The sequence below is a fragment of the Streptomyces sp. GbtcB7 genome, from assembly GCF_019091445.1.
GTDB classification, from domain to species: Bacteria; Actinomycetota; Actinomycetes; order Streptomycetales; family Streptomycetaceae; genus Streptomyces; species Streptomyces mirabilis.
In genome coordinates this window covers 1-114,087 of sequence record NZ_JAGXJM010000010.1, presented here as the reverse complement: position 1 = coordinate 114,087, position 114,087 = coordinate 1, and the positions used below count along the sequence as shown (strand labels likewise).

Genomic DNA, 114,087 nt, shown 5'->3' with positions numbered 1-114,087 from the left:
GGTGTCTCGATCTACACCCCCAAGGGCAAGACCCAGAACATCAAGACCTGGGCCGACCTCTGCGGCAAGAAGATCGCGGTGCAGCGCGGCACGGTCTCGGAGGACCTCGCCAAGTCCGAGTCGAAGAAGTGCACGGGCGGCAAGAAGATCGCCATCGAGTCCTACGACAACGACCAGCAGGCCCAGACCCGGGTGCGCGCCGGTGGCGCCGACGCCGGTTCCTCGGACTTCCCGGTCGCCGCGTACGCGGTGAAGACCTCGGGCGGCGGCAAGGACTTCGAGCTCGTCGGCGAGCAGGTCGAGGCGGCGCCGTACGGCATCGCGGTCGCCAAGTCCAGCACGCAGCTTCGCGACGCACTGCAGGCCGCGCTCGACGCGATCATCAAGAACGGCGAGTACGACAAGGTGATAGCGAAGTGGGGCGTCGAGGCCGGCGCCGTCAAGACGGCCGCGGTCAACGGTGGAAAGTGACCGCGGGCGCGAGCGGGCACTGAAAGGCAACAACACCCGTGACTGTTGACATCGACAAGACGGCAGGGCCGGAGGACACTCCTCCGGCCGGGCCGGAGGCCATCAAGGCCATCCCCGTCCGGCACTACGGACGGTACCTCTCGGCCGTCATCGCGATCGCCGTGCTCGTCGCGATCATCTACGCGTTCGGCCAGGGCAAGATCAACTGGAATGCCGTACCGGCCTACTTCTTCGACCACCGCATCATCAAGGGCGTCGGCCAGACGCTGCTGCTGACGGTGCTCTCGATGGCGATCGGCATCCTCGGCGGCATCCTGCTCGCGGTGATGCGCCTGTCGAAGAACCCTGTGACCTCGTCCATCGCGTGGTTCTACATCTGGTTCTTCCGCGGCACCCCGGTCCTCGTCCAGCTGTTCGTCTGGTTCAACCTGGGTCTGGTCTTCGAGTACATCAACCTCGGGCCGATCTACAAGGACTACTGGTCCAGCTTCATGACGCCGTTCCTGACGGCGCTGCTGGGCCTGGGCCTGAACGAGGCCGCGTACATGGCCGAGATCTGCCGTGCCGGTCTGCTCTCGGTCGACGAGGGCCAGACCGAGGCCTCGCACGCGCTGGGCATGAGCCACGGCAAGACGCTGCGGCGGATCATCATCCCGCAGGCGATGCGCGTGATCGTGCCGCCCACGGGCAACGAGGTCATCAACATGCTCAAGACGACCTCCCTCGTGTCGGCAGTGCAGTACTACGAGCTCCTGCGGTACGCCCAGGACATCGGACAGACCTCCGGCGCCCCGGTGGAGATGCTCTTCCTGGCCGCCGCCTGGTACCTGATCATGACCTCGGTCCTGAGCGTGGGCCAGTACTACGTCGAGCGGTACTACGCCCGCGGTTCGAGCCGTCAGCTCCCGCCCACCCCGTGGCAGAAGATCAAGGCCAATCTGACGTCCCTGTCGAGCCGGAAGGGGGCGACGGCATGACCGAGAAGGAAACCGGCAAAGACATTTCCGGTGCGCCGATGGTGAAGTCCGAAGGCGTCCACAAGTCCTTCGGCGCGGTCGAGGTCCTCAAGGGCATCGACCTGGAGGTCAAGCCCGGCGAGGTCTTCTGCCTCATCGGCCCCTCCGGCTCCGGCAAGTCGACCTTCCTGAGGTGCATCAACCACCTGGAGAAGATCAACGCCGGCCGGCTGTCCGTCGACGGTGAGCTGGTGGGCTACCGCCAGAAGGGCGACAAGCTGTACGAGCTCAAGGACAGCGAGGTCGCGCTGAAGCGCCGGGACATCGGCATGGTCTTCCAGCGCTTCAACCTGTTCCCGCACATGACGGCGCTCGAGAACGTCATGGAGGCGCCGGTCCAGGTCAAGGGCATCAGCAGGACCCAGGCCCGGGCGCGTGCGGAGCAGCTCCTGGAGCGCGTCGGCCTGGCCGACAAGGCGGCCAACTACCCCTCGCAGCTCTCCGGCGGTCAGCAGCAGCGTGTCGCCATCGCCCGCGCGCTGGCGATGGACCCGAAGCTGATGCTCTTCGACGAGCCGACCTCGGCGCTCGACCCGGAGCTGGTCGGTGACGTCCTCGACGTCATGCGCGACCTCGCCGAGTCCGGCATGACGATGATCGTCGTCACCCACGAGATGGGCTTCGCCCGCGAGGTGGGCGACTCGCTGGTCTTCATGGACGGCGGTGTGGTGGTCGAGTCCGGCCACCCGCGTGACGTACTGACGAACCCGCAGCACGAGCGGACGCAGTCGTTCCTGTCCAAGGTGCTCTGAGCCACGGACAAGAGTGAAGGGGCGGTACGGGATTCCCGTACCGCCCCTTCTTCGTCCGGACCGCGCCCGGATTCTTCGTCCGGACCCCGGCGGCCTGCTTACTTCACTGCCAGCACCAGCGCGTCGGACGGCGACCGCCACACCGCCCGCGCCTCCCCGAAGCCCTTTTCGCGCAGCACGCGCGTGTGCCAGTCGACGGACGGCATGTCGCCGTCGGCGTGCTCCCCGTAGATCTCGAAGCGGCGGGCGGTCGGCGCGGCGAGGGCGGGGTCCTGGGCCGCCAGCTCCCACCAGGCGGCCCAGTCGAGCACCCCGCGCGCCCTGGCCTGGTCCATCCGGGCGTGCCGCTGGGCGCGCTCGGCCTCGTTGATCCGGGGCGTGGACTCGTCGATCATGTGGTCGGCGTTCATGAAGACGCCGCCGTCGCGGACGAGCTCCGCGACCTGGCCGTAGAGGACCGCGAGGGGCTCGCTGTGCAGCCAGTGGAGGGCGGTGGCGGTCAGGACGGCGTCGTACGAGTCGTACGGCAGCCGGGTCGCCCAGTGCGGGTCCTTGAGGTCGGCCGTGACGAGGGAGACCCTCTCGTCGCCCGCGAAGGTGCCCTCGGCGATGGTGAGCAGCGCCGGGTCGAGGTCGACGCCGGTGCTGGTGGCCTTCGGGAAGCGGTCGAGGAGCCGGGCCGTGATGGTGCCGGTGCCGCAGGCCAGGTCGAGGACGCGCGGCTCCGGGCCGCACAGGGCCTCGACCATGTCGAGCATCACCCGGAAGCGCTCCTCGCGGTCCGGCATGTACCACTCCTGTTGCCGGTCCCAGCTCTCCTGCCAGGCGTGCCAGTCGGTGCCGTTGCCATGGATCTCGTCGCTGTCGATTCCGGTGCCGACGGTCATGGAAGCCTCTTCTCCGTTCGTCTTCACTCGCCCGCGTAATACCCTGGAAGCGCAATCAGCCGTTACCTGACCGCACGCACGACGATAGAGCGCCTCCGTAAGGACTACAAGTGGAACTGGCCTATTACTCGGATTACGCGGTACGCCTCGTCAACACCGAGGAGCCGACCCGGGGCAAGGACTCGCTCACCTCGGTCGAGGCGGTCCGGGACCTCTTCGGAGGGAACTCCTCCGCGGCCCGCCGCGCCACGGACGCGGACGTCACCCGCTTCCGGTCGGTCCGCGCCCGGCTGCGCGCCGTCTTCGAGGCGGCCGACGGCGGCGACGAGACCCTGTCCGTGGACCTGCTGAACTCACTCCTCCTGGAGTTCCCCGTCAGCCCGCAGATCTCCGGCCACGACCACCGGGACGACGACGGGCGCCCGCTGTGGCACATGCACCTGGCGGACCACCCGTCGAACGCGACCGCGGGCTACGCGGCGATCGCCGCCATGGGACTCGCCTTCCACCTCACCGAGTACGGCGTGGACCGCCTCGGCCTCTGCGAGGCGGCCCCCTGCCGCAACGCGTACCTGGACACGTCGACGAACCGCTCCCGGCGCTACTGCTCGGACCGCTGCGCGACGCGCGCCAACGTGGCCGCCTACCGGGCCCGCAAACGCCTGGAGGCCGACCGGTCGGAGAGCACCGGCCTGGCGGCGCCGAGCGCCCAACGGACGACCGCGAGCGGCGAGCGCTGACCCGGCAGGTGGGGCCGGTAGCGGAAACGCACCTTCCCGAGGACGAGGTCCTCGGGCACGGTCCCGTAGTCGGTGCTGTCCCCACCCGCGTAGGCGTTGTCCCCGAGCACCCACCAACCCCCCTCGCGCCGCTCCGCGATCCGCTTCACGACCAGCAGGTCCTGCTGGAACGGATGGCGCAGAACGACCACGTCACCGGGCCTGACCCGGGCCCCGTACTGCACGACGAGCCGATCTCCGTGCTGGAGCGTGGGCACCATGGAGGGCCCCCTCACCTCGGCCGCCCCGAACGGCAGCACGGCCCTCCCACGCTCGGTCTCCTGCGACAGCTCCGGCATCACCGGCACCTCCCCGGTCCATCCTCCACCAGTCCCAGTCTCACCCTGGACTTTTGTCCTAAGCCCATGGGGGCACTCGAGAAAAGACGTCTCCCACGGAGTAATGTCCCACCTGAGAAGACGATCACGAGGAAGGACAGCTCAATGCTCTCCCGCCTGTTTGCCCCCAAGGTCAAGGTCAGCGCGCACTGCGACCTGCCCTGCGGCGTGTACGACCCGGCCCAGGCCCGCATCGAGGCGGAGTCGGTGAAGGCCGTCCAGGAAAAGATGGCCGGCAACGACGACCCGCACTTCCAGGCTCGCGCCACCGTCATCAAGGAGCAGCGCGCCGAGCTCGCCAAGCACCACGTGTCGGTGCTCTGGAGCGACTACTTCAAGCCCCCGCACTTCGAGAAGTACCCGGAGCTGCACCAGCTGGTCAACGACACCCTGAAGGCCCTCTCGGCCGCCAAGGCGTCCACGGACCCGGCCACGGGCCAGAAGGCGCTGGACTACATCGCCCAGATCGACAAGATCTTCTGGGAGACCAAGAAGGCCTGACCTTTGGTCATACGGCTCGACCCGCGACCTGTTCGGTTTCTCCGGTCACGCGGTCCCGCTGCCCGCACCCGGCCCGCGGGACGCCGAACACGGCGTCCCTGACGGTCCGGGTGCGGTCTTCTTTCGCCGGACTCTTCCGCCGGGCTCCTTCCGCCGACGTTTCGTTCGTCCTTCGTCCGGGCTTCGTTCGGGCTTCGTTCGTCCGACGTCATTCGGATACGGCGACCACGTGCTTGCCGACGACGCCGCCGCGTTCGAAGGCCTGGTGCGCCGCGGCGATGTCCGCGAGTGGGTACACGCCGTTCACCACCGGGCGCAGCGCTCCCGAGGTGACGTGGTCGGCCAGGGCGCGCAGCACGGTGGCGTCGGGGTTGGCGCTGAAGGTGCGGACGCGACGGGCGCCGTACACGCTGGATGCCGCGATCGCGGCCAGGGCGGGGGCCGACAGTCCGACGGTGACCATTCGGCCGCCCTTGGCCAACCGGCTCCGGTAGCAGTTCAGTTCCGTGCCGACCGTGTCGACGACGACGTCGAAGGGGCCGATCCGGTCCGAGGTGGTGGAGCCGTGGTCGAGGACCTCGTCGGCGCCGAGGTCGGTGAGGGCGGGGGCGTGACGGGCGCGGGCCAGTGCGGTCACGTGGCAGCCCAGGGCGTGGGCGAGTTGGACGGCGGCCGTGCCGACGCCGCCCGCCGCGCCGCGGACCAGGACCTTCTCTCCGGGCGCGAGGCGGACGGTGTCCCGCACCGCGATCAGCGCCGTCGCACCGGCGACGACCAGGGAGGCCGCGTCGGCCGCGGAGAGTGCCGCCGGGGCGGGCGCGAGCCGGTCCGCGGGGACGACGACGTACTCGGCCGCCCCGCCGATGGTGTGCCGCTGCCGGGGGTGAACCGTGCCCCACACCCGGTCCCCGACCCGCAGGCCCTCGACGCCGGTGCCGGATCCGGTGACGACACCGGCGAAGTCCAGCCCTGTGCCGAGCGGGAACCGGCGCCCCGAGACGATCTTCATCTCCCCGGAACGGACGATCACGTCGTGGCCGTTCACGCTGGACGCCTCGACGCGGACCAGTACTTCACCCGCGCCGGGGGCGGGCCGGTCGACGTCGTTGATCCGCAGCACGTCCGCCGCGTCGCCGTAACTCGTGATCTGAGCGGCCTTCATGGCGCTGTTCCCTTCCGCGGTCGGCTGTTGCGGTTCAGATCCTGGTACCGGGCCGCGGCATCACGGTCGTTCGCCTTTTCCCGGGTTCGGCTTTCCTGGGTCCGGCAGACCCACCCTCGCGGGCCGCGCCGCGGGCATACTGAAGCCGTGACCGACGAGCCCGTCGCGGTGAGCGACGATCCCCGACACGAACTCGGGGAGTTCCTCCGGACTCGCCGCACCCGACTGCGGCCGCAGGACGTCGGTCTGGAACCCGGTCCGCGGCGGCGCGTCGCCGGGCTGCGGCGCGAGGAACTGGCCCTGCTGGCCGGGGTCAGTTCGGACTACTACCAGCGCATGGAGCAGGGCCGCGACGTACGCCCCTCCGAGCAGGTCCTGGACGCCCTCGCGCGCGCCCTCAACTTCACCGCCGAGGAGACCCGGCATCTGCACAGCCTCGCCGCCGCCGCGCGCACGCCCGCGAGGCGCCCGCGCCACCACGCGCCCGAGGAGGTGCCGCCCACCACCCTGCGGCTGCTGCGCACGATGACCTCCCCCTCCGTGGTCGTCGGCCGCTTCCTGGACGTACTGGCGTGGAACCCGCTCGCCGGTGCCCTGCTCGGCGAGTTCACCCAGCGCCCGCGGAGCGAACGCAATCTGCTGTCGCTGCTGCTGCACCCGGAGGCCGACCGGACGTGCCCGGAGCGGGCCGCCACCGTCGCCGAGCTGGTCGCGATGCTGCGCACGCAGGTCGCGGCCGAGCCGGGACATCCGCGCGCCGTCGAGCTGGTCGGTGAACTCGCCGTCCGCAGTGACGAGTTCGCGGGCCTGTGGGCACGTCATGACGTGGCGGAGACCACGCGCGGCCGGATGCGTGTCCGTCACCCGCTGGTCGGGGAGCTGAACCTGGACTGGGACGCGTACCCGATGCCGGACGCCACCGGCCCCGTACTCATCGCCTTCACCGCCGAGGAGGGCGGGCCCGACGCCGAGCGTCTCCAGCTGCTCGCCGGCCTGCTCGTCGCCCCCGGCCCGGCGGCTGCGTCCCGTCCGCGGCCTTGACCCACCGGCCTCTGTCAGTGGCGCGTGCCATCCTGAAGAAATGACTCTGGAGGATCTGGTCCGGCTGCGCCGGGCACGCGACCGGATGGACCGCGAGTACGCGGAGCCGCTGGACGTCGCCGCGCTCGCGCGCACCGCGCTGATGTCACCCGGGCACTTCCAGCGGAGCTTCCGGGCGGCGTACGGGGAGACGCCGTACAGCTATCTCATGACCCGCCGAATAGAGCGGGCCAAGGCCCTGCTGCGGCGGGGCGACCTGACGGTCACGGAGGTCTGCCTCGCCGTGGGCTGTACGTCGCTCGGTTCGTTCAGCTCCCGCTTCACGGAGCTGGTCGGCGAGACCCCGAGCGCGTACCGGGCCCGGCCGCACGACCACGGCGCCCCGATCCCGCCGTGCGTGGCCCAGCGCCTCACCCGCCCGACCCGCCACCGCAACCCGGAAGCGGAACCGGGTACACGGCTCTAGGACCTGTCCGGCCGATCACGGTGGAGGAAAGCTGCGGCGCCTCGTCGATACCGGTGAGCGGGGTTTGGTGCGTGCAGCTGCAAGGCGGAGGAGGGAGTCATGGCGGAGCCATGGCGACCGACGACAACGCCGCAGATGTGCGCACCAAACCCCGCGTCTCCGCCGTGATCGGCCGGACAGGTCCTAGCGTGGGGCCATGGATCTGAAACTCTCACAGTGCTTCATCGCCGTGGACGACCATGACAAAGCGCTCGCCTTCTACCGGGACGTCCTCGGCCTGGAGGTCCGGGGTGACGTCGCCTTCGAGGGGATGCGCTGGGTGACGGTCGGCTCCCCGCTCCAGCCGGACGTCCAGATCGTCCTGGAGCCCCCCGCCGCGAGCCCGGACATCTCCCCCGCCGACAAGCAGGCCATGGCCGAGCTCCTCGCCAAGGGCATCCTGCGCGGTGTCATCTTCTCCACCGCCGACTGCGACGCCCTCTACGAACGCGTCCGCGCCTCCGGCGCCGACGTCCTCCAGGAGCCGATGGACCAGCCGTACGGCGTCCGCGACTGCGCCTTCCGCGACCCGGCGGGCAACCTCCTGCGCTTCACCGAACGCCCCGATGCCTGACCCCGGCCACCCCCGCCTCGGCCGACGGGAGGCAGACTACGTCCGTGTGTTCCGTGGGAGCGGGTCGCCCATGGAACGGAACGTCTGAAGTCCCGTAGTCCGAGGAGTCATCGATGCCGTCCGCGCGCCCCCGCGTCCTCTACGTCAGTGACCTGGCCTACCCGGCCAAGGGGCGGCGGTACTGCGACGAGGACATCTTCCTCACCTCCCGGCTGCGCGAGGAGTTCGACCTCGCCGTGTGCCACCCCCTGGACGCGGCCGCGCTGATGACCGGCTTCGACGCCGTGGTCGTGCGGAACAGCGGGCCCGTGCTGCACTACCAGGCGCAGTACGACGCGTTCCGGAAGCAGGCGGTCACGGAAGGTGTCCGCGTGTACAACCAGCTGTCCGGCAAGGGAGACATGGCGGGGAAGGGGTACCTGCTGGACCTCACCGCGGCGGGGTTCCCGGTCATCCCGACCATCGACCGCGCGGACGACCTCGACCGGCTTCCGGACGTCGACACCTACGTCGTGAAGCCCAAGCTGGGAGCGGATTCCATCGGCCTGGAGTTCGTACCGCGCGACCGGCTGCCCGAACTGTCGTACGGCAACATCCTCGTCCAGCCACGCATCGACTTCCGCTACGAGGTGTCCTTCTACTTCGTCGACCACACCTTCCAGTACGCCCTGTACGCCCCCCGCCCGGACGAGCGCTGGGCCCTGGAACCGTACGAGCCGACCGAGCGGGACCGGGAGTTCGCGCAGCGGTTCGTCGACTGGAACGACATCGCGTACGGCATCCAGCGCGTCGACGCCTGCCGGGCCCCCGACGGCGAGCTGCTCCTCGTGGAGCTGGAGGACCTGAACCCCTATCTGTCCCTGGACGTCCTCTCCCCCGGCACGCGGGACGCCTTCGTCTCACGGGTGAAAACATCGTTGCGCGGGCTGATCGGACAGGAGACGGTACGAGCCGCACACGGTGTCTGAGAGGGAGCGGGAAACGACCCATGGCTGACCCCATTCGATGGACCTACGCCTTCGTCGACCGGCCCATGAAGGACTTCGATCGCGCCTACGGCTTCTGGACCGCGGTCACGGCGACGAAGCTGTCCGAACCACGCGGTGAGCAGGGCGAGTTCGTGACCCTGCTGCCCGACGGCACCGACGCCTGCGTCAAGGCGCAGGGCGTCGACGCGGGCGAGGGCGGCGCCCATCTCGACCTCGCCGTCGAGGACGTACGGGCGCTGGCGGAGTCGGCCCGGCGGCTCGGTGCCGAGATCGTCACCACCGAAGAGGACCTGGTCGTCCTGCGCTCACCCGGTGGTCAGCCGTTCTGCGCGGTCCGTTGGCACGGCGAGTCGGCGCGGCCTCCGGTCGTCCCGGGCCCCACCGGCACCACCAGCCGCCTCGACCAGGTGTGCCTGGACGTGGCGCCCTCCCGCTTCGAGGCCGAAGTCGCCTTCTGGAGCGCCCTGACCGGATGGGAGTCGCACCCCGGCGCGCTCCCGGAGTTCCACCTGCTCAGGCCGCCCGCCGGGCTCCCCTTCCGCATCCTCCTGCAACGCCTCGACACCGCCCGCCCCGCCACCGCCCACCTCGACATCGCCTGCTCGGACATCGAGGCGGTACGCGCCCACCACGAGCGGCTCGGCGCCGTGCTCGTCGGCCACGGCGCCCGCTGGGCCGTCATGAGGGACCCGGTCGGCGGCACGTACTGCCTGACCGGCCGGGACCCGGCGACGGGCAGCCTCCCGGCCCCGGCCTGATCCGAAGAACGACCCGAAGCGAACGGCCCGAAGCGGGCGCCCCGAAGCGAACGGCCCGAGGCGGACAGCCCTACGCGGACTCCCACACCTCCACGTCCACCACGGCCGCCACCGGAATCGGCCCGTAGATGTGCGGGAACTCCTCGCCCCCGGGCTTGACCGCCTCGTAGCGCACCGGCACGTCCAGCCGTTCGGGATCGATGACCAGGAGCACCAGCTCGTCGGGGCCGTCGTACCCGCCGTACAGGAAGGACGCGACCCCGGGGACCTGGTGCCGCAGCGAGCAGTGGATGAAGCCCTCCTCCTGGAGGGTGCGGCCACGGGTGGACATCTCGTACGCGCCGGACGCGCGCGCCGCGTCCCACAGGGAGCGCTCGGTGAGGTGCAACAAGGGTTCGGACATGCCGACACGCTACGGCCTCAGCCGGGCCGCCCGCGTCTCCAAGTAGCGCCGCTCGGGGAGACCGAGGGTCCCGCGGGCGCATCCCGCTCAGATGTCTCCGGCGCCGTCCAGGATGGGGCGGATGACCACCGGATAGTTCGTGGCGCCCTCGGGGCCTGGGCAGCGGGTGACGCGCTCGGCGATCTCGGTGACCCGCTCCAGGCTCTCGCACTCCAGTACCCAGTAGCCGGCGATCAGCTCCTTGGTCTCGCTGTACGGCCCGTCGGAGATGACGGCCTTCCCGTCCTGCCCGGCCGTGACCAGGCGGGTCTGTGCCGGTTCGGCCAGCTCCTGCCCCTCGACGAGCTCACCGGACTTCGAGAGGTCGTCGCTGATCGCGCCCATGTACGCGTACATCGCCTGCAGCTCCTGCTCGCTCCAGGCCGGGGCGTGCGCGGAGCCCTTGCCCCGCATGCCCTCATAGTCCGCCTGCGTACCCTGCACCATCACCAGGTACTTCATGAGTCGGCTCCCTCGGCTTCCTCATTTTCTGCGACGGACTCCCTGGGATGCTCCCGGGGCTCCCCGGTGTCCCTGCCGGGTTGGGATCCGGTCCCGGGTACGGACCGGGCCTCCGCGCGGCCTCCGGACCTGGCCCCGACTCCGGCGCCGGGCTCGCCGACATACGTCTCGCACTCCGGGTTGTGGCAGGGGCCGGGACCCCATACGGGAACGAACGCGCCCAGCGTCTTGTGGCGCCGCACGACGGTGGCGACCGGCTGCCGGCAGGCGGGGCAGACATGCTCATCGGTGCCCATGCATTCAGGGTAGGTCGGGAGACGCTTCAGCGCTTCCTGCTGTACGTCCGCACGAAGACGCCGCTCTTGAACCCGATCAGGCCCCCCGCCCGGGCTGCGGCTCGCGCCACATCGGCCACATCCGCGGACCGTCCGGCAGGTCGAGAGGGCTCCCCGTGAGGGCGAAGCCGAGACGCTCGTAGAGTCGGCGGCTGCCGGCGTTGCTCGCCTCCAGATAGGCGGGCAGACCCTCGCGGTCGCAGCGGTCGAGAACCGACCGGACGAGCGCGGTGCCGAGGCCCTCGCCCTGGCGCTCCGGCGCCACGCCGATCATCCACAGGTACTCGTGGGCGCGGCCCGCGGGATGGATCCCGGCCGTCAGGCGGCCTATCAGCTCGACCCGCTCGTTGTCCGGGTCGACGGCCTCACGCAGCCGTACGGGACCGTCGTCCTCCTCGTCGGCGTGGCCGGCGTCGGCGGGCACGGACAGCCACAGCGCGCACGCCGTGCCGTCCTCCGTGACGTCCACGCGACCCTCGGCGAGCACGACCTCGGCGAACATCCCCATCAACCCGGGGTGCTTGGCGCGGCGGTGCGCAGCGTCCGGAAAGACCCAGACACTCACCGGGTCGTCCTGGAACGCCTCGTCGAGCAGCCGGGTGACCAGCTCCCGATCGCCCTCGTCCGCCGGCCGGATCACCACGCCCATGTCCCACCCTCTCGCCTCAACCGCCGCTGATCGTACGGCTGTTGCAGCCTAGGGCCTGTCGGGCCTGCCGGGCCTGCCGGGGCTGTCGGGCCTGTCCGGGCCTGAGTGGGGCGGGCCCCGCGCACCGTGGGGATGTGCGGGACCCGCTCCGGCCGGAGCCCGGTGCCGTACGGAGGTCAGGTGCCGTACGGTCCCGGAGGCCCCGGGGTCTTCAACCGCCCTTCTGAAGGATCGAACGGGTCATCCGAAGGTTCGAACGGGTCAGTTGCTGCGCCGCGTCACGAACTCCGCGAGCGCGAGGAGGCCGCCCGCTGCCTCCGGGTCGGGGATCGCCCGGGACAGCTCGTGCATCGCCCGGGACATCCGGTCGGCCGCCTGGAGCTGCGCCCAGTCACGGCCGCCCGCCCGCTCGACGGCCAGTACCGTGCGCTCCAACTCCCCTTCCTCGTAGGGAACTCCGTACAGCTCGGCGAGTTCCTTCGCCGCCGGGGTGCCGGAGGCGAGCGCGGCGACCACGGGCAGGGACTTCTTGCGGGCGATGAGGTCCGCCCCGGCCGGCTTGCCGGTGCGGCTCGGGTCCCCCCAGATCCCGATCACGTCGTCGATCAGCTGGAAGGCGAGGCCGGCCTCCCGGCCGAACGCGTCCAGCGCGTCGACGTCCTCCTCGTCCGCCCCCGCGTACAGCCCGCCGAGCGCACACGCGCAGCCGAGCAGCGCGCCGGTCTTGGCCTCGGCCATGGCGAGCACTTCGTCGAGGGTGACCTCGACGGGTCCGCGCTTCTCCAAGGCCGTGTCCGCGTGCTGCCCCTCGCACAGCTCGACGACGCAGGACGCGAGCCGGGCGGCGGCGGCCTGGGACGCCGGGTGCGAGTCCTCGGCGAGCAGCCGCTGGGCGAGCGCCTGCATGGCGTCCCCGGCGAGGATCGCGTCGGCGTCGCCGAACACGGTCCACGCGGTGGGGCGGTGTCTGCGGGTGGTGTCCCGGTCCATGACGTCGTCGTGCAACAGCGTGAAGTTGTGGATCAACTCCACGGCGGCCGCCGCCCGCACGGCCGACGTGTGCCGACCGCCGAGCGCTCCCGTGGCGGTGAGCACCAGGGCCGGGCGGATCGCCTTGCCCGCGTTGCCCGCCGCCGGGGTGCCGTCCGCGTGCTCCCAGCCGAAGTGGTAGAGCGCGATCCGGCGCATGGATCCCGGCAGCGAGTCGACGGCCCTGCGCAGCTCGGGGTCGACGGACGCCCGGGCGTACTCCAGGATGCCCGCCGCCTCCTGTCCGTCGACCGGGCCGGGCGCGACCTGCCGATCCATGGGCCTCCCGTCCGCGGAACCGCCGTCCGGCCCGTCCGCGGAACCGCCGTCCGAGGGCCTGCCCTCCATGGGCTTGCCGATGAGGCCCCGCCCGTCCAGGGTCTCGGCCGGACTCCGCCTCGCCCTCGGTGTTCCCGCCTGATCGGGCGGGAACACGGTGGCCGGCGTCGGGAAGGTCACCGCCAGCGGCCGATCTCGACGTTCTCCAGGATGCCGAGGGCATCCGGCACGAGAACCGCCGCCGAGTAGTACGCCGTCACCAGGTAGGAGATGATCGCCTGTTCGTTGATGCCCATGAAGCGCACCGACAGGCTCGGCTCGATCTCGTCCGGGATGCCCGCCTGCTGGAGGCCGATGACACCCTGCTCGGCCTCGCCGGTACGCATGGCGATGATCGAGGTCGTACGGGCGTCGCTGACGGGGATCTTGTTGCACGGGAACAGCGGCACACCGCGCCAGGTCGGGATGCGGTTGCCCGCGATCTCGACGCTCTCGGGGACCAGTCCGCGCTTGTTGCACTCGCGGCCGAACGCGGAGATCGCGCGCGGGTGGGCGAGGAACAGCTTGGTGCCACGTCGGCGGCTGAGCAGCTCGTCCAGGTCGTCGGGGCTGGGCACGCCTTCGTGCGGCTGGAGCCGCTGGTCGTACTCGCAGTTGTTGAGCAGTCCGAACTCCCGGTTGTTGATGAGCTCGTGCTCCTGGCGCTCCTTCAGCGCCTCGACGGTGAGGCGGAGCTGCTGCTCCGTCTGGTTCATCGGCTGGTTGTAGAGATCGGCCACACGGGTGTGCAGGCGCAGCACGGTCTGGGCGATGCTCAGTTCGTACTCGCGCGGCGCCGCCTCGTAGTCCACGAAGGTGCCGGGGATGTCCTCCTCCCCGGTGTGGCCGGCCGCGAGGTCGATCTCCTTCTCGCCGTACTTGTTGGTGCGCTGCTCCGGAATCGCGCGCAGCGACGTGAGGTGTTCGCGCAGGAAGTCGGAGCGCTCGGCGACCTGCTCGAGGTCCTGGCGGGCCAGCGCGAGCACGGTGACCGCGGTGACGGCGCGGGCCGTGTACTCCCAGATGGCGTCCGGGTCGATGAGCGCCTGCTCGCCGAAGTACGCGCCGTCGGCGAGGACGCCGAGGACCGCGTCGCCGCCGTACGGGCCGGTGCCGATCTTCTGCACCTTGCCGTGCGCGAGCAGGAACACCTCGTCGGACGGGCTGCCGAACGAGGCGAGCACTTCGCCCGGTGCGAACTCCCGCTGCTGGCACCGTTGGGCGAGCTCGCCGAGCACCTCCTGATCCTCGAACGAGCGGAGCACTGACAGCTCGCCGAGCTCCGCGGGGATGACCTGCACACGGTCACCGGTCTTCACGAACGTCACGCGGCCGTCGCCCACGGAGTAGCTGAGCCGCCGGTTCACGCGGTACGTGCCACCCTGCACGTTCACCCACGGAAGCATGCGCAGCAGCCACCGTGAGCTGATCTCCTGCATCTGGGGTGCGGACTTGGTGGTGGTGGCCAGGTTCCGCGCGGCCGATGTGCCGAGACTCTGCTGCGGCTTGCCCTGCCCCGCACGGACCTCTTCGCCTACCGACATGAAAATTGCCCTCCCGGTCGTGCGCTGATCTGCGCCGACCAGCCTTCCATCACGGAGCGTGCCGGTGCTATTACACGAATGAGCGGGAATGGATCACGGGGGATTGGGCAGAGGATCCACTTTTGTCGATCGATCGAACAGCCGGCGCCGTCGTCCTCGAACAGCCGCAGCCCTCGCCTTCGAACAGCGCGGAGCCGTTGCGAGCGGGAACTCCGAGATCAGGCCAACCGTTTGACGCGGTGACGGACGACGACAGGAGACGGCAATGGCAGGCTTCCTGGACCGCGCCAAGGAACAGGCGCAGCGAGGGCTCACGCAGGGCAAGCAGAAGCTCGACGAGGTGCAGGCGCAGCGTGCGGGCGGCGACCTCCTGAAGAAACTGGGCGCGGCGTACTACGCGGAGCGGCGCGGCAGCGGCTCCCCCGAGGCGACCCAGCAGGCCCTGCAGGCGCTGGAGAGCCACATCTCCGTGAACGGGGACGCGTTCCTGCGCTCCTGACAGGCCTCGCGGACACACCGCGAACGCGCCGTGAACGCGCTGGTCAGACGCGCCCGCGCCCCTGACCGGATCGACTCGCACGCCGTACGAACGGCTGGGCCGGAGCCCTGGGTTCCGGGTACAAGCTGCGGTACGAGACGGCCGCGACCGGTGGCCGCCGCGCAGTGCGAAGGAGGTGGCCATGGCCCCACCCATGTCCGCGGGCGGTTTCCTGAACCAGCTCAGGGAGGAAGGCGTCACCGTCGTCGAGGTCGGCGACTGGGAGCATCACAACCGCAATCACAAGGGGCCCTGGGGTCCGGTGTACGGCGTGATGATCCACCACTCGGTGACCTCGGGCAGCGAGCACACCGTCGGGATCTGCCGTGCGGGCCGCCCGGACCTGCCCGGTCCGCTGTGCCACGGCGTCATCACCAAGGACGGTGTCCTGCACCTCGTGGGCTACGGCCGGGCCAACCACGCGGGTCTGGGTGACGACGACGTGCTGCGCGCCGTGATCGCGGAGAAGGCGCTCCCGCCGGACAACGAGGCGAACGCCGACGGCAACCGCCACTTCTACGGCTTCGAGTGCGAGAACCTCGGCGACGGAAATGATCCGTGGCCCGAGGTACAGCTGGAGGCCATCGAGAAGGTCGCGGCCGCGATCTGCCGCCACCACGGCTGGACGGAGCGTTCGGTCATCGGCCACCTGGAGTGGCAGCCGGGCAAGGTCGACCCGCGCGGCTTCACGATGGCCTCGATGAGAGAGCGCGTCCGCGACCGCCTCAAGTGACGGACGGGCGCGGGGTGGCCGCCCGCATACCGGACAGGTGTCCGACAATGGTGGGGTGCCCAGCCCCGCAACCCCGGACGGCCCGACCACCCCGGCCACTCCGGACGTCCCCGAAGCGCTCGACCCGACCGCTCTGCGGCCGAGGCTGCCCTCGCCGCTCTGTCAGGTCGAGGACGAGCGCTTCACGCGCCGTGGCGTGCGGCTGCTGCTCAAGCGGGACGATCTGATCCACCCGGAGCTGATCGGCAACAAGTGGCGCAAGCTCGCCCCGAACCTCCGCGCGGCGGCGGGCCGCACGGTGGTCACGTTCGGCGGCGCGTACTCCAACCATCTGCGCGCCACCGCCGCCGCGGGCCGCCTCCTCGGGCTGACGACCGTGGGGGTGGTCCGCGGCCAGGAGCTGGCCGACCGCCCCCTCAACCCCTCACTGACCCGCTGCGCGGCCGACGGCATGCGACTGCACTTCGTCGACAGATCGACGTATCGCCGCAAGAGCGAACCGGAGACGCTGGCCGCCCTGCTGCGCTCGGTGGACGCCGAGGACGCGTACGTCGTCCCGGAGGGCGGCAGCAACTCCCTTGCCGTACGCGGCTGCCGGGAACTCGGCGCGGAGCTGCGGGGCCATGGCGGTGTCGACGTGGCCGCCCTGGCCTGCGGCACCGGCGGCACCCTCGCCGGCCTGGCCGCCGGCCTCGCCCCCGACCAGCGGGCCCTGGGGATCCCCGTCCTCAAGGGCGGCTTCCTGGGGAGTGACATAAGCGCCCTCCAGGAAGCCGCCTTCGGCGGCCGGCGCGGCACCTGGTCACTCGACGACCGCTTCCACTTCGGCGGCTACGCCCGCACCACGCCCGAACTCGACACCTTCGCCGCGGACTTCGAACAGCGCCACGACCTGCCCGTGGAACGTCTCTATGTCGCCAAGATGCTCTACGGACTTGTCACCCTGGTGGAAGAGAGGGCGTTCACACGGGGGACGACGGTGGCGGCGGTGATCACCGGGGCACCGTTCTGAGCCCTCGTACGGCGCCTCACGCCGCTTCCCGGTAGGCCGCCGCCTCCTCCAGGTCGAGTCTGCGCAGGAGCGTGCGGAGCATTTCGTCGTCGATGTAGCGGTGGTCGCGGAGTTTCACGAACATCTCGCGTTCGGCGCTGATCATCTCGCGGGACAGGCGGCGGTAGGTGTCGTCGGCGGTCTCCCCGGTCACCGGGTTGACGGCGCCGAGCCGTTCCCAGACGGCGTTGCGGCGGCGTTCCAGGACCGAGCGGAGCCGGTCGGCGAGCGGCGGGGGCAGGGCGTTGCGCTCGTCGGTGAGGAGTGCGTCGAGGCGCTCCTCGGCGACCCGGGACGCCTGCGCCTGGGCGTTCGCCTCGGCGAGCGTCTCGGCCTGGACGTCGCGCCCCGGCAGCTTGAGCAGGCGGATGAGAGGGGGCAGGGTCAGCCCCTGGACGACCAGGGTCCCGATCACGGTGGTGAAGGTGAGGAAGAGGAGCAGGTTGCGATCGGGGAAGGAGGCACCACCGTTCACGGTGAGCGGGATGGAGAAGGCGATGGCGAGCGAGACCACCCCGCGCATTCCGGCCCAGCCGATGATGAACGGGCCCTTCCAGGTGGGGGACCCCTCGCGCTCCCGGACGCGCGCCGACAGGATCCGCGGCAGGAAGGTGGCGGGATAGACCCACACGAACCGGGCGGCGACCACGACCAGGAAGACGGCCACCGCATACCAGGCGGCCTGGGCTCCCTGGTACTGGCCGAGGCCCTTGAGGACGACCGGCAGTTGCAGTCCGATCAGGGCGAACACCGCCGACTCCAGGACGAACGCGACCATCTTCCACACCGCCTCCTCCTGGAGCCGGGTCGCGAAGTCCACCTCCCAGGCACGGTGCCCGAGGTAGAGCGCGACGACGACCACCGCGAGCACTCCGGAGGCGTGCACCTGCTCGGCGATCCCGTAGGCGACGAAGGGGATCAACAAGGAGAGGGTGTTCTGGAGAAGTGCCTCATTCAGGTGCGTGCGCAACCAGTGGATCGGAACCATCAGGACGAGACCGACGACCACACCCCCGACCGCCGCGAGGAGGAACTCACGGACACCGCCCGCCCAGGTCGCGCCCTCGCCGACCGCGGCGGCGAGGGCCACCTTGTAGGCGGTGATCGCGGTCGCGTCGTTCACCAGGGACTCGCCCTGAAGGATCGTGGTGATCCGCGAGGGCAGCCCCACCCGGCGCGCCACCGCCGTGGCCGCCACCGCGTCCGGCGGCGCCACCACCGCTCCGAAGACCAGCGCCGCGGGCAGCGGCAGGCTCGGCACGAGCAGATAGGCGGCCCAGCCGACGGCCAGCGTCGCGAAGAGCACGTACCCCACCGACAGCAGCGCGATGGGCCGCATATGCGCCCGAAGATCGAGGTACGAGCTGTCGGTGGCCGCCGTGTACAGCAGCGGGGGCAGCACCAGCGGGAGCACGATCTCCGGGTCGAGTTCGTATCCGGGCACTCCAGGGACGTACGAGACGGCCAGGCCCGCCGCGACGAGCAACAGCGGCGCCGGCACCGGGGTACGACGGGCGAGCCCGGCGACCGCGGCGCTCCCCGCGACCAGCAACAGCAGTGGCAATACGTCCATCGTCTTCCGCCCGCCCTCGTTTTCGCGCGACATCCCGCACGCCCGACGTAACCTGGCAATCATGAAACAGTGCACGCACGCCGACGAGCTGCCGCACCCCGAACCCGGACCGCTGAGCGAGACCTGCCTGGAGTGCCAGGCCGCCGGTACACATCCGGTGCAGTTGCGGCTGTGTCTGAGCTGCGGGCACCTCGGCTGCTGCGACTCCTCGCCGCTGCGGCACGCGACGGAGCATTTCAAGGAGACCGGACATCCCGTGATGCGGACCTTCGAGCCCGGTGAGAGCTGGCGCTGGTGCTTCGTCGACCACGTACTGGCGTGACCCACGGCCCGGACGGTTCGACCGTCTGACGCCTGGGTACGTCAACCCGGCGCGCGCTCTTCCTATTTGGGCCCGCAGACCCCTAGCCACTGTGCGTACTCATAGGCTTACTATGAGTGACAGCAAGGGACGGGGTCCCCAGGACAGAAAAGTTGGGAGCGCGGTAGCGTCACCGCTGAACCACCTAGCGCGTTACCCCGGGGGGCGACCCTCGGCCCCCGAAAAGAGCTCGAAAGAGCTTGTACCACCTTGGAGGTGAGGGTGTCCCAGATCGCAGGCGAGCCCGCGACGAAGGACTTCGTGGAAGTCCGGCTGCCGGCCGCGGGTGCCTACCTGTCGGTGCTGCGTACGGCTACGGCCGGTCTCGCGGCCCGTTTGGACTTCACCCTCGACGAGATCGAGGACCTCCGCATCGCGGTGGACGAGGCCTGCGCGATTCTGTTGCAGCAGGCCGTCCCCGGATCGGTGCTCAGCTGTGTCTTCCGACTCATCGACGACTCGCTCGAGGTGACGGTCTCCGCTCCGACCACCGATGGTCACGCTCCGTCACGGGACACGTTCGCGTGGACCGTCCTGTCGGCGCTCGCGGGCAAGGTCGACTCCACCGTCGCCGAGGACAAGACCGTTTCGATCAGCCTCTACAAACAGCGCGGCGCGGGACCCGGGCCGGCGTGAGGAACGGGGACGGGCCGGTGCGGGACGAAGAGCGCGGCACACGGGAGCTTCCCGCCGGACGCGTCGACGGCCTCGACGGGCCGCGGCGCGCGGTGGAAGGCGTCGACGGCATCCCCGAACAGGCCCGGCCGCACCCGGAGGACGCACAGGAGAGCCTCTCCGGCCAGGACGACGGGCAACGGGATCCGGAGGGTGCCGCGCCGAGCACGTCCTCGGAAGGGCGGCGGCTGGTGACGGGCGGGACTATGAGCGAGCACGAGCGACACGACAAGCCAGGGGTGCAGAGCGTGCAGGGCACGCAGCACGGGCCGAGCGCCCAGCACATCCAGCACGACCCGCACGACCGCAGCGGCGCGCGGGCGATGTTCATCGAGCTGCGCAAGCTGCAGGACGGCAGCGCGGAGTACGCGGAGCTGCGCAATCAGCTCGTCCGCATGCACCTCCCGCTCGTCGAGCACCTCGCGCGCCGCTTCCGCAACCGCGGTGAGCCGCTGGACGACCTCACCCAGGTCGCGACCATCGGCCTGATCAAGTCGGTCGACCGCTTCGACCCGGAGCGCGGCGTCGAGTTCTCGACGTACGCGACTCCGACGGTCGTCGGTGAGATCAAGCGGCACTTCCGCGACAAGGGCTGGGCGGTGCGGGTGCCGCGGCGCCTGCAGGAACTGCGCCTGGCCCTGACGACGGCGACGGCCGAGCTGTCGCAACAGCACGGGCGCTCTCCCACGGTCCACGAGCTGGCCGAGAAGCTGGCCATCTCGGAGGAGGAGGTCCTGGAGGGCCTGGAGTCCGCCAACGCGTACTCCACGCTGTCGCTGGACGTCCCCGACACGGACGACGAGTCCCCGGCGGTCGCGGACACGCTGGGTGCGGAGGACGAGGCCCTGGAGGGCGTCGAGTACCGGGAGTCGTTGAAGCCCCTGCTCGAGGACCTCCCCCCGAGAGAGAAGCGGATCCTGCTCCTTCGCTTCTTCGGCAACATGACCCAGTCGCAGATCGCACAGGAGGTCGGCATCTCCCAGATGCACGTCTCCCGCCTGCTGGCCCGCACCCTCGCCCAGCTCCGCGAAAAGCTCCTGGTCGAGGAGTAACCGAGCAGCCGCCGAGCGGGGGCGTCGCCACGGAGTCCCCGGTAGGCGGACGAGCCCAGCCGTCCCGGCGCTGATCCCGCCTTCTCAGCGGGCGCGCAACCGGTGTGGACCCCGCCGGCAGGCCGAAGCTACTTGGTTTCCTCGGCGGCACCGGGGCCACGGATGCCCAGCGCCCGGGTGGTCTCGGAATTGACGAGTAGGACCAGCGCCGTGATCGCGACCGCCGCGAGGGCGATTCCGGCGGGGATCGCCACGCTGTCCGCCTGGAGCAGGCTGTAGGCGACGGGCAGCGCCATGATCTGGGTGATGACCGCGGGCCCCCGGCTCCAGCCGCGGCGCAGCAGCAGGCCGCGGGCGGCCAGCAGGGGCAGCAGCGCGAGCACGATCAGCGTCACACCCAGGGTTACGCCCTGCTGCCGGTCTCCCGAGTCACCCGTGGCCCCCAGGACGAGCATCCACACGCCCCCCACGGCGAGGACCAGCCCCTCCAGCGCGGCCAGCGCGGCCGCGGCGGTCAGCCGTCCGGGACGGGGCTCTGCGGAGGGGGCTTCAGGGGTGGGGATCTGCTCAGCGCTCACCCCCGAAGGGTATCCCTCGGGCCCCGGCGCGCGGCCCGACCCCGGCCGCCACCCCACCGCCTCCCGCACCTCACCGTGTCGAGACTCACGCCCCTATCTCTTACCGGATCCCTAACTCTGTCTGGGACCAGTACCCCTCGGTAGGTACGCTGCATCGCATGCGTGCACTTCTCGTGGTCAATCCGGCAGCTACCACCACAAGTGCGCGCACGCGCGATGTCTTGATCCACGCGCTGGCGAGCGAGATGAAGCTCGAGGTGGTCACGACCGAGTACCGCGGGCACGCCCGGGACCTCGGGCGGCAGGCCGCGGAGAGCGACGACATAGAACTGGTGGTCGCACTCGGCGGCGACGGCACCGTCAACGAGGTCGTGAACGGTCTCCTGCACAACGGCCCCGACCTGGACCGTCTGCCCCGCCTCGCGGTGGTCCCCGGCGGCTCCACCAATGTCTTCGCCCGCGCCTTGGGCCTGCCCAACGACGCCGTGGAGGCCACCGGCGCCCTGCTGGACGCGCTCAGAGAGGACCGCGAGCGCGCGATCGGCCTCGGTCTCGCCGCGGGCACCCCCGGCACCGAGGACGAATCCGTCCCCTCCCGCTGGTTCACCTTCTGCGCGGGACTCGGCTTCGACGCGGGCGTGATCGGCCGGGTCGAACAGCAGCGCGAGCGCGGCAAGCGTTCCACTCATGCCCTGTATTTGCGCCAAGTGGCACGTCAGTTTTTGGACGAACCTCACCGCAGGCACGGAACGATCACACTGGAGCAGCCCGGCCAGGATCCGGTCACCGATCTTGTGATGTCCATAATCTGCAACACCTCGCCCTGGACGTTTCTCGGCAATCGTCCGGTGTACGCGTCACCTAAGGCTTCGTTCGATACCGGGCTCGACGTACTCGCTCTCAACCGCATGTCGACGGGCGCGGTTGCCCGGTATGCCACCCAGTTGCTCACTTCGTCCCCCGAGCGCGGACCCCACGGCAAGCACGCCCTGTCCCTGCACGACCTGACCGACTTCACCTTGCATTCGAAGGCGCCGCTCCCCCTCCAGATGGACGGCGACCACCTGGGACTGCGCACTAGCGTGACGTTCACAGGCGTACGCCGTGCACTGCGTGTGATTGTGTGAGCGGAAGGGCCCAAAGTCCTTTCACTCGAACGTTTAGACCAGGGTCCACCCCATGGAAGTACGGCTGTGACCTAGTCGACACCGAGGAATCAAAAAAAACTTTCCAGAAGGGGTTGTATCCGCCGCTGAGGTTTGCGAGTCTCTACGTGGCGATCGGGACGGCCCGCAACATCGGCCCCACAGAGAGCCAGAACCCCTCCTCAAATCACAGGACCACGTCAGGTAATCCTGGCAGTCGGCCCTTCACTTGTTGAGGGATTCGTGAAAGCGTTCACATTCACAAGCAACGTGCATGTAATACCAAGGAGAGGTAGCAGCCATGGACTGGCGTCACAACGCCGTTTGCCGCGAGGAAGACCCCGAGCTCTTCTTCCCCATCGGCAACACCGGTCCTGCGCTGCTGCAGATCGAGGAAGCCAAGGCCGTCTGCCGCCGCTGCCCCGTCATGGAGCAGTGCCTGCAGTGGGCGCTCGAGTCCGGCCAGGACTCCGGCGTCTGGGGTGGCCTCAGCGAGGACGAGCGCCGCGCGATGAAGCGCCGTGCCGCCCGCAACCGGGCCCGTCAGGCCACCGCCTGACACCCCACCCCGTAACGAGCCTGAGCCCGGCGGCGCGTACAGCGAGTACGCATCTCCCGCCCCCGAGCCGCAGCGCGCAGTACCCCCGATGCGCATAGCAACGTAAGCAGTGGCCCCGGACCTTCTGGCCCGGGGCCACTGTCATGCGCGACTTGTGGGTGCGTCAGATACTTCTGCTTGTACTTCTGCTCGCGCCCCTACGCGTACTCCTACTTGTGTGCCCGCACCGGAATGTCCAGGATGACCTGCGTGCCGCGCTCCGGGGCCGCCACCATGTCGAAGCTGCCCCCCAACTCGCCCTCCACCAGCGTCCGTACGATTTGCAGCCCGAGGTTGCCCGAGCGGTGCGGGTCGAAGCCCTCCGGGAGACCGACCCCGTCGTCCTGGACGGTGACCAGCAGGCGGGCCTCCTTGCTGGTGCCGCCGCGCACCGCCGAGACCTCGACCGTGCCCCGATCGCCCTCGCGGAAGCCGTGCTCCAGCGCGTTCTGAAGGATCTCGGTGAGCACCATGGAGAGCGGGGTGGCGACCTCGGCGTCGAGTATGCCGAAGCGGCCGGTACGGCGGCCGGTGACCTTGCCGGGCGAGATCTCGGCGACCATGGCGAGCACCCGGTCGGCGATCTCGTCGAACTCCACCCGCTCGTCCAGGTTCTGAGACAGCGTCTCATGCACGATGGCGATCGAGCCGACCCGCCGTACGGCCTCCTCCAGGGCCTCACGGCCGCGCTCCGACTCGATGCGCCGGGCCTGGAGCCGCAGCAGCGCCGCCACCGTCTGGAGGTTGTTCTTGACCCGGTGGTGGATCTCCCGGATGGTCGCGTCCTTGGTGATCAACTCGCGTTCTCGGCGGCGCAGTTCGGTCACGTCGCGCAGCAGGACGAGCGAACCGACCCGGGTGCCCTTGGGCTTGAGCGGGATCGCGCGCAGCTGGATCACCCCGTCGGCGCTCTCGATCTCGAACTCGCGGGGTGCCCAGCCGCTGGCGACCTTGGACAGGGCCTCGTCCACCGGACCCCGGGACGGGGCGAGTTCGGCGGTGGTCACACCGAGGTGGTGGCCCACCAGGTCGGAGGCGAGGCCGAGGCGGTGATACGCGGACAGCGCGTTCGGGGACGCGTACTGGACGATGCCGTCGGCGTCGAGGCGGATCAGTCCGTCGCCGACCCGCGGGGAGGCGTCCATGTCGACCTGCTGGCCGGAGAACGGGAAGGAGCCGGCGGCGATCATCTGGGCAAGGTCGGACGCGCTCTGGAGGTACGTCAGCTCCAGCCGGCTCGGGGTGCGCACGGTGAGGAGATTGGTGTTGCGCGCGATGACACCGAGGACGCGCCCCTCCCGCCGTACCGGAATGGACTCGACCCGTACCGGCACCTCCTCGCGCCACTCGGGATCGCCCTCGCGGACGATCCGGCCCTCGTCCAGCGCGGCGTCCAGCAGCGGGCGGCGGCCGCGTGGGACGAGGTGGCCGACCATGTCGTCCTGGTACGAGGTCGGGCCGGTGTTGGGCCGCATCTGCGCTACGGAGACATAGCGGGTGCCGTCGCGGGTGGGAACCCACAGCACGAGGTCGGCGAAGGAGAGGTCGGAGAGCAACTGCCACTCCGAGACCAGCAGATGCAACCACTCGAGATCGGAGTCACCGAGAGCGGTGTGCTGGCGGACGAGGTCGTTCATGGAGGGCACATCTGCGAGCCTACCTGGGGGTTTGGCCCGGCTCCGAAAACACCCGCGGGCCGCGGCGCCTGGGAGGGACCCTCAACCCTCCCGGCACCGCAGCCCGGAGCAGCAACGGCCGCGGGGTGTGCGGTCCCGGTCGGCCGAAGGAGAGGACCCGGAGCAGTCAGGGCAGAGAGCGCCGGTTCCTCGGTCCGCCTTCCTGTGCGGGGAAGACGGATGCTTGTGTGGATCAACGCCTCGCCGTAAGCGACGCTTCGTCGATCGAAGGCTTTACCTGCACATTGTGGACTAGACCACGTGCCGCGTCCATGCGCCGGCGGATGTTTGTTGTTGTCTCTTTATCGAACTTCCAACAGCATCCACCACGCAGACTAGCCCGGTTCGACCCCCGGTGGGGGCCGGATCGGCTCATGAACGGGGCCGGATCACCTTGGCCTCGTCCACCCGCCCGGGGGACGCGTCGGTCAGCGGGTCTCCGTCACCTTCGCCAGGGCGCGCGGCGCGTCCGGGTCCTGACCGCGGGCGATGGTGACCTCGTAGGCCAGGAGCTGGAGCGGAAGGATCTCAAGGATCGGCTGGAGCTCCTCGGCCACCCCCTCGGTGGGCAGGACGAACCCGGCCGAGGCCTGTTCCACCTGGGCCCGGGGGCCGATGACGACCAGGTCGGCGCCGCGCCCGCGCAGCCGGTCGAGCACGGGCTGGAGCGCCTCGCCGCCCTTGCCGTCGGTGACGACCGCGATGACCGGGGAGATGTTGTCGACCATGGCGAGGGGGCCGTGCAGCAGATCGGCGCCGGAGTACGAGAGGGCGGGGATGTAGCTGGTCTCCATCAGCTTCAGGGCCGCTTCCTTGGCCGTGGGGTAGCCGTAGCCGCGCGAGGTGATCACCATGCGCTCGGCGAAGCGGTAGCGGGAGGCGAGCGTACGGATCTCGTCCTGGCGGGTGAGGAGATGCGCGGCGAGATCGGGCAGCGCCTTGGCCGCGGCGCCGTCGCCGCCGCGCAGTCCTTCGACGAAGAGATAGAGGGTGAGGAGGGAGGCAGTGTAGGTCTTGGTGGCGGGCAGGGCCTTCTCGGGTCCGGCCATGATGTCGAGGTGGTACTCGGAGACGGCCGCCAGCGGTGAGTCCGGGTTGTTGGTCACCGCGAGCGTGATGGCGCCGGCCTCACGGGCGGCCCGGGTCGAGGCGACCAGGTCCGGGGAGCCGCCGGACTGGCTGACGGTGATGACCAGGACGTCGGTGAGATCGGGCCGCGCGCCGTACGCCGTGGTCGTCGACATCGAGGTGAGCCCGCACGGCAGGCCCAGCTGGATCTCCAGCAGGTACTTCGCGTACAGGGCGGCGTTGTCGGAGGTGCCGCGGGCGGTGAGCAGTACGAAGCGGGGCTCGCGGGCCGCGATCTGCCGGGCCACTTCCTGGACCCGCGGCGCGCCCGCCTCCAGGATCCGGCGCAGCACGTCGGGCTGCTCGGCCATCTCGCGGGCCATGATCCGACCCGGGCGGTCGTCGTCGGTCCGGGGGTCCGGGGTAGGGGCGGACATGGGGCCTCCTGGGGACGTTCCGGTCGTACGCGTCGACCGTGGCCGATACGGGGTGGTGCGTGCGGTGCGGATCGAGAGGATCGCTATCAGCATCTCATCGGCTGTGGGCAGGGCTTTGTCGGGTGTGCCGTTGCTGATGGGGGTGGCGAGCGGGCGTCCGGGCGGCGGGCCTGGATACGTCGAGAAGCCGTGACGGGCCGCGGGTGGGACTCCTTTGCTAGATTGGTCTACACCACATGTGTTCCCTCACGGTTCCCGGCGAGCCACTCTCCAGATCGGCAGGCCCAGCGTGGAAGTTGTCATCGTTCCCGACGCCAAGGCGGGCGGCGAGCTGATCGCCGAGGCCATGGCGGAGCTGCTCCGGCGCAAGCCCGACGCTCTGCTCGGCGTGGCCACCGGCTCGACGCCGCTGCCCATCTACCAGGCGCTGGCGGCGAAGGTCGGCTCCGGTGCCGTGGACGCCTCGCGGGCGCGGGTCGCCCAGCTCGACGAGTACGTGGGACTGCCGGCCGAGCACCCCGAGTCGTACCGGTCGGTGCTGCGGCGCGAGGTGCTCGCACCGCTGGGGTTGGGCATGGACGCGTTCATGGGCCCGGACGGCACCGCCGAAGACGTGCAGGCCGCGTGCCAGGCGTACGACAAGGCGCTGGCCACGGCCGGTGGCGTCGACCTCCAGCTGCTCGGGATCGGCACCGACGGGCACATCGGGTTCAACGAGCCCTGCTCCTCGCTCGCCTCGCGGACCCGGATCAAGACGCTGACCGAGCAGACCAGGGTCGACAACGCGCGGTTCTTCGAGGGCGACATCGAGCAGGTGCCGCACCACGTCATCACCCAGGGCATCGGCACGATCCTGGAGGCGCGGCATCTCGTCCTGCTGGCCACGGGTGAGGGCAAGGCGGACGCGGTCGCGGCGACGGTGGAGGGGCCGGTGGCCGCGGTGTGCCCCGCCTCGGCGCTCCAGCTCCACCCGCACGCCACGGTCGTCGTGGACGAGGCCGCCGCGTCCAAGCTGAAGCTGGCGGACTACTTCCGGCACACGTTCGCGAACAAGCCGGACTGGCAGGGGATCTGACCCCGAGGGCGCGAAGAAAAGCACGCAGCGGAAGAAAGTAAGAAGGAAGGTGCCGGCCCCTGGGGTCCGGCACCTTCCTTCTTTCTTGGCCTGCGTGCTCCTTCTCGCGGGCCGTCACTCCCCCGCGATGACCTCCGCCGCCGCCCGGCCGCACACCCTCGCCGCGCCGTGCGTGGCGATGTGGAGGGCGCCCCGGGGCGGGGCCTGGGGGATGCCCATCTCGACCACGATCGTGTCGGGGCGTTCCCTCAACAGGGTGTCCAGGGCGGCCGTCATCCAGGGGTGGCGGTGTTCGTCGCGGACGACAGCGACGACGTGGCGGCTGCCCGCGGCGGCCAGGGCCGCCGTTGCCGCCCCCTCCCCGGCGAAGCTGCCCGTCTCCGTGCCGGGCAGCAGCCGGGCCAGTTCCGCGGCCACGCCCCAGGGGGTCTCGTCACCGACGGCGATGTTCGCCACGGGGGTGAAGGCGGCGACGAACGGCGCCGCGCCCACCGGCTCGTACGACGGCGCGCGTGTCACCGTCAGCGCGCGCCGGGCGGCGACGAGCCCCACGTCGGCCGGCTCCCGCTCGGCGGCCGGCGGAGCCGCGGAGGCCGCCGCCGTCCAACGGGCCAGTGCCCGTACCCGCTCCGCCGCGTCCGCGAGGCGCTCCTCGGGGAGTTCACCGGTGCGCACCGCCGTGACGAGGGCGTCGCGCAGGCGCCGTACCGTCTCGTCGTCCGCGAGCCCGCCGCCCACGCAGATCGCGTCCGCGCCGGCCGCGATGGCGAGGACACTGCCCCGCTCGATGCCGTACGTCCCGGCGATGGCCCGCATCTCCATGCCGTCGGTGACGATGAGGCCGTCGTAGCCGAGTTCCTCGCGGAGCAGGCCGGTGAGGATGCGGCGGGAGAGCGTGGCCGGGCGGTCCGGGTCCAGCGCCGGGACCAGGATGTGCGCGCTCATCACGGCGCGTGTGCCCGCGGCGATCGCGGCGCGGAACGGGGCGAGTTCGCGGGCCTCGATGACCGACAGGTCGGCGTCGATGCGCGGCAGCTCGTGGTGCGAGTCGACCGCCGTGTCGCCGTGGCCGGGGAAGTGCTTGGTGCAGGCCGCGACGCCCGCGGACTGGAGCCCGGTGACGTAGGCGGCGGTGTGCCGGGCCACCAGGTCGGTGTCGGCGCCGAAGGACCGTACGCCGATGACCGGGTTGTCGGGATTGGAGTTCACGTCCGCCGAGGGGGCCCAGTTCAGGTTCACCCCGCAGGCCGCGAGGCGGTGGCCGAGTGCCGAGGCCACCTCCCGCGTCAGCTCCACGTCGTCGACCGCGCCCAGCGCGTGGTTGCCGGGGTAGGAGGAGCCTGCGCGGACCTCGAGGCGGGTGACGTCGCCGCCCTCCTCGTCGATGGCGACCAGGACGTCGTCGCGCTCGGCGCGCAACTGGGCCGTCAGGGCCGCGAGTTGTTCGGGAGAGGCGATGTTCCGGCCGAACAGGCCGACGGCGGCGAGCCCTTCGCCGAGGCGGCGCAGCAGCCAGTCGGGGGCGGTGGTTCCGGTGAAGCCGGGCTGGAGGACGGTGAGCGCGTCGCGTGCCAGGCCGTTCTGGCCGGAAGAGGACGCGGTCGTACCACTGGCGAGTGTCGTCATCGGGTGGCGTTATCCCTTCACGGCGCCCGCGGTCAGCCCCGCGGCCATCTTGCGCTGGACGATGAGGAAGAGCACGACGATCGGCACGGCCATCATCGTGGCGCCGGCCATCATCGGGGCGTACTCGGTGCCGTGCTTGGTGGTGAAGTTGCCGAGCCAGACGGTGGCGGTCTGGTGCTCCTGGCTCATGAGCATCAGGGCGTAGAGGTACTCGTTCCAGGCCTGGATGAACGCGTACACGGACGTGGCGACCATGCCGGGCGCGAGCAGCGGGAAGACCACCCGTATGAAGGCTCCGGTGCGCGAGCAGCCGTCGACCATGGCCGCCTCCTCCAGCTCCTTCGGGATGTTGACGATGAAGCCGCGCAGCGTCCACACCGTGAAGGGGAGGATGAAGGTCAGGTACGTGATGATCAGGCCGGAGAGCTTGTCGTACTGGTTCAGGTCGTTGAGCAGCAGGAAGACCGGGATGATCATGGCGACCAGCGGGATCATCTGGACCGCGAGGATGCCGACGATCACGATCTTGCGACCGCGGAAGGCGAAGCGGGAGATGGCCAGCGCGGCCAGCATCCCCACCACGACGCCGATCACGACGACCGACAGGGAGACGATCAGGCTGCGGCCGACGGGGCCCCAGAAGTCCGCGATGTCCAGCGCGCGACGGAAGTTGTCGAGCGTGAGCCCCGTGGGGAACAGGCTCGGATCCGGGTCGATGGCGTCCTTCGCCGGCTTGAACGCCGTGTTCAGCATCCAGTAGACGGGGAAGCCCGCGGTGACGAAGACGAGGAGGCCGAGGAGGTTCCAGCCGAGCTTGGACTTCCCCCGGCGCCGGCCCGCCGTGGCGAGGGTGCTCATTCGACCTCTCCGATCTGCAGCATCTGACGCATGTACACGGCGACCACGCCCAGCAGCAACAGCACGGTCAGCAGGGCGATCGCCGATCCCTGCGCGTAGTCGTTGACGACGAAGGCGCGGTCGTAGGAGTACGTGGTGAGCAGTTGGAACTCCGCCTCCGGATGACCGCCCCGCATCACGAAGACCTGCGGGAAGACGCCCATGTCCCAGATGACGGAGAGCGTCGTGAGCATCACGACGATGGGCTTGAGGATCGGGAGCGTGACGTAACGGAAGACGCCCCAGGCGCCGGCGCCGTCCAGCCGGGCCGCCTCCTCCAGTTCGCTCGGCACCTGGGTCAGCCCCGCGCTGAGCGTGATGACGACGAAGGGCACCGCGCCCCACACCACCAGGAGCATGATCACGGCCAGTCCCTGGGGGCCGCTGGCGAACCAGTTGTGGCCGATCATGTCGACGCCCGGCAGCTTGCTCAGCAGCGCGTTGAAGACGCCGTAGTCGGAGTCGAAGAGCCACTTGAAGACGGTGGTGGCCACGATGATGGGCATGCCCCAGCTGGCCACCAGCACGATGTTGATCAGCATCTTCACCCAGCCCGAGACGCGCTGGAGGAGCAGCGCGATCAGCATGCCGATGACCATGGTGAAGACGACGGACCCGACGGCGAAGACGATCGTGCGGACGACGACCGTCCAGAACTCGCTGTCGCCCAGCACCTTGCCGAAGTTGTCGAAGCCGACCGACTCGGCCGGCTGGAAGCCCCACAGCTGGGACTGCCCGAACTTCTGGAAGGAGAGGGTGACCAGGCGGACCAGGGGATAGCCCATGACCAGCGCGAGGATCAGCAGACAGGGCGCGAGCAGGGCCCAGGGGACCGCCGCTCCGCCCGAGGTCCGCCTTCTGCGTGGCGCCTTGGGGACGGCCGGTGGCGGTGCCTGCCGCGGCGGCGGCACCTTGGCGGGGGTGGTCGTGTCTGCGGCACTCATCGCGCGCTCCTCAGCGGTCCCTCAGGTCGTACGTGGTCGAAGCCCCGCACGGGGTCGTACGCGGGGCAGGCCCCACACGGTCGAACACAGGCGAAACACGCCCGGGCCGTACGCGGCCGGCGCCTCGCACGGTCGTACGCGGCCCGGCTCCGCACGGTCTGCGCGGGGGCGGACCCTCGCGATCCCACACGGGGCGGACCCTCGCGGTCGTACAGGGTCCAAACCCGGTGCGGTCATATCCGGGCGAAAGCCGCCCAGGTTGCACGCGGCCCGAACCCCGCACGGTCGTGCACGGCCCGAACCCCGCACGGTCGTGCACAGTTCGAATCCCGCGCGGGTCGTGCACAGGGGCGGACCCCCACGGTCGTACGCGGGCCGAACCCGCACAGGTCATGCACGGGGGCGGGCCCCCGCGGTCGTACGCGGGGCGCTCGCCGGGGCGGGCCCTCTCGGTCGTGCGCGAGGCGGCCCTGCCCCGCCCTGCTCGGTCCTGTTCGGTCCTGTTCGGTGTGGGTCGTGCGTGGTCCGAACCTGGTGCGGTCGGTTCCGGTCGGGGGCCGCCCCGGTCGTGGACCGGCCCGACCCACCCGGCCGTACGCGGCCCGGCCTCGCACGGTCGTACGTCGCCGGGTCCCGCGCGGTCGTGCGGGAAGCGGCAGGAACCCTGGCCCGAAGAGGGCCCCGGCAGGCGTGCCCGGGAACATCCCGGGCACGTTCCTGGATCGACCCGGACGCACTCGGAGATACTCGGACGTACCCCCGGAGGCACACTCCGGGCGGACCCAGGGCGGACCCTGGACGCACCCCGGGTGAAGCCCCGGACGTGCCCCGGGGTCCCACCACGCCCCGCGCTCACGTCACTTGGTGTTGATGACCTTGTCGATCGCGGCGTCCGCGTCCTTCGCGGCGGCCTCGACCGACTTCTTGCCGGTGCCGATGTTCTGCAGCATGGTCTGCAGGACCTGGGCCTTCTCGACCTGGCCCCAGCCTGGAGCCATCGGCACGAACCAGTTGGACTCGGCCGCGGTGGCCGGAACCACGGTCGCCGGGTCGTTCTTGAGGGTGGCGAGGTCGGTCTTGTTGTTGGGCAGGTTGCCCTTGGCCATCAGACCCTTCTGACCGGCGGAGCCCGTGAAGGCGTTGATCCACTCGGCGGCGAGCGCCTGCGCCTTGGACTTCACCGGGACGGCGAGGTCGGAACCGCCGAGGAAGACGGGGATGTTCTTGCCGGACGGGCCGGGCATCACGAAGTTCTCGAGGTTGCCCTTGAGCTTGCCGGTCTTGTCGTTCTTCGGGTCCTCGGAGGTCGCACCCTCCCACGCGGCGCCGAAGATCATGGCGGACTTGCCCTGGCCGTAGACGATGTAACGGTCGGACTCGTCCTTGGTCTTGTCGCCGTGCATGTACTTGTCGACGATGGTCTTCCAGTCGTTGAGCCCCTTGATGGACTCCGGAGACGACAGGTTGGCCTTCCACTGGCCGCCGTCCTCCTTGGCGATGGAGCCGCCGGCGTCGTAGACGAAGGACATCGCGGCGTACCAGTCACGCGTCGGCTGGTACCAGGCGCTGAACTTGCTCCCCTCCTTCTTCTGGATCTTGTCCAGGTCGGAGATGAGCTCCGTGTACGTCTTCGGGGGCGTCTTGACACCGACCGAAGCCGCCACGTCCTTGCGCCAGTTGCCGACGCGGCCACCGGCGTAGTACGGCACGCCGTAGGTCTTGCCGTCGTAGGTGACGGAGGCCTTGAGGCCGTCCAGCCACGCGGACGAGTTGTCGAGCTTCGACGCGTCGATGGGAGCGAAGGCGCCCTTGACCATGTAGCCGAGCATCTCGGTGTTGCCCATCTCGACCACGTCGGGCGCCTTGTCGGTGGCGAGGACCGCGTCGAGCTTGGTGTTCTTGTCCGGCCAGCCGTAGTACTCGTGGTTGATCTTGACGCCGGGGTGCGCCTTCTGCAGCGCCGCGTCGGCGGCCTTCACCAGCTCGGGCCAGTTGTTCTGCGCGTCCACCGTGAGCCAGACGGTCAGGGCTTTCGCGTCCGCGCCCTTGTCCGACCCCCCGGACTTGTTGTCGCTGCTCCCGCACGCCGCGATGGAGACCATCATGCCCGCGATACCGATCGCGGCTGCCAGCTTCCGCTTCACGCCACCCTCCTCAGGGATGCCATAAACCCCCCTGCCCACCGCGGTGACACATGCCGAAGCGCTGCCGAGTACTGCCCGTGGGACTGGGACTGGACCAATGGTGTAGACCAGTACGGGGAGCTTGGCCTAGACCTAGAGGGGTGTCAAGGGTGTGTAAGCCCGACTGGTCGTCCGTTATGGGACCTACATATGCAAGGACCTTTAAGTAGGTAAGTGGCATAAACGGCGGGGGCGTTCACCGGCCTCACATACCTCTTGGTCGACCCGAGTCCACACTATGGACTAGACCAACGGGTACGCCGACGGTATATAGAGGGGATCACGGAGCGTGCGGGGGGACACTCGCACACGAAGCCGTGCCACGATGTGAGCCGTGGCCGACGGGATGTCGGTCGCTTCGGCACCCGGAGCCGGGAAGGCAGAGCATGAGCACCGACGTCAGCAGTGCGGAGAACGAGGGTGGGGCCCCCATCCGTACCGCGCGCGTGCCCAAGTACTACCGCCTCAAGAAGCACCTGCTCGACATGACGGAGACATTGCCGCCCGGCACGCCCGTACCGCCCGAGCGCACCCTCGCCGCCGAGTTCGACACCTCGCGCACGACCGTGCGCCAGGCCCTCCAGGAACTGGTCGTCGAGGGCCGCCTCGAACGCATCCAGGGCAAGGGCACGTTCGTCGCGAAGCCCAAGGTCTCCCAGGCGCTCCAGCTCACCTCGTACACCGAGGACATGCGCGCCCAGGGCCTTGAACCCACCTCGCAGCTCCTGGACATCGGCTACATCACCGCCGACGACACCCTCGCCGAGCTGCTCGACATCTCGGCCGGCGGCCGGGTGCTGCGCATCGAGCGGCTGCGCCTCGCGAGCGGCGAGCCGATGGCCATCGAGACGACCCACCTCTCCGCGAAGCGCTTCCCCGCCCTGCGCCGCAGCCTGGTGAAGTACACGTCCCTCTACACCGCGCTCGCCGAGGTGTACGACGTCCATCTCGCCGAGGCCGAGGAGACCATCGAGACCTCGCTGGCCACCCCGCGCGAGGCCGGCCTGCTCGGCACCGACGTCGGTCTGCCCATGCTGATGCTCTCCCGGCACTCGCTGGACCGGCAGGGCGAGCCGGTGGAGTGGGTGCGGTCGGTGTACCGGGGCGACCGGTACAAGTTCGTGGCACGGCTCAAGCGCCCGCAGGAGTAGCGCACCTGCCACGTTGCCCGGACCGAGATACGGACGAGGGGTTCCGCTTGGCTGACACCGTCGCCTAGATTGCCTGCGCATTGCACAGGTGAACAGCGAGGGGACGGAGCCGCCGTATGTCAGACGTGTCAGACGTGTCAGACGCGCCGAAGGTCGAACCGCCGGTGGTGACACCGATCCGGGTGGTCATCGCCCTGTGCCTGATAGCCCCGTTCGTGGCGATGCTGTGGGTCGGCTCCTACGCCAAGACCGACCCGGCGTTCATCGGCATCCCGTTCTTCTACTGGTACCAGATGCTGTGGGTGCTCGTGTCCACGGCGCTCACCGTGACCGCGTACCAGCTGTGGCAGCGTGACCAGCGCGCCCGCGCGTCCCAGGGCGGGGGTGCGGCGAAGTGAAGGACGGCGTGAACGGCGTCGCGCTCGGCGTCTTCATCTTCTTCTTCCTGGCCGTCACGGTCATGGGCTTCCTGGCCGCGCGCTGGCGCAGGCCGGACAACGAGCACAGCCTCGACGAATGGGGCCTGGGCGGACGGTCGTTCGGCACCTGGGTCACCTGGTTCCTGCTCGGCGGTGACCTCTACACGGCGTACACCTTCGTCGCCGTACCGGCGGCGATCTACGCGGCGGGCGCGGCAGGCTTCTTCGCCGTTCCGTACACGATCCTCGTCTACCCGCTGATCTTCACGTTCCTCCCCCGCCTGTGGTCGGTCTCCCACAAGCACGGCTACGTGACGACCTCGGACTTCGTGCGCGGGCGCTTCGGTTCGAAGGGCCTGTCCCTCGCCGTGGCCGTGACCGGCATCCTCGCCACCATGCCGTACATCGCGCTCCAGCTGGTCGGCATCCAGGCCGTCCTGGACGTGATGGGCGTGGGCGGCGGCGAGAACACGAACTGGTTCGTGAAGGACCTTCCGCTCCTCATCGCGTTCGGCGTGCTGGCCGCGTACACCTACTCCTCGGGGCTGCGGGCCCCCGCCCTGATCGCGTTCGTGAAGGACACCCTGATCTACATCGTGATCGCGGTGGCCATCATCTACATCCCGATCAAACTGGGCGGGTTCGACGAGATCTTCAAGGCGGCGAGCGACAAGTACACGGCGGCGGGGGCGGGCGGGCTCGTGCCCGCCGAAGCGGGCCAGTGGACGTACGCCACGCTCGCGCTCGGATCGGCGCTCGCGCTGTTCATGTACCCACACTCGATCACGGCGACGCTCTCCAGCCGCAGCCGTGAGGTGATCCGCCGCAACACCACGATCCTTCCGCTCTACTCCCTGATGCTGGGGCTGCTCGCCCTGCTCGGGTTCATGGCGATCGCGGCCGGAGTCAAGGTCACCAACGGCCAGCTCGCCATACCCCAGCTCTTCGAGAACATGTTCCCGGACTGGTTCGCGGGGGTGGCCTTCGCGGCGATCGGCATCGGAGCACTCGTACCGGCGGCCATCATGTCCATCGCGGCCGCGAACCTCTTCACCCGCAACATCTACAAGGACTTCATCAAGCCGGACGCGACCCCGCAGCAGGAGACCAGGGTTTCGAAACTGGTGTCGCTCCTTGTGAAGGTGGGCGCGCTGGTCTTCGTCCTGACGATGGACAAGACGGTCGCGATCAACTTCCAGCTCCTGGGCGGCATCTGGATCCTCCAGACCTTCCCGGCGCTGGTCGGTGGCCTGTTCACCCGCTGGTTCCACCGCTGGGCGCTGCTCGGGGGCTGGGCGGTGGGAATGCTGTACGGCACGCTCGCCGCGTACGGGGTCGCCTCTCCCACCCAGAAGCACTTCGGCGGCAGCTCGAAGGAGATCCCGGGCATCGGGGAGATCGGCTACATCGGTCTGACGGCCTTCGTCCTGAACGTCGTGGTGAGCGTCGTCCTCACCTTCGCCCTCCGCGCCTTCAACGCGCCGGACGGAGTCGACGAGACGTCTCCGGAGGACTACACGGCGGACGCGGGCGACGCGGGCGTCGAGACGGAGCTCCCGCCGGCCACGGCCGGTTCCACCCACTGAGCCCGGGGGCTCCGCCCCCAGACCCCCGGGTGGTGCGTTGGCTGCGGGGCGGTGGGGGCTGGTCGCGCAGTTCCTCGCGCCCCTAAAAGCCTGGGGCGCCGGGGCGCAGCCCCGTGCCCCAGGGGCGCGGGGAACGGCGCGCCAAGCCCCCACCCACCCGCAGCCGAAGAACCGCGCCAACAACCCCCACGGGCCGTCGGACACAAATCCGGCGGCCCGTTCCCGCGCCCTGTTGCACACTCACCGGCATGGACATCCGCATTCGACACGCCCACCCCCACGAATACGACCGCATCGGCGAGATCACCGCACAGGCCTACCTCGGCGACGGCCTGCTCGACTTCGGGGAGAGCGACGAGTACCTCGGCGAACTGCGGGACGTGGCGAAACGGGCCACCGCCGCGGAGGTCCTCGTCGCCGTGGACCACGACCACGTCCTCGGCGCCGTGACCTTCGTACCGCGCGGCGGCCCCATGGCCGACATAGCCCGCCCCGGCGAAGCCGAGATCCGGATGCTCGCCGTCGCACGCGAGTCCCGCGGCCGAGGCGCCGGCGAGACCCTCGTCCGCGCCTGCGTCGACCACGCACGCGCCACCGCCGGCTGCGTACGCGTCGTGCTCTCCACCCAGCGCACCATGCACGCCGCCCACCGCATCTACGAACGCCTCGGCTTCACCCGCACCCCCGACCGCGACTGGAACCCGCTCCCGGACCTCGACGACATCACTCTCCTCACCTATGAGTTGACACTCTGAAACCGGCACGACACAACATCTGGGGGTGTCACCGCAGCCCGGCACAAGATGTATGCTCATGCTCGCTGTCGCCGCAGGGGAATCCGGTGCAAATCCGGAACTGTCCCGCAACGGTGTACTTGTACGTGTTCGCACACCTGCGCCCATGTACTCGCGTCAGTCCGAGGACCTGCCGACAGCGCGCCCGGCCATCCGGCCCGGGTGCATGACGTCCGGGCCTCGCGGAATGGGCCGGTGGACGCGACGCCGTGTGCGCTCGTGAGCTGCCCTGCCCTCCGCCAGGCCCCGTGCCGAGCGAGGGAGAGCCCCAAGTGACCATCGCGCCAGCCGACCCGGCTTCAGCTACCGCTTTCGCACAGCAGGAGCGGAAGCAGGTCCCGGTGGAGACGGACGGTCCCGGTACCACGCTGCTGCGTACCCTGACCGACCTCACCGCCGACCTCCCCGACGCCGACCCCGGCCGGGTCGCCGCCGCCACGCTGCGCGGCCGGTCCGCGCGCGCGGACGACACGGAGCTGCGCGAGCTGGCCACCGAGGCGGCCGCGGGCCTCATCTCCGAGGACCCCGTCTACTCCCGGCTGGCGGCCAGGCTGCTGACGATCAGCATCGCGGCGGAGGCCGCCTCGCAGGGCGTCACGTCCTTCTCCGGGTCGATCGCCGCGGGTCACCGCGAGGGCCTGATCGCCGACCGCACGGCGGAGTTCGTCCGGCTGCACACGGCCCGGCTGGACGCGCTGATCGACACCGAAGGCGACGACCGCTTCGGCTACTTCGGCCTGCGCACCCTGCACAGCCGCTATCTGCTCCGGCACCCGATCACCCGCAAGGTCATCGAGACCCCCCAACACTTCATGCTGCGCGTGGCGTCGGGCCTGGCCGAGGACGACACGAACCGGGCCCTGGACGAGGTCGCGGCGCTCTACGGGCTCATGAGCCGCCTCGACTACCTCCCCTCCTCCCCCACGCTCTTCAACTCCGGTACGCGGCACCCGCAGATGTCGTCCTGCTACCTCCTCGACTCCCCGCTGGACGAGCTGGACTCCATCTACGACCGCTACCACCAGGTGGCCCGCCTCTCGAAGCACGCGGGCGGCATCGGTCTTTCGTACTCCCGGATCCGTTCGCGCGGTTCGCTGATCCGCGGTACGAACGGGCACTCCAACGGGATCGTCCCGTTCCTGAAGACCCTCGACGCCTCGGTCGCCGCGGTGAACCAGGGCGGCCGGCGCAAGGGCGCGGCCGCGGTCTACCTGGAGACCTGGCACTCCGACATCGAGGAGTTCCTGGAACTGCGCGACAACACCGGTGAAGACGCCCGCCGTACGCACAACCTGAACCTCGCGCACTGGATCCCGGACGAGTTCATGCGCCGGGTCGACACCGACGGACAGTGGTCCCTCTTCTCGCCCTCCGACGTGCCCGAGCTGGTCGACCTGTGGGGCGACGAGTTCGACGCGGCGTACCGCAGGGCGGAGGCGGCCGGCCTCGCCAAGAAGACCATCCCGGCCCGTGACCTCTACGGCCGCATGATGCGCACCCTCGCGCAGACCGGCAACGGCTGGATGACCTTCAAGGACGCCGCCAACCGCACCGCCAACCAGACGGCGGAGCCGGGCCACACCGTCCACTCCTCGAACCTCTGCACCGAGATCCTGGAGGTCACGGACGACGGGGAGACGGCGGTCTGCAACCTCGGCTCGGTCAACCTCGGCGCCTTCGTGGTCGACGGGGACATCGACTGGGAGCGGCTGGACGAGACAGTCCGTACCGCCGTCACCTTCCTCGACCGTGTCGTCGACATCAACTTCTACCCGACCGAGCAGGCCGGCCGGTCGAACGCGAAGTGGCGGCCCGTCGGCCTCGGAGCGATGGGCCTGCAGGACGTCTTCTTCAAACTGCGCGTCCCCTTCGACTCCCCGCAGGCCAAGGCCCTCTCCACCCGGATCGCCGAGCGGATCATGCTCGCCGCGTACGAGGCCTCGGCCGACCTCGCGGAGCGCAGCGGCCCGCTCCCGGCCTGGGAGAAGACCCGTACGGCCCGTGGCGTCCTGCATCCCGACCACTACGGCGTGGAGCTGACCTGGCCGGAGCGCTGGGCGACCCTGCGGGAACGTATCGCCGCCGTGGGCATGCGCAACTCCCTCCTCCTCGCCATCGCGCCCACCGCCACCATCGCGTCCATCGCGGGTGTGTACGAGTGCATCGAGCCCCAGGTGTCCAACCTGTTCAAGCGCGAGACGCTCTCCGGTGAGTTCCTCCAGGTCAACTCCTACCTGGTGGACGAGCTGAAGAAGCTCGGCGTGTGGGACGCGCAGACCCGCGAGGCGCTGCGCGAGTCCAACGGTTCGGTGCAGGGCTTCACTTGGGTGCCGCAGGACGTCCGCGACCTGTACCGCACGGCCTGGGAGATCCCGCAGCGCGGCCTGATCGACATGGCCGCCGCCCGCACCCCGTTCCTGGACCAGGCGCAGTCCCTGAACCTCTTCCTGGAGACGCCGACCATCGGCAAGCTCTCCTCGATGTACGCGTACGCCTGGAAGTCGGGCCTGAAGACGACGTACTACCTGCGCTCCCGCCCGGCGACCCGTATCGCCCGTGCCGCCCAGGCGCAGGCCCAGCCCGAGAAGACCATCCCCGTGCAGGCGATCCCCGACGAGGACGCCGTCGCCTGCTCCCTTGAGAACCCCGAGTCCTGCGAGGCCTGCCAGTAATGAGCTCCACCGAAAAGAACCTGCTCGACCCGGGCTTCGAACTCACGCTCCGCCCCATGCGCTACCCCGATTTCTACGAGCGCTACCGGGACGCCATCAAGAACACCTGGACCGTGGAGGAGGTCGACCTCCACTCGGACGTGGCCGACCTGGCGAAGCTCTCGCAGGGCGAGCAGCACATGATCGGCCGGCTGGTCGCGTTCTTCGCGACGGGCGACTCGATCGTGTCGAACAACCTCGTGCTGACCCTCTACAAGCACATCAACTCCCCCGAGGCGCGCCTGTATCTCTCCAGGCAGCTGTTCGAGGAAGCGGTCCACGTCCAGTTCTATCTGACCCTGCTGGACACCTACCTTCCCGACCCGGAGGACCGCGCGGCCGCCTTCGACGCCGTCGAGAGCATCCCCTCGATCCGCGAGAAGGCCGAGTTCTGCTTCAAGTGGATGGACTCGGTGGAGAAGCTGGACCGTCTGGAGACCAAGGCGGACCGGCGTCGCTTCCTGCTCAACCTCATCTGCTTCGCCGCGTGCATCGAGGGCCTCTTCTTCTACGGCGCCTTCGCGTACGTCTACTGGTTCCGCAGCCGGGGTCTGCTGCACGGTCTCGCCACCGGCACCAACTGGGTGTTCCGCGACGAGACGATGCACATGTCCTTCGCCTTCGAGGTGGTGGACACCGTGCGCAAGGAGGAGCCGGAGCTCTTCGACGACCAGCTCCAGCAGCAGGTCACCGACATGCTGAGGGAGGCCGTCGAGGCCGAGCTGCAGTTCGCGCGCGACCTGTGCGGTGAGGGTCTGCCGGGCATGAACACCGACTCGATGCGCCAGTACCTGGAGTGCGTGGCCGACCAGCGTCTCCAGCGCCTCGGCTTCGCCCCGGTGTACGGCTCCGAGAACCCCTTCTCCTTCATGGAGCTCCAGGGCGTCCAGGAGCTGACCAACTTCTTCGAGCGCCGCCCCTCGGCGTACCAGGTGGCGGTGGAGGGCTCGGTCGGCTTCGACGAGGACTTCTGACGGACGAGAACTTCCGGCGGTACGAGGACTTCTGACGGTACGACACCGGTGATGCCGGGCCGCATGTCGCGGCCCGGCATCACCGCGTCTCGTCCATGGGCCGTCCATGCACCGTCCATGGACCCCCTATGGGGCGGCAAAGTTCTTCGGGCGTGGCTATCCGGGGGTCATCGGCCCCGGCTAGGTTCTGGCCGTCCTGACATGTCACGTACAGCGGCACGACAGGACGACCGAATTGGCATGCCCATGTCGCATCCGCACTTCTCTCACGCTACGCGCGTCACGGGCCTGCCACGCAACGCCGAGAACCCCCACTTCCGGCTGTGGAGCCGTGCGCGGCCCTACCCCGGCCCGCACGGCACCGGCCTCAAACCGATGGAGGCAGCACCCATGCGTGAGACACCCCCCAGCAGGCCCGCCCGGCGACTGCGAAGACTTCTGACCGCCGCCGCGCCCGCCCTCGCCCTCACGGTCGCCGGACTCATGGCGGCCCCGGCCGCGAACGCGCAGCCGGCGCCGACCACCGCCAAGCCCTCCCGGGCCGCCCAGAACGCGAAGGCCCTGACCGCCCCGGCCGCGCAGGCCGTGCACTCCACGGGCAAGGCGGGCCAGAAGGTGCCGACCACGCACCTGTGCGGCGCCCCGACGGCCGGTCACGCGGCCTGTTTCGCGCAGCGCCGCACCGACATCAAGCAGAAGCTGGCCGCCGCGATCTCGCCGAACGCCGCCGCCGCGGTGTCCGGTCTGAGCCCGGCCAACCTGCACAGCGCCTACAACCTGCCCTCCACCGGCGGCTCCGGCCTGACCGTCGCCGTGGTCGACGCGTACAACGACCCCAACGCGGAGTCGGACCTCGCGACCTACCGTTCGCAGTTCGGCCTGTCGGCCTGCACCAAGGCCAACGGCTGCTTCAAGCAGGTCAGCCAGACCGGCTCGACCAGCTCCCTGCCGACCAACGACACCGGCTGGGCAGGTGAGGAAGCGCTCGACATCGACATGGTCAGCGCGGTCTGCCCGAACTGCAACATCGTCCTCGTCGAGGCCAACTCGGCCACCGACTCCGACCTCGGCACCGCCGAGAACGAGGCCGTGACGCTGGGCGCGAAGTTCGTCTCCAACAGCTGGGGCGGCTCCGAGTCCTCCTCGCAGACCAGCGAGGACACCTCGTACTTCAAGCACCCGGGCGTCGCCATCACCGTCTCCTCCGGTGACTCCGCCTACGGCGCCGAGTACCCGGCCACGTCCCAGTACGTGACGGCCGTCGGCGGCACCGCGCTGTCCACCAGCTCCAACACCCGCGGCTGGACCGAGTCCGTGTGGAAGACGAGCAGCACCGAGGGCACCGGGTCCGGCTGCTCCGCGTACGACGCGAAGCCGAGCTGGCAGACCGACACCGGCTGCTCCAAGCGCATGGAGGCCGACGTCTCCGCGGTCGCCGACCCCGCCACCGGCGTGGCCGTCTACGACACCTACGGCGGCTCCGGCTGGGCGGTCTACGGCGGTACGAGTGCCTCCTCGCCGATCATCGCGGGTGTGTACGCCCTCGCGGGCACCCCGAGCTCCAGCGACTACCCGGCGAAGTACCCGTACTCCCACACCTCGAACCTGTACGACGTGACCAGCGGCAACAACGGCTCCTGCTCGCCCTCGTACTTCTGCACCGCGGCCACCGGCTACGACGGCCCGACCGGCTGGGGCACCCCGAACGGCACCACCGCCTTCGCCTCGGGCACCAGCACCGGCAACACGGTGACCGTCACCAACCCGGGCAGCCAGTCCACCACCACCGGCGGTTCGGTCAGCCTGCAGATCTCGGCGAGCGACAGCGCGGGCGCGACCCTCACCTACAGCGCGAGCGGTCTGCCGACCGGTCTTTCGATCAGCAGCTCCACCGGTCGGATCTCGGGCACCGCGAGCACGGCCGGTACGTACAGCGTCACCGTCTCCGCCTCCGACAGCACGGGTGCCTCCGGCTCCGCCTCCTTCACCTGGACCGTCAGCACCTCCGGCGGCGGCACCTGCACCTCGGCGCAGCTGCTCGGCAACCCGGGCTTCGAGTCGGGCAACACCACCTGGAGCGCCAGCAGCGGCGTGATCACCAACTCCAGCAGTGAGGCCGCGCACGCCGGTTCGTACAAGGCATGGCTGGACGGCTACGGCTCGACGCACACCGACACGCTCTCCCAGTCGGTGACGATCCCGTCCGGCTGCAAGGCCAGCTTCACCTTCTACCTGCACATCGACACCGCGGAGACCACCACAAGCAGCCAGTACGACAAGCTGACGGTCACCGCCGGATCGACCACCCTCGCGACGTACTCGAACCTCAACGCCGCCTCCGGCTACGCCCAGAAGACCTTCGACCTGTCCTCGTTCGCCGGGTCCACCGTCACCCTGAAGTTCAGCGGGGTCGAGGACTCCTCGCTCCAGACCAGCTTCGTCGTCGACGACACCGCCGTCACGACCAGCTGACCAGTGGGGCCCTGGCCGGCGTCGCGGCCAGGGCCCTGTGTCCCTGTGTGGATCCTGATGCGGGGGTGGCACGTCCAAGCGACAAGGAGGTGCCACCCCATGCGCCGTACGACCCACCATCGGATCCTCGCCCTCACGGCCCTGACGCTGCTCGTCGCGGGCTGCGGCACACAGGGCGGCGGTGACGCGGGCGGCAGCCGCACCGTGTCGCCGTCCCCCACGACGAGCCACCCGAGCTGTGACACGGCTCCCGCGGAGCTCGGCGCAGCCGACACCGGCCACACGTACTGCCTCACGGCCGGCGGCGTACTCCGCCTCACCCTGGACGGCACCACCAGTCGGCCGTGGACACCCGTCAAGGTCAGCGGCACCGGGCTAGAGGCCACCAACAGCGGCGTCGTTCTCCAGGCGGGCGACGCGAGCTCCGCCTTCAAGGCGGTCTCGGCGGGAACCGCCCACCTCACCTCGTCCCGGCCGCTCTGCGCGACCGCCCCGGGCAAGGTGTCGTGCAAGGGCATTCAGGAGTGGACGGTCACGGTGCTGGTCACGAAGTCCTAGCTGACGGTCGATGCGCCGCTCGCGGGCCGCGCCGATCAGCGCGGGCAGGGCCACGACCACGAAGAGCGCGAGGACGGTCAGGATTCCGGCGGTGGTGTCCGTGAGTGTCTTCATGAACACCACTGTCGTACCGCTCGCCCTTCGGCGTCAGTGGCAGGACTGCCGTACACCCTCGATTTCCTGCCATTGACGAGGCACACTGGCGGACATGCTGAAAAACGTGGCCGCGGTCCTGCTCGACGGTGTGCACCCCTTCGAACTCGGGGTCGTCTGCGAGGTGTTCGGCATCGACCGCAGCGACGACGGCCTGCCCGTCTACGACTTCGCGGTCGCCTCCGCCGAGGGCCCGACCCTGAGCACCCACGCGGGGTTCTCGCTGACCACGGAGCACGGCCTGGAGCGGCTGGAGAGCGCCGACCTCATCGCTCTCCCCGCCGGGAACTCCTATGTGTCCCGGTCCTATCCGCCCGAACTGCTCGACGCCCTGCACCGCGCCACGGACCGCGGCGCCCGGGTGCTCAGCGTCTGCTCCGGTGTCTTCGTGCTCGGCGCGGCCGGGCTCCTCGACGGGCGGCGCTGCGCCGTGCACTGGCACCACGCCGAGGAGCTCTCCCGGCAGTACCCGAAGGCGATCGTCGAACCGGACGTGCTGTACGTGGACGAGGACCCGGTGATCACCTCGGCCGGCACCGCCGCCGGAATCGACGCCTGTCTGCACATCGTCCGCAAGGAACAGGGCCCCGAGGTCGCCAACGCCATCGCCCGCCGGATGGTGGTGCCCCCGCACCGGGACGGCGGGCAGGCCCAGTACATCGAGCGCCCGCTGCCCCGCTCCACCTGCGACACGGTCGGCGAGGTGCTGGTGTGGATGGAGCGCCACCTCGACCGGGAGGTGACCGTCGAGCAGCTCGCGGCCCGCGCCCACATGTCCCCGCGCACCTTCGCACGCCGCTTCCAGCAGGAGACCGGCACCACCCCGTACCGCTGGATCCTGCGCCAGAGGGTGCTGTTGGCACAGGAGTTGCTGGAGGCGTCGGACGAGACGATGGACGCCATCGCGGGCCGCACCGGGTTCGGCACCGCGGCCGCGCTGCGCCACCAGTTCGTCCGGAGCCTGGGGACGACCCCGCAGGCGTACCGGCGCACGTTCAGGGGCCCGCGGGCTGCCTGAACGCGCACCGGTACGGACACGGGGTCACCGCGGACGACGCCGCACGGTCACCGCGGCAGGGCCCTCAGCAGCAGCCGGTACGGACGCAGGGTGATGCCGACGCGGGTCGCGTCATTGGACTCGGAGACCTGCTCGAACCGCCACCGGGACGCCACCGTCGCCGTGATCAGGCTGAGCTGCGCCATCGAGAAGTGGTCGCTCGGGCACTTCCGGTTGCCCACACTGAAGGGGCTCATGGCGTGCTTCGGGACGTCCTTGGCGCGTTCCGGAAGCCAGCGGTCGGGGTCGAAATCCAGATGCCCGTCGTACGAGCGCGGATCACGCTGGATGGCGAACGGGCTGTAGACGATGTCGGCACCGGCCGGTATCCGATAGCCGCCGAGTTCGGTTTCGGTCACCGCCCGCCGGGTCAAAATCCATACGGCGGGGCGCAGCCGCATCGACTCGACGACGACATTGTTGGTGTACGTCAGCTTCCGGACGTCGTCGAATGCGACGGGCCGGTCCCCGACGACGGATTTGACCTCCTCGGCCACCCGAGCGGCGTGTTCCGGGTGTTCGGTGAGTACTTGCAGCAGCCACATGATCGTGGAGGCCACGGTTTCGCTGCCGGGCGTGAGTATCGCTACGACTTGGTCGTGGATCTCCTGTTCGCCGATCGGCTCGCCGTTCTCGTCCTTCGCTTCCAGCAATGCCGTCAGCAAATCGTCCGGCTTTTGACCGGATGCGCGGCGCTCGGCGACGATCTCGTCGACGAGGAGATGCAAATCGGCCAATGCGCGGTCGAATTTGCGGTTGGCCGGAAGCGGCAGCCGATAGAGCGGGCCCGCCGGGATCACCATGCGCCGGTACATACCGCGGAACACGGTGGCGAGCGCGACGCTCAGCCGCTCGGCGCGCTCGTCCATGAACTCGCCGCGCAGCAGACAGCGGGCCGCGATGCGCACGGCGACGCGGAACGACTCGGAGGTGCAGTCGACGGGCTCGCCCGACCCCATGCGCTCGGCGAGCGCACGCGCCTCCTCCTCCATGATCGGTCCGTACTCGGGGATGATGTCGAGCCGGAACGCGGGCTGGATGGTGCGGCGCTGGCGACGGTGCCTCGGCCCGTTGGCGGTGGCGACGCCCTCCTTGCCGAGCAGGCCTTCCAGGGACTCCCAGAGGGGTCCGTCGATCTTGAAGTCGGTGCTGAGCGCCATCGCTCCGGTGAGGGCCGGCGAGGTGAGCGCGTACACCGTCTTGGGGCCCAGCTTGAGCCGTACGACGTCGCCGTGGTCGCGGAGCCGGGCGAGGAAGCCCAGCGGGTCGCGGACCAGTTTCCAGCCGTGGCCCAGGACGGGTACGCCGCCCCCGGCCAGGGGTGGGACGGGCAGCTGTGGTGCCGCGGGTTGCGCGGGCTTCACGGACTCGACGGTCATGACTCACCTGCCGCTTCGTTGTTGACGTACGGGGGTGTGGAGCGGTCGTCCCAGCTGTCGACGGTGTACCGGCCGGACTCGTGGTGGAACCAGTACACGGAGCTGAACCAGTTCCGCATATTGCCGAGGCACGCTTTCACGGCGAGGCTCAATTCCTTGCCGTGCACGGTGCCGTCCGCGAGGGTGTCGGAGAACCGGTTGAGGTCCTTTTCCGCGTCGAGGAATTCGGTGATGCATCCCTCGATCCGCCGCCGGGTGTCCTGGATCGCTTCTTCGAGTGTCAGCCCCTCGTGATGGATGAGGCTGATTCCGAGATTATGGAACTCGTCGCCCGCGATTTCTTTCGGGAGCGAGCAGAGGTCGTTGTACCAGGCGGCGAATTCCTGGCTCAGCAGCGCCGCCCGCCGATATGCGAAATGGTTCCGCACGGCGGTGGGAAGTTCACAGCCCGCGCTCGGCTCCAGAAGGTCGGTCCAGATCCAGTGCGCGAAGGTGAGCCGCCGCAGTTCCAGATATTCCTCGACCGTGGGCACGGTGCCGTTGACACGGTTGCGGAATTCCCGGTCGTACGCCTCGATCACCGCGTGGAAATGCCGGGCGAAGCGCGCGTTCCACTTCTTGGTCAGGAACGAGTACAGGCGCACCATGCTGTCCGCGAACCCCGCGACCAGGGGATCCCGGTGGTGCAGGTGCTCCCTGGGGGAGTCGAGAGCCGCGTGCAGCTGGAACCTGAGCCTCCGCCAGGCGCCGGGCCTGCCGTGGATGACATCGCGGTCGTGGCGGTCGTCCCAGACGAAGAACCACGCGCTGTAGTCCGCTATCGCCTGCATGACCTCGTCGGGAGCGCCAATGTAGTAGCCCGCCATCAGGTCCGTATAGCAAAGGCCGTCGGCATATTCGTCGACCTTGTCCGCCGGCATGAGGCGTTTTTCCCTCAGCCACGAACGTGTGTTCTCCTGGAGCCTCGGCCAATACGGGTGCAGTTGACGGGGAAACGCGGACTCGATCACCGGGAGAGAGAGCGCCGGTGGAACCGCGACCACGGTCGGTGTCGATGAAGTGCCGTGTGAGAATGCATGCACGAACAAACCCCTCTCAGCCGCCAGTTGACGCTGCGCCCCTCCCGCTGTGCCGGGCGTGCGCCGTTGCGTATCCCCGCACTTCCCATTCAGCACCACAACTGACCGTTCTGGGAACGGATTTACTCCACTCGCTACCCCACAGTGCTGAGAATCTCCCCTTGTGTGACTGAATATGGATCACTAGAGGAGCACGGGGGATCGAATGTGCGACGCACATACGAACGGCGCCTGGTCAGGGAGCTCCCCCTGACCAGACGCCGCTCGGGCCGACCCGCGCGTGCGCGCCGGCCCCAACTGTCCTGCCGCGACTCAGTCGTTCGCGACGATCGGGTAGCGGGGCTCGTTCTCGGCCATCTGCCGCAGGGCTTCCTTGCGCTCGCGCTTGGAGAGCCGGTCGATGTAGAGGTAGCCGTACAGGTGGTCGGTCTCGTGCTGGAGGCAGCGCGCGAAGTAGCCGGTGCCACGCACCTTGATCGGGTTGCCCTTCTCGTCCTGCCCGGTGACCTCCGCGTAGTCGGGGCGGGCCAGCGGCGCGTACGCGGTCGGCACCGAGAGGCAGCCCTCGTTGCTGTCGTCGAGGCGGCGCTGCTCGGCGGGCAGCTCGACGAGGACGGGGTTGCAGACGACACCGACGTGCCGCTTGCCCTCGTCGTCCTGGCAGTCGTAGACGAAGACCTTGAGGTCGACGCCGATCTGGTTGGCCGCCAGGCCCACGCCCTCGGCGGTGCGCTGGCTGGCGAACATGTCGGCGACCAGCTGGTCGAGCTCGGGCCCGAACTCGGTGACGTCCTTGCACTCCTTGTGCAGCACCGGGTTGCCGACGACCGTGATCGGCCGCGAGGTACCGCGCTCACGGTAGGCCGCCTCGCGCTCCTCACCGTCCTCGGTGTCGTTGACGAAGCCCTCGTCGTCCACGGGGAGCACTCCAGAGTGCTGCTGCTCGGTGTCCTGCTGCGCCATGACCGACGTACGCCTTCCTCGAAACCAGGGGTGTGGTGCTCATACAGGGTACGGGGGTGGCACCCCGCGAGGGCGCGGGACTGTGTTGATCTGCGGCTCCGCCGCGTGGGCGCGACAAGCCCCCACCGGCCCGCGGTGAACCCGCAAGCGCTCAGCAGACCTCTTCGAGATCCCGCCAGTCCCGGGAGTCGGGGCTGTCCGCGACCCACCCGTCCAGCAACCCCCTGACCAGCGGAGCCGGCGCAGCCACCCCGCACTCCCGCTCCGGCACCCACAGCTGCCCGTCGGTGCGGTGACCGAGCGGCCCCGGATGCCCGGGCTCGCTGTGGTCGTGCGGGTCGAGATGCTCACCGTCGCCCTCGTCGGACGGCATCCGCGACTCGGAACACATCCGGCACAGCAGCCGTACGGACGAGGACCAGTCCTCCGCGGCGAAGCCGGCGTCCGCCGCGAGCTGCTCCAGGGCGTCCCGGTCCTCCTCGGTGGCGGCCTCCAGGAGAACCACCCAGGTGGGCACCGGAGAGGGCGCCCACAGCTCGATCTCGTCGAAGACCGGATAGGCGTGCCCGGCGGCGGTCGTCCGCTCCCCGTGCGGCACACCGTCGTGCAGAACCACCTCGCCCCAGCGACGCCCCGAGGACGGCAGCGGAATGGACAGGACCTCCACCCGGGCCGGATCGAGCCTGCGCCCCCACACGACCTCGGCCTCGCCCTCCGGCGACAGCCGTACGGCCGCACTGCCGAGGTCCATGCCCACCGGTTCCCCGGAGACGGCGGCCCCGCCGGGCACCCGCAGCCCGTACGCCTGCCAGGCACGGCGGGCCAGCGGCCAGTCCTGCAGGGCGGTGGCGGCGATCCCGACGTTCCACCAGTCGGGGGCGCCCGCCTCCCGGTCGAGAAGTGCGACGGCCCTGAGGCCCGCGGCCCGCGCCTGCTCCCAGTCGTGCCGGAACTTGTGCAGCAGGGCCAGGTTGAACCAGGACTCCGACAGCCAGGGCTCCAGGTCCGCGGCGCGCGTCAGCAGCGCTCCCGCGTCCTCGTACCGGCCGTCGCCGATCAGCGTGAACGCGCGATCGGTGGCCTGCCGCCATGAGGCGGAGGGCCGGTGCCGTCCCTTGCCGAAGATCCTCACGATTCCCGCCTGCCAGTTCCTTGCGTTTCCCGCCTGCCGGTCCCTTGAAGAGTTTCTTGAAGACAGCGCAGCCCCGGGCCGGCCCGTGCCCCCGAACACCCTCTTCCTCGCATCCAACCACGGACCGTTGGACGGGCGCTCATTACCCATGGGTTACCCAGCCTGGGGCAGGGTAAGGGTGCCCCGCAACAGGACCCTGGCCAGCGACTCCACTACCTCGGGCTGATAGTCGCGGGCGGTGGCCAGGCGCAGCTTCTCCAGGGCGGTGAGGGGCCCTCCCGGGCCTGCTTCCCTTGCCATCTCCTCGTACGCGTTGACGGCCCGCACGATCCGTGCCGTGACCGGCTGCTCCCGGTACGGATCGGCCTGCCGCTCCACGACCACGGCGACCTCGGCGTCCACGCCGGTCTGGCGTACGACGGCGCCGCCGAGGAGGGCGATGCGCCGCTGCTCGTCGGCGGAGAGCACCGAGGTGGCGCCGGCCGGCACCGGGTCGACGAGGCTGAGCTGTCCGATGTCGTGCATGAGCGCCGCGTACTCCAGGACGGTCAGATCGGGCTCGGACAGGCCCAGCTCACGGCCGACGGCCCGGCTGAGCGCGGCGACCCGCCGGGCGTGCCCGGTGGGGGTGTACCCGGCGATCTCGGTCGCCCTCGCGAGTGAGGCGATCGTCTGCCGATAGGTGACGCGCACGGCGGCGTACCGCCGGACGGAGAGCTGGGTGAGCAGCAGGGGCAGCGAGAACACGGGCAGCGCCCACAGCCCGACGACCGCCACCGCGAGCGACATGACGGCCCCGGTCGCGCAGACCGCCGACCCGATGCCGAGCGTAGCCCGCAGCTCGTCCCGCAGCAGTGGTCCGAAGGGCCAGCGGGTCCGGGCGTGCGCCATCGCCGCCGCGAGCACGGCGTCGCACAGCGCGGTGAGCACCAGCAGGGAGACCAGCAGCAGGGCGTACGAAGGGCCGCCCCAGCCCATCAACCTTCCCTGGTTGTAGAGGGGTTGGAAGCAGACGGCGGCGAAGCCGACGGTGAGGACGCGCCGGGTGAGGTGGTCGGCGGTGGGCCCGCGGCCCTGGGCGACGTGCGGTACGCAGCCGATGAGGGCCGCGGCCACGACGACGGCGACGATCTCGAGGACGCCGTGGTCGGTGCGGTGTCCGGCGTTCTCGCCGAGCAGCGCGTACGCGAGGGCTCCGGCGGCGGCGAGGGGCGCCGACTCCCGCTCCTCGGCCCCGCTCCAGCGGGTCAGCTCCCCCACGGCGATGAGGATCCCGAAGGCGAGCGCGACGCCTCGTTCGTCGAGACCGTGCCAGAGGACGACGGCCAGCGAGACAACGGCGAGGAGCAGGGCGACCGCGTGAACGAGGGTGAGGGTGAACGGGGCCCGCCCGACGACCCCGTACCCGGGAATCTCCACCCCGACGGCACTCATGACCGCCCCCGCCCGACGACGCCGCTCGACGGAGGGTCGACACCTGTCGGGTCCCGGTCCGCGCCGGTCGACGGCCCGTCGGCGCCCATCGAGCAGCCGTCCGTACTCGCCGAGGACCCGGTTTTGTTTGTCGGGTTCCTCTCTGTCCGACTGGAAACGGGTGGAGCGGGCGGGTGAATCCCCGCGGTCACCGCAGGATGCCACCCGTGTCGGTTCAGCGCTCGCACCAGGGCCCGTACCATCCCCGGATCGAACTGCGCCCCCGCGCACCGTTCCAGTTCCTCCAGCGCCACCGGCACCGGCCGGGCCCGCCGGTAGGACCGGGTCGACGTCATCGCGTCGAACGCGTCGGCGACGGCCACCACGCGCGCGAACTCCGGGATCTGGCGTCCCACCAGCCCGTACGGGTACCCGCTCCCGTCGATCCGCTCATGGTGGTGCAGGATCGCCGACCGCGCCTCGCCGAGAAAGCCGATGCCGCGCACCATCTCGTGCCCGTACTCGGGATGCAGCTCGATGATCCGCCGTTCCTCCGGCGTCAGCGGCCCGTCCTTGCGCAGGAGCCGCGTGGGGACGCCCAGCTTCCCCACGTCGTGCAGGATCCCGGCGAACCGCAGCACTTCGACGCGCTCGTCGTCCATGCCCAGCTCACGGGCGATCATCATGGACGCCTGCCCGACCCGCTCACTGTGCCCGCGCGTGTACCCGTCCTTGATGTCGACGGCCTGCACGAGGGCCCGGATGGTGGCCTGGTGGGCGGCCCGCTCCCGGTGGTACTGGGCGAACGCCCAGCAGGAGACGTACATCGGCAGCAGGACGAGCAACGCGGCGACGGGACCGTACGGACTGCGCCACAGCACCGCCATCATCAGCCCGGCGAGCCCGTGCACGGCGACGGAGGCGAGGGAGCGCGAGAAGAGCCCGCGCCAGGCACCCCGCACCGGCACCCGCTCGGCGAGCGCCAGGATTCCGCCGTCGAGCGCGGTCAGGACCAGGCAGAAGGTGAGCACCGCGGCCCCGGCGGGCACGAGCGCGTACGGGAAGTGGGGCAGGGCGATCGCGTCCCGGCCGCCCAGCGCCCAGTGCACCCGGGACGCCGCCCAGACCGCGACGGCGAGCTGGGCCGCGCGCCAGACCCGGCGCAGCCACTGCGGCCGCTGCTCCACACGGGCGAGCAGCGCGCCCGGCAGCGCCACGAGCGCGGCGGCCGGCGGCGGCAGCAGAAAGGCCCCGGCGAGCAGCACGGGCAGGAAGGTGCCCAGCCCTCGGGGGGCGCCCCGCTCGGCTACGCGGGCGGCGGCACCCTTGGGGCTGTGCGGGAAGGGGATCCGCTCGCAGCCGACGTACAGCGCGGCGAGCAGGGCGACGATCCACCAAGGTGCGTGAACGGCGGGCAGCGGAGCCAGGCAGGCCACCGCGGCCAGGACGACACAGACGACGTAGACACGGGCCCACGTCGGAATCGACCCCATCGCCTCGTTCCCTCCCCCGGACGTCCCCTGCCCCGGTCAGGCTCCGGAGCCTAGGGCGGTGGGGACGGTACGGGGGCGGCAATGGCCGAATCCGCGGGCTCGGAGCCCGCGGATTAGCACGTTCGGGTGATAACCGGACGATCTCCCCGGGGAGTTCAGGACTCCTGGGGCGTCGCGGTGACGTCGTGCTCGGGCACGGTCTGACCGGACCGGATCAGGTCGATGCGACCCATGACCTTGGCGCGCAGATCGGTCGGCACGTCGTCCTGGCCGCAGCACCGCTTGACCAGCTTCTTCACGGCCTGCTCGAGTCCGTACTTCTCGAGACACGGGGAGCACTCCTCGAAGTGCACCTCGAACTTGGTGCAGTCCGAGTCCGGCATCTCATGGTCGAGGAACTCGTACAGGTGGTCGAGTACCTCACTGCAATCCGTCTCGTGCGGCTCTCCGCAGCTCATGAGCCCGAGCCTTTCGCTTCGTTCGACTCTCCGGCGCCGGCCGGGACCAGCCCGCGGTCACGGGCGTAGTCCTCGAGCATGCCGCGCAGTTGGCGACGGCCCCGGTGCAGCCGGGACATCACCGTACCGATGGGTGTCCCCATGATGTCCGCGATCTCCTTGTACGCAAAGCCTTCTACATCAGCGAGATAGACCGCGATGCGGAATTCCTCGGGGATCGCCTGCAGCGCAGCCTTGACGTCCGAGTCGGGCAGGTGGTCGAGCGCCTGCGACTCCGCGGAGCGCAGACCGGTCGACATGTGCGACTCGGCACGCGCGAGCTGCCAGTCCTCGATCTCCTCGGCCGCACTGCGCTGGGGTTCGCGCTGCTTCTTGCGGTACGAGTTGATGAAGGTGTTGGTGAGAATGCGATACAGCCAAGCCTTGAGGTTGGTGCCCTCGCGGAACTGGTGGAAGGACGCGTACGCCTTCGCGTACGTCTCCTGCACCAGGTCCTCGGCGTCGGCCGGGTTGCGCGTCATGCGCAGGGCGGCCGAGTACATCTGGTCGAGGAATTCGAGCGCGTCCCGCTCGAAGCGCGCGGTGCGCTCGGCGGACGACTCCGTGCTCGTGCCCTGGCCCTCGGGCTGCTCCGCCTGGCCGTGATCGGTCCCTGCGTCGGTCCCAGTGACCGGACCCACCTCCTCCAGCGACGTGGCAGGACCGAAACCGGTCCCACTCGAATCGGAGGATAGACGAACATCCACACCCGCCGCCGCTCGAACGGGGGCGGTCTTCGCCGCGTGCAGCACCGTCCAGTCCAGCTCAGGGCTACTGCTGCGGTTCGGGCAGATGGTCGAACCCATGCGGCGGACTTCCTCTCGTTCGAACGGTTCAGCACGCTCCGTGCTGTCTGCTCGACACAACAGTGGTCCACCGCCCGACATTCCCGTGCGTCACCCGAGTGACGCGATCCACCTCACGACGCCGTCGGTGATGATCTCCAGGGCCGCGTCCTGGTCGATCGGTGCCCGTTTCGGCACGGCGAAGCCATGATCGCCGTACGGCACCTCGATCAGATCGTGCGAGCCCTTCGGGAACTCCGCGGGCTTGCCGAACGGGTCGTTGCCGCCCTGGACGACGAGGGTGGGCACCCCGGCGCCGAGGAGTTCGTCGGCGCGGGACTTCTCGGGCCTGCCGGGCGGATGCAACGGGAAACTGAGGGCGAGGACGGCGGTGGCGCCGAGTTCCGTCGCCGTACGGCAGGCGACGCGGGCTCCGGCGCTGCGCCCGCCCGCGACCACCGGCAGTCCGGGCTTCGCGACCGTGGGCCACAGGCCCCGCCATCCCACGTCCAGGGTCTTGGGCGCGGGCGCCACCTTCTTCCCGGCCACCCGCCAGGGCTGCTCGACGAGCGCGACGCTCACGCCGTGTCCGGGCAGCACCGCGGCCAGCGCCTGGAGATCGCGCGCCTCGACACCGCCACCCGCGCCGTGACTCACAGCGAGCACGAGGCGTGGCTTCTTGGCCCGGTGCCACGTGACGCGTGCTGTACCGGCGTCCGTCTCGACCGTCTCGATCGCGTCCATGATCTCCGTCACGTCGGACTTCCATGGTCTCTGTCACGGAAGGCTTCCATGGTCTCTGTCACGGAAGGCTTCCATGGTCTCTGTCACGGAAGGCTTCCATGACCTCCGTCACGTCAGAAGAGTGTGCCCTCTTCGGGGCCTTCCAGCTCCTTCAGCAGCTCCGGTCCGTTGTTGCGGACGTTGCTGACGGCCGTGGAGACGGGATAGGCGCGCATCAGCCCGGCGGGCGGCGGCGCGAGCAGCTCGCGCAGGCCGTCGACGTCCGTACGGGCCGGGTCGAGCCAGGCGTCCCAGCGGTCCGGGGTGAGCATCAGGGGCATCCGGGGGTGGATGTCGGCGAGGGCGTACGGCCCCTCGGCGGGCGCGACCGCGAGCGGCGAGGTCTCCGCCTCGGTCGTGATCACCGAGCACGTCACCCACCAGGCCCGGGGGTGGTCGTCGGGGAGCGTCCGGTCGCGCCAGAACTCGTACAGTCCTGCCATCGCGAAGACCGAGCCGTCCGCGGGCAGCACGAAGTACGGCTGCTTGCGCGGCCGCTTCTTCTTGCCCTCGACCTCGAGATCGCGCTCGGCGGACCCGGTGACCCACTCGTAGTAGCCGTCGGCGGGAACGATGCAACGCCGGGCGGCGAAGGCACGGCGGTACGAGGGCTTCTCGTGCACGGTCTCCGCGCGGGCGTTGATCATCCGGGCGCCGCCCTCGGGCGTCTTGGCCCAGGACGGGACGAGCCCCCACTTGAGCCTACGCAGCTGGCGAACCGGCTTCGGGCTCTCCGCGTCCTTAAGGGGGCGGTCGAGGACGGCATATACGTCCTTGGTCGGAGCCACGTTGTAGTCGGGGTCCAAGGTCTCCTCGGGCTCCCACTTCTCGACCTCAAAGATTCCTGCGAGATCCTCGGGCCTACGACTCGCTGCATACCGTCCGCACATACGTGCCACACTGCCAGATTCCGCGACACCAGAGGGAGCCACCGCAGACAATGGACAGCACCGCATCCACCTCGCTGGCCTCGCTGTGGGACCAGGTCTCCGGCACCCAGCCGGACCCCGATCTGTGGGTGGTGATAGCCACCATGGTCGCCGCTCTCGCGGTGATCGTCCCGCACGGCGTCTGGCGTGTCTCCCGCAACGCCATCACCATCGCGCACGAGGGCGGCCACGGGCTGGTGGCGCTGCTGACCGGGCGGAGCCTCAGTGGTATCCGGCTGCACTCCGACACCAGCGGCCTCACCGTCAGCCGCGGCAAGCCCACCGGCCTCGGCATGATCCTCACCGCGTCGGCCGGCTACACCGCTCCCCCGCTGCTCGGCCTCGGCGGCGCCGCGCTGCTGGGCCTGGGCCGCATCACCCTGCTGCTGTGGCTGGCCACGGCCCTGCTCGTCGCGATGCTGGTGATGATCCGCAACGCCTACGGGGCGCTCACGGTGGTCCTCACCGGCGGCACGTTCCTGGTGGTGTCCTGGCTCACCGGACCACAGGTACAGGCGGCCTTCGCGTACGCCGTCGTGTGGTTCCTGCTGCTCGGCGGCGTCCGGCCGGCCTTCGAGCTCCAGGCCAAGCGCAGCCGGGGCGGCGCCGGCGACTCCGACGCCGACCAGCTCTCCCGCCTCACCCACGTCCCGGCGGGGCTGTGGCTGTTCCTGTTCCACGCCGTGTCCCTGTGCTCTCTGCTGGGCGGCGGCCGCTGGCTGCTGGGGCTTTGAGTACGAGGGCGTCGAGCGCGGGGGCGTTGAGCGCGGGGGCGTTGAGGCGCCCCTGAAACTTTCGCTCACATTCCGTCACTTTTGATCAAGATCTACCCCCACCCCCACCCACTAAAGTGGGCGCATGACCGCGAACCCCGCCCACACCGCCCTCTGGCCCGCCCCGCACGCGAGCGGAGCCGTCGACGCGACGGTCCACGTGCCGGGGTCCAAGTCGGTCACCAACCGCGCCCTGGTCCTCGCCGCGCTCGCCTCGGAGCCGGGCTGGCTGCGCCGCCCGTTGCGCTCCCGGGACACGCTGCTGATGGCGGGCGCGCTGCGCGCGATGGGCGTCGGTATCGAGGAGACGGTGGCGTCCAGCTCCACGGTCGCCGCGGGCCCGGACGCCTCCGGCGAGGCCTGGCGGGTCATCCCCTCGGGTCTCCAGGGTCCGGCCACGGTCGACGTCGGCAACGCCGGCACCGTGATGCGCTTCCTGCCCCCGGTCGCCGCCCTCGCGGACGGCCCCATCCGCTTCGACGGCGACCCCCGGTCGTACGAGCGCCCGCTGAACGGTGTGATCGACGCGCTGCGTCTGCTCGGCGCCCGCATCGACGACGACGGCCGCGGCGCGCTGCCGCTGACCGTGCACGGCGGCGGCGCCCTGGACGGCGGCCCGGTGGAGATCGACGCGTCCTCGTCGTCCCAGTTCGTGAGCGCCCTCCTCCTGTCCGGCCCCCGCTTCAACCAGGGGGTGGAGGTCCGTCACATCGGCTCGACGCTGCCCTCGATGCCGCACATCCGGATGACGGTCGACATGTTGCGCGCGGTCGGCGCGCAGGTGGACACCCCGGAGTCGGGCGGCGAGCCCAACGTCTGGCGGGTCACGCCCGGCGCGCTGCTCGGCCGCGACCTGATCATCGAGCCGGACCTGTCGAACGCCCAGCCGTTCCTGGCGGCGGCCCTGGTGACCGGCGGCACGGTCGTCGTCCCCGACTGGCCCGCGCACACCACCCAGCCCGGTGACCGGCTGCGGGAGATCTTCACCGAGATGGGCGGTTCCTGCGAACTGAACGACAGCGGTCTGGAGTTCACCGGTTCGGGTGCCATCCACGGCATCGACGTGGACCTGAGCGAGGTCGGCGAGCTGACCCCGGGCATCGCGGCGGTCGCGGCCCTCGCCGACTCCCCGTCCACCCTGCGGGGCGTGGCCCATCTGCGCCTGCACGAGACGGACCGGCTGGCCGCGCTCACCAAGGAGATCAACGAACTCGGCGGTGACGTCACCGAGACCGCCGACGGCCTGCACATCCGCCCGCGCCGACTGCACGGCGGCATCTTCCACACCTACGACGACCACCGCATGGCGACCGCCGGCGCGATCATCGGGCTGGCGGTGGAGGGCGTACAGATCGAGAACGTGGCGACGACGGCGAAGACCCTGCCGGACTTCCCCGATCTGTGGACCGGAATGCTCGGGAACTGACGGGCGGACCGGGATCATGCGCCGCTACGGCAAGCACACCGACGAGGACGACATCCGCCAGCGCCCCAACCGCAAGGGCAACCGTCCGCGTACGAACATCCGCCCCAAGCACGAGGAGGCGGTCGAGGGCATGGTCGTCACCGTCGACCGGGGCCGTCTGACCTGCCTCGTCGAGGACCGCCTCGTGATGGCGATGAAGGCCCGCGAGCTGGGCCGCAAGGCCGCCGTCGTCGGGGACCGCGTCGCGATCGTCGGTGACCTGTCCGGCGAGAAGGACACCCTCGCCCGCATCGTCCGCATCGAGCCGCGCAGCTCGGTGCTGCGCCGCACGGCCGACGACGACGATCCCTACGAGCGCGTGGTCGTCGCCAACGCCGACCAGCTCGCCATCGTCACCGCCCTCGCCGACCCCGAGCCGCGCCCCCGCCTGATCGACCGCTGCCTGGTCGCGGCGTACGACGCCGGCCTGGAGCCCCTGCTGGTGCTGACCAAGTCGGACCTCGCCCCGCCCGACGAACTCCTCGAGCTGTACGGGGCCTTGGGCGTCCCCTACGTCGTGACGAGCCGTGCGGAGCTGGAGAGCGGCGCGGCGGTGGACCGGGTGCGCAAGCAGCTGGACGGCAAGATCACGGCGTTCGTCGGGCACTCCGGCGTCGGCAAGACGACCCTGGTCAACGCGCTGGTCTCGCTGGAGCGGCGGCGCAGCACCGGTCACGTGAACGCCGTCACGGGCCGCGGCCGGCACACCACGACCTCGGCGCGCGCGATCCCGCTGCCGGGCAGTGAGGGCTGGGTCATCGACACCCCCGGCGTCCGCTCCTTCGGCCTGCACCACGTCGACCCGTCCCGGGTCATCCACGCCTTCCCCGACCTCGAACCCGGTACCGAGGGCTGTCCGCGCGCGTGCAGCCACGACGAGCCGGACTGCGCGCTGGACCAGTGGGTGGCGGACGGCCACGCGGACCCGCAGCGGCTCTACTCCCTGCGCCGGCTGCTGGCGACGCGGGAGCGCACGGACGGTGACTGAGTCCCCTGAGCCCCCTTGTGACCTCCGCGTTGTTTGCGTGGGCGGCCCGTCGGTAAGTGCTTAGCCGGTCGGCAAATGCATAATCGCACCTAGCCGGCAGGCCAGGCGAAGCAGTCGACGTGCGGACACGGGAGGACGAGACATGGCGTGGCTGCTGGTCGTTGTGGCGGGACTGCTCGAAACCGGGTTCGCCGTCTGTCTGAAGCTCTCGCACGGCTTCAGCAGACTCTGGCCGACGGTCGCCTTCTGCGTCTTCGCGCTGGGCAGTTTCGGCCTGCTGACGCTCTCCCTGAAGAAGCTCGACGTCGGCCCGGCGTACGCGGTGTGGACCGGCATCGGCGCGGCGGGCACCGCCATCTACGGCATGATCTTCCTCGGCGACCTGGTGTCGACGCTCAAGATCGTCTCCATCAGCTTCGTCATCATCGGCGTCATCGGCCTCCAACTCTCGGGCTCCGCCCACTGAGGCGCCCCGACAGGGGCGCGGGGAACTGCGCGACCAGCCACAACGACGCCGCACCCGCCGACGCACGCTCCCCGGCACCCCAGTAGGCGAGTCATCTCCACTGCCGCGGCAGCGCACCTCGCACCAGCTCCGTCACTCCCCCCTCCCCCGGCGGAGCCGCCACACACGACAACGACAACCGCACCACCAACTCACAGGCCCCGGCCAACTCCCCCACGTCCGCCCGCATCGCCCCGGGCCCGGACAACGCCGCGACGGCCCGATCCCGTACGAGCGCCACGAAGTCCGCCGGCGAGGGCAACGGCCCGTCCGCCCTGCGCTGCGCGGGCACCGCGGACGACGACGGCACCGCCGAGAGCGTCGGCGACGGCAGCCGCTCACTCCAGCACCCGGTCAGCATGGCCCGTACGAGCGCGTTGCCCCGGGCCGCCGACGTGGTCCACTCGGCGGTCGCGACCAGCCGCTCGCGCGCGTCCGCGTGGGCGGCCAGCGCACGCTCGACACCGGCGAGATAGCCGTCGGCCTCCCTCCGTACGAGGGCGCGTGCGAGCCCCTCCTTGCTTCCGAACTCGTTGTAGAGCGTCTGGCGGGACACACCGGCCACGGCGGCGACGTCGACCATCCGCACCGTGGACCACGGGCGGTGTGCGAGCGCCGTATAGGCGGCATCCAGAAGGGATTCCCGCGCTGCAGGCATCTTTCGCCTCCCTGGGGGCGAGCGGGCGGCATTGCAGCTCAGATTTGACGCGCACAGGGGCACTGTCAAGGGTTCGCGGCGGCGTTGAGGGGCGTGCGTCGACCGCCGCACGCCGCGATGATCAACCAGGCCGTGCGGCCCGCGCCCCGGAGGCGCCCCGAGCCCCATGACCGTGCCCGATGATCCCCCGGGCCGTATGGCTGTGGCCCGAGTGGGCCATATACGGTGCAGTCATGCCCGACTATCGCGATGACCTGCGCCTGGCCCATGTCCTGGCGGACGCCGCCGACGCGGCGACGATGGACCGGTTCAAGGCGCTCGACCTCAAGGTCGAGACCAAGCCGGACATGACACCGGTCAGCGAGGCGGACAAGGCCGCCGAGGAGCTGATCCGCGGCCACCTCCAGCGGGCACGGCCACGCGACGCGATCCTCGGCGAGGAGTACGGCATCGAGGGCACCGGCCCGCGCCGCTGGGTGATCGACCCGATCGACGGCACCAAGAACTACGTCCGCGGGGTGCCCGTCTGGGCCACGCTGATCTCCCTGATGGAAGCGGGCGAGGGCGGCTACCAGCCGGTGGTCGGAGTGGTCTCCGCGCCCGCGCTGGGCCGCCGCTGGTGGGCGGCGAAGGGGCACGGCGCGTTCAGCGGCCGCAGCCTGTCCTCGGCCACACGCCTGAAGGTCTCCCAGGTCTCGCGGATGGCCGACGCGTCCTTCGCGTACTCCTCGCTGTCCGGCTGGGAGGACCAGGGCCGCCTCGACGGCTTCCTGGACCTGACGAAGGCGGTCTGGCGCACGCGCGGGTACGGCGACTTCTGGCCGTACATGATGGTGGCGGAGGGTTCGGTGGACATCTGCGCGGAGCCCGAGCTGTCGCTGTGGGACATGGCGGCGAACGCGATCGTGGTGACCGAGGCGGGCGGATCCTTCACGGGCCTCGACGGCCGCCCGGGGCCGCACAGCGGCAACGCGGCCGCTTCGAACGGCATCCTCCACGACGAGCTGCTGGGCTATCTGAACCAGCGGTACTGAAGAGCCGATGGCGTGCCCTTGTGACCCATGGGCGCCCCCGAAACTCACCGCACGCCCTCTTGTTGACCCTCCCTTTAACTGCGACTCTGAGAGTCCCCCCACTTGTGAACTTGTGAATCGCTTCTCTTGGCGCTTCACCAAGGAGGTGGCTCCAGCCCATGCTCGTCCGCGACGCCATGAGCACGGTGGTCCTCACCATCGGCCCGGCACACACACTCCGCCAGGCGGCCTGCCTGATGTCCTCCCGCCGCGTAGGCGCGGCCGTCGTCCACGACGAGGACTCATCCGGCCTCGGCATCCTCACCGAACGCGACATCCTCAACTCGATCGCCCTCGGTCAGAACCCGGACACCGAGACCGCGGGCACCCACACCACGACCGACGTCGTCTTCGCCGCCCCCGTCTGGACCCTGGAGGAAGCCGCGGCGGCGATGGCACACGGCGGTTTCCGACACCTGATCGTGCTCGACGGCAACGGCCCGGTCGGCATCGTCTCGGTCCGCGACATCATCCGCTGCTGGGCTCCGAAGCGGCAGCGGGTACCCGCGTAGACGCCCCGGCACCCCTCCCGGGCACCGCTGCCGGGCCCGCACATGCCGACGGGCCGGACCCCCATCACTCAGAGGGATCCGGCCCACCGTCCACGACAAGCGATCCAGTGCTGGTTGTCAGCCGCGCAGGGCCCGGACCGCGGCCTCCAGCCGCTTGCCGAAGTCTTCGTCAGCCTGACGGAAGTTGTTGATCGCGCGCTCGGCGATGTCGTCACGGGAGACCTTGGCGATGAAACCCGCCAGGTTCGCGATCAGACGCCCCTGCTCGTCCTCCGACATCAGGCGGTACAGATTGCCCGCCTGCACGAAGTCGTCGTCCTCGGAGTGGGACGGCGCCTCGGTCTCACCGGTGTGGCCGGTCACCGCGATCGGCTGCCACAGCGGCCGGTCCGTCTGGAACGGACCGCCGAAGCTGTTCGGCTCGTAGTTCTTCGCGCCCTTGTGGCGGCCGTCGTACAGGGAGCCGTCACGGGAGTTCGTGCGCGCCTCGGCGGCGTGCGGGCGGTTCACCGGCAGGTGGTCGGCGTTGATGCCGACGCGGTAGCGGTGCGCGTCGCCGTAGGCGAAGAGCCGCCCCTGAAGCATCTTGTCGGGGGAAGGCCCGATACCCGGCACGAAGTGTGCCGGCGAGAAGATCGACTGCTCGACCTCGGCGAAGATGTTCTCCGGGTTGCGGTTGAGCTCCAGCCTGCCGATCTCGATCGGCGGGTAGTCCTCGTGCGGCCACACCTTGGTGAGGTCGAAGGGGTTGAACCGGTAGGTCGCCGCGTCGGCCGCCGGCATGATCTGCACCTGCACGGTCCAGGACGGGAACTCGCCGCGCTCGATGGCCTCGCGCAGGTCGCGCTGGTGGGAGTCGGGGTCCTCGCCGGCGAGCCTGTCGGCCTCCGCCTGGGTGAGGTTCTTGATGCCCTGGTCGGTCTTGAAGTGGTACTTGACCCAGAAGACCTCGCCGGCCTCGTTGTTCCACTGGTACGTGTGCGAGCCGTACCCGTTGAGATGCCGGTAGGAGGCAGGAATCCCCCGGTCGCCGAAGAGCCAGGTGACCTGGTGCGTGCTCTCGGGGCTGAGGCCCCAGAAATCCCACACGTTGTCGGCCTCCTGCGAACCGGTGTACGGGTCGCGCTTCTGCGTGTGGATGAAGTCGGGGAACTTGATGGCGTCCTTGATGAAGAACACCGGGGTGTTGTTGCCGACGAGGTCGTAGTTGCCCTCCTCGGTGTAGAACTTCAGCGCGAAGCCGCGGGGGTCACGGACCGCGTCCGCGGAGCCGAGGTTGCCGGCCACCGTCGAGAACCGCAGAAAGGTCTCGGTCTGCTTGCCGACCTCGGAGAGGAACGCGGCGCGGGTGTACGGGGTGACATCCGCGGTGACCGTGAAGGTGCCGTAGGCGGCGGCGCCACGGGCATGCACGACACGCTCCGGGATGCGCTCACGGTTGAAGTGGGCGAGCTTCTCGAGAAGCAGCTGGTCCTGAACGAGCACCGGGCCGCCGACGCCCGCGGTCTCGCTGTTCTGGTTGTCGGCCACCGGCGCGCCGGCCTCCGTCGTAAGCGGTCCCTGCGTCACGTGCGCCTCCTGCGTCATTCCGGACCGGTCCTGCCCGGTCCCACCCAACGTCCAATGCCGAACCGATCCTACATTAGACTAAATCCAAATCAAGCACTCATCCAAATTCACACCCATTCGGGATCTGGTCACCTTGCTGTTAAGCTGGCCTGTATGAGTGACCTGTTGGAACGACTGCGCGGACGCGGCTGGCGAATGACCGCGCAGCGGCGTGTCGTGGCCGAGGTCCTCGACGGCGATCACGTCCATCTGACGGCCGACGAGGTGCATGCCCGGGCCGTCGCCAAGCTGCCCGAGATCTCCCGGGCGACCGTCTACAACACGTTGGGGGAGCTGGTCTCGCTCGGCGAGGTGCTGGAAGTCGCGACGGACAAGCGCGCCAAGCGCTACGACCCGAACGCGCACCGTCCGCACCACCACCTGGTCTGCGCCCAGTGCGGCTCGATCCGAGACGTCCACCCGAGCGGCAACCCGCTCGCCGACCTCCCCGACTCGGAGCGCTTCGGCTTCACGGTCTCGGACGTAGAGGTGACATACCGGGGCCTGTGCCCCACCTGCGCCTCAGCCTGACTCCCCGAAGCCCCGGCCTCCACGAACGCCGGGGCTTCCCCGTGTCCCCCCACCCCGGCTAAACGCCGAAGGACCCAGATCTCAATGATCTGGGTCCTTCGCCTTCAAGTAGCGGGGACAGGATTTGAACCTGCGACCTCTGGGTTATGAGCCCAGCGAGCTACCGAGCTGCTCCACCCCGCGTCGATGAACTGAACATTACGTCAACCAGGTGGACCAGTGCAAATCCCATAGACGCCCCCTTGAACACGGGCGAGGGGGCTCCAGGGCCACCCCCGGGGATACGACGAGAAGAGAAGCACCCACGGGGTACGGGGGCGGGAGCCCCACGGGGTACGGAAGCGCAGTCCCCGACGGGGCTGCAGGGGCGGAGCCCCCGGCGGTCCAGAGGCACAGCCCGGCGCGGCGCAGGGGGCAACCCCGCGCGAGTCCGGGGCAGGGCCCGGCGAGGCGCAGGGGCGCAGCCCTACGGAGGCCCAGGCCCAGCCCGGCAGGGCGCGCACCCCGCGAAGGTCCAGGGGCACGGACCGGCTGGGCCCTAGAGCGCAGCCCCGCAGGAGGCCAGGGCCAGCCCGGCAGGACGCAGGGGCGCAGCCCCGCGAAGGTCCAGGCCCAGCCCGGCAGGGCACGCATCCCCGCGAAGGTCCAGGGGTACGGACCGACTGGGCCCTAGAGCGCAGCCCCGCAGGAGGCCAGGGCCAGCCTGGTGGGGTGCAGGGGCGCAGCCCCGCAGGAGGCCAGGGCCAGCCTGGTGGGGTGCAGGGGCGCAGCCCCGCCGGGGTTCAGGGGCGGAGCCCCTGGTGGGGGTCGGGGCGGAGCCCCGGGGATGGGTCGGGTAGGGGCGGCGGGGGCGAGAACACCCCGAGACCAGCCCCCACCCACCGCCACAAACTCACGCAGACAACTCCTGCCGCAACGCATCCCGCAACCGAGCCGCCCGCTCAGCCACCTCCGCAGGCCCCAGCGCAACCGCCCGATCAGCCCACCGCTGCCCCTCCGCCAACTCCCCCCGCCGCGCATACACGAGCGCAAGCCGAAGCGCCGCCCGCCCATGCCCCGCATCCGCCGCCCGGGTCCACCACAACGCGGCCTCCGGCTCACTCCCCTCCCGAGCCAACAGCAGCCCCAGATTGAAGGCCCCGTTCCGAGACCCGGCCTCCGCGGCCGACCGGTACCACCGAGCCGCCTCCACCACATCACCCCGAGCCGCGGCGAGCATCCCGACCCGCACCTGCGCCCGCCGATGCCCCAGGGAGGCCGCCCGCTCGTACCACTCCTCGCACTCGCTCTTCTCCTGCGCCGGCTCCCCGAGCTCATGCGCGGGCGCCGGCGGCCGCCGAGCGTCGAGCACGGCGGCCAGCCGGTACGCGGCCTCCGCGCTACCGCCCCCCGCCGCACACCTCAGATGCCGCTCCGCCTCCAGCTCGTCCCCGTCCCGCAGCCGCGCGATACCGACCTGCAGCGCCGCCTCGGTGTGCCCGGCGGAAGCCGCCCGCTCGTACCACCGCAGCGCCGCCTCCTCGTCGTCCTCGCTCCCCCGCCCGGCATGCAGGATGCCGAGATTGAACGCGGCGTCCACACTCCCGGCCTCCGCGGCCTTGGAGAACCACGGCTCGGCCCCGGCCGAGTCCCCGACCTGAAGCAACAGGATCGCCAGCGCGTTCGCGGCCTCACGGTGCCCCGCGTACGCGGCCCGCCGATACCACTGCTCGGCCTGCGCGGTCCGCCCCTGCTCGGCGCAGAGCAGCCCGAGGTTGTACGCGCCGTTCACATCACCGGCGTCCATGGCGGCCCGGTACCACCGCTCGGCGGTCTGCGTCTCGCCGCGCTCGGCGTGCAGCGCCCCCAGCGCGTTCGCGGCGTTCCCGTCCCCGTCCTGCGCGGCCCGCAGCCACCACACGGCCGCGCTCTCCGTGTCCCCCGCGTCCCGCAGCAGGAACCCGAGCGCGCAGGCGGCCCGCGCCTCTCCGTCCTTGGCGGACGTCAGATACCAGCGCCCCGCTTCCTTGAGGTGCCCCCGCTTCTCCAGGATCGCCCCGAGGTGCAGCGCGGCCCGCCGGTGCCCCCGCGCGGCGGCCTGCCGGTACCACTGCTCGGCCTCTTCACCGGCGGCTCCTATGACGCCGATGACACCGTTGTCGCCCCTGCCCTCGCCCGCGTCCGCGGCCTTGCGGTCGAGCGTGCGCGCGAGCCGGTACGCCGCCTCGCGGTGCCCCCGCTCGGCGGCCGCCCGCATCCACTGCTCCGCGCCGACGTCACTGCGGTGCTCCAGCAGATCGGCGAGCGCGTACGCCCCGAGGGCATGCCCCTGCTCGGCGGACTGGCGCAGCCAGTACTCGGCGGCGGGCTCGTCCCCCCGCTCCCGGTGATAGCGCCCGAGCGCGTGCGCGGCGGCCGCGGACCCGGCGACGGCGGCGATCCGCCACCACCCGGCGGCCTCGTCGGCGTACCCGCGCTGATGCAGGAGGACACCAAGGTTGTTGGCGGCGGCGCGGTCACCGGCGGCGGTGGCCGCGCGCAACTGAGGCTCGGCTCCGTCGAGATCGCCACGGCGCAGCAGCATCGCTCCGAGGACACTCATCGCCTCGACGTCGCCGGCCTCGGCGGCGAGCCGCTGACGTGCTTCCTCGGCAGCCTCGCCGGTTTCGTCCCGGTCTGAAGGCTGCACAAAACGCCCTGTATCCAACAGAGTTGCCTTGTCCCCCATAACGTCCATCGTCGCACCACCTGCAACCTGGGTACACCTGGTATACCGCAGTCAGTGAGGTCACTTCAGCGTTTTGTCGACATGCCCACAGAGAGACAAGTCAAACACAGTTTTCCCAACTCCCCACGGATGGCGCAGCCTTCGGCGCGTCGCCCATGGTCGTCGCACGCACCCCGCGCACGCGTCCTACTCAGGTCGTCATACGGGTGCAGTACACGTGTGCGCACACAGCGAAGGCCCGGATCCTGTGAGGATCCGGGCCTTCGCTTTTCAGTAGCGGGGACAGGATTTGAACCTGCGACCTCTGGGTTATGAGCCCAGCGAGCTACCGAGCTGCTCCACCCCGCGCCGTTGTGTTGCAACCGTACCACGGCGCGGAGGGGGCCTCTGACCAGCGGCGGAGGTGGCCTCTGACCAGCGGCTGAGCCAAGAACCGGACCAGCCGCCGACCGGCCCGGCGGACCGGCCGACGCCCTGGCCCGTACCGCCGCCCTAGGTCGTACCGCCGCTGGGACTACCGCTGCCGCTGGGGCTCGGACTGCTGCTGCCACTCGGGCTCGGACTACTGCTCGGGCTGCTGCCCTTGTCGTTGCTCTTGCTGCCGCCGCTGCCACCGGTGGCGCTCTTGTCGGCCTTGGCCTGAGCGTCCTCGGCCCGCTTCAGCGCGTCCTGAAGATCCTTCTGTGCCTGCCCGTACGCCGTCCAGTCGCCCTTCTTGAGGGCGTCCTGGCCCGCGTCGAAGGCCTTCTGGGCGTCGGTGAGCGCCTGTTGGACCGTCGGGTTGCTCGACGTCGGCGGTGGGGTGGTCCCCGTGTCGGCCGGTGGACTGGTCGTACTGTCCGTCCCGAAGATCTTGTTGAGCGCCTGGTCGAGCGTGTCCTCGAAGGCGGTGTTGCCTCCGTAGGTCACCAACACCTTGCGCAACAAGGGGTACTTGAGGTCGCCACCGCGTACGTAGACGGGCTCCACGTAGAGCAGTCCTCCGTCGAGCGGAACCGTCAGCAGATTGCCGTACTCGACTTCCGAGTCCCCGCCCTTCAGAAGTCTGATCGACTCGGCGATGTCCTGTTGGGAGTTGAACTGGCTCTGGACCTGTTTGGGCCCGTCGACGGGTTCGCTGGTCGGCAGTTTCAGGATTCTGATCTTGCCGTAATCACTGGTGCCCGCCTCGGAGTCGACCGACATGAAGGCGCTCAGGTTGTCCCGGCCGTTCGGCGTGAACGTCGTCGTCAGTGAGAACGTCTGCGCCTGCTGGTCGGGCATCTGCATGCTCAGGTAGTACGGCGGCACCGCGTTGCCCGACCTGTTGGTCGGGTCGTCCGGGACCTGCCACACCTCGCTGCCGCTGAGGAACGTCTGCGCGTCCTTCACGTGGTAGCGGGTGAGCAGCTCGCGCTGGACCTTGAACAGGTCCTGCGGGTACCGCAGATGGTCCATGAGCGACTGCGAGATGGCCGTCTTCGGCTCCACCGTGTTCGGGAACGCCTTCATCCAGGTCTTGAGGACCGGGTCCTTGGTGTCCCACTGGTAGAGCTTGACCTCGCCGGTGTACGCGTCGACGGTCGCCTTCACCGAGTTGCGGATGTAGTTGACCTGGTTCTGCTGGGCCACCACCGCGCGCTGGTTGTTGGTCGCGGTGAGCGAGTCCGCCGTCGTGTCACCGAGGGTGGTGCGGGAGGCGTACGGGTAGCCGTTGGTCGTGGTGTAGGCGTCGACGATCCACTGGATCTTGCCGTCGACCACGGCCGGGTAGGCGTCGCCGTCGATGGTCAGCCAGGGGGCCACCGCCTCGACGCGGTCCTTGGGGGTGCGGTTGTAGAGGATCCGGGAACCCTCGCCGATCGCGCCCGAGTAGAGGATCTGCGGCTCGCCGAACGCCACGGCGTACGCGGCCCGGTTGACCGGACTGGAGAGGCTGACCCCGCTCTCGCCCTTGTAGCTGGTGGTCTTCTCACCGCTGTCGTCGGAGTAGTCGATCTCCTTCTGGGGACCGCCGACGATCGAGTACTGCGTGGTCTTCTCGCCGTAGTAGACCCGCTGCTCGTACGTCCCCAGGTCGCCCTTGGACGGCAGGTCGGACTCGGTGAAGACGGGCCGGCCACCGGAGGTCGCCGTGGTGCCCTTGGCGGCCACCACGCCGTATCCGTGCGTGTAGCGGAAGTGGTCGTTGATCCAGTTGTTCTTCGGAATGCCGTTCAGGTTCAGCTCGCGCAGTCCGATGACCGTGTCCTGGTCCTTGCCGTCCTTGCTGTACCGGTCGACGTCCAGGTTGGTCGGGAACGCGTAGTAGTTCTTCATCTGCTGCAACTGCTGGAACGTCGGCGAGACGATGTTCGGGTCCAGCAGACGGATGCTCGCCGTGGTGTCGGCGTCGTCGCGCTGCTTGGTCTTGTCCTTGGTGTCGCTCTTGCCCGCGTACTCCGAGACCTGGGTGCCGTCGATGCCGTAGGCCTCGCGGGTCGCCTTCAGGTTCTTCTCGACGTACGGCGCTTCCTTGGCCTGCTCGTTCGGCTGAACCTGGAACTTCTGCACGATCGCCGGGTAGAGACCGCCGATGAGGATCGCCGAGAGGACCATCAGGCCGAAGCCGATGACGGGCAGCTGCCAGGTGCGCCGCCACAGGGTGGCGAAGAACAGCAGCGCGCAGATGACGGCGATGCAGAACAGGATCGTCTTGGCGGGCAGATACGCGTTGGCGTCGACGTACCTGAGGCCCGTCCAGTTGCCGGTCGCCTTGAAGTCGCTGGACTTCACGGCGAGTCCGTAGCGGTCGAGCCAGTAGGCGACCGCCTTCAGGGCGACGAAGATGCCCAGCAGCACCGACAGGTGCCCGGTCGCCGCGGCCGTGGCGCGCGCGCCCGGGGAGGTGATCCTGAGCCCTCCGTAGAGGTAGTGCGTGAGCGCGGCGGCGATCAGCGAGAGCACGGCGGCGGCGAAGCCGAAGCCGAGCAGGAACCGGTACCAGGGCAGGTCGAAGGCATAGAAGGAGACGTCGAGGTGGAACTGGGGGTCCTTCTGGTGGAAGGGAACCCCGTTCACCCACATCAGCCATGTACGCCACTGGCCCGACGCCGACGCGCCGGCGATCAGCCCCACCAGGGAGGTGATGCCGAGCAGCAGCCACCTCTTGTAGGGCGCGATCCCCATCCGGTACCGGTCGAGGCTCTGCTGCTCCATCGACATCGCGCTCAGCGGCGGTCGCAGCCGGTGGGCCAGCCAGATGTTCACGCCGACCGAGGCCGCCATGATCAGGCCGAAGACGAAGAAGAGCCCGATCTTGGTCCACAGGGTGGTCGTGAAGACGGACGAGTAGTGAACCGACCGGTACCAGAGCCAGTCCGTCCAGAACCCCGCGAACATGACGAACGCCATGGCCAGCACGGCCAGCACGCCCAGTGTCATGAGCAGGGTCCGGACACGCCCGGACGGTCGGCCCACTCTGATCCGTGGCCCCGTCGGGCCTCCGCCGCGGTCCGGCATCTGGAAAGCCAAGGTGCGCACCTCGAAGTTCGCTGTTGATCCGTCAGGTCCCCGTGAAGCGGACCATCCGTCAGGCTCCGTGATCGTGGAGCCTCATCTATGCAACTTACTCACGCTTTACTCGGTTCCCGGATCCGGGTACGAACGAGGCAGGATTGTGACCATGTCCAACACTCCCATGGCAGCGAGCCCGCTCACCCGGGCCGTACTCGAGATCGACGAGTACGTCTCCGGCCTCGGCTGGGACCAGCCCGCTCGCCTTTTCGCCCTCGTAGACACCGCGCGACTGCGGGCCCAGGAGCCCGGCCTCGCGGCCCAGCTCGGCCTGCAGGACGAGCCCGAGACCACCGGTCTCACCCCCATCGAGCAGGACGAGATCCCTGCCGACAAGCCGCTGGACGAGTTCCTCGGCACCATCGCCTGGCCCGACGCCGTGGTCGGCTGCGCGCTCACCGTGGAGCGGCTGATGCTGCCGCCGTCCGCGGAGGCCTCCGTCCCGGAAGGCCTGAGCGACAAGAAGCTCGCGAAGTGGGTCGCCGAGCACCCGGACCGCCAGGAGGTCCGTATGACGGTCGGCGTCCTGCGCGACGGCACCCGCGACTCCGCACTGCGTCTGCGCGAGAAGGACGCGCCGACCGAGGTCCTCACGGGCGCGGGCCTGGTGCCGGGCCTGGCGGAGGCGCTGTCGGCGACGTTCGCGGACTGACGTCCTGGTGTACGTGATGGGGACGCCCCCGGACTTCCGGGGGCGCCCCCCATCACGCCGTACGGCCCATGCGTACCGCCGCCGGTCGGCCTCTCAGCCCTTGGTGGTGCACTTCGGCAGGTCGGCGGTCTTGCCGGAGCTGATGTCCTTCAGGGCGTTCATCGCGTCGTCGATGGTGTTGACCTTGACGAGGGTGAGCCCCTTGGGGGTGTCCTTGGCGGCGGCCGCGCAGTTGTCCTTGGGCGTCAGGAAGTACTGGGCGCCCTTCTCGCGCGCTCCGATCGTCTTCAGCTCGATGCCGCCGATCGGACCGACGGTTCCGCTGTCGTCGATGGTGCCGGTGCCGGCCACGAACTTGCCGCCGGTGAGGTCGCCCGGGGTCAGCTTGTCCACGATGCCCAGCGCGAACATCAGCCCGGCGCTCGGACCGCCGACGTCGGCGAGCTTGATGTCGATGCTGAACGGGAACGTGTGATCGGTCCCGGCCGAGATGCCGACGATGGCGCGGGACGCGCCGCTGTCACTGGACTTCGCCGTGGTGATGGTCACGTCCGTGGTCGCGGTGGCCGTCTTGCCCGCCTTCTCGGCGGCGGCCTGCTCCTTGGCGGGCACCACCGTGAAGACGACCTTCTCGCCGGGCTTGTGCTTGGTGACCAGCTTGGCGACGTCCTCGGGTGCCTTGACGGCCGTACCGTCGACGCTCTTGATCACGTCACCGGCGTGCAGCCGGCCCTCGGCCGGGGAGCCCTTGACGACGGTCGACACGATCACCCAGGACTTCACCGGGACGCCCAGCTCCTTCAGAGCGGCCACCTTGGCGCTCTCCTGGGACTGGCTGAACTCCTCGGCGTTCTCCTGCGTCGACTGCTGCTCGGTCTTGCCGTCCGGGTAGAGCGTGTCGTGCGGTACGACCTTGTTGTCATGTGCCAGCCACCCGTACACGGCCTCTACGAGGTTCATGTTGTAGTCGGCGCTGGTGACCCGGACAGTGGTCATGTTCAGGTGCCCGGTGGCCGGGTACGTCTTGCGTCCGGAGATCTGCAGCACCGGCTCGCCGTCGTGCTCGCCCAGTGTGTTCACCGTCGGCCCCGGTGACATCTCCGAGTACGGCACTTTGATGAACACTCCCGCGCACAGGAGCGCGATCAGGATCAGGGTGGAGGCGAGCATCGTCGCGGTGCGGCGTGGCATGCCACGACAGTACGGGACGGTGCTGTCAGCGCACTGTCGGGGCCGTCCGTACGGGGCCCGGGCGGCCCCTGCGGGGCCCTGGCCTCAGACTGCGTCGGAGTGCGGCTTCTCTCCGGCACCGGGCCGCACCATGACGGCCTCGGAGCGCTCCATGGCCGCGCGGAAGCGCGCGTACCCCTCGAGCTCGATGCCGTCTCCCACCGTCTTGCGGTTCCGGCTGGCCCAACTGCCCCACAGTCCGGCACCGATCGCAGCCGAAAGCGGAATCAACAACCAGGCGAGCGACGCCATGCCGACCTCCCAACCCCACGAGCGACCGCAACTGACTGATCAGCAGATTAACCATCCGCCTTGTTAACGCTCATACCAGGGGGTCGGTTACGCAACCGGAGCAAGGGTGAGAACTCGGTGAGGCCGGACTCACACGTCCGGCCGACTCCCTCAACAGGCTCCGACCCACTCCTCCGTGCCGTCGGAGAACTTCTGGTGCTTCCAGATGGGCACCTCGTGCTTGAGGTCGTCGATCAGCTTGCGACACGCCTCGAAGGCCTCACCGCGGTGCGGACACGACACGGCGACGATCACCGCGAGATCACCGACGGCCAGATCACCGACCCGGTGCACGGCGGCCAGCGCCCGAACCGGATACTCGGCGACCACCTTCTCGGCGATCCGCCGCATCTCGGCCTCCGCGCTGGGATGACACGAATACCCCAGCGCGTCGACGTCGGCACCCCCGTCGTGATTGCGCACGGTCCCCACGAAGAGCGCGGTCCCCCCGGCGGCGTCATCCCCGACGGCCCGGAAGACCTCGTCCAAGGAGAGCGGCTCGTCCCGAATCGCCAACAGCCGAATCGGATCCTGCGCGCCCAACTCACCCGGATGCTCAAAGGTAGGTGCCATGGCCCCATCGTGCCGCACCCCACGGCACCCACGAAATACGCCGTTCACCCCGCACACACACGTGACCTTTTGGAGCCTCCTACAGAGGGAACAAGCCCGTACCCCACCCACCCCGGCCCGTCCACCATTCGACGACGAGGCCGTCCAGTCCACCCCCGGGCTCGGAGGCGAAGCCCCGAGGGCAGCGGCGACACGAACCCGCCGGGGTGCAGGGGCGGAGCCCCGCCGGGGTCCAGGGGCGCAGCCCCGCCGTGGGGCCAGGGACAGAGCCCCGCCGGAGTCCAGAGGCGCAGCCCCGCCAGGGGTCCGGTGGCGGAGCCCCGCCGAAGTCCAGAAGCGCACCCCCACCGTGGGGCCAGGGACAGAGCCCCGCCGGAGTCCAGAGGCGCAGCCCCGCCAGGGGGCCGGTGGCGGAGCCCCGCCGAAGTCCAGAAGCGCACCCCCACCGGGGGCGCTGGGGCGGAGCCCCGCCGGGGTGCAGGGGCGGAGCCCCGCCGGGGTGCAGGGGCGGAGCCCCGCCAGGGGTCCGGGGGCGGAGCCCCCGGGGATGGGACGGGTAGGGGCGGCGGGGGCGGAACACCGGCCCCCGGCCACGACACACCCGCACCCGCCCCCAGGACTCAGATCCGCCGCCGAGCCTTCCGAGCCCGCCGAACCAACGCGGCCGTACCCAGAAGAGCAACCGTCGCCCCCGCAGCCCCCGCCGCCGTCGCATCCTTCCGCCCCAGCCGCCGCCCAGCCACGGTGTGCCGCCCGGCAACCTCCTCCAGCAGCTCCGCGAGGACCTCCTCGTTGGTCCACTGCGGCCGCCACCCGGCGTCATGCATCCGGCTCCCACTCACCACCCAGGGGTACATCGTGTACGCCAGATCCCCGGCGGGCGAAGGAGTGAGCCCAATCCGGTGAAGTCGCGCGGCAGCCCCCAGCGCGACGGCGGACGGCAACTCCATCCGCCGAATACCGCTGAGCTCCTCGACCTCCTCCTGCTCCAGCCACCCGTCGCACCCGACGGCCAGCTCCCCCTCCACCTTCTCCAGGACGGCGTACTCCAGAGCACTGCACAGATCCTCGACGTGGCAGAACTGCCAGGCAGGCCGTGACCCCGCCACCACAAGGAGCCGAGGAGACTCGAAGTACCTGGTCAGGGCGGTGTCGGTACCACCACCGACCAGGACCCCCGGCCGTACGACGGTGACATTGAGCCCTGGATGCGCGCGCGGCGCCCGCCGGGCGAGCCGCTCGATCTCCAGCAGGTCCCCGACCCCCGTGGCCTCGGCGGTCGCCCGCAGTTCGGCGTCTTCGGAGAGGGGCAGTTCGTTGTCGGGCAGCGCCCCGTAGACCATCGCGGAGGTGCACAGCACGACCCGGTGCACCCCGGCCGCGGCGGCGGCCGTCAACACGGTCTGCGTCCCCCGGACGTTGTACGCCGTGCGCGCCGCCGCGTCCGTCTCCAGGTCGAGGTCCAGCGCGAGATGCACCACGACGTCCGCGCCGCGCAGCTTCTCGGCGATCGCCGGGTCCCGCACGTCGAGGATCTGCCACTGGGCGCCCTCGCACTCGCCGCGGCGCTCGTCGATGGCGATGACCTGCTTGATCTCCTCGCTGGCGGCAAGCCGCTCGGTCAGCATCGCGCCCACGCCGGACGCGGCGCCGGTGACCGCGACGACGGGCCCGCGCAAGGGCGGGCTGGTTGAGTGGTTTCGCGCTGCGCGAACCTGTGGATCTGGGGAACTCACCGGGCGTCTCCAGCGGTTGTCTTCAGTAACGGACGCGCGTGACGCATCCGTACCAGGTGGCATCCATCCTGCCGCAGGCCAAGAGTCGGCGAAGCACCGAGGCCCGATCGGGTTCGGGTGTCTACGCTGGGTGGTGTTGTCGGGCAGTCGCCGTCGGAACGAACCGGCGGCCTTACCAGCCGAGGAATCCCGTGAGTGACACCCCATTCGGATTCGGCCTTCCGCCGGAGGAGCCGGAGAACGGCGACGAGGGCAAGAAGAAGGACCAGCAGAGCGGCGGTGGACAGGGACCGTTCGGTTTCGGGCCGCCCGGAGCCGGCGGCCCCGGCGCCGACAATCCGCTCGCAGCGATGTTCGGTTCCATGAACCCCAACGATCTGGGGGCCGCGTTCCAGCAGCTGGGTCAGATGCTCTCGTACGAGGGCGGTCCGGTGAATTGGGACATGGCCAAGCAGATCGCCCGCCAGACGGTCTCCCAGGGCACTTCTGACGGCACCAAGGACGCGAGCGTCGGTCCCGCCGAGCGCACCGCGGTTCAGGATGCCGTACGCCTGGCCGACCTGTGGCTGGACGACGCGACGTCCCTGCCGTCCGGCGCCGCCTCCGCCGTGGCCTGGAGCCGCGCGGAGTGGGTCGAGGCGACCCTGCCGGTGTGGAAGGAGCTCGTCGACCCGGTCGCCGAGCGGGTCGGCGCGGCCATGGGCGATGTCCTGCCGGAGGAGATGCAGGCCATGGCGGGCCCGCTCATCGGCATGATGCGCTCCATGGGCGGCGCCATGTTCGGTACGCAGATCGGGCAGGCCGTCGGCGTGCTCGCGGGCGAGGTCGTCGGCTCCACCGACATCGGCCTGCCGCTCGGCCCGGCCGGCAAGGCCGCGCTGCTGCCGCTGAACATCGCGTCGTTCGGCAAGGACCTGGGCATCCCCCTGGAGGAGGTGCGGCTCTACCTCGCCCTGCGCGAGGCCGCCCACCAGCGTCTCTTCTCGCACGTGCCGTGGCTGCGCTCGCACCTGTTCGGCGCGGTCGAGGGCTACGCGCGCGGGATCAAGGTCGACACGGCCAAGCTGGAGGACGTGGTCGGCCAGCTCGACCCGCAGAACCCCGAGCAGCTGCAGGACGCCCTCCAGCAGGGCATGTTCCAGCCGGAGGACACGCCGGAGCAGAAGGCCGCGCTGGCCCGTCTGGAGACGGCGCTCGCGCTCGTGGAGGGCTGGGTGGACGCGGTCGTGCACGCGGCCGCGAAGCCGCGTCTTTCCTCCGCGGACGCGCTGCGCGAGACGCTGCGCCGGCGCCGCGCCACGGGCGGTCCCGCCGAGCAGACGTTCGCCACACTGATCGGCCTGGAGCTGCGCCCGCGCCGGCTGCGGGACGCCTCGCGCCTGTGGGCCTCGCTCACCGACGCGCGCGGTGTCGACGGCCGCGACGGCCTGTGGGCCCACCCGGACATGCTGCCGACCGCGTCCGACCTCGACGACCCGGACGGCTTCGTGCACCGCGAGCAGCTGGACTTCTCCGAGCTCGACAAGATGCTCGGCGAGGCGGCGAGCGGCTCCGCCGAGAAGACGAACCTGAAGAAGGACGACGCTCCCGCGGACGAGGACAAGGACGACGACAAGGGCGACGGCACCGAGTGACCCTTCACGACGACGCCGTCCTCGTACTGAAGCAGTACGAGGACCAGGAAGAGCTGCGTCAGGTCTATCTGGACCATCTGTCCGAGCATCCCGACGGCATGTGGAAGGCCTGCACGGCGGGGCACGTCACGGCCAGCGCCCTGGTCATCGACCCGGTCGGCGGCCGCGTCCTGCTGACGCTGCACCGCAAGCTGCAGATGTGGCTGCAGATGGGCGGCCACTGCGAGCCGGGCGATCCGACGCTGGCGGCGGCCGCGCTGCGCGAGGCGACCGAGGAGTCGGGCATCGAGGGTCTGATCCTGCTGCCGGGCGGCCCCGTGACCCTGGACCGGCACGCCATCCCGGCGCCGTGCAACTGGCACCTGGACGTCCAGTACGCCGCGCTCGCCCCGGCCGAGGCCGTGGCAGCGATCAGCGACGAGTCCCTGGACCTGCGCTGGTTCCCCTACGAGGAGGTCGCGGACGTGGCGGACGCCTCGGTCGTACGGCTCCTGGAAGCAACCCGCGCACGACTCTCGGCCTGAGGCACGTGTAAGGGGCGACCGCCATGGCGATCGCCCCTTACGTTCGTTTCCCGGACCGTCACCCGGTCAACTGACCGCCGGTCGATCAGCCGACCTCGGGTCCGGCCGTTCAACCGAGCATCGGCGGGTCAGCTCCAGACGTTGCCCTGGTTCTGCGCCCGGGCCCCCTGCTGCCCCATGCCGTACTGGGCGCGCAGCCCCTGGCCGATCACCGCGTTCTGCGGCGGCAGCAGCTCGCTGGGCTGGACGAGCGCGAAGCCCTGGCCCAGGAAGCTGAGCTCCCAGCCCTCACCGGTGTTGCCCCGTCGCCGCCACACCCCGGAGGAGTGCGTCTGGGCCTGCATCTGGACACGCAGGCCGGTGGACCAGGCGACGATCGCGTCGGCGTCACAGTTGACGTACTTGTCCGGCGTGACCTGCATCATCAGCGGCATGCCCGAGGTCATCAGGGCGACCTTGCCCCGGCCGGTGATGTTGAGCTGGTACTTGCCGGAGCCGGAGATGCCGTACTGGCTGTCCACGGCGATGACCTCGTGGTGCAGCGAGGAGTCCATCGCCAGGACGTAGCTGCTGTCGACGGTCAGCCCGTCCTGCTCCACGTCGACCACGTGCACGTGCTGGGCGAGATTGGCCAGATAGACCGTCCCCTGCCCGTGGCACCGCATCAGGTCGAGGCCTTCACCGGTGTACGCACGTGCGCGGTGCTGGCTGTTGTTCTGGTACTCGGCGTCGAACTCCACGAGCCCCTGGTACGCGACCATCGTTCCCTTGCGGGCCAGGATGTCGTCGTGCCCCTCCATGACGACTCGCAGCATCTGCGAGTTCTGGAGGCTGTAGCGCTCCTGGGTCTGCTGCTCGTTGTAGCCGAAAAGCGGGCTCTGCATGATGTGGTGCTCCCCCTCAGCCCCGGATCCGGAGGCGGTCGGTGCTGTCCTCGCTGGGCTGGACGACGACGATGCCCTGTCCGGAGAACGCCATCTGGTACGCCTCGCCGCTGCCGCGTCCGATCAGCGACTGCGCCTTGAAGCTGCGCTTGCCCTTCACCTTGAGGTTCGGGGACCAGGCGACGAGCGCGTCCGGGTCGACGTACGTCTCGTCCTCACCGCCGCCACAGTCGACCACGATCGGCTTGCCGCGCGAGGTCAGCGCCACCCAGCCCTGACCGGAGATCTTGGTGTTCCACAGGCCCTGTCCGGCGAACTTGGCGAGCCCCTTCACCCGCTCGACGCCCCACTGGAGATGGGCGTCGAAGGCGAGCAGGTTGGTGGCGTTGACGGAGATCGCGTCCCCGTTGAGGTTGATGACGACGACGTTCGCCCCGTAGTCGGCCAGGTAGAGCAGGCCGTCGCCGGTGCACTTCATGAGGGGCGCGCCCTCACCGGTCATCCAGTCCCGCGCGATCTGGCGTACGGCGGGCGGGTTGGGCTCGTACTGGACGAACCCTTCGTAGGCGACCATCGAGCCCACGCGCGCGAAGAGGTCGTTTCCGGTCTGCATGGCGACCTTGAGCATGTGGTTGCCGTGGTTCTCCATGCGGGCGGTGACAGGTGCCGGGGCGAAGCCCGCGAGTGGCTGGTTCATGACGGGCTCCCTCAGACCTCGTACGGCTGGACGACGATGAAATTGCCGGGCGCGCCGCGGAACTGGAGGTTCACGCTCTCCCCGGTGTCGCCGGGGTAGGCGTTGCGGCGCATCCGCACCTGGCTGGAGACGATCACCTGGGAGGCCGCGGACCAGGCGACGACGGCGTTGCAGTCGGCGAAGGTCGTCGGCGTCACGGGCAGCACCACGGGAGCGCCGTGCGTCTTCACGACGATCGTTCCGGTCCCCTGGAACTGCATGGTGAACAGCGCGCCTCCGGGGATGCCGTGCCCCTCGATACGCCGGACCTCGTACTGGAGGGACTCGTCGAAGGCGAGCACGCTCTCCGCGGAGACGCAGATCGCGTCGCCCTGGAGTTCGATGGGATGCACGTGGGTGGCGTTCTCGGCGAGGAACACCTGTCCCTGGCCGGTACAGCGCATGAGCTGCATCTCCTGACCGGTCGCGTTGCCCACGATCCGCCCGGCGAAGCCGGCGCCCTTGTAGCTGAAGTCGACCTTGCCCTGGTAGAGCACCATGCTGCCCTGGCGGGCCAGCACGGGCTGGCCGCCGATACCGAGGTCGACGCGGATGAGCTTCTTGTTCTGCTGAGTCCACCGCTGACCGGTGGGCGTCTCCTTGTAGGCCCCGAGCGCGGCGGCCACACCGGCACCGCCCTGCGGGGCGCCCTGGGGAACGCCGTACGGGGACGGCGCGCCGGGCTGACCCGGCGCCTGGCCCGGAACCTGCCCGTACGGCGGCTGCTGGCCGTAGCCCGGAGGCGCCGTCGGAGCCTGCTGCCCGTAGCCGGGGGGCGCGGGCGGTGCCTGCTGGCCGTAACCGGGCGGCATGGGAGCCGTCTGGCCGGGAGGCTGCTGTCCGTAGCCCGGCGGCGGACCGGGCGGCTGGATGTACGGAGCGGGGCCCGGCGGCGGCACGGAGCCGCCCGGTGGGGTGTGCAGCGGGGCGATGATGGTCGGCGCGGCGTGCACCGAGGGTGTGGTGGGCGGCGGCGTGAACCCCTGCGCGGCGGGCTGTGGCGCGGGGACGGGAGCCGGAGCCGGGGCGCCGAACGCGGGGGGCGCGGTGGCCTGAGCGGGCGGAGCGAAGGACGGTGCGGCGGTGGCCTGCGGCTCCTGCGCGGCGGGCTGCTCCTCGGCGACCTCACCACCGAAGTTCTTGAGCAGCGCGTCGAGGCCGCCGTCGAAGCCCTGCCCCACGGCGGCGAACCGCCAGACGTCCTTCAGGTAGAAGTCGCCCAGCATCACGGCACGCTCGGTGGAGAACTCCGCGCCACTGAACGAGTACCGGGCCACCTCCTCGCCGCCCGCGACAACACGGAGGTATCCGGGGGCGATCTGCGACATCTGTCCGGCGCCGTCGATCGTCGCCGTGAACGACAGCTTCTGGATCTGCGCCGGGATCCGGTCGAGCGTGACGCGGAAGGACTCCGTGTCACCCGACTGGGCGCCGAGGAGCTGGATGGATTCTTCGGGGGTCTTCGGCTGGTTGAAGAAGACGAAGTACCGGTCGTCCGAAAGCCTTTCGTCGGCGTCCAGACCGAAGCAGCTGATGTCGAAGGTCAGTCCGGGACCGGTGATCTGCACACCTACGTACAGATCCGTGCCCGCGGTGAGGTCACTGATCCTGGCCTTGTGGCCGCGTTGGAATTCCCTGGCCATGCGTAACGACCGTCCCCCATCCCGAGTGCGATTGCGTCGCGTCAGGCTAACGGGAAACTCTGGGAGTGAACGCCGCCGGTACAGACCCGGTACACAATCACCTCCCGGCGGGGACGGTCCGCCGCCCGCGCCCGCTACTCGTCGCTCGCCACGGGCAGATGCGGCAGCCGTTCGGCCGCGACCACCCCTTCGAGATAGCCGCGGGCGCGCTCCGTACGCGGATACGCCTCCAGCAGCCGCCAGAAGCGGGGCCCGTGACCGGGCACCAGAAGGTGCGCGAGTTCGTGGACGAGGACGTAGTCGACGACATACTCGGGCATGCCCTGCAGGCGATGCGAAAGACGGATACTGCCCTCGGCCGGGGTGCAGGACCCCCAGCGCGTGTTCTGATTGGTGACCCAGCGGACCGAGGCGGGGCGGGCCCGGCCGTCGAAGTACTGCTCCGACAGCCGCGCGGCGCGCTCGGTCAGCTCGGCGTCGCCGAGCACCCGTTTGCTCTCCTGGGCGGCCAGCTTGTCGAGCATGACGGTGACCCAGCGCTGTTCCTCCGCCTCGGACATACGGGCGGGGATGAGCACGACGGTGCGATCGCCCTCGCGGTACGCGGAGACCGTTCTGCGCCGACGCGCGCTCCTGCGAACCTCGATCGCGCTCGCCCCCGAGCCGCTTGGCGGCGGGCTCGTCGTGCTGCGCTGTGGCTTTCCGGCGCGGTGCAGTGGGTCGGCGGGCACGCCCCGACGTTACCCGCTGCACATGGGGGAAGTCCCGTCCCCTGGACGGTTCGATGCCGATCCGCACCCCGCGCGCTTGATTTATACGACGAACACCACTGCCTGTGGACAACTTTCGGCACGGTTCGGCCGGGCGGGGCATGCTGGCATTCGATCGGCGGGCCCGGGACGGACCCCGCCGACACACGGGGATGCTCTACGGGTACGGGGGTCGGTCATGCATCCGATGGTGAAGCCAGCGCTGCGGCGCGGCTGGCGGGATCTCAACACCGTGCAGTTCGGGATGGCGCCCGCGCACGCGATGGTCCTGGGCCCGGTGGACACGGCGACAGGCAGCTTTCTCGACCTGCTCAACGGAACACGCGGGCTGCCGCTCCTTCGCGACCTGGGTCGCGCGATGGGCCTGCCCGACGGTCATGTCGACGCGCTCGTGGAGCGACTGGCCCGCTCGGGTCTGCTGGACGACGCGACGGGCGGCGGCCGGGCCGCGGACGCCCTGCGCGAGAAGAAGGCGGTCCTGGACCGGCTCCGCCCCGACCTCGCGTCCCTGTCCCTCGTCGCCCGCGCGCCGGGCGACGCCCTGAAGCATCTGGCCGCCCGCCGCTCCCTGCGGGTGCAGGTGCGGGGCGCCGGCCGGGTGGGAGTCGTCCTGGCCTCCCTCCTGGCCGGCGCCGGTGTCGGCCAGGTCGAGGTGCGCGACATCGGCAGCGTCGAACCCTGGGACGTGGCACCGGGCGGACTGCCCTCAGCGTCCATCGGCGAGCGCCGGGAGGAAGCCGCCCGGCGCGCGGTGCGCCGAGCGGCACCGGATCGGCCACCACGGCCCACTGCCGAAGACGAGGAACTCGGTCTCTCCCTGGTGATCCTCGCGCCCCGGGACGGCCTGGCGGTGCACGCCCCCGATCCCGCCGTCGCCGAGCCCCTGATCACCTCCGGCACACCCCATCTGTACGCGGGGGTCGTGGAGGGAACGGGTGTCGTCGGCCCCCTGGTGCTGCCCGGCGACACCGGCTGCGCGGGCTGCCTGGACCAGCAGCGCATCGACCGGGACCCGACCTGGCCACGCCTGATCGCCCAGTGGCGCTCCACCGCCTCGCACCAGGTCCCGGCGTGCGACCTCGCGCTGGCGACCGGGGTCGCCGGACTCGCGGCGGGACACGCCCTCGCCTTCCTCGACGGACAGCTGCCCTCCAGCGCCGGAGCACGCTGGGAGTCCTCCGTGCCGGGCTTCGACTGGCATGCGAAGCCGGTGTGGTCGCATCCCGCATGCCCGTGCGGCGCGGCGGAGAAAAGTAAGAAGGGGGAGCGCGCCGCCGAGGACGGGCAGCCGCACGAGACAATGGCGGGGCAACAGCCGCACGCGGCACGGCTGTCTGGGACTTGGAGGGCGCATGTCTGATCTTCCCCGGAAGGCAGTCACCCGAACTGCCAAACTCGCCGCACTACCGCTCGGCTTCGCCGGGCGAGCGACCTGGGGGCTGGGCAAGAGGATCGGCGGGAAGTCCGCGGAGATCGTCGGCCGCGAGCTGCAGCAGCGCACGGCGGAGCAGCTCTTCAAGGTCCTGGGCGAGTTGAAGGGGGGTGCCATGAAGTTCGGACAAGCTCTGTCCGTCTTCGAGTCGGCACTGCCCGAGGAGGTCGCGGGACCCTATCGCGCGGCGCTGACGAAGCTCCAGGAGGCGGCGCCACCGATGCCGACGCGCACGGTGCACTCCGTTCTGCGGGAGCGCCTCGGCGAGGACTGGTCCGAGCTGTTCCAGAAGTTCGAGGACAAGCCGTCCGCGGCGGCCTCGATCGGCCAGGTGCACCGGGCTGTGTGGCACGACGGACGCGAGGTCGCCGTCAAGGTGCAGTACCCGGGGGCGGGCGAGGCCCTGCTGTCCGATCTGACCCAGCTCAGCCGATTCGCCAGGCTCCTGGGCCCCCTGATCCCCGGCATGGACATCAAGCCGCTCATCGCGGAGCTGCGCGACCGGGTGTCCGAGGAGCTCGACTACGCCCTGGAGGCAGAGGCCCAGGAGACACATGCCACGGAGTTCGCGGGCGATCCGGACGTGCTCGTCCCGGCGGTGGTCCACCAGTGCGACCAGGTCCTGGTGACCGAGTGGATCGACGGGATACCGCTGTCGGAGGTGATCGCCGAGGGCACCCAGGAGCAGCGGGACCGTGCGGGCCAGCTGCTGGCCCGGTTCCTCTTCTCGGGTCCCGCCCGTACCGGACTGCTGCACGCCGATCCGCACCCGGGCAACTTCCGCCTCCTGCCGGACGAGAAGAGCGGCTGGCGGCTGGGCGTCCTGGACTTCGGCACGGTCGACCGTCTTCCCGGTGGTCTGCCCTCGACGATCGGCTACTCCCTCCGGATGACTCTCGAGGGCGAGGCCGAAGCGGTCTACGAGCTGCTGCGTGAGGAGGGCTTCGTCAAGGAGTCCATAGAGCTCGAACCCGACGCGGTCCTGGACTATCTCCTGCCGATCATCGAACCGGCCCAGGTCGACGAGTTCACGTTCACCCGCGGCTGGATGCGCAGTCAGGCCGCCCGCATCGCCGACCCCCGCTCCCCCGCACACCAGTTGGGCAGGCTCCTCAACCTGCCACCGTCGTATCTCCTGATACACCGTGTGACGTTGAGCACCATCGGAGTCCTGTGCCAGCTGGGCGCGACGGTACGGCTGCGCGACGAACTGGAGGAGTGGCTGCCGGGTTTCGTACCGGGAGAGGACCCGACGGAGGAGCTGCTGGACGAGGAGGAATCAGCGGCCGGAGCATGACTCGGGCCGTCTTCGACCAGCGGGCCGGCCTGGGCGTGGCCCGGGTCGGCCTGGGCGTGCCCTACCACCAGGCCGAGTCCAGCCGTCCCTCGATCGCCCTGAGGTTGCTGCGGGCGCAGTTGTCGCAGAAGTAGTGGCGGGTGCCGTTCTCCATGGAGCAGGTCCACGTCAGCGGAGGGCCGTCGGCCGGGGTGCCGCAGCGGGCGCACACGAGGTGCCGGGCCTCGGCCGTGTCGGGCCGCGGCATGGAGCCGGTGCTGTCACTGTCCCCGGGAAGACTCGTCACTCGGCGACGATAACGCCGTGGTCGGCGGTTCGCCCGGTACAACGCACCGCGGGGGCCGGTCCGTTCGGACCGACCCCCGCGAGGAGCTGCCTACTGATACTGCAGCGACTGCCTTCGGCTAGTGCATGACCGCCATGGCCAGCGCGCGCCGGGCGCGCATGGAGGCGCGCTCGGCCCGACGCTGCATCCGACGGGCGGAGGCCAGGCGCACGGCCAGGCGTTCCCGCTCGGCCTCGTGCAGTCGCTCGTGCATATGCGCACGAGCCAGGGCTTCTGGGATGAGTTGCATCTCGCGGGTCCTGTTCTGACGCGAGTCGTTCGCGCCGGTGGTGGTGAAGTCTGGGATGGCGGAGCCTGCGGGCTCGCTGGTGGACGGCTTCATCGGGGCCTGTTTCTTGGGGTCGTGCGTCAGGGGGCGATCGATCGTTCCTACGGCGTTCATGCCGCAACCGGGTTCTTGCGCGGGCGGCCACGCGGCCGCTTGCGGGCCACGACAACACCCTGGACGAAGAGCTCGCCGCCCCAGACACCCCAGGGCTCGCGCCGCTCCTTGGCGCCGGCGAGGCAGGCCTCGATCAGCGGGCAGGTGCGGCAGAGGGACTTGGCGTACTCGACGTCGGCCGGCGACTCGGCGAAGAAGACCTCCGGGTCGTAGGAGCGGCAGGGGACGGGTACGCCGAGGTTCTCGATGGCGTCGTCGAGCGCGGTGAGCGCAGTGAGCGGGATCAAGGTGGAGTCCTCCGTGAGGCCGGGCGGGGGGATCGTTTCGGAAGGCGGTACGGACGGGGCGTGCGCTTCGAGTTGCACGGTTGGTCTTCCTCGTCTGGTCGTGCCGGCCGGGTTGGCCGGTTGGCGGCTGGTACCGGGTTCTTTTCTTGTCCCGAGGCCCCTTCGCTCTGCCGTCCCCGGTCGGGGACAAACAGAAGGGCCGCGGATCCCGGGTGGGGTTCCGCGGCCCTGAAGGCGCCGGCCTGATCGAAGATCAGGCTGGATCACTCCAGGGTTCAGGCCCACGGAAGGCCCACATCGTGTGGTGCTGCTTCGTCTGCTTCAGGGATCCGGCACCGGCTGCCGCAAAGGCATAGGCCTGGGCCTCTGCCACTACTGCCGCTTCCAGTGCCTTCATCGGTCGCTCATTGCGCTCACGGATGGGAAGAACCGCGAGAGACAGAGGGGAGGCCGGCCGGACGGCAGCGATGCCGGACAGACCGGTGCCCAGGTTCGAGACGCCGAGCAGGCACGTGGAGACGACCGAGCGATCGGTCATTTTGGCGGTGCTGATGGAGCTGATGTTGATGCTGATCACTGGAATCGCCTCCTCTCGGCGTCTTGGGGGACTGGGGTGAGCCAGTCCGACGGCTATTAAGTACAGCACGGAACCAGGGCCTTGGAGAAGGCCGCTGCTGCCGTGGTTAAGAACCTATGGGGATTGCTGGGGCATGCGCAAACTATTTTTTCGACGAGTTTGCATCAGTCACCCTCGCCGCCCTCCGCAGGCTCTTGACCTGCGCAGATGGCCAGAACATCGGCCCCGAAGCGGTTGAACTTGCGCACGCCGACCCCGGGGATCCGCGCCAACTCGCCCTCGTCGTCCGGCGCGGCCTCGGCGATCGCCATGAGTGTCTTGTCGGTGAAGACGCAGAACGCGGGCTGCCCACTGCGCTGCGCCTGTACCGCCCGCCACTCCCGCAGCCGCTCGTAGAGGCCTTCGTCCATGTCGGAGGGGCAGTCCTCACAACGCATCAGTTTCATCTCGCCGGCGTCGGTCAGCGTGCGCCCGCAGACCCGGCAGCGGGCCGGGGTCCGGCTCGTCCGCCGTACGACCGTGCCTCCGCTGCTTCCGATGCCGCGCTCGATGCCTCCTGGACCGCCGGCGGCGCTGCGGCCCACGGTGGCGACGGAGCCGGGGCGCAGCCCGTCGAGGAAGCGGCTGGGCCGACGGTTGGGTCTGCCGCCGGGTGAGCGGGACAGGGCCCAGGAGACGAGGAGGTGTTCTCTGGCGCGGGTGACTCCGACGTAGAGGAGTCGGCGTTCTTCCTCGATCTGCTCGTCGGTCTTTGCGTAGGTGATCGGCATCATCCCCTCCGCGACGCCGACCAGGAAGACGACGTCCCACTCCAGTCCCTTGGCGGAGTGCAGGGAGGCGAGGGTGACGCCCTGGACGGTCGGGGCGTGCTGGGCGCTCGCGCGCTCGTCGAGTTCGGCCACCAGGTCACCGAGGGTGGCGCCCTGTTTGGCGGCGGCGAAGTCCTGGGCGAGATGGACGAGGGCGGCCAGTGACTCCCAGCGCTCTCTGACGGCGCCGGATCCGGCCGGGGGTTGACTGGTCCAGCCCTCGCCGGAGAGCACCGCTCGGACCTGGGAGGGCAGATCGACGACGTCGTCGAGGAGGGAGTCGTTGGCACCGAAGCGGGCGGCCGCACGCAGGGCGGCGCCTGCTTTGCGCACCTCAGGGCGGTCGAAGAACCGCTCGGCGCCGCGCAGCTGGTAGGGCACTCCGGCGTCGGCGAGGGCCTGTTCGTAGATCTCGGACTGGGAGTTCGTGCGGAAGAGGATGGCGATCTCGCCCGCGGGGATGCCGGAGGCGATGAGGTCGCGGATGCGGCGGGCGGCGCCCTCGGCCTCGGCGGGTTCGTCCGTGTATTCGGCGTAGACGGGCTCGGGGCCCGGGGCACGCTGGGAGATCAGTTCCAGGCGGTGGTCGGCGGCCCGGCCGCGGGCCTGCGAGAGCAGGCCGTTGGCGAGGTGCACCACTTGGGGTGAGGAGCGGTAGTCGCGGACGAGCTTGACGACGGTGGCCCCGGGGTGGCGGGTGCGGAAGTCGAGCAGGTGGTCGGGAGTTGCACCGGTGAACGAATAGATCGTCTGGCTGGCGTCGCCGACGACGCAGAGGCTGTCGCGCTCGCCGAGCCACAGCTCCAGGAGGCGCTGCTGGAGGGGGCTGACGTCCTGGTACTCGTCGACCACGAAGTGCTGGTACTGGGAGCGGACCTGCTCGGCGATGTCGTGACGGTCCTGGAGGATCGCGACGGTCAGCAGCAGGACGTCCTCGAAGTCGATGACGGCGCGGTCGCGCTTGAGGTCCTCGTACGTGGCGTAGAGCTGGGCGATCTCGGCCGGGTCGCGGGGCGAGAGACGGCCGGTCTTGGCCGCGGCGGCCGCGTAGTCGGCGGGCACGGTCTGGGTGACCTTGGACCATTCGATCTCGGCCGTGACGTCGCGCAGCTCGCCCCGGTCGAGGCGGATGCGGCAGGCGGCTGCCGCGTCGGCGACGAGCTGGATCTTGCGGTCGATGAGCCTGGGCAGGCCGCCACCGACCGCTTTCGGCCAGAAGTACTGGAGTTGGCGCAGCGCGGCGGAGTGGAACGTACGGGCCTGGACACCACCCGCGCCGAGCTGGCGGAGCCGGCCGCGCATCTCGCCCGCGGCCCTGTTGGTGAAGGTGACGGCGAGCACACTGGAGGGCTGGAGGATCCCGGCACGCACCCCGTAGGCGATGCGGTGGGTGATCGCTCGCGTCTTGCCCGTGCCGGCGCCTGCCAGCACGCACACCGGACCGTGCAGGGCGGTGGCGACCTCGCGCTGCTCGGGGTCGAGCCCGTCGAGCACCGCGTCGGCCGTGTCCGGTGCCTGCGGGAAGAGGGTGGAGTGCGTTGCTGCTGTCACCCCGCCATGCTGCCAGGTCGGCGGGGACGCATGAGCCGGTTGTCCACAGGGAGGCCCTCGCAGTCGTACTAATGCGGCAGGCGCTGGGCGTGCTCTTGCTCACCCGTCTGCCGCGAGGTGCACTCGTGTACCGGGCCGGGGTACCCGGGCACGGGAATGGTGGCCCGCTCGCGTACGTTCCACTTCTGCGACAACGCACCCCCAGCAGCAAAGGAGCGCGAGACACATGCCGGGCACTGTGACGATGTACAGCACCACGTGGTGCGGCTACTGCACGCGACTGAAGGGCCAGATGGACCGCGCGGGCATCGCGTACAACGAGATCAACATCGAGCAGGACCCGGAGTCCGCGGCCTTCGTGGAGAAGGCGAATGGCGGAAACCAGACGGTTCCGACCGTGCTGTTCGCGGACGGCTCGACGCTCACCAACCCTTCGCTGGCGCAGGTCAAGCAGAAGATCGGCGCGTAAGCGGCTCACCATCGGTGCGCCCCCGGCGGTTGCCGCGGGCAGTGACAGGGGCGGTCCTTGAGTCTGACTCAAGGACCGCCCCTGTTGTGTGACTTGCGCCACTCGCGCGAGTGGTGTGTGTCGGTCAGGCGGCTACCGCTCCCGGGCGCGGCAGGGGCTTGCCGTACCAGAGTTCGATCAGGCGGGCGGCGATGGAGATGCCGAACGGAGGCAGTACCTCGCCGGACTCGAAGGCGGTGCGCAGGTCTTCGCGGGAGAACCAGCGGGCCTCGTGGATCTCCTCGCCGTCGACGTTGATCTCGGACGAGGTGGCGCGGGCCATGAAGCCGAGCATGAGGCTGGAGGGGAACGGCCAGGGCTGGCTGGCGACGTACTCGACCTCGCCGACCGTGACGCCCGCCTCCTCGAAGACCTCGCGGCGCACGGACTGCTCGATGGACTCGCCGGGTTCGACGAAGCCGGCGAGCGTGGAGAAGCGGCCCTCGGGCCAGTGCACCTGGCGGCCGAGCAGGATGCGGTCCTCGTCGTCCGTCACCGCCATGATCACGGCCGGGTCGGTGCGCGGGTAGTGCTCGGCGCCGCAGGCGGGGCAGCGCCGGATGTGTCCGGCCGCCGCGATCACGGTGCGCTCGCCGCAGCGTGAGCAGAAGCGGTGCAGCCGCTGCCAGTTCTCCAGGGCGACGGCGTGCACCATCAGACCCGCGTCGCGGGGTGAGAGCAGGAGTCCCGCCTCGCGCAGGCCCGCCGAGCGGGCGGACTGGTCGATGCGGCCGGGCAGTGCGTCCTTCTGGAGTGCGAAATAGCTCACACCGTCGTCGTCCGTGCCGAGGAAGTAGCGGTGCGCCTCGGTGAGTGGGGCCTCGAAGGAGGGGGTCATGACGAGTTCGGTGGTGCCGTCCGCCGTCTCGTCGATGAGCACCTGACCGCCGGAGACCACGAAGACGCGGGTGGTGGGGTGGCTCCAGGCCGCCGCGAGCCAGGCCTCGTCGAGCCGGTGGTGGGCGGCCCTGTCGATGCCGCTCGGGGCGGTGAGCGAGATGGGGCGGTCGGCGGTTCGGTCGGTCCAGGTGGTCACGGGTGCTTCCAACTCCCCCGGTGGAACGGTTATTTCGGCGGGCGGTTCAGCAGGGCGGGTGCGAAGGGCGCTGTTCGGGGTGGGGACGGACTCTTCAGGAAGGGTGGAGACGGGCTCTTTCAGTGTGCCTCGCGCCAGTTCTCGGCCAGGTCGCCCCACAGGTAGGCGCTGGTTTCGACGCCCTTCATGAGGAGGTCGAGCTCGACCTTCTCGTTGGGGGCGTGCCAGCCGTCGGAGGGGACGGAGATGCCCAGGAAGAGCACGGGGGCGCCGAGGACTTCCTGGAGGTCGGCCGCGGGTCCCGAGCCACCCTCGCGGGTGAAACGGATCGGCTGTTCGAAGGCGCGGCCCATGGCGCGTACGACGGACTGCAGGGCGGGGTGGTCCAGCGGTGTGAGGCAGGGGCGGGTGGCGGCGCCGAACGTGATCTCGTGCCGGATGCCGGCGGGCAGCCGGTCGGCGGCCCAGGCGCGGACTGCCTTCTCGATGTGGTCCGGGTCCTGGCCCGCCACCAGCCGGAACGAGAGTTTCACGGTGGCCGAGGACGGGATGATCGTCTTGCTGCCGGGGCCTTGGTAACCGCCGCCGATGCCGTTGACCTCGGCGGTGGGGCGGGCCCAGATGCGCTCCAGGGTGGTGTGTCCGGCCTCTCCGTAGGTGGCCGTCGACTTGGCCGTGCTCAGCCAGCGCTCCTCGTCGAAGGGCAGTTCGGCGAAGAGCTCACGCTCGCGTTCGGTGAGTTCGGTGATGCCTTCGTAGAAGCCGGGGACGGCTACGCGCGCGTGCTCGTCGTGGAGGGCCGCGACAAGGCGGGCGGCGGCGGTGGCCGGGTTGGGCACGGCACCGCCGAAGGAGCCGGAGTGGATGTCCTGCCGCGGCCCGTACAGCTCGATCTCGCACTCGGCGAGGCCACGCATGCCGGTGCACACGGTGGGGGTGTCCTCGGACCACATGCCGGTGTCGGAGACGATCACCGCGTCGGCGGCGAGCCGGTCGGCGTGGCTTTCGACGAGGTCGCGGAAGTGCGGGGAGCCCGACTCCTCCTCGCCCTCGATCAGGAGCTTGAGGTTCACGGCCGGTGCGCCGCGCCCGGTGGCGGCGAGGTGGGCGCGGACGCCGAGTGTGTGGAAGAACACTTGGCCCTTGTCGTCGGCGGCACCGCGCGCGTGGAGGCGGTTTCCGCGGATCACCGGTTCGAAGGGGTCGGTGTCCCAGCCGTCCTCGCGGGCTGCGGGCTGCACGTCGTGGTGTCCGTAGACGAGAACCGTGGGAGCCCCGGGGTCCTCGGCGGGCCATTCGGCGAAGACGGCGGGGGCGCCCTCGGTCGCCCAGACCTCGGTGGTCGGGAAGCCGGTCTCCTGCAGCTTGGCGGCGAGCCAGTCGGCGCTGCGTGCCACGTCCGCGGCGTGGTCGGGCTGGGCCGACACCGAAGGGATGCGCAGCCACTCCGCGAGGTCGTCGAGGAAGGCTGTGCGGTGGTTCTGGATGTACGTGCGGACGGTGCTGACGGCGTTGTCAACGGGCTTGCTCATGCTCACGAGCCTATCCGCCCACGGAGGCGTGTTCGTCCGGCGGATCCCCGGCAGACGGTTCCTGTGGGTCAGCCGGGTCCTGTGTGAGCAGTCGTTCCAGCGCCGCGCGGTCCGGGAGCTCGTCCGGGTGGACCACCTCACCGCTGCGGACGTACAGGAACGCGGCCTTGACGGACTCCAGGGGCACGCCTTGCTGTTCGGCCCAGGCGAGGCGGTACAGGGCGAGCTGGAGGGGGTCGGCGGTGCCGGTGCGGCTGGTCTTCCAGTCGACGATCTCGTACGTCGTGCCGGCGTCGTCCTGCGCCCGGTAGACGGCGTCGATCCGGCCCCGTACGACGCGTCCCGCGATGGCGAGCTGGAACGGTGCCTCGACGCGGTGGGGGGTGCGGTGCGCGTAGGGAGTGCGTTCGAAGGCGTCCTTGAGTTCCTCCAGGTCGCGTTCGTCGGCGATCTCGGCGTCGCTGCCGGGGAGCTCCTCCGGTTCCAGCATCGGCAGCCGCAGCTCTTCGAAGCGGGACTCCAGCCAGGCGTGGAAGCGTGTTCCGCGGCGCGCGGCGGGCTGTGGGGGGCGTGGCATGGGGCGTGCGAGCTCCTGCGCGAAGCCGTCCGGGTCGGCGGCCAGGCGCATGAGCTGCGTCACGGTGAGCGACGCCGGCAGGGGGACGTCGGTGACGCTCGCGCGGGCGCGCAGGAGCTCTCCGGTCAGGGCGTCGAGGTCGCGGTCCCAGGAGGCGAGGGTGCGGACCTCCTCCGGGGTGAGGTGCGCGGGTTCCTCAGGGTGCGGTTCCTCAGGGTGCGGTTTCACAGGGTGCGGGCGAGCCCCCGGAGCCGGTGCCTGGTGCGGGACCGTCGGGCGGTCCTGCGCGGGTCGCGTCGGCCGGTCCTCGGGGCGGTCGGCCGACCAGGAGTCCCAGTCGGAGTCGTCCCCGTCGGGGAAGCCGTCGTCGAGGAAGTCGTCGTCCCCGTAGGACACGTCGTCGTACGCGGGGTCGTCGTCCTCGGGCGGGGGTGGCCAGTCCGGATCGTCGTACGAGGTGGGGTCGTGGTCGGCCGTGTGCCGGGCTCCCTCCGCGCCGGGGTGGGGCTCTTCGTGGGACGCCACGCGCTCCAGGTGGGCGAGTACGGTCTCGGCGGCGGCGCGGCGGCGGGCCAGTGCCGCGTCGTCGAGCGGGAGCGGCCACGCGTGGTCGGCGGCCGCCTCGCGCAGAGCGGGGTTCTCCTCGTCCTCGGCGGGCTCCTCGGCCCAGACCTCGATCTCGCCGTGTCCGGCGGCGCAGTGCTCGTAGAGGGCGTCCAGGAAGTCCGAGGGGCCGCGTGGCTTCTTCTGTGAGGGGCCCCACCAGTGGCCGGAACCGAGTAGGAGCGAGCGGGGGCGGGTGAAGGTGACGTAACCGAGGCGGAGCTCTTCGGTGTGCTGGTGGTCCTTCATGGCCTCGTGGAAGGCCTTGATGCCCTTGGCGTCCCAGGTGGCGATCTCGGGGAGCGTGTCGGCGTCGCCGCGCAGCTCGTGCGGCAGGACCTTGCCCTGGGCGGTCCACTTCTCGCGGCCCTGGCCGCTGGGAAAGGTGCCGGTGACGAGTCCGGGGACCGCGACGACGTCCCACTCCAGGCCCTTGGACTTGTGCGCGGTGAGCACCTTGACGGTGTTCTCGCCGCCGGGCAGGGCGTTGTCGAGGCCCTTCTCGTACTGGGCGGCGGTGCGCAGGAAGCCGAGGAAGGCCAGCAGCGTGGCCTCGCCGTCGCCCGCGGCGAAGGACGCGGCGACGTCGAGGAAGTTCGACAGGGTCTCTCGGCGGCGGGCGGCCAGCGCGTGCGGGGACGCGGAGAGCTCGACCTCGAGGCCGGTGACGGCGAGCACCCGGTGCAGGACGTCCATCAGGGGGTCGGCGAGCGAGCGGCGCAGATCGCGCAGCTCGGCGGCGAGCCGGGCGAACCGCACCCGCGCGTCCGGCGAGAAGGGCAGCCCGTCGTCGTCCCCGTCGGCCTCGATGGGCATCTCCAGGAACGTGTCGAGGGCGTCGGCGAGCGATATCACCTCCGCCGGGTCGACCCCCTCCACGGCCGCGGCGAGCCGGCGGTCCGGGTCCTCGTCGGCGCCCACGCGCGCGTGGGACACGAGCAGGCGGGCGCGCCGCCCCAGGAGGGCGAGGTCGCGAGGGCCGATCCGCCAGCGGGGGCCGGTGAGCAGGCGGACCAGGGAGGCGTTCGCCCCGGGGTCCTGGAGGACTTCGCAGACGGCGACGAGGTCGGCGACCTCGGGCAGGTGCAGCAGCCCGGAGAGGCCCACCACCTCGACCGGGATGTCCCGGGCGACGAGCGCGCCCTGGATCTCGGCGAAGTCGCCCGCCGTACGGCACAGCACGGCGATCTCGCCGGGTGCCTTTCCGGTGCGTACCAGGTGGGCGATGGAATCGGCGAGCCAGTCGATCTCCTCGGCGTGGGTGCGCAGCAGCGCGCAGCGGACCTGGCCGTCGTGCTCGGCTCCTGGGGCCGGGCGCAGGGCCTCCACGCCCTCGTGCATGGCGCGCAGGGGCTCCGCGAGGCCGTTGGCGAGGTCGAGGAGGCGACCGCCGCTGCGACGGTTCTCGCTGAGCGCCTGACGGGCCGCGGGGCGGCCGTCGGCGTGTGCGAAGTGTTCGGGGAAGTCGTCGAGGTTGGCGACGGAGGCACCGCGCCAGCCGTAGATGGCCTGGCAGGGGTCGCCGACCGCGGTCACGGGGTGGCCTGTGCCGCCGCCGAAGAGTCCGGCGAGCAGGATGCGCTGGGCCACCGAGGTGTCCTGGTACTCGTCCAGCAGCACCACCCGGAACTCGTCGCGGAGGATTTCCCCGACCTCGGGGCGGGTGCGGGCCAGGGTGGCCGAGAGGGCGATCTGGTCGCCGAAGTCGAGGAGGTCGCGCTCGCGCTTGGCCGATCGGTAGCGGCCCACCAGCTCGGCCAGTTCACGCCGGGCCGCGGCCGCCTCGGGGACCTTCCGCAGGTCGGCGTTGGTGAGTTTGGCGCCCTCCAGGGAGCGCAGCAGCTCGGCGTCGTAGGCGCGCAGGTCCTCGGGCCGTACGAGGTGTTCGGCGAGCTCGGAGTCGAGTGTGAGGAGGTCGCCGACGAGGTCCGGGAAGGAGCGGGTCAGCGCCGGGTACGGTCCCGGGGCCTCGCGCAGTACGCGGGCGGCGAGCTGGTAGCGGGTGGCGTCGGCGAGCAGGCGGGAGGTCGGTTCGAGTCCGATGCGCAGGCCGTGGTCGGTCAGCAGGCGGCCCGCGAAGGCGTGGTAGGTGGAGATCACCGGCTCGCCCGGCGGGTTGTCGGGGTCGATCACGTCCGGGTCGGTGACTCCGGCCTTGATCAGCGCCTTGCGGACGCGCTCGGCGAGTTCGCCCGCCGCCTTGTTGGTGAACGTGAGACCGAGGACCTGTTCGGGGGCGACCTGTCCGGTGCCGACGAGCCACACCACACGAGCCGCCATCACCGTGGTCTTGCCCGATCCGGCTCCGGCCACGATCACCTGCGGGGCGGGCGGTGCGGTGATGCAGACCGTCTGCTCCGGGGTGAACGGGATGCCGAGGAGCTCCTTGAGCTGCTCGGGGTCGGTGATACGGGCGGGCATGTCGGAGAGGCTAGCGGCGCCCACTGACAGCGGAGGCCACATCGGCCGCCGGAACGGAAGAAGTGCTGGTCAACACGTGTGGTGCCGTACGTCACTCGCTGACGTGACGTCCCCTTGGGCCCCTCACTCGACCACGTGGCGTCCCTCGGGCCGAGCGCTGCACGATGCCCGGAAAGCGCAGTGTGTGCAGTGTTGTCCCGTGGTCGGTGAGAACCGTTCGTCGAGGACCTTCCCGGCCGCGGTGGCCAGCAGATCACCGACCCACTCGCCCTCGAGGGGCTCTTGGGCCTGCACCTTGGGGAGGGTCTCGCCGCCGTTCTTCTTGGCGGCGCCCTGGCGCAGCTGGACGAGTTCCGCGCCGCCCGGCTCGGGGCGTACGCCGTCGAAGGTGTCGTCGACGGCTCCCTCGCGGACGGCGAGCTGGTAGACGGCGAGCTGCGGGTGGTGCGCCACTTCCGCGGCGCTGGGCGCGTGCTTGCCGGTCTTGAAGTCGACCACGTAGGCGCGGCCCTCGGTGTCCGTCTCGACGCGGTCCATGGAGCCCCGGATGCGCACCTCGTAGTCGCCCGCCTCCAGGGTCACGTCGAAGTCGTGCTCACTGGCCACCGGCACACGTCCCGCGCGGACGCCGTTGGAGTCGACGTGCCACTTCAGGAAGCGTTCGAGCGCCACGCGCGCGTGCTCCTTCTCCTGCGCGGACTTCCAGGGCGCGTCGAAGGCGAGCGCGTTCCACACGGAGTCCAGACGTTCCATGAGGACGGCGAGGTCGGCGGGGGTGCGTCCGGAGGCGACCTCGTCGGCGAGGACGTGCACCACGTTGCCGAAGCCCTGGGCGGCGGTCGCGGGCGCGTCGGCCTTGACCTCGCGGCCCAGGAACCACTGCAGGGCGCAGGTGTTGGCGAGCTGGTCGAGGGCGCTTCCGGAGAGCACGACGGGCTGGTCGCGGTCGCGCAGCGGCACCTTGCTCTCGGTCGGCTCGTACATGCCCCACCAGCGGTAGGGGTGCGCGGACGGCACGAGGGGGCGGCCGTCCTCGTCGCCGAGGGCGGCGAGCTTGGCCAGGCGGTGGGCCGCGGCCTGCCGGAGGGTGTCCGAGACCCGCGGGTCGACCGTGGTGGCGCGCAGTTCGGCGACCAGGGCGGCGACGGACAGCGGGCGGCGGGGGCGGCCGGTGACGTCCCTGGGTTCGACGCCGAGTTCGGTGAGGAAGCGGGAGGGCTGGTCGCCGTCGTCGGCGGGGGCCTTCACGGCGGTGACGATCAGGCGTTCACGCGCGCGTGTGGCGGCCACGTAGAACAGACGGCGCTCTTCGGAGAGGAGCGCTCCGGGGGTGAGGGGTTCGGCGAGGCCGTCGCGTCCGATGCGGTCGGCCTCCAGCAGCGAGCCGCGGCGGCGCAGGTCCGGCCACAGGCCCTCCTGGACGCCCGCGACGACGACGAGGCGCCACTCCAGGCCCTTGGAGCGGTGCGCGGTCATCAGGCGTACGGCTGCGGGGCGCACCGCCCTGCGGGTGAGCGTGTCGGCGGCGATGTCCTGGGCCTCGATCTCCTCCAGGAAGTTGAGGGCGCCGCGCCCGCCCGTGCGTTCCTCGGCGCGGGCCGCGGTCGCGAACAACGCGCAGACGGCGTCGAGGTCGCGGTCGGCGTTGCGTCCGGCCGCGCCACCCCGCCGGGCGGCCCGCTCCAGGCGCTGCGGCCACGGTGTTCCCTCCCAGAGGTCCCAGAGCGCCTCCTCGGCGCTCCCGCCGCCCGCCAGGCGCTCCCGTGCCTTGCGCAGCAGCGCGCCGAGGCGCTGGGCTCCCCGGGCGTACGCCGGGTCGTGCGCGACGAGCCGCTCCGGCTCGGCCAGCGCGCGGGTGAGCAGTTCGTCGGAGGGCTGCGGTACGTGGTTGCCAGCGGCGCGCTCCTCCTCGCGCAGCGCGCGCCCCAGACGCCGCAGATCGGCCGCGTCCATGCTCGCGAGGGGCGAAGCGAGCAGGGTGAGCGCGGTTTCGGTGTCGAGCCAGGGCGCGGCTTGCGCGTCGGCATCCTCAGGTACGTCGATGTCTTCAGGTGCGTCGGCATCCTCAGATACGTCGGCGTCCTCAGGTGCGTCGGCGTCCTCAGGTACGTCGCTGTCGCCGCCGGAGGGCGCGGCCGTACCCGACTCCGCGCGCGCCACCGCCCGCAGTGCGGTCAGCAAGGGCGTCACCGCCGGTTCGTGCCGCAGCGGCAGGTCGTCGCCGTCGATGTCGAGCGGCACGCCCGCCGCGGTGAGCGCCCGCCTGATCGTCGGGATCGTGCGGGAGCCGGCGCGCACCAGGACGGCCATGTCGCCCCAGGGGACGCCGTCCTCCAGATGGGCGCGACGCAGGATGTCCGCGATGTTGTCCAGCTCCGTGCCCGCCGTCGGGTACGTGTAGACCTCGACGGCGCCGCCGTCCCGTACCGGAGACAACTGGCGGTGGGCGCGTACCTTCTCCGCCGGAAGGCGGGTCAGCGGCATGCGCTGGGTGATCAGACGGGTGGCGGTCAGGAGGGCGGCGCCGGAGCGGCGGGAGGTGCGCAGCACCTCGACCGGCGCGGGGCGGCCGTCCGCGCGCGGGAAGGCGTCGGGGAAGTCCAGGATGCCGTTCACGTCCGCGCCCCGGAAGGCGTAGATCGACTGGTCGGGGTCACCGAAGGCGACCAGGTTGCGGCCGCCGCCGGCGAGAGCGTGCAGCAGCCGGACCTGCGCGGGATCGGTGTCCTGGTACTCGTCCACGTAGACGGCGTCGTACTGCGCGGCGAGGCGTTCGGCGACGCCCGGACGCCCTGCGAGCAGGACCGCGCGGTGGACGAGTTCCGCGTAGTCGAGCACTCCTTGGAGGTCGAGAACGTCCAGGTACTCGGCGAGGAAGGCGGCTGCCGCGCCCCAGTCGGGGCGGCCGATGCGCCGGGCGAAGGCGGTCAGGGCGTCAGGGCTCAGGCCCAGTTCGCGGCTGCGCGCCAGTACCGCGCGGACCTCGTCGGCGAAGCCGCGCGTGGTCAGGCAGGCGCGCAGCTCGTCCGGCCAGCGGACATGGGCGAGGCCCAACCGCTCCAGGTCGGGCTGGCCGGCGAGCAGTTCGCGCACCGCCACGTCCTGTTCGGGTCCGGACAGCAGCCGCAGGGGCTCCACGAACAGGTCATTGTCCTGGTGGGCGCGGACCAGGGCGTAGCAGAACGAGTGGAAGGTGGTCGCCCGGGGAGCGCGGGCGGCCCCTATGCGCAGCGCCATGCGGTCGCGCAGTTCGACGGCCGCCTTGCGGCTGAACGTCAGCACCAGGATGCGTTCCGGGTCGCCGCCCCGCGCGATCCGCGCCGCGACGGACTCGACGAGCGTGGTCGTCTTGCCGGTGCCGGGGCCGGCCAGCACGAGCAGCGGCCCCGCGTCATGGTCAACCACCGCGCGCTGCTCTGCGTCCAGACGAGGGGGCCCCACTCGGACCGGCGCGGTACGTACCAGTCGGTACGCGCCGCGGGTCCCCTGCCGCACCTGGGGGTGCGACAGGCGCCTGGTGGAAGAAGAGGAGCTCACGTGGTTCGCCGGTCCTGGAGGTTGTGCTGGTGGGAGGAGCGCCGCGCGTTCAGGGCGGTGGCCGCGGGGTGAAGGGGATGCGTGCCGTCGACGCTACGCCGGTGAGCATCGTGGAAGGAGGGCTTCCCCTTCTTCCCTCACACCACGTGCGTCCCCCGGCTCTCGAACGTACGGCATGTCACGGGCGTGCCCCGTTTCCCCCGTACGGGCCACAGGTTCCCCATTGCCCCGTCCCATGCCGGAAGCTGTCAGGTGTGACCCTGCGCGCGTTCGCCGCCGTCCCATCGTGCCCGTCTCATGTCGATGCGCGGCAGATGCCCCTCGGAGGCCCTGCTCGCCTCCTTCAGGGGCGTGCCCTCGTCGCGGTAGTGGCCCAGCGCATCGAGTTCGTGGCCCGGGAGCAGCGCGCCGTCCGCGCGGACGACCCGCCACCACGGGACCGCTCCTCCGTAGAGGGCCATCACCCGGCCCACCTGGCGCGGTCCGCCCTCCTCCAGCCACTCGGCGACGTCCCCGTACGTCATCACGTGCCCGGGCGGGATCGACTCGGCCACCCCAAGGACCCGCTCCGCGTACTCCGGCAGGGCATCCGTCGGAAGGCTCTCCTCGCTCATCCGCCCCATCCTGCCCCATCCCACCGACAGTGCGACGATTCGGTGACTGTGCGTATCCCTCGCCACGAAGGCGCACTTGGGGCAGACTGTGCGCCCCCGTATTTGCACCCTGATGCCCCCGTGTGTCGGTGGGGCATGCCACCATCGTGCGGGCGGTGACTGGTGATACGAGATCAAGAAGAGACGATGAGGCAGCAGGGCGTGCACCCCGAAGACGCGGAGAGCACCTCCGCGGCCTCGTCGCGTCCGGACACCGGCGACACCGGCCCCAAGGACCCGGGCGAGGCGGCGGACGAGCCCACCACGACGGTGGACGAAGAACCCGTTCCTGAAACCCACGGACGAGCCCAGAAGCGACTCGATCCGGCGGACGACTGCGGCGACGAGGTCCACAACGACGAGGTCGAGGGCGACGAACCGCTGCTGCCCGCGCGCGTGCACCGTCCGTCCGATCTGATGCGGCTCATGGTCGGCGTCCTCGCCATCGCCGTGCTGCTGGCCATCGCCGCGTTCGCGCACGGCACCACCTCGGGGCTCGAACAGGACATCAACAAGGGCACCGGCCAGGCACCCGATCTGCTGATCAAGATCGCGGGCCTGGCGTCGAGCATCGCGATCCTCCTGGTGCCGGTCGCCTTCGCGATCGAGCGGCTGATCAAGCGGGACGGGCTGCGCATCGCCGACGGCGTGCTGGCCGCGGTCCTCGCGCACGGAGTGACTCTCGCCACGGACCTGTGGGTCGCCAAGGGTGCCCCGAGCTCCATCCAGGAGGCACTCACCCAACCCTCGCCGGGTGACATCCACGCCCTGACCGACCCGGTGCACGGCTATCTGGCGCCGGTCATCGCGTACATGACTGCCGTCGGGATGTCCCGCAGACCGCGCTGGCGCGCGGTGCTGTGGGTGGTGCTGCTCCTCGACGCCTTCTCCATGCTGGTCACCGGCTACACCACACCGTTCTCGATCATCCTGACGGTGCTGATCGGCTGGAGCGTCGCGTACGGAACGCTGTACGCGGTCGGCTCACCGAATGTGCGTCCGACCGGGCGGACGCTGATGGCGGGCCTGCGGCACGTCGGCTTCCACCCCGTCAGCGCGGCCCGCGAGGACACACCCGACACTACGGAGAACGGCGACCGCGGTCGGCGCTACTTCGTCACCCTGGAGGACGGGCCGCCGCTGGACGTCACAGTGGTCGACCGTGAGCAGCAGGCACAGGGCTTCTTCTACCGAGTGTGGCGCAACCTGACGCTGCGGGGTCTCGCCACCCGTCGCAGTCTCCAGTCGCTGCGCCAGGCCCTGGAGCAGGAGGCGCTCCTCGCGTACGCGGCCATCGCGGCCGGGGCCAACGCCCCGAAACTGATCGCGACCTCCGAGCTCGGCCCGGACGCCGTGATGCTCGTCTACGAGCACACCGGCGGGCGCACACTGGACTCGCTGCCCGACGAACTCATCACCGACGATCTCCTGGGCGACACCTGGCATCAGGTGCAGGCCTTGCAGTCGCGACGCATCGCACATCGCAGGCTCGCGGGTGACGCGATTTTGGTGGATCGTTCCGGCATGGTCATCCTCACCGACCTTCGCGGCGGTGAGATCGCGGCCGGCGATCTGCTGCTGCGCATGGACATCGCCCAGTTGCTGACCACGCTGGGGCTGCGCGTAGGCGCCGAGCGCACGGTGGCGTCGGCCGTCGGTGTGCTCGGTCCGGACGCGGTCGCCGACTGCCTGCCGCTGTTGCAGCCCATCGCGCTGACCCGCTCCACGCGCGCGACGCTGCGCAAGCTGGCCCGGGAGCGCGCCCAGCGCGAACGCGACGCCGTCCTGGAGGCCTCCCGGCAGAACAAGCTCGCCCGCGCGGAACAGATCCAGCACGCCGAGGCCGAAGTGGAAAAGCCCGGCAAGAAGGCCGTGCGCGCGGAGCAGCGGGCCGAGAAGCGGGCGATAGACGAGGCACTGGACGAAGCACGCGAGGAGGATCTCCTCACCCAGATCCGCCACCAGGTACTGCTCATCCGCCCGCAGGCGCCGGTCGAACCGGCCCGCCTGGAGCGGGTGCGGCCACGCACACTGATCAGTTTCATCGCCGGTGCCATCGGCGGGTACTTCCTGCTGACGCAGCTCACCCACATCGAGTTCGGGACCCTCTTCGACAACGCCCAGTGGGGATGGGTCGCCGCGGCCGTGCTGTTCTCCGCGGTGAGCTACTTCGCGGCGGCGATGGCGCTGCTCGGCTTCGTACCGGAGCGGGTGCCGTTCATGCGGGCCGTCGCGGCGCAGGTCGCCGGCTCGTTCGTGAAGATCGTGGCGCCCGCCGCGGTCGGCGGTGTGGCCCTCAACACGCGCTTCCTGCAGCGTGCGGGGGTGCGGCCGGGGCTCGCGGTGGCGAGTGTCGGCGCGTCCCAGCTGTTCGGGCTCGGCTGCCACATCCTGATGCTGCTGTCCTTCGGCTATCTGACCGGCACCGAGAAGACGCCGTCCCTGTCGCCCTCCCGCACGGTCATCGCCGGTCTGCTGACGGTCGCCGTGCTGGTGCTCGTCGTGACGTCGGTGCCGTTCATGCGCAAATTCGTCAGCACGCGCGTGAGGTCGCTGTTCGCGGGCGTCGTACCGCGCATGCTCGACGTGCTCCAGCGACCCCAGAAGCTGATCACCGGCATCGGCGGCATGCTGCTGCTGACCGCCTGCTTCGTGATGTGCCTGGACGCGTCGATCCGCGCCTTCGGCCACCAGCAGCCCACCACGCTCAGCCTCGCCAGCGTCGCCGTCGTCTTCCTCGCCGGTAACGCGCTCGGCTCCGCGGCGCCGACCCCCGGCGGCGTAGGTGCCGTCGAGGCGACCCTCACGGTCGGTCTGATCGCCGTAGGGCTCCCCAAGGAGGTCGCTGCTCCCGCGGTGCTGCTGTACCGGCTGCTGACACTGTGGCTTCCGGTGCTTCCGGGCTGGCTGTTCTTCAACCACCTGACCCGCAAGGGCGCCCTCTAGAACCCCGCGCCGACCCTCCCGTACGAGCCCCCCGCGCGCCCTCACCCGCACGGCCCGCGCCCCGAGCGCCCCGCCCCGCACGACCGCAGGATGGGGAGCATGCCGAACCCGTCTCCGCCGCGCGCCGCTGCGCTGGCGCTCTCCGTCGCCGTGCTGTCCGCCGTGCTGACGGGCTGCAGCGACAACTCGAAGAGCGAGGACCTGCCGGCCCAGAAGCTGAGCTGGAAGGACTGCCCGGCCCCCGCCGAGTCCGAAGGCGGCGGCAACGCCCCCTCTCCCCTGCCGGGCGGCACACAGTGGCAGTGCGCCACCATGAAGGCACCCCTCGACTGGGCCGACCCCAAGGGCGACACCATCGGGATCGCGCTGATCCGGGCACGGACGAGCGGCGACCAGAGCAAACGCATCGGCTCCCTCGTCTTCAACTTCGGCGGCCCCGGCGGCTCCGGCGTCACCACGCTGCCCGCCTTCGGCGAGGACTACGCGAAGCTGCGCACCCGCTACGACCTGGTGAGCTTCGACCCCCGTGGGGTCGGCCGCAGCGCGGGCGTGAAGTGCGAGGACGACAGCCAACTCGACGTGTTCTTCCAGCAGGACGCCACCCCCGACGACACCGCCGAGCAGAAGAACCTCCTCGGCAACACGAAGACGTTCAACGCGGCCTGCGAGAAGAACTCCGGGCGGACCCTCCCCCACGTGCGCACCACCGACGCGGCCCGCGACATCGACCTCATGCGCCAAGTGCTCGGCGACGCCAAACTGCACTACTTCGGCATCTCGTACGGCACAGAACTCGGCGGCGTCTACGCCCACTTGTTCCCCAAGAACGTGGGGCGCGCCGTCTTCGACGCGGTCGTCGACCCGACGCAGAACCCGGAACAGAGCGCGCTCGGACAGGCCAGGGGCTTCCAGCTCGCGCTCGACAACTTCGCCACCGACTGCACCTCGAAGACCGAGCCCTGCCCGATCGGCGACACCCCGCAGGACGTCAAGAACCGCATCGCCAAACTCCTCAAGGACTTGGACAGCAAGCCCATCCCCGGTGTCTTCCCACGCCAGCTCACCCAGACCGAGGCCACCAACGGCATCGCGCAGGCGCTGTACTCCAAGGACTTCTGGGAGTACCTGACGGAGGGCCTGGACCAGGCGTACAGCGGTGACGGCAAGGTATTGATGCTGCTGTCCGACTCGATGAACGGGCGCAACCAGAACGGCCAGTACAGCAACCTCTACGCGGCCAACGTCTCCATCAACTGCGCCGACGAGAAACCGCGGTACACGATCCCCGACGTGCAAGCCGGACTGCCCGCGTTCCGGGCCGCCTCACCGCTCTTCGGCGACTATCTCGCCTGGGGCATGCTCAGCTGCACCAACTGGGCCGTCCCGGGCGCCGCCGACCACCCGGACGTCAGCGCCACCGGTGCGGCGCCGATCCTCGTGGTCGGCAACACCGGCGACCCGGCCACGCCGTACCAGGGCGCGAAGAAGATGGTGGACGCGCTGGGCAAGGGCGTCGGCGTCGAGGTGACCTACAAGGGCCAGGGGCACGGCGCGTACGACAGCGGGAACAAGTGCGTGCACAACGCGGTGAACGGCTATCTGCTGGACGGGACCGTACCGCCCGCGGGAACCGTCTGCACCTAGAATCGACGCCATCCGCACCAAGAAAAGCGCAGGTCAAAGGGTTATCCACAGGTCTCCGCGGCGTCGGCCGCGGACGCCTACCATGGCCTGCATGTGATCCGCGACATCCGGCGGACCACGGGCGAGGGGGGAAGTTCATGACGCGTTTCGCACGGTGGACGGCCGCGGCGGCCGCCGCGTTGCTGGTGGCGGGCTGCGGCAGCGGCTCGTCGGGGGACGGCAAGGACGAGGGGAAGAACAGCGGCCGGCCGTCGGCCGGGACGCCTTCCTCCGGCACCGCCTCGGGGCTGCCCGCCTCGCTCACCTCGCAGAAGCTCGACTGGGGCCACTGCAAGAGCTCCTCCGCGCCGGGCAGCGGCTGGCAGTGCGCGACACTCAAGGTGCCGCTGGACTACGCGAAGCCGGACGGCGAGACGATCGGCCTGGCGCTGATCCGCTCGAAGGCGACCGGCGGCCAGAGCAAGCGCATCGGCTCGCTCCTGTTCAACTTCGGCGGCCCCGGCGGCTCGGGCGTCGACACCATGCCGTCGTACGAGAGTGCCGTCGGCCCGCTCCACGAGCGCTACGACCTGGTGAGCTGGGACCCGCGCGGCGTCGCCGCCAGCGAGGGTGTGCGCTGCCGCAGTGACAAGGCGATCCAGGCAGCCGAGTCCGTGGACGCCACCCCGGACGACGCGGCCGAGGAGACCGCGTACTTCAAGGACGCCGCCGACTTCGGCAAGGGCTGCGCGAAGGCCGCCGGAAAACTACTGTCACACGTCTCCACGACCGACACGGCCCGCGACATGGACCTGATGCGCCAGGTCCTCGGCGACGGGACGATGCACTACCTCGGCTTTTCGTACGGGACCGAACTCGGCGGCGTGTACGCCCACTTGTTCCCCAAGAACGTGGGCCGTCTGGTGCTGGACGCCGTCGTCGACCCGAGCGCCGACACGGTCGGCCACGCCAAGAACCAGACCCTGGGCTTCCAGCGCGCCCTGGACGACTACCTCAAGTCCACCGGCCAGGACCCCAAGCAGGGCTCCCAGAAGATCGTGGACCTGCTGAAGCGCATCGACGCGAACCCCCTGCCGACGTCCGACGGCCGCAAGCTCACCCAGACGCTGGCGCTCACCGGCATCGTCCTGCCCCTGTACAGCAAGGAGGGCTGGCCCCGCCTGACCAGTGCGCTCAAGGGCGCCGAGGGCGGTGACGGTTCGGGACTGCTGGCCCTCGCCGACGGCTACAACGACCGTGATTCCTCGGGGCACTACGGCACGACGACCCACTCCCAACGGGTCATATCGTGCTTGGACGACAAGCAGCGGCCGACTCCCGCGGAGACGAAGAAGCTGCTGCCCGAGTTCGAGAAGATCTCGCCCGTCTTCGGGGACTTCATGGGCTGGGACACCGCGGGTTGGTGCCACGACTGGCCGGTCGCCGGCCAGTACGACAACCCGGAGGTCAGCGCTCCGGGCGCCGCGCCCATCCTGATCGTCGGCAACACCGGGGACCCCGCGACTCCGTACGAGGGCGCCCGCAGAATGGCCGACGAGCTGGGCAAGGGCGTCGGAGTGGAGCTCACCTGGAAGGGCGAGGGCCATGGCGCCTACGGGAGTGGGAGCGAGTGCGTCGACTCCACGGTGAACAGCTATCTGCTGGACGGGACGGTGCCGAAGGACGGGAAGGTCTGCGCGTCGTAGTGGCGGGTGCGGCCGACGGGCGCGGGCCTGTGCCCAGGCCCACCCGGCCGGCAAGCACTGGGCCGACGAACCCCCGGCCGGCGAGCATCCGGTCGGCGAAGACCCGGCTCACGGACGCCCGGTCGGCGAACCCCCGGCCCGCGAGCGACCGGCCAACGGAAAAGGGCCCGGCACGCACGGTGCCGAGCCCCTCCCGAAAAGCCGTTCGCCTGGTGCGCCGGCGCCTAGTACACCGGCTTCTCCGGCTCGATCTGGTTGACCCAGCCGATCACACCGCCGCCGACGTGCACCGCGTCCGAGAAGCCCGCGGACTTCAACACGGCGAGCACCTCCGCACTGCGGACGCCCGTCTTGCAGTGCAGGACGATCTTCTTGTCCTGCGGAAGGGTCTCCAGGGCGGTGCCCATGAGGAACTCGTTCTTCGGGATCAGCTTGGCGCCGGGGATCGAGACGATCTCGTACTCGTTGATCTCGCGGACGTCGATGATCTCGATGTTCTCGCCGTCGTCGATCCACTCCTTGAGCTGCTTGGGAGTGATCGTCGAGCCGGCCGCCGCCTCCTGGGCCTCCTCGGACACGACACCGCAGAAGGCCTCGTAGTCGATGAGCTCGGTGACGGTCGGGTTCTCGCCGCAGACCGCGCAGTCCGGGTCCTTGCGGACCTTGACCTGGCGGTACTGCATCTCGAGGGCGTCGTAGATCATCAGGCGGCCGACGAGCGGCTCACCGATGCCCGCGAGAAGCTTGATCGCCTCGTTGACCTGGATGGAGCCGATGGACGCGCACAGCACGCCCAGCACGCCGCCCTCGGCGCAGGAGGGGACCATGCCCGGCGGCGGGGGCTCCGGGTAGAGGCATCGGTAGCAGGGACCGTGCTCGGACCAGAAGACGGAGGCCTGGCCGTCGAAGCGGTAGATCGAGCCCCACACGTACGGCTTGTTGAGCAGGACGCACGCGTCGTTGACCAGGTAGCGGGTCGCGAAGTTGTCCGTGCCGTCGACGATCAGGTCGTACTGGCTGAAGATGTCCATCACGTTCTCGGCCTCGAGCCGCTCTTCGTGAAGGACCACGTTCACGTACGGGTTGATGCCCAGCACGGAGTCACGCGCCGACTCAGCCTTGGAGCGGCCGATGTCCGCCTGACTGTGGATGATCTGGCGCTGCAGGTTCGACTCGTCGACCTCGTCGAACTCCACGATGCCGAGCGTGCCCACGCCAGCGGCGGCCAGGTACATCAGCGCCGGCGATCCGAGGCCGCCGGCGCCCACACACAGCACCTTGGCGTTCTTCAGCCGCTTCTGCCCGTCCATGCCCACGTCGGGGATGATCAGGTGGCGGGAGTACCTGCGGACCTCGTCTACGGTGAGCTCAGCAGCTGGCTCAACCAGGGGTGGCAGCGACACGGGGACTCCGTTGGTCGGTCAATCACTACAGTTGTTCTCCCCGTAACACTGCCACGCCCTTCTTCATTCCGAGACACCCGTTCCGATCCGCGAGACGATCTCGTCCCAGTAGCCGGGCATCGTCTCCCAGGGGTCGGCCCGTCCACCGTGATCCGTGCGGTCGGTGAAGTAGATCGTGGCGGCGCCCTGCCAGCGGGCGATGCGCAGCGCTTCGTCGAGATGACCGCGCGGTATCCCGTGCACGAAGTGGCAGAAGCGCTCGGGCGGATAGTCGGCGGTCCACTCGGCCACCTGCGACCAGCGGTAGTCGCTCCAGGTGCCGGAGAAGGTCACCAGCTGGTCGGCGCTTTCGGCATAGCCGGGGTAGGGGTGGGTGCCGTGGCCGAAGACGAGGTGCGTGTCGTCGAGGAGCGTGCGCAGCGTGGTGGCCGCCCGGCGGACCTCGGGGAGCGCGGCGCGCTCGGTGGGGCAGCGGTGCAGGAGGAAGCCACCGACCCGGTACCAGTCGAGATACCGGTGTGCGTCGGAGATCACCTCGGCGAAGGCGCGTGCGCCGTACGTCATGTCCAGGTGCCCCAGGACGCGCACGCCCGCGTTGCGGAGTCGGCCGGCGGCCTCCAGGCAGTGCGGGTCGGGGCGGGTGCCGGGACCGTTGGCCACGTTCAGGACGGCCCAGTGCACGGGGGTGCCGGGGCGGGTGAGTTCGCCCCACTCGGCCGGAGCGACGAGGGGGTGCGCATAGCCGGGGACACCGAGGCCGACCCTTAAGTCCGTGCTCGCGATGTCCGTCGCGGCGCTGGTCAGATGCGGCATGCCGCCTCCATCCAGATATCGGCGAGGGATTCCTCGAGGTTGATCCGGGGCCGCCAGCCGAGCCGGTCGCGTGCGGTGCGCACATCGGCCTGCTGCCAGCTGCCGCAGCCGTCCGGGTAGGGGTACGCGACCGGCGCCCCGTGATCCGCTTCGGTGCGGGGATGGCCGATGGCCGACCTCATCGGTCCAGGTGGACCGTCGAGTTCGTGCAGCGTGCCTCCGTAGCCGGCCACCCGGGCGAGGACGGCGGCGGCGTCGCGCAGGCGGACGGCGCGGCCCGAGCCGATGTTGATGACGCCCTGCGCGGCGGAGAGCGAGGCGGCGTGCACGGCGCGGGCGACATCGCGGACGTCGATGAAGTCGCGCTGGACGCCGAGTCCGCCGAGTTTGAGTTCGCCGTCGCCGGACTGCATGGCGCGGCGCAGGGCCTCGGCGAGGCGGCCGAGCGGGGATCCGGCGGGGGTGCCGGGGCCCGCGGGCGAGAAGACGCGCAGGACGACGGCGTCGAGGCCGGAACCGAGGACCAGTTCGGTGGCGGCGAGCTTGCTGACGCCGTACGGGCCGCCGGGGCGCGGTACGGCGTCCTCGGCCGTGGAGGAGCCGGGCTGGCTGGGCCCGTACTCGGCGCCGCAGCCGATCTGCACCAGGCGGGCACCGCAGCCGCTGCGGCGCAGGGCCTCGCAGACGGTGGCGACGGCGACGGTGTTGTGCCGGGTCAGTTCGCGGGCTCCGCCGCGGGTGGCGCCCGCGCAGTTGATGACGACCCCGGGGTGCACCGCGTCCAGGAAGCGGGTGAGGGCGCCGGGGCTGCCCGAGGCGAGGTCGAACCGTACGTCGGCGTCGTCGCCCCGGCCGAGCGCGGTGAGCTGCACGGCCGGATCGGCGAGCAGTCTGTCGGCGACGAAACGGCCGAGGTATCCGTTGGCTCCGATCAGCAGGACCCTCATCGGGCGGCTCCCGGGGCGGATTCTCCGGTTCGGGAGGTGATCATCTGGCGTTCTCCTTCGGGGTGGTGCCGTGGGTCGGACGGAGCGCCCGCGGTGTCGGCCCCGCGGGAGGGTGCGCCCGGCGCGAGGGCTGGACCCTCGGGCGCCGGTCGCGGCTCATGGCGTCCCGCCCGGTGTGGCGTGGGCCGAGGCCCGGGTCAGGGTGCGGGTCGCGTGGATCAGGAGGACGAGCGCCGCCGCGCCGCACACCAGGGCCGGGACGGCACCCGGACCCCAGGCGCCGGCGACGGTCTCGACGGGGGTGGCGACGAACGAGCAGCCGGGCAGGCGGGCCGCGAAGACCGTGGTGAGGGCGGTCACTTCGGCCGCGCCCGCGGCGCCGAGGACGACGGCCGGGGCGTGGGTGAAGCCGCGCGTCATGAGCAGGCGCGCGAGCAGGAGCAGCGCGCCGAGGGCTCCCGCTCCGGCGTACGCGCCGGGCCCGTTGTAGGCGCCGGGCTCGCTCGGCGCCACCCGGCACAGGGCGAGCAGCGCGCCCAGGGCGCAGAGGAACAGGGCGAACACTCCCAGGAGCAGGGGCCGCACGGAGACGGCGAACTCCTCCAGTCCTCGGCTCGCGGTCAGTTTGCGGCGGGCGCCCGCGGTGAAGAGGTGGGCGCACCAGACCGCGGGGGCGCACGCCAGGGCGAGGGCCAGCACGGGTGCGGTGGCCGGGGGCCAGGGGCCGTCGGGGCCGCCTTCGATGCCGACGCTCAGCAGTCCGTCGCCGAGCAGGGCGTACGCGATCAGCCAGCAGGTCCAGGCAAGGGTGCCGCTCGTCGTGCGGTGCGTGGTGCTGAGGGGACCTCGGCGCAGCGCGGCGCGCAGGCCGAGCGTCACCGCGAGGGTGCCGCCGGCGGCGACCGCGAGGCGCGGCTGCCCTTCGGTGAGCCGCAACCCGGCCACGGTCGCCGCGCACAGAGCGCCCGGCAGCAGGGAGAGCACGGCCCAGTCGGCGCGCGCGCCGGGGTGTTCGGGGGCAGCGGGCCGCGGCGCCGGGTCCGAGTCGCGGGCCACGCGCGCGTACATCTCCTCGGCGAGCGAGAACACGTCCCGGTGCCGGAACCGTGCGGCGGTGCGGTCGGTCACACCGTGCGCCTCCAGGCCCGCCGCGATCTCCAGGGGGTCGACGGCGCGCTCGCAGAGTTCACGGTGCCGGTGCATCAGCGCCTTCACGGGGTCCACGGCACCGCGGCGACCACCGCCGAGGGACGTGCGCGCGCCCCCCGAGTCGCTCCCCGGGTCACCCCCGGCGTCGCCGCGCGCACCACCCGAGCCGTCCCGTACGAGTTCGCTCATCACGCACCCTCCCCCGCGGGCAGCGGAGCTGTGGCACGCACCGGCGCCCCCTCCGCCCAGCGCGGGCGTCCCGTGACCATGAGGCGGGCCTCGGTCCAGCGACCCGGTACGTGGGCCTCGGCCGGCACGCCGAACGGCAGGGGATCCCCCGCGTCGTCCACGACGAGCCGCCGGACCGGGGAACGCGAGACGATCTCCAGGTAAATGCCGTGAAATGCCGTGATGTTCTGCTCGACCGTGAAGAGTTCGAGGGCTCGCGCGCGGGCCGCCGCGCCCAGGCGCGCACGCCGTTCGGGGTCGCGCAGCAGTGCCACGCACGCCTCGGCGAGCGCCCGCGGATTGCGCGGCGGCACCACCAGCCCCGTACCGCCGATGACTTCGACGACCGCGCCGACGTCCGTGGACACGGTGGCGCGGCCGCAGAACATGGCCTCGACCAGGCTGATCGGGAAGCCTTCGACGACGCTGGAGAGGACGACCACGGCGCCGGACGCGTACGCCTCCGCGAGGCTCGGGACCTCCGGGCCGCCGATCTCCTCGAAGGACACCGGGTTGTCGCCGACCGCGTGCACGCCCTCCGCCTCGTCGGGGAAGAGCTGGGCGGCCAGCGCCTTGCAGTGGGCCAGGTACAGCGTGCCCTCCGGCCCGTCGGCGGGCGCGCCGACGATCCGCAGCCGCGTCTTCGGTGCCTCCTTGCGGACCTCGGAGAAGGAGTGCAGCAGTGAGATCAGGTCCTTGGCCGGTTCGATGCGGCCGACCCAGACCAGGGTGTCCGGGTCCGCGCATCCGGAACCGTCGACCCGCTCGCCCACCTCCGCGAAGCGGGCGGCCTCCATGCCGGGGTAGACGGTGCGCAGTTTGGCGCGGTCGGCGCCGCAGCGCTCCTGCCAGCGGCGCGCGTGGGTGTTGCCGGGCGTGATGAGCGTGGCCCTGCGGTAGACCTCGGCGGCCAGCGCGCCGTGGAAGGCCGCGAGCAGCGCCCGTACCGCGGGGGGCTCCTCGGCGGCGGAGGAGGCGAGGTAGTGCGCCCGCAACTGCACGCCGTACTCCGTGACCAGCAGGGGCACCCCGGAGAAGTGCAGGGCGAGCAGGCCGGGCAGGGCGGCCTCGCCGCCGGCCGCCGCGTGGCAGAGGTCGACCGAGCCGAGCCCGTCGTTCTCGTACCAGTCCAGCGAGAGGGGGCGCAGGGCGCGCTCGACGTGAGCGGCGACGGACAGCAGGTCGGGCACGCGCGCGGTACGCGCGGCGCGCAGTGCGCCGGGCGCACGGCAGGCGCGCTCCAGGGCGCGCACGGCCCCCTCGGAGCGCAGCGCCCCGACCAGCCCGCCCTCGTCGCGGGCCAGTTCCGCGAGCCCGTACAGCGCACTGCCGAAACGGTCCGCCACCGCTCCGCGAGAGGTCTCCGACGCCGTCACACCGCCGGAGACCTCCGAGCCGTCGAGGACCGCAGGCGCGGCACACACGGCCGCCGCCAACTCCCCGAAGCACTCGGCGAACCGCCGGCGCGCCCGTCGCCCGTGTACCACGCCGTCGTCCTCGGCCATCCACAGCGGAGCCGTCCGCACCCGGCTGACCTGCGGCGGCAGCTGGATCCAGCCCTCGTCCTCCTGCCGCTCGCTGCGACTGAGCGCGTAGATGTCGAACTCGTGCTGCCCGAGCCCGCGCACGAGCCGGTCGCACCAGAGTCTGGCGTCACCGCTCACATACGGATAGCCACCCTCCGTAAGCAGTCCGATGCGCACCAGTGCACCCCCGATCTCCCTATGGGGAGCCGCCGTTGACCCGGCGGCTCGCAGCGGGAAGAACGTATGCGCACATGGCGGTGGCGCGACGGACGGTTGTCCATCGCGCCACCAAAAGGGGTGAACGGTCGTAACTTTCCCGTGCGGGTCGCGTTCCGTCGCGCTACGAGATCAACCGGTCACGTTGCATCACACCGCCGTCAGCTGCCTCCGGGCCGTCCGTCGCTGCGCCGCGACCTCCGGATCCAGCGCCGGTACGGCGGCCAGCAGCTGCTTGGTGTACGGGTCGCGCGGTGACTCGTAGACCTCGTCGGCGGGCCCGTACTCGACGATCCGGCCGCGTCGCATCACCGCGACCCGGTCGCTGACCTGGCGGACCACCGCGAGGTCGTGCGCCACGAACACGAGCGCGAGCCCGAGTTCCCGTTGCAGTTCGGCGAGCAGGGCGATCACCTGGGCCTGGGTGGTGACGTCGAGCGCGGAGACCGGTTCGTCGCAGACGATGACGCGTGGGTCGGCGGCGAGCGCCCGGGCGATGCCGACGCGCTGGCGCTGTCCGCCGCTGAACTCGTGCGGGTAGCGGTCGTAGTGCGCCGCTTCGAGCCCTACGCGCTCCAACAGTTCCCGTACACGCCCCCGAATGCGCCCCTCGTCCCGTTCCCCCTGCGCGCGCAGCGGATCGGCGATCGACTCGCCCACGCTGCGGCGCGGGTTGAGGGAGGAGACGGGGTCCTGGAAGACCATCTGGACGTCCGGGCGCACGCCTCCGCCGGGCTTGATCTCCCCCGCCGTGGGCTCCAGCAGCCCCACGAGCATCCGTCCCAGGGTGGTCTTGCCGCTGCCGCTCTCGCCCACGATCCCGAGGGTCTCGCCCCGGTGGATCGTCAGCGACACGTCGTCGACGGCGGCGAACGCCTTCTTCCCGCGTCCGAATTCGCGCCGCAGACCACTCGCCTCGAGAACGACCTCCTCCGTCACCGCGGAGGCGGTGCGCGGCGCGTCCACACGGGGCACCGCGCCGAGGAGTTCCTGGGTGTACGCCTGCGCGGGCGCCCCCAGGACGGCACCGACGAGGCCGTGCTCGACGGCCCGCCCGTGCCGCATGACCAGGATCTCGTCGACGCTCTCGGCGGCGACGCCCACGTCGTGCGTGACGAGGAGCAGGCCCATTCCGGTCTCCTCGCGCAGGGTGTGCAGCAGGTCGAGGATCTGGGCCTGGACGGTCACGTCGAGGGCCGTGGTCGGCTCGTCGGCGATCAGCAGGTCGGGTTCGCAGGCCAGCGCCATCGCGATCAGCGCGCGCTGGCGCATACCGCCGCTGAACTCGTGCGGGCGGGAGCGCGCCCGGCGCGCGGCGTCCGGGATGCCTACGCGGTCGAGCACCTCGACGGCACGCGCGCGTGCGGCACGCCGGGAGGCCTTCACGTGCACCCGGTACACCTCGGCGATCTGGTCGCCGACCGCGTAGTACGGGTCGAGGGACGACAGGGGGTCCTGGAAGGCCATGGCGGCCTTCCCGCCGCGCAGCCGCCGCAGTTCGATGTCGGACGCCTCCTGTACGTCGACGCCGGCCACGCGCACCGAGCCGCCGACGTCGGCTCCCGTGCCGCGGTGCAGCCCCAGGAGGGCCGAGGCGACCGTGGACTTGCCCGAGCCGGACTCACCGACCAGGCCCAGCGCGGCGCCCTTCTCCAGCCGGAAGGACAGGCCGTCGACGGCGCGCAGCGATCCGAACCCGACCGTCAGGTCGGTGACTTCCACCAAGCTCATACGAGCACCACCCGTCGGTCGGCCACCGCGTACAGCACGTCCGCGACGGCGTTGGCGATGACCACGAAGAAGCCGATGACCAGGACCATGCCGACGACCACCGGCAGGTCGACGACGTTCACCGCGTGCACCAGCTCCTGTCCGATGCCGGGCAGTCCGAAGAGCGTCTCGGTGAGCACCGCGCCGCCGACCGCCGAGCCGACGTTGTTGGCGTTCAGCGCGATGATCGGCGCGAACGCCCCGCGCAGCGCGTGCCGCCCGATGATCGACCGCTCGCCGACGCCGTACGCCCGGAAGGTCCGGATGTGGTCCTCGGCGAGGGTCTCCAGCATCGCGGCCCTGGTCAGCCGGGCGAACGCGGCGGCCTCGATGAGGGCGAGGGAGAGCCACGGCAGCAGCAGGTTCCAGGCCCACTGTTCGGGGTCGTCGGTGAGGCCGACGTACTGCGGGAAGGGCAGCAGTTGCAGCTGGCCGCAGACGACGATCATGAGCACCAGGCCGATCACGAAGACAGGCGTGGCGACGCCCGCGAGGGTGATGCCGGTCAGCAGGCGCTCGGTGAGCCGACCGCGCCGCCACGCGGAGAGGATGCCGGTGCCGACGCCGAGGATCAGCCACAGCACCATCGCGCCGAACACGAGGGACAGGCTGACCGGCAGCTTCGCCAGGATCAGCTGGGTGACCTGGGTGTCGCCCTGGTACGACAGACCGAGACAGGGCGCCGAGCAGTGCTCCACCGAGGTGCCGGTGGAGAAGTCCTGGCCGACGAGGATGCCCTGCAGGAAGTGCCAGTAGCGCACGTACAGCGGGTCGTCGAGCCTCAACTGCTGGGCTACCTGGTGCACTTGTTCCGGGGAGCAGCGCGGGCCGCAGGTGATCTGGGCGACGTTGCCGGGGGTGGCGTAGAAGACGACGTAGACGATCACCGAGATGGCGAGCAGGGTGATCACGGTGCCGACGGCGCGGCGCAGGACGAATCCTCCGAAGCCGCTCATGCCTTGGCCTCCTTCTTGGCGCTCGCGTCCGCCGTGGCCTTCTTGGAGTCCACGTCCATCACGGCCTTCTTGGAGTCCACTTCCGCCCTGGCCTTCTTGGAGTCCGCGTCCGCCTTGGCCTCCCGCTTGCGGCCCGTGCCGACGCGCAGGCGCGAGGCGGCGCGCGGGTCCAGGGCCGTGCGGACGCCGTCGCCGAGGACGGTCAGGGCCAGCACGGTCACCAAGAGCGCCCCGGCGGGCAGCAGCAGGTACTGCGGGGCCGCCTGGTACCAGACATTGGCGGCCGTGAGCATCTGCCCCCAGGACGGCGTCGGGGGCTTCACTCCGACGCCGAGGAAGGACAGCGCGGCCTCGGCGGAGATGTTCATCGGCACGAGGAGCGCGGCATAGGTGATGACGGGGGCGGCCAGTCCGGGCAGGAGTTCGCGGCGGGCGATGCGCCAGGTGTTCCAGCCGCTGAGCCGCGCGGCGGAGACGTAGTCCAGCCCCTTGAGGGTGAGGGTCTGGGCGCGCACGATCTTCGCGGTGTTGCCCCAGGCGATCAGGCCGATGACGAGCGCGACCAGCAAGGGCCGCGGGAAACTGCTGGGCACGATCGCCAGCAGGGCCAGCGACATGATCATCAACGGCATCGCGACGAAGATGTCGGTGATCCGGCTCAACAGTTGATCGATCCATCGGTTGCCGAGCGCGGCCGCGACACCCACCACGACACCGACGAGGACCTGTACCACCGTGGCCCCCAGCGCGACTCCCAGCGAGACCCGGGCGCCGTACACGAGCCGGGCGAAGAGGTCGCGGCCGGTCTGCGGTTCGACGCCGAGCCAGTGGTCGCCGCTGACGCCGCCGAACGAGCCCACGGGCACACCGCCGCGCGCCGAGTCGATGAGGGACGGGTGGTAGGTGGTCGGGTCCTGGCCCTCGATCGCCGTGAGCAGCGGGGCGGCGAGCGCGAGCAGGACGAGAAGCGCGACGACGCCCGCCGCGACGAGGGCGGCGCGCTGCGTGCGCAGCCGCCGCCAGAACTGACGGGCCCCCGAGGCCCGCGGGGGGGGGGCGGGGGGCGGCCCCGCGGGCCGGGGGGGGGGGGGGGGCCTGCCCACGCCCGCTCCTCCCCCCCCCCCCGGGGGGGTGCGCCC

101 protein-coding genes, 2 tRNA genes and 1 riboswitch (1 of these 104 only partly in view) are annotated in these 114,087 nt (G+C 70.5%); of the genes, 44 read left to right on the top strand and 59 right to left on the bottom strand.

Translation table 11 applies throughout. The features are described 5' to 3' along the window. The 3 genes in view from KVT44_RS18230 to KVT44_RS18220 are tightly spaced (at most 38 nt apart) and all read left to right on the top strand, a layout consistent with a single transcriptional unit that may run on beyond the window. Positions 1-471: the 3' portion of an ABC transporter substrate-binding protein gene (locus KVT44_RS18230; RefSeq protein ID WP_190172790.1), read on the top strand. It extends 486 nt beyond the left edge of the window; only the last 471 of its 957 coding nucleotides appear in the window; the start codon falls outside the window, past its left edge; its stop codon occupies positions 469-471. A 38-nt stretch (positions 472-509) separates the two neighbouring features. After that, a complete protein-coding gene (locus KVT44_RS18225; RefSeq protein ID WP_217567795.1) occupies positions 510-1,448 on the top strand; it encodes an amino acid ABC transporter permease in 939 nt (312 codons plus the stop codon). Next, entirely contained in the window at positions 1,445-2,239 is a 795-nt protein-coding gene (locus KVT44_RS18220; protein WP_302832066.1) for an amino acid ABC transporter ATP-binding protein, read from the top strand. Before KVT44_RS18225 ends, KVT44_RS18220 begins: the two co-directional genes overlap by 4 nt. A gap of 98 nt (positions 2,240-2,337) precedes the next feature. Here KVT44_RS18220 and KVT44_RS18215 read toward each other — a convergent pair whose 3' ends face one another. Next, a complete protein-coding gene (locus KVT44_RS18215) occupies positions 2,338-3,126 on the bottom strand; it encodes a trans-aconitate 2-methyltransferase (protein ID WP_217567794.1) in 789 nt (262 codons plus the stop codon). Positions 3,127-3,236: 110 nt separating this feature from the next. Here KVT44_RS18215 and KVT44_RS18210 point away from each other — a divergent pair, with 110 nt between their 5' ends. Continuing rightward, entirely contained in the window at positions 3,237-3,866 is a 630-nt protein-coding gene (locus KVT44_RS18210) for an ABATE domain-containing protein (protein ID WP_099920707.1), read from the top strand. Here KVT44_RS18210 and sodX read toward each other — a convergent pair. Then, on the bottom strand, positions 3,770-4,204 hold the full coding sequence (sodX, locus tag KVT44_RS18205; RefSeq protein ID WP_217567793.1) for a nickel-type superoxide dismutase maturation protease: 435 nt from the start codon (positions 4,202-4,204) through the stop codon (positions 3,770-3,772). The two genes, KVT44_RS18210 and sodX, sit on opposite strands and share 97 nt — an antisense overlap. A gap of 144 nt (positions 4,205-4,348) precedes the next feature. Here sodX and sodN point away from each other — a divergent pair, with 144 nt between their 5' ends. Continuing rightward, positions 4,349-4,744, top strand: a complete 396-nt coding sequence (gene sodN / locus KVT44_RS18200) for a superoxide dismutase, Ni (protein WP_004983535.1) — start codon at positions 4,349-4,351, stop codon at positions 4,742-4,744. Positions 4,745-4,952: 208 nt separating this feature from the next. Here sodN and KVT44_RS18195 read toward each other — a convergent pair whose 3' ends face one another. Continuing rightward, on the bottom strand, positions 4,953-5,906 hold the full coding sequence (locus KVT44_RS18195; protein ID WP_217567792.1) for an NAD(P)-dependent alcohol dehydrogenase: 954 nt from the start codon (positions 5,904-5,906) through the stop codon (positions 4,953-4,955). A gap of 147 nt (positions 5,907-6,053) precedes the next feature. Between KVT44_RS18195 and KVT44_RS18190 the strand changes: the two genes are divergently transcribed. The 5 genes from KVT44_RS18190 to KVT44_RS18170 all read left to right on the top strand — a co-directional run bounded on the left by KVT44_RS18190 (position 6,054) and on the right by KVT44_RS18170 (position 9,773). Next, positions 6,054-6,947: a helix-turn-helix transcriptional regulator gene (locus tag KVT44_RS18190; protein WP_217567791.1), complete on the top strand. Its 894-nt coding sequence runs from the start codon at positions 6,054-6,056 to the stop codon at positions 6,945-6,947. Positions 6,948-6,987: 40 nt separating this feature from the next. Further along, on the top strand, positions 6,988-7,413 hold the full coding sequence (locus tag KVT44_RS18185) for a helix-turn-helix transcriptional regulator (protein WP_054228117.1): 426 nt from the start codon (positions 6,988-6,990) through the stop codon (positions 7,411-7,413). Positions 7,414-7,609: 196 nt separating this feature from the next. Then, positions 7,610-8,026 carry a VOC family protein gene (locus KVT44_RS18180; protein WP_054228118.1) on the top strand — a complete coding sequence of 139 codons (417 nt, stop codon included), beginning with the start codon at positions 7,610-7,612 and terminating at the stop codon, positions 8,024-8,026. Positions 8,027-8,139: 113 nt separating this feature from the next. Beyond that, the gene (locus tag KVT44_RS18175) at positions 8,140-8,994 is read left to right on the top strand and encodes a hypothetical protein (RefSeq protein WP_217567790.1); all 855 of its coding nucleotides are present in this window, start codon (positions 8,140-8,142) and stop codon (positions 8,992-8,994) included. Between the two features lie 20 nt (positions 8,995-9,014). Beyond that, positions 9,015-9,773, top strand: a complete 759-nt coding sequence (locus KVT44_RS18170) for a VOC family protein (protein ID WP_217567789.1) — start codon at positions 9,015-9,017, stop codon at positions 9,771-9,773. Between the two features lie 70 nt (positions 9,774-9,843). Here KVT44_RS18170 and KVT44_RS18165 read toward each other — a convergent pair whose 3' ends face one another. The 6 genes from KVT44_RS18165 to KVT44_RS18140 all read right to left on the bottom strand — a co-directional run bounded on the left by KVT44_RS18165 (position 9,844) and on the right by KVT44_RS18140 (position 14,552). Continuing rightward, positions 9,844-10,176, bottom strand: coding sequence for a DUF952 domain-containing protein (locus KVT44_RS18165; protein ID WP_060898647.1), 333 nt, complete (start codon positions 10,174-10,176; stop codon positions 9,844-9,846). An 87-nt stretch (positions 10,177-10,263) separates the two neighbouring features. After that, entirely contained in the window at positions 10,264-10,677 is a 414-nt protein-coding gene (locus tag KVT44_RS18160) for a YciI family protein (RefSeq protein WP_099920711.1), read from the bottom strand. Further along, complete coding sequence (locus tag KVT44_RS18155) at positions 10,674-10,973, bottom strand: hypothetical protein (protein WP_217567885.1); 300 nt, start codon at positions 10,971-10,973, stop codon at positions 10,674-10,676. The genes KVT44_RS18160 and KVT44_RS18155 overlap by 4 nt, the downstream gene beginning before the upstream one ends. Before the next feature lie 76 nt (positions 10,974-11,049). Then, a complete protein-coding gene (locus tag KVT44_RS18150; RefSeq protein WP_217567788.1) occupies positions 11,050-11,661 on the bottom strand; it encodes a GNAT family N-acetyltransferase in 612 nt (203 codons plus the stop codon). 261 nt (positions 11,662-11,922) lie between these two features. Next, on the bottom strand, positions 11,923-12,969 hold the full coding sequence (locus tag KVT44_RS18145) for a family 2 encapsulin nanocompartment cargo protein polyprenyl transferase (protein WP_217567875.1): 1,047 nt from the start codon (positions 12,967-12,969) through the stop codon (positions 11,923-11,925). A gap of 176 nt (positions 12,970-13,145) precedes the next feature. Beyond that, a complete protein-coding gene (locus KVT44_RS18140; RefSeq protein ID WP_217567787.1) occupies positions 13,146-14,552 on the bottom strand; it encodes a family 2B encapsulin nanocompartment shell protein in 1,407 nt (468 codons plus the stop codon). Positions 14,553-14,817: 265 nt separating this feature from the next. On the opposite strand from KVT44_RS18140, the gene KVT44_RS18135 reads away from it, so the two are divergent. The 3 genes from KVT44_RS18135 (at position 14,818) to KVT44_RS18125 (ending at position 16,835) form a co-directional block, all read left to right on the top strand. Then, the gene (locus tag KVT44_RS18135) at positions 14,818-15,051 is read left to right on the top strand and encodes a hypothetical protein (protein WP_099920715.1); all 234 of its coding nucleotides are present in this window, start codon (positions 14,818-14,820) and stop codon (positions 15,049-15,051) included. Between the two features lie 181 nt (positions 15,052-15,232). Continuing rightward, a complete protein-coding gene (locus KVT44_RS18130) occupies positions 15,233-15,823 on the top strand; it encodes an N-acetylmuramoyl-L-alanine amidase (RefSeq protein ID WP_190172799.1) in 591 nt (196 codons plus the stop codon). Between the two features lie 133 nt (positions 15,824-15,956). Further along, on the top strand, positions 15,957-16,835 hold the full coding sequence (locus KVT44_RS18125) for a 1-aminocyclopropane-1-carboxylate deaminase/D-cysteine desulfhydrase (RefSeq protein ID WP_229889382.1): 879 nt from the start codon (positions 15,957-15,959) through the stop codon (positions 16,833-16,835). Positions 16,836-16,851: 16 nt separating this feature from the next. Here KVT44_RS18125 and KVT44_RS18120 read toward each other — a convergent pair whose 3' ends face one another. Beyond that, on the bottom strand, positions 16,852-18,447 hold the full coding sequence (locus tag KVT44_RS18120) for a Na+/H+ antiporter (RefSeq protein WP_217567785.1): 1,596 nt from the start codon (positions 18,445-18,447) through the stop codon (positions 16,852-16,854). A gap of 61 nt (positions 18,448-18,508) precedes the next feature. Between KVT44_RS18120 and KVT44_RS18115 the strand changes: the two genes are divergently transcribed. The 3 genes from KVT44_RS18115 (at position 18,509) to KVT44_RS18105 (ending at position 20,535) form a co-directional block, all read left to right on the top strand. Further along, positions 18,509-18,769, top strand: a complete 261-nt coding sequence (locus tag KVT44_RS18115) for a UBP-type zinc finger domain-containing protein (protein WP_054228128.1) — start codon at positions 18,509-18,511, stop codon at positions 18,767-18,769. Positions 18,770-19,030: 261 nt separating this feature from the next. Next, positions 19,031-19,444, top strand: a complete 414-nt coding sequence (locus KVT44_RS18110) for an anti-sigma regulatory factor (RefSeq protein WP_054228129.1) — start codon at positions 19,031-19,033, stop codon at positions 19,442-19,444. Further along, positions 19,441-20,535, top strand: a complete 1,095-nt coding sequence (locus KVT44_RS18105; protein ID WP_217567784.1) for an RNA polymerase sigma factor SigF — start codon at positions 19,441-19,443, stop codon at positions 20,533-20,535. The genes KVT44_RS18110 and KVT44_RS18105 overlap by 4 nt, the downstream gene beginning before the upstream one ends. Before the next feature lie 128 nt (positions 20,536-20,663). On the opposite strand, the gene KVT44_RS18100 is transcribed toward KVT44_RS18105, so the two are convergent. Then, positions 20,664-21,113 (bottom strand): hypothetical protein, encoded by a 450-nt coding sequence (locus KVT44_RS18100; protein ID WP_217567783.1) that lies wholly within the window; start codon positions 21,111-21,113, stop codon positions 20,664-20,666. A 158-nt stretch (positions 21,114-21,271) separates the two neighbouring features. Here KVT44_RS18100 and KVT44_RS18095 point away from each other — a divergent pair, with 158 nt between their 5' ends. Both KVT44_RS18095 and KVT44_RS18090 read left to right on the top strand, forming a co-directional pair. Further along, positions 21,272-22,240 (top strand): diacylglycerol kinase family protein, encoded by a 969-nt coding sequence (locus KVT44_RS18095; protein WP_099920719.1) that lies wholly within the window; start codon positions 21,272-21,274, stop codon positions 22,238-22,240. 319 nt (positions 22,241-22,559) lie between these two features. Then, complete coding sequence (locus tag KVT44_RS18090; protein WP_006380970.1) at positions 22,560-22,817, top strand: WhiB family transcriptional regulator; 258 nt, start codon at positions 22,560-22,562, stop codon at positions 22,815-22,817. Positions 22,818-23,026: 209 nt separating this feature from the next. Here KVT44_RS18090 and KVT44_RS18085 read toward each other — a convergent pair whose 3' ends face one another. Both KVT44_RS18085 and KVT44_RS18080 read right to left on the bottom strand, forming a co-directional pair. Then, the gene (locus KVT44_RS18085) at positions 23,027-24,493 is read right to left on the bottom strand and encodes a sensor histidine kinase (RefSeq protein WP_054228133.1); all 1,467 of its coding nucleotides are present in this window, start codon (positions 24,491-24,493) and stop codon (positions 23,027-23,029) included. Between the two features lie 467 nt (positions 24,494-24,960). Then, on the bottom strand, positions 24,961-26,037 hold the full coding sequence (locus KVT44_RS18080) for an SIS domain-containing protein (protein WP_190172804.1): 1,077 nt from the start codon (positions 26,035-26,037) through the stop codon (positions 24,961-24,963). A 289-nt stretch (positions 26,038-26,326) separates the two neighbouring features. Between KVT44_RS18080 and nagB the strand changes: the two genes are divergently transcribed. Continuing rightward, complete coding sequence (gene nagB, locus KVT44_RS18075; RefSeq protein ID WP_217567782.1) at positions 26,327-27,112, top strand: glucosamine-6-phosphate deaminase; 786 nt, start codon at positions 26,327-26,329, stop codon at positions 27,110-27,112. Positions 27,113-27,226: 114 nt separating this feature from the next. Here nagB and KVT44_RS18070 read toward each other — a convergent pair whose 3' ends face one another. The 4 genes from KVT44_RS18070 to KVT44_RS18055 all read right to left on the bottom strand — a co-directional run bounded on the left by KVT44_RS18070 (position 27,227) and on the right by KVT44_RS18055 (position 32,723). Beyond that, the gene (locus KVT44_RS18070; RefSeq protein WP_217567781.1) at positions 27,227-28,738 is read right to left on the bottom strand and encodes a glycoside hydrolase family 3 protein; all 1,512 of its coding nucleotides are present in this window, start codon (positions 28,736-28,738) and stop codon (positions 27,227-27,229) included. Between the two features lie 9 nt (positions 28,739-28,747). Continuing rightward, positions 28,748-29,596 (bottom strand): carbohydrate ABC transporter permease, encoded by an 849-nt coding sequence (locus KVT44_RS18065; protein WP_099920723.1) that lies wholly within the window; start codon positions 29,594-29,596, stop codon positions 28,748-28,750. Continuing rightward, positions 29,593-30,579 (bottom strand): carbohydrate ABC transporter permease, encoded by a 987-nt coding sequence (locus KVT44_RS18060; RefSeq protein WP_217567780.1) that lies wholly within the window; start codon positions 30,577-30,579, stop codon positions 29,593-29,595. The genes KVT44_RS18065 and KVT44_RS18060 overlap by 4 nt, the downstream gene beginning before the upstream one ends. 857 nt (positions 30,580-31,436) lie before the next feature. Continuing rightward, positions 31,437-32,723, bottom strand: a complete 1,287-nt coding sequence (locus KVT44_RS18055; protein ID WP_099920724.1) for an extracellular solute-binding protein — start codon at positions 32,721-32,723, stop codon at positions 31,437-31,439. Between the two features lie 425 nt (positions 32,724-33,148). On the opposite strand from KVT44_RS18055, the gene KVT44_RS18050 reads away from it, so the two are divergent. The 9 genes from KVT44_RS18050 (at position 33,149) to KVT44_RS18010 (ending at position 44,598) form a co-directional block, all read left to right on the top strand. Beyond that, positions 33,149-33,913, top strand: a complete 765-nt coding sequence (locus tag KVT44_RS18050) for a GntR family transcriptional regulator (RefSeq protein ID WP_054228140.1) — start codon at positions 33,149-33,151, stop codon at positions 33,911-33,913. A gap of 116 nt (positions 33,914-34,029) precedes the next feature. After that, the gene (locus KVT44_RS18045) at positions 34,030-34,311 is read left to right on the top strand and encodes a DUF3311 domain-containing protein (protein ID WP_095852672.1); all 282 of its coding nucleotides are present in this window, start codon (positions 34,030-34,032) and stop codon (positions 34,309-34,311) included. Beyond that, entirely contained in the window at positions 34,308-35,918 is a 1,611-nt protein-coding gene (gene mctP / locus KVT44_RS18040; protein WP_180292869.1) for a monocarboxylate uptake permease MctP, read from the top strand. The genes KVT44_RS18045 and mctP overlap by 4 nt, the downstream gene beginning before the upstream one ends. Before the next feature lie 248 nt (positions 35,919-36,166). After that, the gene (locus KVT44_RS18035) at positions 36,167-36,673 is read left to right on the top strand and encodes a GNAT family N-acetyltransferase (protein ID WP_075028847.1); all 507 of its coding nucleotides are present in this window, start codon (positions 36,167-36,169) and stop codon (positions 36,671-36,673) included. A gap of 77 nt (positions 36,674-36,750) precedes the next feature. Continuing rightward, positions 36,751-36,843: riboswitch (cobalamin riboswitch) on the top strand. 141 nt (positions 36,844-36,984) lie between these two features. Next, positions 36,985-39,384: a ribonucleoside-diphosphate reductase subunit alpha gene (locus KVT44_RS18030; RefSeq protein ID WP_217567779.1), complete on the top strand. Its 2,400-nt coding sequence runs from the start codon at positions 36,985-36,987 to the stop codon at positions 39,382-39,384. After that, the gene (locus KVT44_RS18025) at positions 39,384-40,397 is read left to right on the top strand and encodes a ribonucleotide-diphosphate reductase subunit beta (protein ID WP_054228144.1); all 1,014 of its coding nucleotides are present in this window, start codon (positions 39,384-39,386) and stop codon (positions 40,395-40,397) included. Before KVT44_RS18030 ends, KVT44_RS18025 begins: the two co-directional genes overlap by 1 nt. Before the next feature lie 390 nt (positions 40,398-40,787). Further along, positions 40,788-42,869, top strand: a complete 2,082-nt coding sequence (locus KVT44_RS18020) for a putative Ig domain-containing protein (RefSeq protein ID WP_217567778.1) — start codon at positions 40,788-40,790, stop codon at positions 42,867-42,869. Between the two features lie 99 nt (positions 42,870-42,968). Further along, a complete protein-coding gene (locus KVT44_RS18015; RefSeq protein WP_217567777.1) occupies positions 42,969-43,427 on the top strand; it encodes a hypothetical protein in 459 nt (152 codons plus the stop codon). A gap of 208 nt (positions 43,428-43,635) precedes the next feature. After that, positions 43,636-44,598, top strand: a complete 963-nt coding sequence (locus KVT44_RS18010; RefSeq protein ID WP_217567776.1) for a GlxA family transcriptional regulator — start codon at positions 43,636-43,638, stop codon at positions 44,596-44,598. 47 nt (positions 44,599-44,645) lie between these two features. Here KVT44_RS18010 and KVT44_RS18005 read toward each other — a convergent pair whose 3' ends face one another. From KVT44_RS18005 to KVT44_RS17960, 10 genes are all read right to left on the bottom strand, one after another. Continuing rightward, entirely contained in the window at positions 44,646-46,016 is a 1,371-nt protein-coding gene (locus KVT44_RS18005) for a cytochrome P450 (protein ID WP_099920733.1), read from the bottom strand. After that, positions 46,013-47,098, bottom strand: coding sequence for an epi-isozizaene synthase (cyc1, locus tag KVT44_RS18000; RefSeq protein WP_217567874.1), 1,086 nt, complete (start codon positions 47,096-47,098; stop codon positions 46,013-46,015). The genes KVT44_RS18005 and cyc1 overlap by 4 nt, the downstream gene beginning before the upstream one ends. 309 nt (positions 47,099-47,407) lie before the next feature. After that, entirely contained in the window at positions 47,408-48,058 is a 651-nt protein-coding gene (def, locus tag KVT44_RS17995) for a peptide deformylase (protein WP_054228148.1), read from the bottom strand. A 151-nt stretch (positions 48,059-48,209) separates the two neighbouring features. Further along, positions 48,210-49,190 carry a hypothetical protein gene (locus KVT44_RS17990; RefSeq protein ID WP_060897921.1) on the bottom strand — a complete coding sequence of 327 codons (981 nt, stop codon included), beginning with the start codon at positions 49,188-49,190 and terminating at the stop codon, positions 48,210-48,212. 153 nt (positions 49,191-49,343) lie between these two features. Then, positions 49,344-50,624: an HD-GYP domain-containing protein gene (locus tag KVT44_RS17985; RefSeq protein WP_190172812.1), complete on the bottom strand. Its 1,281-nt coding sequence runs from the start codon at positions 50,622-50,624 to the stop codon at positions 49,344-49,346. Then, a complete protein-coding gene (locus tag KVT44_RS17980; RefSeq protein ID WP_217567775.1) occupies positions 50,621-52,096 on the bottom strand; it encodes an HD-GYP domain-containing protein in 1,476 nt (491 codons plus the stop codon). The genes KVT44_RS17985 and KVT44_RS17980 overlap by 4 nt, the downstream gene beginning before the upstream one ends. Positions 52,097-52,251: 155 nt before the next feature. Continuing rightward, positions 52,252-52,554, bottom strand: coding sequence for a mycothiol system anti-sigma-R factor (gene rsrA / locus KVT44_RS17975; RefSeq protein ID WP_054228151.1), 303 nt, complete (start codon positions 52,552-52,554; stop codon positions 52,252-52,254). Beyond that, on the bottom strand, positions 52,551-53,234 hold the full coding sequence (gene sigR / locus KVT44_RS17970; RefSeq protein WP_054228152.1) for an RNA polymerase sigma factor SigR: 684 nt from the start codon (positions 53,232-53,234) through the stop codon (positions 52,551-52,553). Before sigR ends, rsrA begins: the two co-directional genes overlap by 4 nt. Positions 53,235-53,489: 255 nt before the next feature. Next, positions 53,490-54,122 carry an alpha/beta family hydrolase gene (locus KVT44_RS17965; protein ID WP_190172846.1) on the bottom strand — a complete coding sequence of 211 codons (633 nt, stop codon included), beginning with the start codon at positions 54,120-54,122 and terminating at the stop codon, positions 53,490-53,492. Between the two features lie 113 nt (positions 54,123-54,235). Further along, positions 54,236-55,051, bottom strand: coding sequence for an SOS response-associated peptidase (locus KVT44_RS17960; protein WP_075028838.1), 816 nt, complete (start codon positions 55,049-55,051; stop codon positions 54,236-54,238). 50 nt (positions 55,052-55,101) lie between these two features. On the opposite strand from KVT44_RS17960, the gene KVT44_RS17955 reads away from it, so the two are divergent. The 4 genes from KVT44_RS17955 (at position 55,102) to KVT44_RS17940 (ending at position 58,782) form a co-directional block, all read left to right on the top strand. Then, on the top strand, positions 55,102-55,824 hold the full coding sequence (locus tag KVT44_RS17955; protein WP_217567774.1) for a M50 family metallopeptidase: 723 nt from the start codon (positions 55,102-55,104) through the stop codon (positions 55,822-55,824). Between the two features lie 124 nt (positions 55,825-55,948). Then, on the top strand, positions 55,949-57,289 hold the full coding sequence (gene aroA / locus KVT44_RS17950; protein ID WP_054228155.1) for a 3-phosphoshikimate 1-carboxyvinyltransferase: 1,341 nt from the start codon (positions 55,949-55,951) through the stop codon (positions 57,287-57,289). A 16-nt stretch (positions 57,290-57,305) separates the two neighbouring features. Continuing rightward, positions 57,306-58,316: a ribosome small subunit-dependent GTPase A gene (rsgA, locus tag KVT44_RS17945; protein ID WP_190172816.1), complete on the top strand. Its 1,011-nt coding sequence runs from the start codon at positions 57,306-57,308 to the stop codon at positions 58,314-58,316. Positions 58,317-58,458: 142 nt separating this feature from the next. Continuing rightward, positions 58,459-58,782 (top strand): multidrug efflux SMR transporter, encoded by a 324-nt coding sequence (locus tag KVT44_RS17940; protein ID WP_054228157.1) that lies wholly within the window; start codon positions 58,459-58,461, stop codon positions 58,780-58,782. Positions 58,783-58,873: 91 nt separating this feature from the next. Here the strand turns inward: KVT44_RS17940 and KVT44_RS17935 are convergent, their stop codons facing one another. Then, on the bottom strand, positions 58,874-59,479 hold the full coding sequence (locus KVT44_RS17935; RefSeq protein ID WP_099943248.1) for a TetR/AcrR family transcriptional regulator: 606 nt from the start codon (positions 59,477-59,479) through the stop codon (positions 58,874-58,876). A 233-nt stretch (positions 59,480-59,712) separates the two neighbouring features. Between KVT44_RS17935 and hisN the strand changes: the two genes are divergently transcribed. Both hisN and KVT44_RS17925 read left to right on the top strand, forming a co-directional pair. Further along, positions 59,713-60,513: a histidinol-phosphatase gene (hisN, locus tag KVT44_RS17930; protein WP_075028981.1), complete on the top strand. Its 801-nt coding sequence runs from the start codon at positions 59,713-59,715 to the stop codon at positions 60,511-60,513. 158 nt (positions 60,514-60,671) lie between these two features. After that, positions 60,672-61,064, top strand: coding sequence for a cyclic nucleotide-binding/CBS domain-containing protein (locus tag KVT44_RS17925; protein WP_217567773.1), 393 nt, complete (start codon positions 60,672-60,674; stop codon positions 61,062-61,064). A gap of 117 nt (positions 61,065-61,181) precedes the next feature. On the opposite strand, the gene KVT44_RS17920 is transcribed toward KVT44_RS17925, so the two are convergent. Further along, the gene (locus KVT44_RS17920) at positions 61,182-62,651 is read right to left on the bottom strand and encodes a catalase (RefSeq protein ID WP_099920739.1); all 1,470 of its coding nucleotides are present in this window, start codon (positions 62,649-62,651) and stop codon (positions 61,182-61,184) included. 135 nt (positions 62,652-62,786) lie between these two features. Here KVT44_RS17920 and KVT44_RS17915 point away from each other — a divergent pair, with 135 nt between their 5' ends. Then, positions 62,787-63,203 carry a Fur family transcriptional regulator gene (locus tag KVT44_RS17915; RefSeq protein WP_054228161.1) on the top strand — a complete coding sequence of 139 codons (417 nt, stop codon included), beginning with the start codon at positions 62,787-62,789 and terminating at the stop codon, positions 63,201-63,203. Between the two features lie 109 nt (positions 63,204-63,312). Here the strand turns inward: KVT44_RS17915 and KVT44_RS17910 are convergent. From KVT44_RS17910 to KVT44_RS17895, 4 genes are all read right to left on the bottom strand, one after another. After that, positions 63,313-63,386, bottom strand: a tRNA-Met gene (locus KVT44_RS17910). A gap of 709 nt (positions 63,387-64,095) precedes the next feature. Further along, positions 64,096-65,919, bottom strand: coding sequence for an SEL1-like repeat protein (locus KVT44_RS17905; protein WP_099920740.1), 1,824 nt, complete (start codon positions 65,917-65,919; stop codon positions 64,096-64,098). A 265-nt stretch (positions 65,920-66,184) separates the two neighbouring features. After that, a tRNA-Met gene (locus tag KVT44_RS17900) sits at positions 66,185-66,258 on the bottom strand. Between the two features lie 144 nt (positions 66,259-66,402). Next, positions 66,403-69,390, bottom strand: a complete 2,988-nt coding sequence (locus tag KVT44_RS17895; protein ID WP_217567873.1) for a UPF0182 family protein — start codon at positions 69,388-69,390, stop codon at positions 66,403-66,405. Between the two features lie 163 nt (positions 69,391-69,553). On the opposite strand from KVT44_RS17895, the gene KVT44_RS17890 reads away from it, so the two are divergent. Then, on the top strand, positions 69,554-70,096 hold the full coding sequence (locus KVT44_RS17890) for a PPA1309 family protein (protein ID WP_099920741.1): 543 nt from the start codon (positions 69,554-69,556) through the stop codon (positions 70,094-70,096). Between the two features lie 93 nt (positions 70,097-70,189). On the opposite strand, the gene KVT44_RS17885 is transcribed toward KVT44_RS17890, so the two are convergent. The 4 genes from KVT44_RS17885 to KVT44_RS17870 all read right to left on the bottom strand — a co-directional run bounded on the left by KVT44_RS17885 (position 70,190) and on the right by KVT44_RS17870 (position 73,926). Beyond that, a complete protein-coding gene (locus KVT44_RS17885; RefSeq protein WP_217567772.1) occupies positions 70,190-71,287 on the bottom strand; it encodes a PDZ domain-containing protein in 1,098 nt (365 codons plus the stop codon). A gap of 84 nt (positions 71,288-71,371) precedes the next feature. Beyond that, on the bottom strand, positions 71,372-71,578 hold the full coding sequence (locus KVT44_RS17880) for a hypothetical protein (protein WP_099920743.1): 207 nt from the start codon (positions 71,576-71,578) through the stop codon (positions 71,372-71,374). 150 nt (positions 71,579-71,728) lie between these two features. Beyond that, positions 71,729-72,190, bottom strand: coding sequence for a molybdenum cofactor biosynthesis protein MoaE (locus KVT44_RS17875; protein WP_190172821.1), 462 nt, complete (start codon positions 72,188-72,190; stop codon positions 71,729-71,731). Positions 72,191-72,810: 620 nt separating this feature from the next. After that, a complete protein-coding gene (locus KVT44_RS17870; RefSeq protein ID WP_079065022.1) occupies positions 72,811-73,926 on the bottom strand; it encodes an SDR family oxidoreductase in 1,116 nt (371 codons plus the stop codon). 191 nt (positions 73,927-74,117) lie between these two features. On the opposite strand from KVT44_RS17870, the gene KVT44_RS17865 reads away from it, so the two are divergent. Together KVT44_RS17865 and KVT44_RS17860 are read left to right on the top strand one after the other, a co-directional pair. Next, positions 74,118-75,560 (top strand): zinc-dependent metalloprotease, encoded by a 1,443-nt coding sequence (locus tag KVT44_RS17865; RefSeq protein WP_054228168.1) that lies wholly within the window; start codon positions 74,118-74,120, stop codon positions 75,558-75,560. Beyond that, positions 75,557-76,084, top strand: a complete 528-nt coding sequence (locus KVT44_RS17860) for an NUDIX hydrolase (protein ID WP_099920745.1) — start codon at positions 75,557-75,559, stop codon at positions 76,082-76,084. The genes KVT44_RS17865 and KVT44_RS17860 overlap by 4 nt, the downstream gene beginning before the upstream one ends. Positions 76,085-76,212: 128 nt before the next feature. On the opposite strand, the gene KVT44_RS17855 is transcribed toward KVT44_RS17860, so the two are convergent. The 4 genes from KVT44_RS17855 to KVT44_RS17840 form a co-directional block, all read right to left on the bottom strand. Next, the gene (locus tag KVT44_RS17855) at positions 76,213-76,968 is read right to left on the bottom strand and encodes an AIM24 family protein (protein WP_060900241.1); all 756 of its coding nucleotides are present in this window, start codon (positions 76,966-76,968) and stop codon (positions 76,213-76,215) included. A gap of 16 nt (positions 76,969-76,984) precedes the next feature. Continuing rightward, positions 76,985-77,665, bottom strand: coding sequence for an AIM24 family protein (locus KVT44_RS17850; RefSeq protein WP_054228171.1), 681 nt, complete (start codon positions 77,663-77,665; stop codon positions 76,985-76,987). An 11-nt stretch (positions 77,666-77,676) separates the two neighbouring features. After that, positions 77,677-79,347, bottom strand: coding sequence for a TerD family protein (locus KVT44_RS17845; RefSeq protein WP_217567771.1), 1,671 nt, complete (start codon positions 79,345-79,347; stop codon positions 77,677-77,679). Between the two features lie 134 nt (positions 79,348-79,481). Further along, positions 79,482-80,078 carry a M48 family metallopeptidase gene (locus KVT44_RS17840; RefSeq protein ID WP_075028823.1) on the bottom strand — a complete coding sequence of 199 codons (597 nt, stop codon included), beginning with the start codon at positions 80,076-80,078 and terminating at the stop codon, positions 79,482-79,484. 217 nt (positions 80,079-80,295) lie between these two features. Here KVT44_RS17840 and KVT44_RS17835 point away from each other — a divergent pair, with 217 nt between their 5' ends. Together KVT44_RS17835 and KVT44_RS17830 are read left to right on the top strand one after the other, a co-directional pair. Then, the gene (locus KVT44_RS17835; RefSeq protein WP_217567770.1) at positions 80,296-81,477 is read left to right on the top strand and encodes a TOMM precursor leader peptide-binding protein; all 1,182 of its coding nucleotides are present in this window, start codon (positions 80,296-80,298) and stop codon (positions 81,475-81,477) included. Then, positions 81,470-82,846 carry an AarF/ABC1/UbiB kinase family protein gene (locus KVT44_RS17830; RefSeq protein WP_099920748.1) on the top strand — a complete coding sequence of 459 codons (1,377 nt, stop codon included), beginning with the start codon at positions 81,470-81,472 and terminating at the stop codon, positions 82,844-82,846. The genes KVT44_RS17835 and KVT44_RS17830 overlap by 8 nt, the downstream gene beginning before the upstream one ends. 61 nt (positions 82,847-82,907) lie before the next feature. Here the strand turns inward: KVT44_RS17830 and KVT44_RS17825 are convergent, their stop codons facing one another. The 5 genes from KVT44_RS17825 to KVT44_RS17805 all read right to left on the bottom strand — a co-directional run bounded on the left by KVT44_RS17825 (position 82,908) and on the right by KVT44_RS17805 (position 86,798). Continuing rightward, positions 82,908-83,093, bottom strand: a complete 186-nt coding sequence (locus KVT44_RS17825; protein ID WP_099920749.1) for a hypothetical protein — start codon at positions 83,091-83,093, stop codon at positions 82,908-82,910. A 157-nt stretch (positions 83,094-83,250) separates the two neighbouring features. Then, on the bottom strand, positions 83,251-83,574 hold the full coding sequence (locus KVT44_RS17820; protein ID WP_099920750.1) for a hypothetical protein: 324 nt from the start codon (positions 83,572-83,574) through the stop codon (positions 83,251-83,253). After that, positions 83,571-83,939 (bottom strand): WhiB family transcriptional regulator, encoded by a 369-nt coding sequence (locus tag KVT44_RS17815; RefSeq protein WP_054228178.1) that lies wholly within the window; start codon positions 83,937-83,939, stop codon positions 83,571-83,573. The genes KVT44_RS17820 and KVT44_RS17815 overlap by 4 nt, the downstream gene beginning before the upstream one ends. A 175-nt stretch (positions 83,940-84,114) precedes the next feature. Further along, positions 84,115-84,438, bottom strand: coding sequence for a hypothetical protein (locus KVT44_RS17810; RefSeq protein WP_054228179.1), 324 nt, complete (start codon positions 84,436-84,438; stop codon positions 84,115-84,117). Between the two features lie 164 nt (positions 84,439-84,602). Then, positions 84,603-86,798 (bottom strand): ATP-dependent DNA helicase UvrD2, encoded by a 2,196-nt coding sequence (locus KVT44_RS17805; RefSeq protein ID WP_217567769.1) that lies wholly within the window; start codon positions 86,796-86,798, stop codon positions 84,603-84,605. A gap of 226 nt (positions 86,799-87,024) precedes the next feature. On the opposite strand from KVT44_RS17805, the gene KVT44_RS17800 reads away from it, so the two are divergent. Next, positions 87,025-87,267 (top strand): mycoredoxin, encoded by a 243-nt coding sequence (locus KVT44_RS17800; RefSeq protein WP_054228181.1) that lies wholly within the window; start codon positions 87,025-87,027, stop codon positions 87,265-87,267. Between the two features lie 124 nt (positions 87,268-87,391). On the opposite strand, the gene nudC is transcribed toward KVT44_RS17800, so the two are convergent. The 5 genes from nudC to KVT44_RS17775 form a co-directional block, all read right to left on the bottom strand. Next, positions 87,392-88,342, bottom strand: coding sequence for an NAD(+) diphosphatase (nudC, locus tag KVT44_RS17795; protein ID WP_179436442.1), 951 nt, complete (start codon positions 88,340-88,342; stop codon positions 87,392-87,394). Between the two features lie 119 nt (positions 88,343-88,461). After that, positions 88,462-89,874, bottom strand: coding sequence for a dipeptidase (locus KVT44_RS17790; protein ID WP_099920753.1), 1,413 nt, complete (start codon positions 89,872-89,874; stop codon positions 88,462-88,464). Between the two features lie 10 nt (positions 89,875-89,884). Beyond that, the gene (locus KVT44_RS17785; protein ID WP_217567768.1) at positions 89,885-93,475 is read right to left on the bottom strand and encodes an ATP-dependent DNA helicase; all 3,591 of its coding nucleotides are present in this window, start codon (positions 93,473-93,475) and stop codon (positions 89,885-89,887) included. A gap of 123 nt (positions 93,476-93,598) precedes the next feature. Continuing rightward, positions 93,599-97,012 (bottom strand): ATP-dependent DNA helicase, encoded by a 3,414-nt coding sequence (locus tag KVT44_RS17780; RefSeq protein ID WP_217567767.1) that lies wholly within the window; start codon positions 97,010-97,012, stop codon positions 93,599-93,601. Positions 97,013-97,260: 248 nt separating this feature from the next. Then, positions 97,261-97,626, bottom strand: coding sequence for an MGMT family protein (locus KVT44_RS17775; protein WP_180292871.1), 366 nt, complete (start codon positions 97,624-97,626; stop codon positions 97,261-97,263). 186 nt (positions 97,627-97,812) lie between these two features. On the opposite strand from KVT44_RS17775, the gene KVT44_RS17770 reads away from it, so the two are divergent. From KVT44_RS17770 to KVT44_RS17760, 3 genes are all read left to right on the top strand, one after another. Continuing rightward, positions 97,813-100,611: a lysylphosphatidylglycerol synthase domain-containing protein gene (locus KVT44_RS17770; RefSeq protein ID WP_217567766.1), complete on the top strand. Its 2,799-nt coding sequence runs from the start codon at positions 97,813-97,815 to the stop codon at positions 100,609-100,611. 99 nt (positions 100,612-100,710) lie between these two features. Continuing rightward, the gene (locus KVT44_RS17765) at positions 100,711-102,255 is read left to right on the top strand and encodes an alpha/beta hydrolase (protein WP_217567765.1); all 1,545 of its coding nucleotides are present in this window, start codon (positions 100,711-100,713) and stop codon (positions 102,253-102,255) included. 137 nt (positions 102,256-102,392) lie between these two features. Continuing rightward, the gene (locus KVT44_RS17760; protein WP_217567764.1) at positions 102,393-103,940 is read left to right on the top strand and encodes an alpha/beta hydrolase; all 1,548 of its coding nucleotides are present in this window, start codon (positions 102,393-102,395) and stop codon (positions 103,938-103,940) included. Between the two features lie 224 nt (positions 103,941-104,164). On the opposite strand, the gene moeZ is transcribed toward KVT44_RS17760, so the two are convergent. From moeZ to KVT44_RS17720, 8 genes are all read right to left on the bottom strand, one after another. Next, on the bottom strand, positions 104,165-105,343 hold the full coding sequence (gene moeZ / locus KVT44_RS17755; RefSeq protein ID WP_095852712.1) for an adenylyltransferase/sulfurtransferase MoeZ: 1,179 nt from the start codon (positions 105,341-105,343) through the stop codon (positions 104,165-104,167). 63 nt (positions 105,344-105,406) lie between these two features. Next, the gene (locus tag KVT44_RS17750) at positions 105,407-106,156 is read right to left on the bottom strand and encodes a spherulation-specific family 4 protein (protein WP_190172831.1); all 750 of its coding nucleotides are present in this window, start codon (positions 106,154-106,156) and stop codon (positions 105,407-105,409) included. Next, entirely contained in the window at positions 106,144-107,103 is a 960-nt protein-coding gene (locus tag KVT44_RS17745; RefSeq protein ID WP_054228192.1) for an NAD(P)-dependent oxidoreductase, read from the bottom strand. The genes KVT44_RS17750 and KVT44_RS17745 overlap by 13 nt, the downstream gene beginning before the upstream one ends. Before the next feature lie 156 nt (positions 107,104-107,259). Beyond that, on the bottom strand, positions 107,260-108,441 hold the full coding sequence (locus tag KVT44_RS17740; protein ID WP_254649546.1) for a hypothetical protein: 1,182 nt from the start codon (positions 108,439-108,441) through the stop codon (positions 107,260-107,262). Further along, complete coding sequence (locus KVT44_RS17735; protein ID WP_217567763.1) at positions 108,441-110,183, bottom strand: DUF3492 domain-containing protein; 1,743 nt, start codon at positions 110,181-110,183, stop codon at positions 108,441-108,443. The genes KVT44_RS17740 and KVT44_RS17735 overlap by 1 nt, the downstream gene beginning before the upstream one ends. Before the next feature lie 189 nt (positions 110,184-110,372). After that, positions 110,373-111,953 (bottom strand): ABC transporter ATP-binding protein, encoded by a 1,581-nt coding sequence (locus KVT44_RS17730; protein WP_217567762.1) that lies wholly within the window; start codon positions 111,951-111,953, stop codon positions 110,373-110,375. Then, positions 111,950-112,948: an ABC transporter permease gene (locus KVT44_RS17725; RefSeq protein WP_217567761.1), complete on the bottom strand. Its 999-nt coding sequence runs from the start codon at positions 112,946-112,948 to the stop codon at positions 111,950-111,952. The genes KVT44_RS17730 and KVT44_RS17725 overlap by 4 nt, the downstream gene beginning before the upstream one ends. Further along, complete coding sequence (locus KVT44_RS17720) at positions 112,945-114,051, bottom strand: ABC transporter permease (protein WP_217567760.1); 1,107 nt, start codon at positions 114,049-114,051, stop codon at positions 112,945-112,947. The genes KVT44_RS17725 and KVT44_RS17720 overlap by 4 nt, the downstream gene beginning before the upstream one ends. Positions 114,052-114,087: the final 36 nt, after the last annotated feature.

Bases quoted from the DNA above. Each gene is read 5' to 3' on its own strand.
- KVT44_RS18220 (WP_302832066.1), top strand. From the start codon at position 1,445: ATGACCGAGAAGGAAACCGGCAAAGACATTTCCGGTGCGCCGATGGTG.
- KVT44_RS18215 (WP_217567794.1), bottom strand. From the start codon at position 3,126: ATGACCGTCGGCACCGGAATCGACAGCGACGAGATCCATGGCAACGGC.
- sodX (WP_217567793.1), bottom strand. From the start codon at position 4,204: ATGCCGGAGCTGTCGCAGGAGACCGAGCGTGGGAGGGCCGTGCTGCCG.
- sodN (WP_004983535.1), top strand. From the start codon at position 4,349: ATGCTCTCCCGCCTGTTTGCCCCCAAGGTCAAGGTCAGCGCGCACTGC.
- KVT44_RS18195 (WP_217567792.1), bottom strand. From the start codon at position 5,906: ATGAAGGCCGCTCAGATCACGAGTTACGGCGACGCGGCGGACGTGCTG.
- KVT44_RS18185 (WP_054228117.1), top strand. From the start codon at position 6,988: ATGACTCTGGAGGATCTGGTCCGGCTGCGCCGGGCACGCGACCGGATG.
- KVT44_RS18180 (WP_054228118.1), top strand. From the start codon at position 7,610: ATGGATCTGAAACTCTCACAGTGCTTCATCGCCGTGGACGACCATGAC.
- KVT44_RS18175 (WP_217567790.1), top strand. From the start codon at position 8,140: ATGCCGTCCGCGCGCCCCCGCGTCCTCTACGTCAGTGACCTGGCCTAC.
- KVT44_RS18170 (WP_217567789.1), top strand. From the start codon at position 9,015: ATGGCTGACCCCATTCGATGGACCTACGCCTTCGTCGACCGGCCCATG.
- KVT44_RS18165 (WP_060898647.1), bottom strand. From the start codon at position 10,176: ATGTCCGAACCCTTGTTGCACCTCACCGAGCGCTCCCTGTGGGACGCG.
- KVT44_RS18160 (WP_099920711.1), bottom strand. From the start codon at position 10,677: ATGAAGTACCTGGTGATGGTGCAGGGTACGCAGGCGGACTATGAGGGC.
- KVT44_RS18155 (WP_217567885.1), bottom strand. From the start codon at position 10,973: ATGGGCACCGATGAGCATGTCTGCCCCGCCTGCCGGCAGCCGGTCGCC.
- KVT44_RS18150 (WP_217567788.1), bottom strand. From the start codon at position 11,661: ATGGGCGTGGTGATCCGGCCGGCGGACGAGGGCGATCGGGAGCTGGTC.
- KVT44_RS18145 (WP_217567875.1), bottom strand. From the start codon at position 12,969: ATGGATCGGCAGGTCGCGCCCGGCCCGGTCGACGGACAGGAGGCGGCG.
- KVT44_RS18140 (WP_217567787.1), bottom strand. From the start codon at position 14,552: ATGTCGGTAGGCGAAGAGGTCCGTGCGGGGCAGGGCAAGCCGCAGCAG.
- KVT44_RS18135 (WP_099920715.1), top strand. From the start codon at position 14,818: ATGGCAGGCTTCCTGGACCGCGCCAAGGAACAGGCGCAGCGAGGGCTC.
- KVT44_RS18130 (WP_190172799.1), top strand. From the start codon at position 15,233: ATGGCCCCACCCATGTCCGCGGGCGGTTTCCTGAACCAGCTCAGGGAG.
- KVT44_RS18120 (WP_217567785.1), bottom strand. From the start codon at position 18,447: ATGGACGTATTGCCACTGCTGTTGCTGGTCGCGGGGAGCGCCGCGGTC.
- KVT44_RS18115 (WP_054228128.1), top strand. From the start codon at position 18,509: ATGAAACAGTGCACGCACGCCGACGAGCTGCCGCACCCCGAACCCGGA.
- KVT44_RS18095 (WP_099920719.1), top strand. From the start codon at position 21,272: ATGCGTGCACTTCTCGTGGTCAATCCGGCAGCTACCACCACAAGTGCG.
- KVT44_RS18090 (WP_006380970.1), top strand. From the start codon at position 22,560: ATGGACTGGCGTCACAACGCCGTTTGCCGCGAGGAAGACCCCGAGCTC.
- KVT44_RS18085 (WP_054228133.1), bottom strand. From the start codon at position 24,493: ATGAACGACCTCGTCCGCCAGCACACCGCTCTCGGTGACTCCGATCTC.
- KVT44_RS18080 (WP_190172804.1), bottom strand. From the start codon at position 26,037: ATGTCCGCCCCTACCCCGGACCCCCGGACCGACGACGACCGCCCGGGT.
- KVT44_RS18070 (WP_217567781.1), bottom strand. From the start codon at position 28,738: ATGACGACACTCGCCAGTGGTACGACCGCGTCCTCTTCCGGCCAGAAC.
- KVT44_RS18065 (WP_099920723.1), bottom strand. From the start codon at position 29,596: ATGAGCACCCTCGCCACGGCGGGCCGGCGCCGGGGGAAGTCCAAGCTC.
- KVT44_RS18060 (WP_217567780.1), bottom strand. From the start codon at position 30,579: ATGAGTGCCGCAGACACGACCACCCCCGCCAAGGTGCCGCCGCCGCGG.
- KVT44_RS18050 (WP_054228140.1), top strand. From the start codon at position 33,149: ATGAGCACCGACGTCAGCAGTGCGGAGAACGAGGGTGGGGCCCCCATC.
- KVT44_RS18045 (WP_095852672.1), top strand. From the start codon at position 34,030: ATGTCAGACGTGTCAGACGTGTCAGACGCGCCGAAGGTCGAACCGCCG.
- KVT44_RS18035 (WP_075028847.1), top strand. From the start codon at position 36,167: ATGGACATCCGCATTCGACACGCCCACCCCCACGAATACGACCGCATC.
- KVT44_RS18025 (WP_054228144.1), top strand. From the start codon at position 39,384: ATGAGCTCCACCGAAAAGAACCTGCTCGACCCGGGCTTCGAACTCACG.
- KVT44_RS18020 (WP_217567778.1), top strand. From the start codon at position 40,788: ATGCGTGAGACACCCCCCAGCAGGCCCGCCCGGCGACTGCGAAGACTT.
- KVT44_RS18015 (WP_217567777.1), top strand. From the start codon at position 42,969: ATGCGCCGTACGACCCACCATCGGATCCTCGCCCTCACGGCCCTGACG.
- KVT44_RS18010 (WP_217567776.1), top strand. From the start codon at position 43,636: ATGCTGAAAAACGTGGCCGCGGTCCTGCTCGACGGTGTGCACCCCTTC.
- KVT44_RS18005 (WP_099920733.1), bottom strand. From the start codon at position 46,016: ATGACCGTCGAGTCCGTGAAGCCCGCGCAACCCGCGGCACCACAGCTG.
- def (WP_054228148.1), bottom strand. From the start codon at position 48,058: ATGGCGCAGCAGGACACCGAGCAGCAGCACTCTGGAGTGCTCCCCGTG.
- KVT44_RS17985 (WP_190172812.1), bottom strand. From the start codon at position 50,624: ATGAGTGCCGTCGGGGTGGAGATTCCCGGGTACGGGGTCGTCGGGCGG.
- KVT44_RS17980 (WP_217567775.1), bottom strand. From the start codon at position 52,096: ATGGGGTCGATTCCGACGTGGGCCCGTGTCTACGTCGTCTGTGTCGTC.
- rsrA (WP_054228151.1), bottom strand. From the start codon at position 52,554: ATGAGCTGCGGAGAGCCGCACGAGACGGATTGCAGTGAGGTACTCGAC.
- KVT44_RS17965 (WP_190172846.1), bottom strand. From the start codon at position 54,122: ATGGACGCGATCGAGACGGTCGAGACGGACGCCGGTACAGCACGCGTC.
- KVT44_RS17960 (WP_075028838.1), bottom strand. From the start codon at position 55,051: ATGTGCGGACGGTATGCAGCGAGTCGTAGGCCCGAGGATCTCGCAGGA.
- KVT44_RS17955 (WP_217567774.1), top strand. From the start codon at position 55,102: ATGGACAGCACCGCATCCACCTCGCTGGCCTCGCTGTGGGACCAGGTC.
- aroA (WP_054228155.1), top strand. From the start codon at position 55,949: ATGACCGCGAACCCCGCCCACACCGCCCTCTGGCCCGCCCCGCACGCG.
- rsgA (WP_190172816.1), top strand. From the start codon at position 57,306: ATGCGCCGCTACGGCAAGCACACCGACGAGGACGACATCCGCCAGCGC.
- KVT44_RS17940 (WP_054228157.1), top strand. From the start codon at position 58,459: ATGGCGTGGCTGCTGGTCGTTGTGGCGGGACTGCTCGAAACCGGGTTC.
- KVT44_RS17935 (WP_099943248.1), bottom strand. From the start codon at position 59,479: ATGCCTGCAGCGCGGGAATCCCTTCTGGATGCCGCCTATACGGCGCTC.
- hisN (WP_075028981.1), top strand. From the start codon at position 59,713: ATGCCCGACTATCGCGATGACCTGCGCCTGGCCCATGTCCTGGCGGAC.
- KVT44_RS17925 (WP_217567773.1), top strand. From the start codon at position 60,672: ATGCTCGTCCGCGACGCCATGAGCACGGTGGTCCTCACCATCGGCCCG.
- KVT44_RS17920 (WP_099920739.1), bottom strand. From the start codon at position 62,651: ATGACGCAGGAGGCGCACGTGACGCAGGGACCGCTTACGACGGAGGCC.
- KVT44_RS17915 (WP_054228161.1), top strand. From the start codon at position 62,787: ATGAGTGACCTGTTGGAACGACTGCGCGGACGCGGCTGGCGAATGACC.
- KVT44_RS17905 (WP_099920740.1), bottom strand. From the start codon at position 65,919: ATGGACGTTATGGGGGACAAGGCAACTCTGTTGGATACAGGGCGTTTT.
- KVT44_RS17895 (WP_217567873.1), bottom strand. From the start codon at position 69,390: ATGCCGGACCGCGGCGGAGGCCCGACGGGGCCACGGATCAGAGTGGGC.
- KVT44_RS17890 (WP_099920741.1), top strand. From the start codon at position 69,554: ATGTCCAACACTCCCATGGCAGCGAGCCCGCTCACCCGGGCCGTACTC.
- KVT44_RS17885 (WP_217567772.1), bottom strand. From the start codon at position 71,287: ATGCCACGCCGCACCGCGACGATGCTCGCCTCCACCCTGATCCTGATC.
- KVT44_RS17880 (WP_099920743.1), bottom strand. From the start codon at position 71,578: ATGGCGTCGCTCGCCTGGTTGTTGATTCCGCTTTCGGCTGCGATCGGT.
- KVT44_RS17875 (WP_190172821.1), bottom strand. From the start codon at position 72,190: ATGGCACCTACCTTTGAGCATCCGGGTGAGTTGGGCGCGCAGGATCCG.
- KVT44_RS17855 (WP_060900241.1), bottom strand. From the start codon at position 76,968: ATGCAGAGCCCGCTTTTCGGCTACAACGAGCAGCAGACCCAGGAGCGC.
- KVT44_RS17850 (WP_054228171.1), bottom strand. From the start codon at position 77,665: ATGAACCAGCCACTCGCGGGCTTCGCCCCGGCACCTGTCACCGCCCGC.
- KVT44_RS17845 (WP_217567771.1), bottom strand. From the start codon at position 79,347: ATGGCCAGGGAATTCCAACGCGGCCACAAGGCCAGGATCAGTGACCTC.
- KVT44_RS17835 (WP_217567770.1), top strand. From the start codon at position 80,296: ATGCATCCGATGGTGAAGCCAGCGCTGCGGCGCGGCTGGCGGGATCTC.
- KVT44_RS17830 (WP_099920748.1), top strand. From the start codon at position 81,470: ATGTCTGATCTTCCCCGGAAGGCAGTCACCCGAACTGCCAAACTCGCC.
- KVT44_RS17825 (WP_099920749.1), bottom strand. From the start codon at position 83,093: ATGCCGCGGCCCGACACGGCCGAGGCCCGGCACCTCGTGTGCGCCCGC.
- KVT44_RS17820 (WP_099920750.1), bottom strand. From the start codon at position 83,574: ATGAACGCCGTAGGAACGATCGATCGCCCCCTGACGCACGACCCCAAG.
- KVT44_RS17800 (WP_054228181.1), top strand. From the start codon at position 87,025: ATGCCGGGCACTGTGACGATGTACAGCACCACGTGGTGCGGCTACTGC.
- KVT44_RS17790 (WP_099920753.1), bottom strand. From the start codon at position 89,874: ATGAGCAAGCCCGTTGACAACGCCGTCAGCACCGTCCGCACGTACATC.
- KVT44_RS17785 (WP_217567768.1), bottom strand. From the start codon at position 93,475: ATGCCCGCCCGTATCACCGACCCCGAGCAGCTCAAGGAGCTCCTCGGC.
- KVT44_RS17775 (WP_180292871.1), bottom strand. From the start codon at position 97,626: ATGAGCGAGGAGAGCCTTCCGACGGATGCCCTGCCGGAGTACGCGGAG.
- KVT44_RS17770 (WP_217567766.1), top strand. From the start codon at position 97,813: ATGAGGCAGCAGGGCGTGCACCCCGAAGACGCGGAGAGCACCTCCGCG.
- KVT44_RS17765 (WP_217567765.1), top strand. From the start codon at position 100,711: ATGCCGAACCCGTCTCCGCCGCGCGCCGCTGCGCTGGCGCTCTCCGTC.
- KVT44_RS17760 (WP_217567764.1), top strand. From the start codon at position 102,393: ATGACGCGTTTCGCACGGTGGACGGCCGCGGCGGCCGCCGCGTTGCTG.
- KVT44_RS17750 (WP_190172831.1), bottom strand. From the start codon at position 106,156: ATGCCGCATCTGACCAGCGCCGCGACGGACATCGCGAGCACGGACTTA.
- KVT44_RS17745 (WP_054228192.1), bottom strand. From the start codon at position 107,103: ATGAGGGTCCTGCTGATCGGAGCCAACGGATACCTCGGCCGTTTCGTC.
- KVT44_RS17740 (WP_254649546.1), bottom strand. From the start codon at position 108,441: ATGAGCGAACTCGTACGGGACGGCTCGGGTGGTGCGCGCGGCGACGCC.
- KVT44_RS17730 (WP_217567762.1), bottom strand. From the start codon at position 111,953: ATGAGCTTGGTGGAAGTCACCGACCTGACGGTCGGGTTCGGATCGCTG.
- KVT44_RS17725 (WP_217567761.1), bottom strand. From the start codon at position 112,948: ATGAGCGGCTTCGGAGGATTCGTCCTGCGCCGCGCCGTCGGCACCGTG.